Origin of the sequence: Diaphorobacter sp. LR2014-1, from assembly GCF_002916785.1 — a bacterium.
GTDB lineage: Bacteria > Pseudomonadota > Gammaproteobacteria > Burkholderiales > Burkholderiaceae_C > Diaphorobacter > Diaphorobacter nitroreducens.
Genome location: NZ_MTBE01000003.1, coordinates 1 through 112713, shown reverse-complemented (window position 1 = coordinate 112713; position 112713 = coordinate 1). Strand labels below are relative to the sequence as shown.

General features: G+C 65.7%; 105 protein-coding genes, 1 tRNA gene, 1 pseudogene and 1 riboswitch. Of the genes and pseudogenes, 68 read left to right on the top strand and 39 right to left on the bottom strand.

All coding sequences use genetic code 11. The features are described from left to right. The first annotated feature begins 28 nt into the window (after positions 1-28). Together BV908_RS03875 and BV908_RS03870 are read left to right on the top strand one after the other, a co-directional pair. Positions 29-856, top strand: a complete 828-nt coding sequence (locus BV908_RS03875; RefSeq protein ID WP_103737283.1) for an enoyl-CoA hydratase/isomerase family protein — start codon at positions 29-31, stop codon at positions 854-856. A 21-nt stretch (positions 857-877) separates the two neighbouring features. After that, positions 878-2437, top strand: coding sequence for a malonyl-CoA synthase (locus BV908_RS03870; RefSeq protein WP_103737282.1), 1560 nt, complete (start codon positions 878-880; stop codon positions 2435-2437). A gap of 105 nt (positions 2438-2542) precedes the next feature. Here the strand turns inward: BV908_RS03870 and BV908_RS03865 are convergent, their stop codons facing one another. Further along, a complete protein-coding gene (locus BV908_RS03865; protein WP_011804516.1) occupies positions 2543-2986 on the bottom strand; it encodes a universal stress protein in 444 nt (147 codons plus the stop codon). Between the two features lie 108 nt (positions 2987-3094). On the opposite strand from BV908_RS03865, the gene BV908_RS03860 reads away from it, so the two are divergent. The 9 genes from BV908_RS03860 (at position 3095) to BV908_RS03820 (ending at position 11123) form a co-directional block, all read left to right on the top strand. Next, positions 3095-5500: a cation-translocating P-type ATPase gene (locus BV908_RS03860; RefSeq protein WP_210433990.1), complete on the top strand. Its 2406-nt coding sequence runs from the start codon at positions 3095-3097 to the stop codon at positions 5498-5500. A gap of 1 nt (position 5501) precedes the next feature. After that, a complete protein-coding gene (ccoS, locus tag BV908_RS03855) occupies positions 5502-5639 on the top strand; it encodes a cbb3-type cytochrome oxidase assembly protein CcoS (RefSeq protein WP_011804518.1) in 138 nt (45 codons plus the stop codon). A 65-nt stretch (positions 5640-5704) separates the two neighbouring features. Further along, positions 5705-7144, top strand: coding sequence for a cytochrome-c oxidase, cbb3-type subunit I (gene ccoN, locus BV908_RS03850; RefSeq protein ID WP_103737280.1), 1440 nt, complete (start codon positions 5705-5707; stop codon positions 7142-7144). Positions 7145-7163: 19 nt separating this feature from the next. Further along, positions 7164-7796 (top strand): cytochrome-c oxidase, cbb3-type subunit II, encoded by a 633-nt coding sequence (ccoO, locus tag BV908_RS03845; RefSeq protein ID WP_011804520.1) that lies wholly within the window; start codon positions 7164-7166, stop codon positions 7794-7796. A gap of 14 nt (positions 7797-7810) precedes the next feature. Further along, positions 7811-7948: a cbb3-type cytochrome c oxidase subunit 3 gene (locus BV908_RS03840; RefSeq protein ID WP_011804521.1), complete on the top strand. Its 138-nt coding sequence runs from the start codon at positions 7811-7813 to the stop codon at positions 7946-7948. 29 nt (positions 7949-7977) lie between these two features. Next, complete coding sequence (gene ccoP, locus BV908_RS03835; RefSeq protein ID WP_015912718.1) at positions 7978-8892, top strand: cytochrome-c oxidase, cbb3-type subunit III; 915 nt, start codon at positions 7978-7980, stop codon at positions 8890-8892. A gap of 84 nt (positions 8893-8976) precedes the next feature. Beyond that, positions 8977-10419, top strand: a complete 1443-nt coding sequence (ccoG, locus tag BV908_RS03830; protein WP_103737279.1) for a cytochrome c oxidase accessory protein CcoG — start codon at positions 8977-8979, stop codon at positions 10417-10419. Between the two features lie 79 nt (positions 10420-10498). Continuing rightward, positions 10499-10759 carry a FixH family protein gene (locus BV908_RS03825; RefSeq protein ID WP_238526570.1) on the top strand — a complete coding sequence of 87 codons (261 nt, stop codon included), beginning with the start codon at positions 10499-10501 and terminating at the stop codon, positions 10757-10759. Between the two features lie 76 nt (positions 10760-10835). After that, complete coding sequence (locus BV908_RS03820; RefSeq protein ID WP_015912721.1) at positions 10836-11123, top strand: hypothetical protein; 288 nt, start codon at positions 10836-10838, stop codon at positions 11121-11123. A gap of 40 nt (positions 11124-11163) precedes the next feature. Here BV908_RS03820 and fnr read toward each other — a convergent pair whose 3' ends face one another. Continuing rightward, positions 11164-11907 (bottom strand): fumarate/nitrate reduction transcriptional regulator Fnr, encoded by a 744-nt coding sequence (gene fnr / locus BV908_RS03815; protein ID WP_011804526.1) that lies wholly within the window; start codon positions 11905-11907, stop codon positions 11164-11166. A 171-nt stretch (positions 11908-12078) separates the two neighbouring features. Here fnr and hemN point away from each other — a divergent pair, with 171 nt between their 5' ends. Both hemN and BV908_RS03805 read left to right on the top strand, forming a co-directional pair. Beyond that, entirely contained in the window at positions 12079-13461 is a 1383-nt protein-coding gene (hemN, locus tag BV908_RS03810; protein ID WP_103737278.1) for an oxygen-independent coproporphyrinogen III oxidase, read from the top strand. A 3-nt stretch (positions 13462-13464) separates the two neighbouring features. Continuing rightward, positions 13465-14184: a sulfite exporter TauE/SafE family protein gene (locus tag BV908_RS03805; protein ID WP_103737277.1), complete on the top strand. Its 720-nt coding sequence runs from the start codon at positions 13465-13467 to the stop codon at positions 14182-14184. A 640-nt stretch (positions 14185-14824) separates the two neighbouring features. On the opposite strand, the gene BV908_RS03800 is transcribed toward BV908_RS03805, so the two are convergent. Both BV908_RS03800 and BV908_RS03795 read right to left on the bottom strand, forming a co-directional pair. Continuing rightward, the gene (locus tag BV908_RS03800) at positions 14825-15169 is read right to left on the bottom strand and encodes a cell division protein ZapA (RefSeq protein ID WP_047350787.1); all 345 of its coding nucleotides are present in this window, start codon (positions 15167-15169) and stop codon (positions 14825-14827) included. Continuing rightward, positions 15166-15405, bottom strand: coding sequence for a hypothetical protein (locus tag BV908_RS03795; RefSeq protein ID WP_015912724.1), 240 nt, complete (start codon positions 15403-15405; stop codon positions 15166-15168). The genes BV908_RS03800 and BV908_RS03795 overlap by 4 nt, the downstream gene beginning before the upstream one ends. Positions 15406-15439: 34 nt before the next feature. After that, positions 15440-15684: riboswitch (cobalamin riboswitch) on the top strand. Between the two features lie 79 nt (positions 15685-15763). On the opposite strand from BV908_RS03795, the gene BV908_RS03790 reads away from it, so the two are divergent. The 10 genes from BV908_RS03790 to BV908_RS03745 all read left to right on the top strand — a co-directional run bounded on the left by BV908_RS03790 (position 15764) and on the right by BV908_RS03745 (position 24647). Continuing rightward, complete coding sequence (locus BV908_RS03790; protein ID WP_103737276.1) at positions 15764-17644, top strand: TonB-dependent receptor; 1881 nt, start codon at positions 15764-15766, stop codon at positions 17642-17644. A gap of 22 nt (positions 17645-17666) precedes the next feature. Further along, a complete protein-coding gene (locus BV908_RS03785) occupies positions 17667-19025 on the top strand; it encodes a cobyrinate a,c-diamide synthase (protein WP_103737275.1) in 1359 nt (452 codons plus the stop codon). Further along, positions 19022-19624: a bifunctional adenosylcobinamide kinase/adenosylcobinamide-phosphate guanylyltransferase gene (locus BV908_RS03780; protein ID WP_103737274.1), complete on the top strand. Its 603-nt coding sequence runs from the start codon at positions 19022-19024 to the stop codon at positions 19622-19624. Before BV908_RS03785 ends, BV908_RS03780 begins: the two co-directional genes overlap by 4 nt. Next, complete coding sequence (locus BV908_RS03775) at positions 19621-20511, top strand: helical backbone metal receptor (RefSeq protein ID WP_047350790.1); 891 nt, start codon at positions 19621-19623, stop codon at positions 20509-20511. The genes BV908_RS03780 and BV908_RS03775 overlap by 4 nt, the downstream gene beginning before the upstream one ends. 44 nt (positions 20512-20555) lie before the next feature. Continuing rightward, a complete protein-coding gene (locus BV908_RS03770; RefSeq protein WP_187148609.1) occupies positions 20556-21590 on the top strand; it encodes an iron ABC transporter permease in 1035 nt (344 codons plus the stop codon). After that, complete coding sequence (locus BV908_RS03765) at positions 21587-22369, top strand: ABC transporter ATP-binding protein (RefSeq protein ID WP_103737273.1); 783 nt, start codon at positions 21587-21589, stop codon at positions 22367-22369. The genes BV908_RS03770 and BV908_RS03765 overlap by 4 nt, the downstream gene beginning before the upstream one ends. Before the next feature lie 72 nt (positions 22370-22441). Then, positions 22442-22693 carry a hypothetical protein gene (locus tag BV908_RS03760; protein WP_146052197.1) on the top strand — a complete coding sequence of 84 codons (252 nt, stop codon included), beginning with the start codon at positions 22442-22444 and terminating at the stop codon, positions 22691-22693. 37 nt (positions 22694-22730) lie between these two features. Beyond that, entirely contained in the window at positions 22731-23300 is a 570-nt protein-coding gene (gene cobO / locus BV908_RS03755) for a cob(I)yrinic acid a,c-diamide adenosyltransferase (protein WP_011804537.1), read from the top strand. A 14-nt stretch (positions 23301-23314) separates the two neighbouring features. After that, a complete protein-coding gene (locus BV908_RS03750) occupies positions 23315-23845 on the top strand; it encodes a methylated-DNA--[protein]-cysteine S-methyltransferase (RefSeq protein ID WP_103737271.1) in 531 nt (176 codons plus the stop codon). Between the two features lie 400 nt (positions 23846-24245). Further along, positions 24246-24647, top strand: a complete 402-nt coding sequence (locus tag BV908_RS03745; protein WP_103737270.1) for an MAPEG family protein — start codon at positions 24246-24248, stop codon at positions 24645-24647. Between the two features lie 284 nt (positions 24648-24931). On the opposite strand, the gene BV908_RS03740 is transcribed toward BV908_RS03745, so the two are convergent. The 3 genes from BV908_RS03740 to BV908_RS03730 all read right to left on the bottom strand — a co-directional run bounded on the left by BV908_RS03740 (position 24932) and on the right by BV908_RS03730 (position 26271). After that, positions 24932-25019: transfer RNA gene (locus BV908_RS03740), tRNA-Ser, on the bottom strand. 71 nt (positions 25020-25090) lie between these two features. Continuing rightward, a complete protein-coding gene (locus BV908_RS03735) occupies positions 25091-25417 on the bottom strand; it encodes a plasmid stabilization protein (RefSeq protein WP_103737269.1) in 327 nt (108 codons plus the stop codon). A gap of 167 nt (positions 25418-25584) precedes the next feature. Then, on the bottom strand, positions 25585-26271 hold the full coding sequence (locus BV908_RS03730; RefSeq protein WP_011804539.1) for a DUF3334 family protein: 687 nt from the start codon (positions 26269-26271) through the stop codon (positions 25585-25587). A gap of 240 nt (positions 26272-26511) precedes the next feature. Between BV908_RS03730 and BV908_RS03725 the strand changes: the two genes are divergently transcribed. Genes BV908_RS03725 through BV908_RS03715 form a run of 3 tightly spaced genes read left to right on the top strand, consistent with a single transcriptional unit; the run spans position 26512 to position 28337 of the window. Further along, positions 26512-27090, top strand: coding sequence for a cytochrome b (locus tag BV908_RS03725; RefSeq protein WP_103737268.1), 579 nt, complete (start codon positions 26512-26514; stop codon positions 27088-27090). A 47-nt stretch (positions 27091-27137) separates the two neighbouring features. Further along, positions 27138-27716 (top strand): YceI family protein, encoded by a 579-nt coding sequence (locus BV908_RS03720; protein WP_041838970.1) that lies wholly within the window; start codon positions 27138-27140, stop codon positions 27714-27716. A gap of 45 nt (positions 27717-27761) precedes the next feature. Beyond that, positions 27762-28337 carry a YceI family protein gene (locus BV908_RS03715; RefSeq protein ID WP_103737267.1) on the top strand — a complete coding sequence of 192 codons (576 nt, stop codon included), beginning with the start codon at positions 27762-27764 and terminating at the stop codon, positions 28335-28337. Between the two features lie 103 nt (positions 28338-28440). Here the strand turns inward: BV908_RS03715 and BV908_RS03710 are convergent, their stop codons facing one another. After that, the gene (locus BV908_RS03710; RefSeq protein ID WP_103737266.1) at positions 28441-29166 is read right to left on the bottom strand and encodes a haloacid dehalogenase type II; all 726 of its coding nucleotides are present in this window, start codon (positions 29164-29166) and stop codon (positions 28441-28443) included. Positions 29167-29309: 143 nt separating this feature from the next. Between BV908_RS03710 and BV908_RS03705 the strand changes: the two genes are divergently transcribed. Next, a complete protein-coding gene (locus BV908_RS03705; RefSeq protein ID WP_011804542.1) occupies positions 29310-30545 on the top strand; it encodes an MFS transporter in 1236 nt (411 codons plus the stop codon). Positions 30546-30619: 74 nt separating this feature from the next. On the opposite strand, the gene BV908_RS03700 is transcribed toward BV908_RS03705, so the two are convergent. The 9 genes from BV908_RS03700 to BV908_RS03660 all read right to left on the bottom strand — a co-directional run bounded on the left by BV908_RS03700 (position 30620) and on the right by BV908_RS03660 (position 42633). Then, positions 30620-31759 (bottom strand): FUSC family protein, encoded by a 1140-nt coding sequence (locus BV908_RS03700; protein WP_103737265.1) that lies wholly within the window; start codon positions 31757-31759, stop codon positions 30620-30622. Positions 31760-31763: 4 nt separating this feature from the next. Beyond that, positions 31764-32240 (bottom strand): MarR family transcriptional regulator, encoded by a 477-nt coding sequence (locus tag BV908_RS03695; RefSeq protein WP_103737264.1) that lies wholly within the window; start codon positions 32238-32240, stop codon positions 31764-31766. Between the two features lie 96 nt (positions 32241-32336). Beyond that, positions 32337-34646 carry an NADP-dependent malic enzyme gene (locus tag BV908_RS03690; RefSeq protein ID WP_011804545.1) on the bottom strand — a complete coding sequence of 770 codons (2310 nt, stop codon included), beginning with the start codon at positions 34644-34646 and terminating at the stop codon, positions 32337-32339. Between the two features lie 189 nt (positions 34647-34835). Then, complete coding sequence (locus BV908_RS03685; protein WP_015912744.1) at positions 34836-36323, bottom strand: nucleobase:cation symporter-2 family protein; 1488 nt, start codon at positions 36321-36323, stop codon at positions 34836-34838. 572 nt (positions 36324-36895) lie between these two features. Then, positions 36896-38170 carry a M20/M25/M40 family metallo-hydrolase gene (locus BV908_RS03680; RefSeq protein ID WP_103737263.1) on the bottom strand — a complete coding sequence of 425 codons (1275 nt, stop codon included), beginning with the start codon at positions 38168-38170 and terminating at the stop codon, positions 36896-36898. Positions 38171-38192: 22 nt separating this feature from the next. Continuing rightward, entirely contained in the window at positions 38193-39962 is a 1770-nt protein-coding gene (uraD, locus tag BV908_RS03675; protein ID WP_103737262.1) for a 2-oxo-4-hydroxy-4-carboxy-5-ureidoimidazoline decarboxylase, read from the bottom strand. Positions 39963-40032: 70 nt separating this feature from the next. Then, positions 40033-40992: an allantoinase PuuE gene (gene puuE / locus BV908_RS03670; protein WP_103737261.1), complete on the bottom strand. Its 960-nt coding sequence runs from the start codon at positions 40990-40992 to the stop codon at positions 40033-40035. Further along, on the bottom strand, positions 40989-41666 hold the full coding sequence (locus tag BV908_RS03665) for a GntR family transcriptional regulator (protein WP_011804551.1): 678 nt from the start codon (positions 41664-41666) through the stop codon (positions 40989-40991). The genes puuE and BV908_RS03665 overlap by 4 nt, the downstream gene beginning before the upstream one ends. A 52-nt stretch (positions 41667-41718) precedes the next feature. Then, the gene (locus BV908_RS03660) at positions 41719-42633 is read right to left on the bottom strand and encodes a LysR family transcriptional regulator (RefSeq protein WP_103737260.1); all 915 of its coding nucleotides are present in this window, start codon (positions 42631-42633) and stop codon (positions 41719-41721) included. 122 nt (positions 42634-42755) lie between these two features. Between BV908_RS03660 and BV908_RS03655 the strand changes: the two genes are divergently transcribed. From BV908_RS03655 to uraH, 4 genes are all read left to right on the top strand, one after another. Beyond that, positions 42756-43853: a tartrate dehydrogenase gene (locus BV908_RS03655; RefSeq protein WP_088887393.1), complete on the top strand. Its 1098-nt coding sequence runs from the start codon at positions 42756-42758 to the stop codon at positions 43851-43853. A gap of 59 nt (positions 43854-43912) precedes the next feature. Then, complete coding sequence (locus BV908_RS03650; protein ID WP_103737259.1) at positions 43913-44890, top strand: tripartite tricarboxylate transporter substrate binding protein; 978 nt, start codon at positions 43913-43915, stop codon at positions 44888-44890. Between the two features lie 53 nt (positions 44891-44943). Further along, positions 44944-46266, top strand: coding sequence for a glycerate kinase (locus BV908_RS03645; protein ID WP_103737258.1), 1323 nt, complete (start codon positions 44944-44946; stop codon positions 46264-46266). 323 nt (positions 46267-46589) lie between these two features. Next, entirely contained in the window at positions 46590-46940 is a 351-nt protein-coding gene (uraH, locus tag BV908_RS03640) for a hydroxyisourate hydrolase (protein WP_103737257.1), read from the top strand. A gap of 185 nt (positions 46941-47125) precedes the next feature. On the opposite strand, the gene BV908_RS03635 is transcribed toward uraH, so the two are convergent. Then, a complete protein-coding gene (locus tag BV908_RS03635) occupies positions 47126-47599 on the bottom strand; it encodes a hypothetical protein (RefSeq protein ID WP_015912752.1) in 474 nt (157 codons plus the stop codon). 160 nt (positions 47600-47759) lie between these two features. On the opposite strand from BV908_RS03635, the gene xdhC reads away from it, so the two are divergent. Further along, the gene (xdhC, locus tag BV908_RS03630) at positions 47760-48596 is read left to right on the top strand and encodes a xanthine dehydrogenase accessory protein XdhC (protein WP_103737256.1); all 837 of its coding nucleotides are present in this window, start codon (positions 47760-47762) and stop codon (positions 48594-48596) included. 61 nt (positions 48597-48657) lie between these two features. On the opposite strand, the gene BV908_RS03625 is transcribed toward xdhC, so the two are convergent. Continuing rightward, positions 48658-50115: an aldehyde dehydrogenase family protein gene (locus tag BV908_RS03625; protein WP_103737255.1), complete on the bottom strand. Its 1458-nt coding sequence runs from the start codon at positions 50113-50115 to the stop codon at positions 48658-48660. Positions 50116-50232: 117 nt separating this feature from the next. On the opposite strand from BV908_RS03625, the gene BV908_RS03620 reads away from it, so the two are divergent. The 7 genes from BV908_RS03620 (at position 50233) to BV908_RS03590 (ending at position 57207) form a co-directional block, all read left to right on the top strand. Next, the gene (locus BV908_RS03620; RefSeq protein WP_103737254.1) at positions 50233-50925 is read left to right on the top strand and encodes a GntR family transcriptional regulator; all 693 of its coding nucleotides are present in this window, start codon (positions 50233-50235) and stop codon (positions 50923-50925) included. Positions 50926-51113: 188 nt separating this feature from the next. Then, on the top strand, positions 51114-52319 hold the full coding sequence (locus tag BV908_RS03615; protein WP_103737253.1) for a urate hydroxylase PuuD: 1206 nt from the start codon (positions 51114-51116) through the stop codon (positions 52317-52319). Between the two features lie 33 nt (positions 52320-52352). After that, positions 52353-53636, top strand: coding sequence for a guanine deaminase (gene guaD, locus BV908_RS03610; RefSeq protein ID WP_103737252.1), 1284 nt, complete (start codon positions 52353-52355; stop codon positions 53634-53636). 90 nt (positions 53637-53726) lie between these two features. After that, a complete protein-coding gene (gene dcd / locus BV908_RS03605) occupies positions 53727-54293 on the top strand; it encodes a dCTP deaminase (RefSeq protein ID WP_011804563.1) in 567 nt (188 codons plus the stop codon). Positions 54294-54446: 153 nt separating this feature from the next. Further along, positions 54447-54695, top strand: a complete 249-nt coding sequence (locus BV908_RS03600; protein WP_103737251.1) for a hypothetical protein — start codon at positions 54447-54449, stop codon at positions 54693-54695. Between the two features lie 78 nt (positions 54696-54773). After that, positions 54774-55637, top strand: a complete 864-nt coding sequence (locus BV908_RS03595; RefSeq protein WP_011804564.1) for a neutral zinc metallopeptidase — start codon at positions 54774-54776, stop codon at positions 55635-55637. Positions 55638-55752: 115 nt separating this feature from the next. After that, entirely contained in the window at positions 55753-57207 is a 1455-nt protein-coding gene (locus BV908_RS03590; protein ID WP_103737250.1) for a DEAD/DEAH box helicase, read from the top strand. 93 nt (positions 57208-57300) lie between these two features. Here the strand turns inward: BV908_RS03590 and BV908_RS03585 are convergent, their stop codons facing one another. The 8 genes from BV908_RS03585 to BV908_RS03550 form a co-directional block, all read right to left on the bottom strand. Continuing rightward, positions 57301-57915, bottom strand: coding sequence for a nitrous oxide reductase accessory protein NosL (locus BV908_RS03585; protein ID WP_103737249.1), 615 nt, complete (start codon positions 57913-57915; stop codon positions 57301-57303). Between the two features lie 64 nt (positions 57916-57979). After that, the gene (locus tag BV908_RS03580; protein WP_103737248.1) at positions 57980-58528 is read right to left on the bottom strand and encodes a nitrous oxide reductase accessory protein NosL; all 549 of its coding nucleotides are present in this window, start codon (positions 58526-58528) and stop codon (positions 57980-57982) included. Then, positions 58525-59340 carry an ABC transporter permease subunit gene (locus BV908_RS03575; protein WP_011804568.1) on the bottom strand — a complete coding sequence of 272 codons (816 nt, stop codon included), beginning with the start codon at positions 59338-59340 and terminating at the stop codon, positions 58525-58527. Before BV908_RS03575 ends, BV908_RS03580 begins: the two co-directional genes overlap by 4 nt. Before the next feature lie 20 nt (positions 59341-59360). Continuing rightward, positions 59361-60293: an ABC transporter ATP-binding protein gene (locus BV908_RS03570; RefSeq protein ID WP_011804569.1), complete on the bottom strand. Its 933-nt coding sequence runs from the start codon at positions 60291-60293 to the stop codon at positions 59361-59363. Further along, positions 60268-61536: a nitrous oxide reductase family maturation protein NosD gene (locus BV908_RS03565; protein WP_103737247.1), complete on the bottom strand. Its 1269-nt coding sequence runs from the start codon at positions 61534-61536 to the stop codon at positions 60268-60270. The genes BV908_RS03570 and BV908_RS03565 overlap by 26 nt, the downstream gene beginning before the upstream one ends. Continuing rightward, positions 61533-64154 carry a NosR/NirI family protein gene (locus tag BV908_RS03560; RefSeq protein ID WP_103737246.1) on the bottom strand — a complete coding sequence of 874 codons (2622 nt, stop codon included), beginning with the start codon at positions 64152-64154 and terminating at the stop codon, positions 61533-61535. Before BV908_RS03560 ends, BV908_RS03565 begins: the two co-directional genes overlap by 4 nt. 101 nt (positions 64155-64255) lie before the next feature. Then, complete coding sequence (gene nosZ / locus BV908_RS03555; RefSeq protein ID WP_103737360.1) at positions 64256-66193, bottom strand: TAT-dependent nitrous-oxide reductase; 1938 nt, start codon at positions 66191-66193, stop codon at positions 64256-64258. 11 nt (positions 66194-66204) lie between these two features. Beyond that, positions 66205-66570, bottom strand: a complete 366-nt coding sequence (locus BV908_RS03550) for a hypothetical protein (RefSeq protein ID WP_015912763.1) — start codon at positions 66568-66570, stop codon at positions 66205-66207. 215 nt (positions 66571-66785) lie between these two features. Between BV908_RS03550 and BV908_RS03545 the strand changes: the two genes are divergently transcribed. Both BV908_RS03545 and BV908_RS03540 read left to right on the top strand, forming a co-directional pair. After that, entirely contained in the window at positions 66786-67226 is a 441-nt protein-coding gene (locus BV908_RS03545; protein ID WP_210433989.1) for a c-type cytochrome, read from the top strand. An 18-nt stretch (positions 67227-67244) separates the two neighbouring features. Next, a complete protein-coding gene (locus BV908_RS03540; protein ID WP_103737244.1) occupies positions 67245-68333 on the top strand; it encodes an FAD:protein FMN transferase in 1089 nt (362 codons plus the stop codon). Between the two features lie 106 nt (positions 68334-68439). On the opposite strand, the gene BV908_RS03535 is transcribed toward BV908_RS03540, so the two are convergent. Then, positions 68440-69285, bottom strand: coding sequence for a symmetrical bis(5'-nucleosyl)-tetraphosphatase (locus BV908_RS03535; RefSeq protein WP_103737243.1), 846 nt, complete (start codon positions 69283-69285; stop codon positions 68440-68442). Positions 69286-69624: 339 nt separating this feature from the next. On the opposite strand from BV908_RS03535, the gene BV908_RS03530 reads away from it, so the two are divergent. The 3 genes from BV908_RS03530 to BV908_RS03520 all read left to right on the top strand — a co-directional run bounded on the left by BV908_RS03530 (position 69625) and on the right by BV908_RS03520 (position 74608). Continuing rightward, complete coding sequence (locus BV908_RS03530; protein WP_011804577.1) at positions 69625-69921, top strand: H-NS histone family protein; 297 nt, start codon at positions 69625-69627, stop codon at positions 69919-69921. 397 nt (positions 69922-70318) lie between these two features. Next, a complete protein-coding gene (locus BV908_RS03525; RefSeq protein ID WP_103737242.1) occupies positions 70319-73237 on the top strand; it encodes an aconitate hydratase in 2919 nt (972 codons plus the stop codon). Between the two features lie 126 nt (positions 73238-73363). After that, positions 73364-74608 carry an FAD-dependent monooxygenase gene (locus BV908_RS03520; protein ID WP_103737241.1) on the top strand — a complete coding sequence of 415 codons (1245 nt, stop codon included), beginning with the start codon at positions 73364-73366 and terminating at the stop codon, positions 74606-74608. An 87-nt stretch (positions 74609-74695) separates the two neighbouring features. Here BV908_RS03520 and BV908_RS03515 read toward each other — a convergent pair whose 3' ends face one another. From BV908_RS03515 to BV908_RS03500, 4 genes and pseudogenes are all read right to left on the bottom strand, one after another. Next, complete coding sequence (locus BV908_RS03515; RefSeq protein WP_103737240.1) at positions 74696-75958, bottom strand: MFS transporter; 1263 nt, start codon at positions 75956-75958, stop codon at positions 74696-74698. 59 nt (positions 75959-76017) lie between these two features. Beyond that, a pseudogene (locus BV908_RS03510) lies at positions 76018-76753 on the bottom strand (LytTR family DNA-binding domain-containing protein). After that, positions 76713-77819: a histidine kinase gene (locus tag BV908_RS03505; protein WP_103737239.1), complete on the bottom strand. Its 1107-nt coding sequence runs from the start codon at positions 77817-77819 to the stop codon at positions 76713-76715. Before BV908_RS03505 ends, BV908_RS03510 begins: the two are co-directional and overlap by 41 nt. Before the next feature lie 43 nt (positions 77820-77862). Further along, a complete protein-coding gene (locus BV908_RS03500; RefSeq protein WP_103737238.1) occupies positions 77863-78183 on the bottom strand; it encodes a 2TM domain-containing protein in 321 nt (106 codons plus the stop codon). 232 nt (positions 78184-78415) lie between these two features. Here BV908_RS03500 and BV908_RS03495 point away from each other — a divergent pair, with 232 nt between their 5' ends. Beyond that, positions 78416-79240: an undecaprenyl-diphosphate phosphatase gene (locus BV908_RS03495; protein ID WP_103737237.1), complete on the top strand. Its 825-nt coding sequence runs from the start codon at positions 78416-78418 to the stop codon at positions 79238-79240. Positions 79241-79245: 5 nt separating this feature from the next. Here BV908_RS03495 and BV908_RS03490 read toward each other — a convergent pair whose 3' ends face one another. The 7 genes from BV908_RS03490 to BV908_RS03460 form a co-directional block, all read right to left on the bottom strand. Further along, on the bottom strand, positions 79246-81036 hold the full coding sequence (locus BV908_RS03490) for a diguanylate cyclase (RefSeq protein ID WP_103737236.1): 1791 nt from the start codon (positions 81034-81036) through the stop codon (positions 79246-79248). A gap of 108 nt (positions 81037-81144) precedes the next feature. Further along, positions 81145-81960 (bottom strand): alpha/beta hydrolase, encoded by an 816-nt coding sequence (locus BV908_RS03485; protein ID WP_011804587.1) that lies wholly within the window; start codon positions 81958-81960, stop codon positions 81145-81147. An 8-nt stretch (positions 81961-81968) separates the two neighbouring features. Continuing rightward, positions 81969-82796, bottom strand: a complete 828-nt coding sequence (locus tag BV908_RS03480; RefSeq protein WP_047350825.1) for a proteasome-type protease — start codon at positions 82794-82796, stop codon at positions 81969-81971. A gap of 166 nt (positions 82797-82962) precedes the next feature. Next, positions 82963-85617, bottom strand: coding sequence for a DNA mismatch repair protein MutS (gene mutS / locus BV908_RS03475; protein WP_103737235.1), 2655 nt, complete (start codon positions 85615-85617; stop codon positions 82963-82965). 69 nt (positions 85618-85686) lie between these two features. Next, positions 85687-87216, bottom strand: coding sequence for an alkaline phosphatase D family protein (locus BV908_RS03470; protein WP_246867441.1), 1530 nt, complete (start codon positions 87214-87216; stop codon positions 85687-85689). Positions 87217-87305: 89 nt separating this feature from the next. After that, a complete protein-coding gene (locus tag BV908_RS03465; protein ID WP_103737233.1) occupies positions 87306-88829 on the bottom strand; it encodes a GGDEF domain-containing protein in 1524 nt (507 codons plus the stop codon). A 93-nt stretch (positions 88830-88922) separates the two neighbouring features. Then, positions 88923-89897: an NADPH:quinone oxidoreductase family protein gene (locus BV908_RS03460; RefSeq protein ID WP_103737232.1), complete on the bottom strand. Its 975-nt coding sequence runs from the start codon at positions 89895-89897 to the stop codon at positions 88923-88925. Between the two features lie 136 nt (positions 89898-90033). Between BV908_RS03460 and surE the strand changes: the two genes are divergently transcribed. The 23 genes from surE (at position 90034) to BV908_RS03345 (ending at position 112446) form a co-directional block, all read left to right on the top strand. Continuing rightward, a complete protein-coding gene (surE, locus tag BV908_RS03455; RefSeq protein ID WP_047350873.1) occupies positions 90034-90816 on the top strand; it encodes a 5'/3'-nucleotidase SurE in 783 nt (260 codons plus the stop codon). Continuing rightward, positions 90816-91586, top strand: coding sequence for a protein-L-isoaspartate(D-aspartate) O-methyltransferase (locus BV908_RS03450; protein ID WP_103737231.1), 771 nt, complete (start codon positions 90816-90818; stop codon positions 91584-91586). Before surE ends, BV908_RS03450 begins: the two co-directional genes overlap by 1 nt. A gap of 11 nt (positions 91587-91597) precedes the next feature. Next, on the top strand, positions 91598-92509 hold the full coding sequence (locus tag BV908_RS03445; RefSeq protein ID WP_047350866.1) for a peptidoglycan DD-metalloendopeptidase family protein: 912 nt from the start codon (positions 91598-91600) through the stop codon (positions 92507-92509). A gap of 14 nt (positions 92510-92523) precedes the next feature. Continuing rightward, positions 92524-93528: an RluA family pseudouridine synthase gene (locus BV908_RS03440; RefSeq protein WP_103737230.1), complete on the top strand. Its 1005-nt coding sequence runs from the start codon at positions 92524-92526 to the stop codon at positions 93526-93528. A 150-nt stretch (positions 93529-93678) separates the two neighbouring features. Next, on the top strand, positions 93679-94383 hold the full coding sequence (gene scpB / locus BV908_RS03435) for an SMC-Scp complex subunit ScpB (protein WP_103737229.1): 705 nt from the start codon (positions 93679-93681) through the stop codon (positions 94381-94383). Next, a complete protein-coding gene (locus BV908_RS03430; RefSeq protein WP_103737228.1) occupies positions 94380-95720 on the top strand; it encodes a pseudouridine synthase in 1341 nt (446 codons plus the stop codon). The genes scpB and BV908_RS03430 overlap by 4 nt, the downstream gene beginning before the upstream one ends. A gap of 76 nt (positions 95721-95796) precedes the next feature. After that, positions 95797-96222 (top strand): nucleoside-diphosphate kinase, encoded by a 426-nt coding sequence (ndk, locus tag BV908_RS03425; RefSeq protein WP_011804598.1) that lies wholly within the window; start codon positions 95797-95799, stop codon positions 96220-96222. Between the two features lie 84 nt (positions 96223-96306). Then, the gene (rlmN, locus tag BV908_RS03420) at positions 96307-97431 is read left to right on the top strand and encodes a 23S rRNA (adenine(2503)-C(2))-methyltransferase RlmN (RefSeq protein ID WP_103737227.1); all 1125 of its coding nucleotides are present in this window, start codon (positions 96307-96309) and stop codon (positions 97429-97431) included. A 31-nt stretch (positions 97432-97462) separates the two neighbouring features. Next, positions 97463-98290, top strand: a complete 828-nt coding sequence (gene pilW / locus BV908_RS03415) for a type IV pilus biogenesis/stability protein PilW (RefSeq protein ID WP_103737226.1) — start codon at positions 97463-97465, stop codon at positions 98288-98290. After that, a complete protein-coding gene (locus BV908_RS03410) occupies positions 98283-99251 on the top strand; it encodes a helix-turn-helix domain-containing protein (RefSeq protein WP_041835931.1) in 969 nt (322 codons plus the stop codon). The genes pilW and BV908_RS03410 overlap by 8 nt, the downstream gene beginning before the upstream one ends. Next, positions 99252-100529 (top strand): flavodoxin-dependent (E)-4-hydroxy-3-methylbut-2-enyl-diphosphate synthase, encoded by a 1278-nt coding sequence (ispG, locus tag BV908_RS03405; RefSeq protein ID WP_088887363.1) that lies wholly within the window; start codon positions 99252-99254, stop codon positions 100527-100529. 97 nt (positions 100530-100626) lie between these two features. After that, positions 100627-101916, top strand: coding sequence for a histidine--tRNA ligase (gene hisS / locus BV908_RS03400; protein ID WP_103737225.1), 1290 nt, complete (start codon positions 100627-100629; stop codon positions 101914-101916). Between the two features lie 13 nt (positions 101917-101929). Beyond that, complete coding sequence (locus BV908_RS03395) at positions 101930-102607, top strand: tetratricopeptide repeat protein (protein WP_103737224.1); 678 nt, start codon at positions 101930-101932, stop codon at positions 102605-102607. Beyond that, a complete protein-coding gene (bamB, locus tag BV908_RS03390; protein ID WP_103737223.1) occupies positions 102604-103755 on the top strand; it encodes an outer membrane protein assembly factor BamB in 1152 nt (383 codons plus the stop codon). The genes BV908_RS03395 and bamB overlap by 4 nt, the downstream gene beginning before the upstream one ends. 19 nt (positions 103756-103774) lie before the next feature. Continuing rightward, entirely contained in the window at positions 103775-105118 is a 1344-nt protein-coding gene (gene der, locus BV908_RS03385) for a ribosome biogenesis GTPase Der (RefSeq protein WP_015912794.1), read from the top strand. A gap of 77 nt (positions 105119-105195) precedes the next feature. Beyond that, a complete protein-coding gene (gene hfq / locus BV908_RS03380; RefSeq protein ID WP_011804607.1) occupies positions 105196-105447 on the top strand; it encodes an RNA chaperone Hfq in 252 nt (83 codons plus the stop codon). A gap of 63 nt (positions 105448-105510) precedes the next feature. Then, the gene (gene hflX, locus BV908_RS03375; RefSeq protein ID WP_088887359.1) at positions 105511-106689 is read left to right on the top strand and encodes a GTPase HflX; all 1179 of its coding nucleotides are present in this window, start codon (positions 105511-105513) and stop codon (positions 106687-106689) included. Between the two features lie 51 nt (positions 106690-106740). Beyond that, positions 106741-108096 (top strand): FtsH protease activity modulator HflK, encoded by a 1356-nt coding sequence (gene hflK, locus BV908_RS03370; protein ID WP_103737222.1) that lies wholly within the window; start codon positions 106741-106743, stop codon positions 108094-108096. 9 nt (positions 108097-108105) lie between these two features. After that, complete coding sequence (hflC, locus tag BV908_RS03365) at positions 108106-109011, top strand: protease modulator HflC (RefSeq protein WP_103737221.1); 906 nt, start codon at positions 108106-108108, stop codon at positions 109009-109011. A 29-nt stretch (positions 109012-109040) separates the two neighbouring features. Then, complete coding sequence (locus BV908_RS03360; RefSeq protein WP_103737220.1) at positions 109041-109220, top strand: DUF2065 domain-containing protein; 180 nt, start codon at positions 109041-109043, stop codon at positions 109218-109220. 75 nt (positions 109221-109295) lie between these two features. Beyond that, positions 109296-110444 (top strand): ATP phosphoribosyltransferase regulatory subunit, encoded by a 1149-nt coding sequence (locus BV908_RS03355; protein WP_011804612.1) that lies wholly within the window; start codon positions 109296-109298, stop codon positions 110442-110444. Between the two features lie 29 nt (positions 110445-110473). Next, positions 110474-111850, top strand: a complete 1377-nt coding sequence (locus tag BV908_RS03350) for an adenylosuccinate synthase (protein ID WP_047350858.1) — start codon at positions 110474-110476, stop codon at positions 111848-111850. 71 nt (positions 111851-111921) lie between these two features. Next, positions 111922-112446 (top strand): phosphoribosyltransferase, encoded by a 525-nt coding sequence (locus tag BV908_RS03345; RefSeq protein WP_047350857.1) that lies wholly within the window; start codon positions 111922-111924, stop codon positions 112444-112446. Positions 112447-112713 lie beyond the last annotated feature (267 nt).

The window sequence follows — 112713 nt, the reverse complement described above, 5'->3', positions numbered from 1 at the left end:
GCCACCCCCACGAAGAGAGTCCGATCGCATGCCAGGTGAAGTTGTCGCGGCCATGGCCGCAGGAGAGGCCGCCGGCCGCGGCGTGGTGCGCGTGACGCTGCGCCACGAGGGCCGGCTCAACGCCATGTCGCGCGCCATGTGGCGCCAGTTGCGCACGGTGTTCCAGGACATCCAGCGCAGCGATGGCGTGCGCTGCGTGCTCATCGAGGGGGCAGGGGAGGCGTTCTGCGCGGGGGGGGATATTTCCGAGTACCCCGCCTTTCGCTTCGACCCCGCGCAGCTGCGCGACTTCCACGAGAGCGATGTCTGGGGCGGGCTGGCGGCCATGCTGGACTGCGACGTGCCCATCGTCGCGCGTATCGCAGGCGCCTGCATGGGCGCGGGCGTGGAGATCGCCAGCTGCTGCGACATCCGCATTGCCGCTGCCGGCGCGCGCTTCGGCGCGCCCATCGCCAAGCTGGGCTTTCCGATGGCGCCGCGCGAGGCCGCCTTGGTGGCGGGCGCCGTGGGCGACGTGACGGCGCGCCAGATGCTGTTGGAGGCGGCCACCTTCAGCGCCGCCGAGATGGCGCAGCGGGGCTTTCTGAGCCGCGTGGTCGACACCGAGCAGCTGGACGCGCAAGCCCTGGGCACGGCGCTGCGCATCGCAGCCTTGGCGCCCGGTGCGGCCCGGCTCAACAAGCAGACCCTGCGCGCTATACGAAAGAATCTGCCGCTAGCGCCCGACCAGCAGGCGCAAGCAGCTTCTGATTTGATAGCAAATAACGCACTGGCCGACCCCTACGCCTATGCCGACAGCGCCGAACACCGCGAGGGCATCAACGCCTTCCTGGCCAAGCGCGCTCCCGTTTTCTGAATCCTTTGTGTGTGCACCACCATGAGCTCCTCCTCCCAGAACCTGTTTTCCGCGCTGCGCGCCGCCTTTCCTGCTGACCTGGACCAGACCGCCGTCGAGGCCGCCTCGGCCGCGGGCGCGCCGCTGCTCTACACCTGGCGCGACCTGGACCGCGCCAGCGCCCGCATCGCCAACCTGCTGGCATCGCTGAAGCTGCCCGAGGGCAGCCGCATCGCCGTGCAGGTGGAGAAGTCGGTCGAAGCCATGCTGCTGTACCTGGCCACGCTGCGCGCCGGCTACGTGTTCCTGCCGCTGAACACCGCCTACCAGAGCGCAGAGATCGAGTACTTCATCGGCAATGCTGAGCCGGCCGTGGTGGTCTGCACGCCAGGCAACTTCGGCTGGGTGTCGAAGATCGCATTCACTGCGGGCACGCAACATGTGTTCACGCTGGGCGACGACCGCACCGGCAGCCTGCTGGAGCGCGCCGCGCACTTCGGCGACGAGCACCGCGCCGTCCCGCGCAAGGCTGACGACCTGGCTGCCATCCTCTACACCAGCGGCACCACAGGACGCAGCAAGGGCGCGATGCTCACGCATGGCAACCTGCTGTCCAATGCCCAGGTGCTCAAGGACTACTGGGGCTGGAAGCCCGGCGACGTGCTGATCCACGCGCTGCCCATCTTTCACGTGCACGGCCTGTTCGTGGCCATCCATGGTGCGCTGATCAATGGCAGCAAGATGATCTGGATGGCCAAGTTCGACCCCAAGGCGGTGATTGCTGCCATGCCGCGCGCGACGGTGTTCATGGGCGTGCCCACGCTCTACGTGCGCATGCTGGCCGAGCCGGCGCTGACCCAGGCCGCGGCCAGCCACATGCGGCTGTTCATCGCGGGCTCGGCGCCGCTGCTCATCGAGACTTTCAAGGAATGGCAGGACCGCACGGGCCACACCATCCTGGAGCGCTACGGCATGAGTGAGACCATCATGCTCACCAGCAATCCCTACGCGGCCGACGCGCGCCATGGCGGGCAGGCGGAGCGCCGCGGCTCCACCGTGGGCTTTCCGCTGCCCGGCGTGGGCCTGCGCGTGGTGGACGATGCCGGCAAGCCGGTGCCCGTGGGCGAGATCGGCAACATCCAGGTCAAGGGCCCCAACGTGTTCAAGGGCTACTGGCGCATGCCCGAGAAGACCAAGGAAGAGTTCAGCGCCGACGGCTGGTTCAAAACCGGCGACGTCGGCAAGGTGGATGAGCGCGGCTATGTCAGCATCGTGGGCCGCAGCAAGGACCTGATCATCAGCGGTGGCTACAACGTCTACCCGGCCGAGATCGAGGGCTACATCAACGAGATGCCCGGCGTGGCCGAGAGCGCCGTGGTCGGCGTGCCGCACCCGGATTTCGGCGAAGTGGGCGTGGTGGTGGTCATCCCCAAGCCCGGCGCAAAGGTGGATGGCGACACGGTCATCGCATCGCTCAAGAGCCAACTGGCCAACTTCAAGATTCCCAAGCGCTGCTTCGTCACCACCGAACTGCCGCGCAACACCATGGGCAAGGTGCAAAAGAACCTGCTGCGCGACCAGTACAAGGGGCTGTTCGCCTGAGCCGGCGCGGCATTGCAATGCAAAAAGGCGGCCTGGGCCGCCTTTTGCTATTTTTATGATAGCTGCTAGCGCTTGATGGTAGGGCGCTAGAGCCTGATTTGATGCTTAGCGCAGCACCAGCACCGGAATGTGCGAGTGCGTCAGCACGTGCTGCGTCTCGCTGCCCAGCAGCAGGCGCTTTATGCCCTTGCGGCCGTGCGAGGCCATCACGATCAGGTCGCACTTGTGCTTCTTGGCGGCGGCGATCACGGCTTCGGCGATCAGGTCGGACTTGGCGACCACGGTCTTCACGGTCACGCCTTCGTCGGTGCCCTGCACCTTGACCTTGTCCACCAGTTCCTGGGCCGCATCCGCCCACTGCTTCTCGATGCGCTTGATGTCCGCGGCGTCCACGGGCAGGCCACCTTCGAAATAGCTGCGCGGATACCGGGGAACGACCTTCAAGGCGACCACCGACGCACCTGTGAGCCCCGCCAGCGAGAGCCCGCTTTCCACGGCCTTTTGCGACAGGGGGGAACCGTCGGTGGCGATCAGGATGCGTTTGTACATGTGCAGCTCCTCATTTCATTAAGAACGGTAAAAGCATAGGATAGTTCGTGGTCCATGTCTTGATTCAAGTCAATGAGTCCTTCGCGCAATCCGAATAGTCTTGAGGCTATGTCAAATCCTGATGCCGACCCGTGGGCGTCGCCCCTCTCCGCGGCTGCACCGGATGAGGTCGCGCTGCTTGATGACCCCCAGGAATGGTCGGCCTTTGGCAAGCCCTGCGCATCCACCCCCGCAGGTGCGGATGCTCAGGCGGGTCCGTGGGAGTCGCATGTGGTGCTCGACGGAATGCACTGCGCCGCCTGCGCCCTGACCATCGAGGAAGCCCTGCGGCGTGTGCCCGGCGTGGCGGAAGCGGACGTGAGCGCCGCCACCCGTCGCGCACGCGTGGTATGGGACCCGCGACGGGTGCGCCCGTCGCAGTGGATGGGCGCGGTCCAGAAGGCCGGTTACCGCGCGCTGCCTGCCCTGGATGCGCTGGCGCGGGAGCAGCGCCAGCGCGAGAACCGCAAGGCCCTGTGGCGCTGGCTGGTGGCGGGTTTTTGCATGATGCAGGTCATGATGTACGCATGGCCTGCCTACCAAGCCATGCCCGGCGACCTGACCATGGAAATGGAACAACTGCTGCGCTGGGCCTCCTGGGTCATCAGCCTGCCGGTGGTGCTGTTCGCCTGCGGGCCATTCTTCTCCAGCGCGCTGCGCGATATCCGGCAGCGGCGGGTCAGCATGGATCTGCCCGTGGCGCTGGGCATGCTCATCACCTTCGTGGTCAGCATGGCGGGCACGTTTGATCCCACCGGCCCCTTTGGCCGCGAGGTCTACTACGACTCGCTGACCATGTTCGTCTTTTTCCTGCTCACGGGCCGCTGGCTGGAGCTGCGCCTGCGCGATCGCACGGCAGGGGCGCTGGAAGCGGTGATGAACCGGTTGCCCGACAGCGTGGAGCGGCGGGCGGAAGACGGCAGCTTCACGCGCGTGGCCACGCGCCGTCTGCAGGCCGGCGACGTGGTGCGCGTGTTGCCGGGGGAGGCCTTTCCCGCGGATGGCCGCATCCTTTCAGGCGGTACCCAGGCCGACGAGGCGCTGCTCACCGGTGAATCCACGCCTGTGGATCGACCCGAAGGCAGCCGCGTGACGGCGGGCAGCTACAACCTGCGCGCACCGGTCACGGTGGAGGTTTTGGCGCTGGGCAGTGAGACGCGCTTTGGGCAGATCGTGTCATTGATGGAGAGCGCGTCTTTGCAAAAGCCCCGCCTGGCGCAGCTGGCGGACCGGGTGGCCCGGCCTTTCCTGGTGGCGGTGTTGTTGGCCGCGGTGCTGGCGGCAGTGTGGTGGTGGCCGAGCGACCCCAGCCACGCCCTGATGGTGGCGGTGGCGGTGCTCATCGTTACGTGCCCCTGCGCGCTGTCTCTGGCCACGCCGGTGGCCATGCTGACGGCTGCGGGTACCTTGGCGCGGAGGGGCGTGCTGGTGCGCAACCTGCAAGGGCTGGAGGCCCTGGCCGCGGTGGATACGGTGGTCTTCGACAAGACGGGCACGCTGACCCGCGATGGGCTTGCGCTGCATGCCGTACATGTGGCGCCAGGGGCCGGCTGGGGCGAAGGCGAGGCGCTGGCCCTGGCTTCGGCGCTGGCGGCGCATTCACTGCATCCCGCGTCGCGCGCGCTGGCATCGGCCGCGCAGTCTGCCGCGGCGCCCGCGGGCTGGACGGTCCATGCCGTGCAGGAGCTGCCGGGTGCAGGCCTGGTGGCCCGTGCATCGTCACCGTCACACGCCCAGGAAACGATACTGCGCCTGGGCTCTGCGGCCCATGCCCGCGTGCCCGCCGTGGACGGCGATGCGGGGCCGCAGGTCGTGCTGTCGATGGAATGCGAAGGCGCGGCAGTGGAAATCGCGCGGTTCGTGCTGAGCGAACAACTGCGCCCCGAGGTCGCGGCGGTCGTGCGCGGGCTGCGCGCCGAAGGCGTGGCGGTCGAGCTGCTGTCCGGTGACCGGGCCGAGTCCGTGCAGCGGGTGGCTGCCCAGGCCGGCATCGGCCAGGCCCGGGGAGACTGCACCCCGCAGGACAAGCTCGCGCATCTGCAGACGTTGCAGGCGCAAGGACACCATGTGGCGATGGTGGGCGACGGGCTCAACGACGGCCCCGTGCTGGCCGGTGCGCATGTCTCGTTTGCGTTCGGCCGCGCCGTGCCCCTGGCCCAGTCACGGTCCGACTTCGTGGTTATGGGCGAAAATCTCGCCCTTGTTGCGCAGGCGCTCTGGCTGGCGCGGCGCACATTGCGCATCGTCCGCCAGAACCTGTGGTGGGCGGCTGCATACAACGCGCTGTGCGTGCCCCTGGCGATTGCGGGCTACATGCCGGCTTGGCTCGCGGGCCTGGGCATGGCGCTGAGTTCACTGCTCGTCGTGCTCAACGCCGCCCGCCTGGCGCGCCTGCCGGACCCGCTCAGCCACGAGAGTTCCGGCGACTGCGCTGGTGCCCCACGTGCCGTGAGCACGCCCTTGGAGGTCGTCTGATATGGACATCCTGTATTTGTTGATTCCGCTCTCCGTCGTACTGGTGCTGTTTGTACTGGCGGGACTGTGGTGGGCCGTCTACCGTGGCCAATTTGAGAACGTCGATCAGGAGGGGGAGCGCATTCTGAGGGACGGTTGATGTTCGTCAATAGGCCTACTGCGAGCCTGGTTAAAACTTTTTACTGCAAATACTAGAGGTGCCCGATGGATTCTTCACAAACAAGAGTTGCGCACTACGACGACACCGTAGTACGCCAGTTTTCTATCATGGCTGTCGTATGGGGGGTGGTCGGCATGCTGGTAGGCGTGTTCATCGCCGCCCAGCTGACCTGGCCTGAACTCAACTTCGGCATTCCATGGCTGAGCTATGGCCGGCTGCGTCCGCTGCACACCAATGCCGTGATCTTCGCATTCGGCGGCTGCGGCCTGTTCGCCACCAGCTATTACGTGGTGCAGCGCACTTGCCAGGCGGGGCTGTTTCTGCCCAAGTTGGCGGCGTTCACTTTCTGGGGCTGGCAACTGGTCATCGTAGCGGCGGCCATCAGCCTGCCGCTGGGCTATACCTCCGGCAAGGAATATGCCGAGCTGGAATGGCCGATCGACATCCTGATCGCTGCCGTGTGGGTCTCTTATGCGGTGGTGTTCTTCGGAACGATCGGCCAGCGCAAGGTGAAGCACATTTACGTGGCCAACTGGTTCTTCGGTGCGTTCATCATCGCCGTGGCGCTGCTGCACATCGTCAACAGTGCGGCCATTCCGGCGGGCTTCATGAAGAGCTACTCCGCCTACGCAGGCGTGCAGGACGCCATGGTGCAGTGGTGGTACGGCCACAACGCTGTGGGCTTCTACCTCACGACCGGCTTCCTGGGCATGATGTATTACTTCATCCCGAAGCAGGCTGGCCGTCCGGTGTACAGCTACCGCCTCTCCATCGTCCACTTCTGGGCGCTGATCTTCACGTACATGTGGGCGGGTCCGCACCACCTGCACTACACCGCGCTGCCTGACTGGACGCAATCCGTGGGCATGGTGTTCTCGCTGATCTTGCTGGCGCCCAGCTGGGGCGGCATGATCAACGGGATCATGACGCTGTCCGGCGCCTGGCACAAGCTGCGTGACGACCCCATCCTGCGCTTCCTGATCGTGTCGCTGTCGTTCTACGGCATGTCCACGTTCGAAGGACCGATGATGTCCATCAAGACCGTCAACGCGCTTTCGCACTACACCGACTGGACTGTGGGGCACGTGCACGCAGGCGCGCTAGGCTGGGTGGGTCTGATCACCATGGGTTCGCTGTATTACCTGGTGCCTCGCCTGTTTGGCAAGGAGAAGATGCACTCCATCAAAGCAATTGAACTGCACTTCTGGATGGCCACCATCGGCATCGTGCTGTACATCGCCGCCATGTGGATTGCTGGCGTGATGCAAGGTCTGATGTGGCGCGCCGTGAACCCCGACGGCACGCTGACCTATACCTTCGTGGAAAGCGTCAAGGCGACCTATCCGTTCTACGCGATCCGCTTCTTTGGCGGTCTGCTGTACCTCGGCGGTATGTTGGTGATGGCATGGAACGTCTGGGTGACGGCGATCTCCGGACGCTCCGTCAAGGTGGCCATTCCCGCCGTGAAACCCGCTCACGCCTGAAGTTCGGAGGGTCAACTACATGTCCAATACGCATAACAAAGCATCCACCGGCTTCACGCACGAGAAGGTCGAAACCAGCAACTTCCTGATGATCGTGTTGATCTTGCTGGTTGTGGCCGTCGGCGGCCTAGTGGAAATCGTTCCTCTGTTCTTTCAAAAATCGACGACTGAGGCCGTTCAAGGCGTGAAGCCTTACACGGCAGTGCAACTGATCGGACGCGATATCTACCTGCGCGAGGGTTGCTACAACTGCCACTCGCAGATGATCCGTCCGTTCCGCGCGGAAACCCTGCGTTATGGCCACTATTCGGTGGCTGGCGAGTTCGTCTACGACCATCCCTTCCAATGGGGTAGCAAGCGCACTGGGCCCGATCTGCATCGCGTGGGTGGAAAGTACAGCGATGAATGGCATCGCATTCACCTGAACAATCCGCGCGACGTGGTGCCCGAATCCAATATGCCCGCCTATCCCTGGCTGGAAAAGAACCAGATCGATCCTTCCGTCGTCGCTCCTCGCATGAAGGCATTGCGCACGGTCGGCGTCCCGTATACGGATGAGGAGATCGCCAGCGCCGCCGAGCAGGTCAAGGGCAAGACAGAGATGGATGCCGTGGTGGCCTATCTCCAGGTTTTGGGCCGTGCGCTCAAGTAATCGAGGAACTGGTCATGGACATCACCACCATGCGTATCGTGGCCACGCTGGCGTCGCTGGCGTGTTTCGTGGGCATCTGGTTCTGGGCCTTCATGCGCCGCAACCGGGCCCGGTTCGAGGAGGCAGCACAGTTGCCCTTCGCCGAGGACTGAAGAAGTCTCCACAAGAAAAGAGATAACCCATGAGCGATTTCACGAGTAACTTCTGGTCCTTCTACGTGGCCGGAATCACCATCATCGGTATCGTGGCCTGCGGCTTGCTGCTGTGGATCACGTCCCGCAAGAAGGTCGAGGCTACGGCCGACAACACCACCGGTCACGTCTGGGACGAAGACCTGACGGAAATGAACAACCCCATGCCCCGTTGGTGGATGTGGCTGTTCATCATCACGCTGGTATTCGGTGCTGGCTATCTGGCTGCCTATCCCGGATTGGGGACCTTTAAGGGTAAGTTGGGCTGGACGCAGCTGGGCGAGTACCAAGCCGAAGTGGACAAGGCTAACGCAGAGTTGCAGCCCCTGTATGCGCGGTTCGAGGCCATGCAGCCCCAAGAGATGGCGGCCGACACAGCGGCCATGGCAATTGGTGAGCGTCTGTTCATGAACAACTGCGCGCAGTGTCATGGTTCCGATGCCCGCGGCAGCAAGGGCTTCCCCAACCTGGCCGACGGTGACTGGCTGCACGGCGGTGCGCCTGATCAGATCCAGAAGACCATCCACGATGGGCGCATTGGCGTCATGCCTCCCATGGCGGCCGCCGTGGGCTCGCCGGAAGATGTGCGCAACCTCGCCCACTATGTCCTGAGCCTGTCGGGAAGCCCGCATGACTCCCTGAAGGCGTCTCTGGGCAAGTCGAAGTTCACTGCGTGCGCTGCATGCCACGGGATGGACGGCAAGGGCAATGTGGCCCTGGGTGCCCCTAATCTGACGGATGACATCTGGCTGCATGGCTGGGGCGAAGCTGCCATCACCGCTATGATCAACAACGGCAAGACCAACGAGATGCCTGCCCAAACGGGCAAGTTGACCGATGCACAGATCAAGGTGTTGACGGCATACGTCTGGGGTTTGTCCAATAAGGCCGGCGCCCCGCGCTGATGCTCCCTGTGCGGCCGGCTCCCCGTCGAGGGGCGCCGGCCGTTTTGCGTTTTGGAAGTTGCACTTCCTTTTTGAGATTCCACCATGAAGCCAGCCGAAGGTCAGCCCCGTAAGGTGATTCCTATCACGCCAGTGGGGGCCGAAAGTTCGCAGACCGAGGTCATTTCGCTCTATGAGGCGCAAAAGAAAATCTATCCACGCTCGATAAGTGGAGTGTTCGCACGTTGGCGTTGGGCGATGGTGTTTCTGACACAGCTGGTTTTCTATGGCCTGCCATGGCTGGAGTGGGGGCAGCGCCAGATGGTGCTCTTTGACCTCGGAGCACGCCGTTTCTATATTTTTGGTTTGGTGCTTTACCCGCAGGACTTCATTTATCTGACGGGTTTGCTGATTATTTCCGCGCTGTCGCTTTTTCTGTTTACCGCAGTGGCGGGACGCCTGTGGTGCGGCTTCTCCTGTCCCCAGACCGTATACACGGAAATGTTCATGTGGATCGAGCACAAAGTCGAAGGCGACCGCAGTGCCCGTATGCGCCTGGACAATGGTCCGTGGACATTTGAGAAGATCTGGAAAAAATCTGTCAAGCAAGCCATTTGGATTGCGGTCGCATTCTGGACCGGCTTCACCTTCGTGGGCTATTTCGTTCCGATTCGCGAGCTGGGGGGAGAGTTGCTGGCCCTGCAAGGAGGATGGCAGATATTCTGGGTGATCTTCTATGGGTTGGCCACGTACGGCAACGCAGGATTCCTGCGCGAGCAGGTGTGCAAATACATGTGCCCTTATGCGCGTTTCCAAAGCGCAATGTTCGACAGGGACACGCTGGTCGTCTCTTACGATCCTGAGCGCGGCGAGCCTCGCGGGCCCCGTAACAAGACCGTAGATCACAAAGCTGCGGGACTGGGTGACTGCATCGATTGCACGCTGTGTGTCCAGGTCTGCCCAACGGGTATCGATATTCGCAACGGACTGCAATACGAATGCATTGGTTGCGGTCTCTGCGTGGACGCTTGCAATACCGTGATGGATAAGATGAAGTATCCGCGCGGGCTGATTCGCTTCTCGACGCAGAACGGCGTCAAGAACCACTGGACCCAGTCGCAAATGCTCAAACGCGTGCTGCGACCCCGTGTGTTGTTCTATTCAGCGGTGCTGGTGGTGTTGTGCGTCGGCATGCTGGCCAGCTTGGTGGTACGCACCCCGTTGAAGGTGGACATCGTGCGCGACCGCGCTGCGCTCTCGCGCATCGTGGCGGGAGGCAAGCTGGAAAATATCTACCGGCTGCAGATCATGAACGCCACGGAGGGGGCGCAGCGCTACACCATCAGCGCCCACGGCATGGAAGGGCTGGAAGTGGCGTCCGAGACCGCAATTGACATTGGACCGGCGGAATCCCGATGGGTGGTTGTCCGTCTTCAAATTCCGTATGGCTCAGCATCTCCCGGATCGCATACGGTGTATTTCGATATTCAAGCGCAGGGTGATAAAGCCCAAGTGGCAGAGAAATCCGTGTTCCTTGTGCCTCGCTGAAGGCGGTCGTGGAATGCAAATGAACAAGCTGTGCTCATAAATGAGCGAGGAGTTGGTATCGATGTCGAGTAATTCCCCCATGAATCTGGAAGACGCAGGAAAGCCTTGGTGGACGTTTGGCCATGTCTGGCTTGTCATCGCGGGGCCGGTGATAGTCATCATTGCGGGCTTCGTGACCCTCTGGCTGGCCGTGAGCCAACCTGACCCCGTCATCGCGGAAGACTATTACCAACGGGGATTGAACATCAACGAGACCCTGAAGGAGTCTGGGGGCGACATGACGCCTGCCATGAAGGGGCGCAACCATGCAGCTACTCCGCTGGAGGATCAACCGCGCTGACCGGCAGGGCGAGTCCTCTTTGCATGCCGGAGAACAGATGCTAGGCTGTCAACTACACCTGCTAGGAGATGGGCGAATGTGGATGCAACGATTGATGTGGATCGCGTGGCCGGCCTTTTTGATGGCGGGCGTCATGGAAATGGTGGTGTTCGCCTTCGTGGATCCAGAAGCGCTGCAGTGGTTTGATCAACCCCTGCATCTCTCGCGCGAAGGTGTGTATACCATCGCCTTTTTCACGTTCTGGTTCGTACTCATGGCTTCCAGCGCATTGACGACGCTGTTGTCACTCTCGCCCTTTGAGTTGAATCGCTGCCCCGTGCCCAAAGGGGCGCGGCCGGCTGATTGCGCCAAATACGTTTCCTGATCTTTCCGCCCATCAGTTATGAATCAGCAAAAACCCAGGCTTAATGGCAGGCTTGCTGGCTGTTGACAATGCGCTTCAGCGCATCGGTATCGACGATGCGCACATGGCGCTGTTTTACTTCCACAATACCTTCTTCCACGAACTTCGAAAACGTGCGGCTGACGGTTTCCAGTTTCAATCCCAGGTAGCTGCCGATCTCTTCGCGTGTCATGCGCAGCACCAATTCGGATTGTGAGAAACCCCGGGCATGCAAGCGTTGTACGAGATTCAACAGGAATGCGGCAAGGCGTTCCTCGGCACGCATACTCCCCAGCAACAGCATGACCCCATGCTCGCGAACAATCTCGCGGCTCATGATCTTGTGCACATGGTGCTGTAGTGCCGTTACTTCGCGCGACAACTCTTCAATACGATCGAAAGGCATGACGCATACTTCGGCGTCTTCAAGCGCTACCGCATCGCAAGTGTGACGGTCGCTCACGATGCCATCCAGGCCGATGATCTCGCCCGCCATTTGAAAACCTGTCACTTGGTCGCGACCGTCTTCGGTGGCGACACAGGTCTTGAAGAATCCGGTGCGGATAGCAAAAAGGGATGTGAAGGGTTCACCGTTCCGGAAAAGCGTGCCGCCACGCTTGATCTTGCGTCGTACAGCAACAATGTCATCGATGCGCTTGAGTTGCTGGTCGTCCAGACCCACGGGCATGCACAGCTCACGCAGATTGCAGTTTGAGCAGGCAACTTTGATGGTCTGGAGATTCGTATGCATGGGAACCCTGTTCATGGCTTGAGCTTACCTCTGAACGGCTGGGAGACATGGAATGCCGTAGGCCGTTGGACGACTTTGAGCCGAAGTCAAATTGTCGCCACAAGGACCTTATGGGCGCTTGATCAACGTCAAGGACTCATGGGGGACTCTACGGCACAGTGATATGAAAGTGCAAGGAATCCCGTCATGACCGTTGTTACAACAGAGCTCCTGCGTCGCTTTGACGTCCCAGGGCCGCGCTACACCTCTTATCCGACTGCTGATCGTTTTGTCGAGGCTTTTGGCGAGCGGGAATACATCCTTGCGCTGCAGCAGCGTCGCGTGGGTTCGGTAGCCAAGGCGATGCCTTTGTCGCTTTATGTCCACATCCCGTTTTGTGAATCGCTGTGCTATTACTGCGCGTGTAACAAGATCATTACCCGGCATCCAGAGCGGGCAGAGGTCTACTTGCGTTACCTCAGCCGTGAGATCGACCTGCATACGGCGCACTGCGGTGTGGGTCAGCATGTGAGCCAGCTGCATTTCGGCGGAGGCACGCCTACTTTTCTGACGGATGACGGTTTGCGCGAACTGATGGGCATGCTGAGGCGCAGTTTCGTCCTCGTTCCGGGGGGGGAGTACTCCATAGAAGTGGACCCCCGGACCGTGGATGAAGCGCGGCTGGGATTGTTGGCGGAGCTGGGTTTCAATCGCCTGAGCTTTGGCGTGCAGGATTTCGACCCTGAAGTACAAAAGGCCGTGCACCGCATTCAGCCTGCCGAAAAGGTGTTCGCGTTGGTCGATGCGGCTCGCAAGCTCGGGTTTGAATCGGTGAACGTGGATTTGATCTACGGGCTGCCGCGACAGACACCGGAGTCGTTTGATTGCACCTTGGAGCAGGTAGCCGAGCTGCGGCCAGACCGGATCGCGCTGTATGCGTACGCTCACTTGCCAGAACGCTTCAAATCGCAGCGACGCATCATCACGGCCGAGTTGCCCATGGCTTCGGCCAAGGTGTCCATGCTGGCCCGGTCACTTGATGTGTTCCAGGAGGCCGGCTACGTCTACGTGGGCATGGACCATTTTGCGCTGCCAGACGATGCGCTGGCGGTGGCCAAGCGGCAAGGCAGGCTGCACCGCAATTTCCAAGGCTATAGCACGCAGCCCGATTGCGACCTGATTGGTCTGGGCGTTTCTGCCATCGGGCGCGTGGGCGCTACTTATAGCCAAAATGTGAAAACGCTAGACGAGTATTACGACTGCATTAACCAGGGGCATTTGCCTGTGGTGCGCGGGCTGGCGTTGACCAAGGACGACTTAGTGCGCCGCGCAGTCATCATGGCGTTGATGTGCCAAGGTGAATTGCTGTTTGAGCCGTTGGAACAGTCTTGGCTGATTGATTTCCGCAGTTATTTCGATGCGGAATTACAGCAACTGCAAGAAATGGCGGCTCAGGGCTTAGTGAAAATCAGTGATGAGGGCGTTGAAGTCACGCCCATGGGGTGGTATTTCGTGCGCGGCGTGGCCATGGTGTTCGACAAGTATCTGCAGGCTGACCGCAACCGCGCTCGCTTTTCCCGGATTATTTGACCCATGCTGTGGGCGCTGGCCACGACGGCCTTCCTGATGGGGCTGATGGGAGGGGCTCACTGTTTGGCGATGTGTTCTGTTCCCTGCGCGGCGCTTACGGGGCTGGGTGGCACGCCGGACGCCACCCAAACCATTCAATGGGCGTCCCGTCGCGGAATCTTCCAACGGGTAGCGCAGTTTCACGTGGGGCGCCTGATCGGTTACGGCGCCGCAGGGGCGGTGGTTGCGCTGGCCATGGAGCAACTCGCATGGCTGGGGCAAAGCACCTCGGCATTGCGCCCCCTTTGGACGCTGATGCACGTGCTCATCCTCGCGTGGGGTGGGATGATGATGGTGCAAGCGCAGCAGCCGTTGTGGGTTGAGCGGGCGGGGCGTGCTGCCTGGGCGAAGGTCAAGCCCTTGGTCTCTCGGCCTGGCGGGCTCCTGACCGCGGGTGTGGCCTGGGCGCTCCTGCCATGCGGCCTTCTGTATACCGCACTGTTGACTGCCGCTCTCAGCGGAAGCGTGCTCCGCGGAGCCTTGTGCATGGTCCTGTTTGGCGTGGGAAGCGGTGTATGGCTGGTGCTGGGGCCGTGGACATTTGGCCGCATTCGCGCTTGGATCGGCGTGAAGGGTGGGGCGTGGGGGTCTCGGCTGGCAGGTGGTGTGCTTTTTTCCCTGGGTGCATGGGCGCTATGGATGGAGGTTGTCCATGGGCAGCCGGCGCCGTGGTGCGTGCCCTGAAAGCAGCGTTTTGTGGAACCACAGCGGCTCTGCGAAGCATGCCGTGGCAAGCGAATGGTGCACACTGAGACGCTCAGGCGTGACGTATCGCTGTCAGATCTCTACCAGCGGAAGTGACGAGTCTGTTCTCATCGACGTGGAGAAATCCAGCTACCCATCGCTGCCTTACTGGATGCGCCACCGTACGTCTGGGGCGCGCGCTGCGTATCAGTGAGGTTGCCGAAGGAATGGGAACGCCAGAACCACGCCAGGATATTTGGCATCGGTGCGACGACTACCAAGGTCTGCTCTGTGCCTTGCAGATGGGTGGGTTGCGCGCGCTGGCCGCGGAGCGCCGGATTTTCTGAGCAGGTATTGAGGTCACTGGCACTCACCCGGAGCGAGGGCGCAAGCGATTACCGGAGAAAAGGTGTCTGCGAATGCCGCCGGACCGGCATCCTGAACCGGGGGTTCAGGTGGGCGAGGGCAGCCAGGCGTTGGGTTCATCTGACGCGAGATGATCACGCTCACCGGGCGATGTACCAAGCCCGTGCTCAATGAGCATTGGTTCAAGGAAATATAAAGCCCGGCAGCACCGCAGACATGTTCATTGTAGTGGGCTGCCCGTGTGCGGCCAGGGGCTGGGCTTTTACCGTAATGGTTATAGGAGGCGCCCATCCTCGCCCAGCGCCTCGTCCAGGCGCAGGAGCAACTGCTGCACGCGCTCATCGCTGTCGTGCACATGCGGCGCGACCGGGGTGGGGGCCATGCGCGCAGGGGCTGAGGCGGCTGCCAAATCGGCGGCTTCGCGGTCGGCGATCTCGAAAGCCAGATTGAGGGCCGCCAGCACGGCGATGCGCTCGCGCGCGCGTACCTTGCCCGCGTCACGGATGCGCGTCATGGCGGTATCCACGCGCTCGACCGCCTCCAGCAGGCGCGACTCCTGGCCGTCCGGGCAGGCCAGGAGATAGCTTTGCTGGAGGATCTGTACCTCGATCTGCTTCATGGCGCGTCTTTCGTCTCGGCAGTGCCGGGGAGTTCGGGCTCGGCAGGCAGGCGGTCCAGCAATGCGTTCACGCGGGCACGGGCCGCCTGCAGGCGGGATTGGAGGGAATCGCGCTCCTGGGTGAGCGCCGCGACCTGTTGCGCCAACAGGGCATTGGTGCGCTGCAACTCGGCATGGCGCAGCAGCAGCCGCTCAACGCGCTCGGCGATCTGGTCGATGGAAGAGGGGGAGGCCATACGCTGCCGATTGTAGGGATCGGCGTGCGAACCATCGTAAAATTGCGCAGTTGGTGCTAGCGGCGTGGTTCACATGCCGCAGTTCAACGGGAAGCAGGGAGGGGCCCTCCGCCATGGAGTGCGTCCTGTGCCTGCGCTGCCCCCGCAACGGTCAGCGGATGAGCCGTACCTCGGCTCCCTCTTCATTGACAAGCCACTGAGCGCCTTGAACAAGCGTTTGGGAAGGCGATGCAGAGCGTTCCGCCAGCCCGGATACCGGCCAACGAGGTGGCTCCGCGTTTCCTTTTGTGAAACCTGGGCCGTTATGCCCAGGTGCCGACGGGGAGGTCGGCCGTGGCGATCTCTCTGTTTGCCCCACATGACAAACACCCGTCCGTTCAATGTGCGCTTGAGTGCGCTTTCCGTGCACGCGCGCGTCGCCGTGCTGCCGCTGGCGCTGGCCGCCGCTTTCCCCGCCGTGTCCCAGACCCTGCTGGCCCAGGCAGCCACAGAACCCCAACTGCGTGAAACCGTCATCACGGCAACCCGCGTGGCCCGGCCGCTGGCCGACAGCGTGTCCGATGTGTCCGTCATCGACCGTGAAACCATCGAAGCCAGCGGCGCGGTAGGCGTCATTGACGTGATCTCGCGCCTGCCAGGCGTGCAGATCACGCGCAATGGCGGCCAGGGCAGCAGTGGCAGCGTCTACCTGCGCGGCGCGGAGTCGCGCTTTACCGCCGTGTACCTGGACGGCGTGCGCCTGGACTCGCAATCCACCGGCGGCGTGGTGTGGGAGCAAATCCCGTTGTCGCAGATCGACCGCATCGAGGTCGTGCGCGGGCCAGCGGCTGCTGTGTACGGCTCGGATGCCATGGGAGGCGTGATCCAGCTCTTCACCAAAAGGGGTGAGGGTGCGCCGGCGCCCTACGTGGGCGTGGGCCTGGGCAACCAGGGCACGCGGACGGTGCAGGCCGGCGTGAGTGGCGGCACCGAGCAGGTGGACTATGCGCTGGGGCTGTCGCATGAGCGCGCCGATGGCTTCAGTGCCCGCGTAGGCTCCGCCTACAACCCGGACGAAGACGGCTACCGCCGCACCTCTGCCAATGCCCGACTGGGCGTGCAGTTCGACACGACCCATCGCCTGGAGGGCACGCTGCTGGCCAGCAACCTCAACTCGCAGTACGACGGCAGCAAAACGGCCGACGACCGCAATCACCACCAATTGCGCACGGCCAGCCTGGCATGGCTGGCCAAGTGGAGCGACGTGTACAGCACGCGCTTGCAGGTCACGCAGGGGCAGAGTGAATACAGCACCCGGCCCAACTTCTACATGACCGAGACCACGCTGCACAATTACCTGCTGCAAAACGAGTGGCGCCTGGGCGCGCATCTGTTCACAGCCGCGCTGGAGCGCCGCGAGGACGAACTGCACAACCCCGCCACCGAGTTCGTGGGCGACCTCCAGCGTGACCGCTCACAGAACGCGCTCGCGCTGGGCTATGGCCTGAACCAGGGCGCCCATACGCTGCAGGCCAACCTGCGCTATGACGACGACAGCGAGTTCGGCGGCAAAAGCACGGGCAGCCTGTCCTATGGCTACGCCATTACGCCGCAGTGGCGCGTCACGGCAGCGGCCGGCACGTCCTTCCGTGCACCCACGCTCTACCACCGCTTCAGCGAATACGGCGCGCCCGACCTGCAGCCCGAGAAGGGGCGCAACGTGGAGCTGGGCGCGCGGTGGACGCAAGGAGAGAGCAGCGTGGGTGTCGTGGCGTACCGCAACCGCGTCAGCAACCTCATCAATTTCGGCGCCGCGGGCCGCTGTGATTCCAGCTTCGGCTGCTACGAGAACGTGGGCCGCGCCGAGTACAAGGGCGTGACGCTGTCGGCCGCGCACCGCATCGCGGGCGTGTCGGTGCATGGCTCCATCGACTGGCAGAACCCGCGTGACCTGGACAGCGGCAAACTGCTGGCGCGCCGTGCCAAGCGCTACGCCACGCTGGGTGCCGACACCCTGGTGGCAGGCTGGACGCTGGGGGCAGAGCTCTACGCATCCGCGCGCCGGTACGACAACGCGGCCAACACCAACGTACTGGGCGGCTACACCACGCTCAACCTCTACACCAGCAAGCGCGTGGCGCGCGACGTGACGCTGCTGGCCCGCGTCGACAACCTGGCCGACAAGGACTACCAGTTGGCGCGCACCTACGCCACCGGCGGCCGCACATTCTATGTGGGCCTGAAGTGGGCGCCGCAGTAACGCCATCACCGACTGCCACACCATGAGCCGCTGTCCCGCCCTGGTCATCGCCGCGCCCGCCTCTGGGCAGGGCAAGACCACCGTCACCGCCGCTTTGGCGCGCCTGCACACACGCCAAGGCCGGCGCGTGCGGGTGTTCAAGTGTGGGCCGGACTTCCTGGACCCGCACTGGCACCAATTGGCCAGCGGCGCCCCCGTGCACCAGCTCGATCTGTGGATGACCGGCGCGGCAGACTGCGCGCAGCGCCTGCGCGCCGCGGCGGCCGAAGCAGACCTGCTGCTCATCGAAGGGGTGATGGGATTGTTCGACGGCGAACACAGCGTGGGCGACCTGGCGCAGCGCTTTGGCATACCGGTGCTTGCGGTGGTGGATGCCTCTGCCATGGGGGGCACGCTGGGCGCCATCGTGCATGGGCTGCGGCACTACCGTGCGGGCCTGCCATGGGCCGGTGTCTTGGCCAACCGCGCGGCGGGCGACCGCCATGCGCAGATGCTGCGGGACGGCTTGGCCGACGCTGCGGACTGGCTGGGTGCGCTGCCACGGGTCGTGGGTGACGCTGCGGGCGGGAGGGAGCCTGGTGGCCTTCTGCCCGAGCGGCACCTGGGACTGGTGGCAGCGCACGAACTGCCCGATGCCCTGCAGCGGCTGGACGCCGTGGCCGATGCGCTGGCCGGCACGCCCCTGGGCCGCATGTCCGCCGCGGACCTGCAGCGCTGGGCGGTGGACTTCGGCGGCACGCCCGTGGGCGGTGCCGCCATCAGGCCGCTGCTGGCCGGCCGCACCGTGGCCGTGGCGGCGGATGAGGCTTTCTGCTTCATCTACGAAGCCAACATCGACACCCTGCAGCAGTTGGGCGCGCGCGTGGTGCGCTTTTCGCCGCTGCGCGACGCTGCGCTGCCAGCCTGCGACGCGCTGTGGCTGCCCGGCGGCTACCCCGAGCTGCACGCCGATGCGCTGGCCGCCAATACGGCCATGCGCGGCAGCCTGCAGGCGCACGTGGCGGCGGGTCGGCCCGTGTGGGCGGAGTGCGGCGGCATGATGGCGCTGCTGGAGTCCATCATCCTGGCCGACGGGCGCCGCGTGCCCCTGTGGGGGCTGCTACCGGGTCATGCCACCATGCAGCGGCGCCTGGCCGCGCTGGGGCCGCGCGCGCTGCGCATGGGCACGCATGAGTTGCGCGGCCACACCTTTCACTACTCGGTCACCGACAGCCCGGCCGCCGTGTGCGCACGCGCCCAGCGTCCGGACCATGCAGGGGCACCGGACGACGGTGAAGCCGTGTACCGCCACGGCAGCATCCACGCGAGCTACTTTCACGCATGGTTTGCATCCAGCCCGCAGGCGACCGCAACCTTGCTGGGGGCGGAGGCGGGGCCATGAACGCGGCGCCGCAGACCACCATCGCCCGCAGTGAACTCATCCTGGGTGGACAAAAGAGCGGCAAGTCGCGCCGCGCCGAACTGCTGGCGCGCCAGTGGCTGCAGGCCGCGCCGGCACACCGCGCGCTGCTGCTGGCCACCGGCCAGCCGTGGGACGACGAGATGCGTGCGCGCATTGCCCGCCACCAGCGCGAGCGTGCCGAGCGTGTGCCCGGCCTGCAGACCGTGGAAGAGCCGCGCGATCTGGCCCACGCCCTGGCGTGCCACAGCACCCCACAGACCCTGATCGTCGTGGACTGCCTCACCCTGTGGCTCACCAACTGGCTCATGCCGGCCGACCCCCAAGATGTAGAGCAAAAACAGCCTCTAGCGGCCGATTGGCAAGCGCAGGCAGCTCACTTTTTTGAAGCGTTGACGCACGCGCCCGGCCCCGTGGTGCTGGTGGGCAACGAGATCGGCCTGGGCGTGATCCCCCTGGGGCGCGAAGTGCGCGCCTTCGTGGACGCGCTGGGCGCCCTGAACCAGCGCGCGGCGGCAGCCTGCCAGCGCGTCACGCTGATGGCGGCGGGCCTGCCGCTTGCCCTGAAGGACACACCATGATGCCTCTTCGCTGGCGCCGCCAGCTTGCTGCCGCCGGCTGGCTGCTGGGCCTGCTGCTGGCCTTGCCCAGCGTCCACGCGGTAACCATCACCGACGACCGGGGCCGCGCGCTGCGATTCGACCAGCCGCCCCAGCGCATCGTGAGCCTGCTGCCGTCGCTGACCGAGAGCGTGTGCGAGCTGCAGCGCTGTGAGCGCCTGGTGGGGGTGGACCGCTACTCCAACTGGCCCGCGTCCGTGCGGCGCCTGCCCCAGGTGGGCGGCGGGCTGGACCCGAACATCGAGGCCATCGTCGCGCTGCGCCCGGACGTGGTACTGCTGTCGGTCAGCAGCCGCGTCAGCGACCGGCTGGAGGCGCTGGGCGTGAAGGTGCTGGCGCTGGACCACAAGACCCATGCGGACGTGCGCCGCGTGCTGGGGGTGCTGGGTGAACTGCTGGCCGTGCCACCGGAGCACGGCGCGGAGCGCGTGTGGCGCGTGATCGATGCCGCCGTGCAGGCCGCCGCGCAGTCGCTGCCGCAGCGCGCGCGCGGGGCGCGGGTGTTCTTCGAGGTCAGCCGCGGCCCCTATGCGGCGGGGGCCAGTTCGTTCATCGGCGAGACGCTGGTGCGCCTGGGCGCGCGCAACGTGGTCCCGCCCGAGCTGGGGCCCTTTCCGCGCCTCAATCCCGAGTTCGTCCTGCGCGCACAGCCCGACGTGCTGATGGTGGCGAACCGCAGCATGCAGCCCATGACCCAATACCCAGGGTGGAACCACCTGGCCGCGGTCAAGGCGGGCCGCGTGTGCGACTTCGGCCCTGAGCTATCGGACGTGGTGGTGCGCCCCGGCCCGCGCATGGCCGAGGCCGCGCGCATCATGGCCCGCTGCCTGGCGGAGAAGTACGAATGAGCGCGCGCCTTCCGCAGCCCTCTACCATGGTGGCGACCACCGCCATGCCAGCCACCTATGCCACCTCCTTGCACCCCGACGCCAGCGGCCGCCGCGCGCGCTGGCTGGGCCTGTGGCTGCTGGCCGCCAGCGTGGCCCTGCTGCTGCTCGGCGCCAGCGTCGGCAGCACGGGCTTTGGCAGCTTGCTGAACCTGCGCGGCGACCCGCTGGCGCAGCAGATCGTGTGGGACATCCGCCTGCCGCGCACACTGGGCGCATGGCTGGCCGGAGCGCTGCTGGGGCTGGCGGGCGCCATTGCCCAGGGGCTCTTTCGCAACCCGCTGGCCGACCCGTACCTGCTGGGCAGCGCGTCGGGCGCGGCGCTGGGCGGCGCCGTGGCCATGGCCGTTCTGGGTGTGTCGCCCAGCACGGCGAGCTGGCTGGCGCGACTGGGCGTGACGGGCTTGGCCTTCGCGGGTGCTGCGGGCGCCGTGCTGCTGACGCTGGTGTTGGCGCGTGGTGTGCAGCACACGCTGCGCCTGCTGCTGGCAGGCGTGATCGTGGGCGTGGTGCTGGGCGCTGCGCGCGACCTGATCCAGGTGGCGCAGCCCGCCATTCTGGAGCCGATGCAGGTCTTCACCATGGGCAGTTCGGCCTTCGTGGGCTGGCAGGCCTGCGCCATCATGGCTGGCGGCTGGCTGCTGTGCGCCGCCACGGCCTGGGCGTTGTCGCGCCTGCTGGACGGGCTGATGCTGGGCGAAGCCACGGCCGCCAGCCTGGGCCTGCCCATCGTGCCCATGCGCGCGGGGCTGGTGCTGGCGCTGGCCCTGGCCACCGGCACGGCCGTGGCGCACACCGGGCTGATTGCCTTCGTCGGGCTGGCAGCGCCGCACCTCGTGCGCTCGATCGCGCGCGTCACCCACCAGTGGCACGTATGGCTGTCCAGCCTGATGGGCGCGGTGCTGCTGCTGGCCGCCGACATCCTGGCGCGCTGGGTGGTGGCGCCGCAGGAACTGCCCGTGGGCGTGCTCACCGCCGCGCTGGGCGGCAGCTACCTGCTGTGGCTCATGCACCGCCGGGTGTTGGGAAGCTCGCTATGAAGAACATAGCTGTTAGCGCACGCCAGATAAGCGCCAGCATCGCAAATGCCTCTATGTTGCGCAGCATTGACCTGGACCTGCCCGCTGGCCGCTGGACCAGCGTGGTCGGCCCCAATGGTGCGGGCAAGTCCACGCTGCTCAAGGTGCTGGCAGGCCTGCTGCGCCATGCGCGTGTGCAAGGACGGGTGCAGTTGCTGGGCCGCGCGCTGGCCGACATTCCCCCGCGCGAGCGCGCCCGCCAACTGGCCTGGCTGGGCCAGAACGAGTCCGCCGCCGAAGACCTGCCCGCCTACGACGTGGCCATGCTCGGCCGCCTGCCGCACCGTGCCTGGATGGCGCCGGCCAGCGATGCCGACCATGCCGCTGTGCAGCAGGCGCTGCACACTACCCAGGCGTGGGACTGGCGCGACCGTCCGCTGTCGGAACTGTCGGGAGGCGAGCGCCAGCGCGTGCTGCTGGCGCGCGCGCTGGCCGTGCAGGCGCCGGTGCTGCTCATGGACGAACCCCTGGCCAACCTGGACCCGCCGCACCAGACCGATTGGCTGCACACCGTGCGCGACCTGGTGGGGCAGGGCGGTACCGTGGTCAGCGTGCTGCACGAGGTATCCATCGCGCTGCAGGCCGACGACATGCTCATCATGGCCGCCGGCGGCGTGGTGCACCACGGGCCATGCCAGAGCACGACCACGCACGCCGCGCTGGAGCAGGTGTTCGAGCGGCGCATCCAGGTGCGCGAGATCGACGGCCTGTGGATGGCGCTGCCCCGCATGGAGCGGTGAACGCGCTGCGCCCCTTTCCCTTGAACCCCTTGCGGCCGGCGGCCGGCCGCAGAGGGCATGGAGTGTGAACGCATGAATTTGGACGCCGGTTTTACCCAGGTCGCGCAGGTGCTGCTGTGGCCCATGCCCGTGCGGGTGGCACTGGCCTTTCTCCGTGCCCTGTGGATGCGCGGCTCCATGCGCATGCAAGCCTGGCAGCGCTGGCGCCTGCCGCATTACCGTTCGCTGCGCGTGCCACCCGGCCTCTCGATGGAGGAGCTGGCGCTGCAGTTGGTGCGCCACATGCGGCCTTCCAGGCGCGGCGTGCTCCATCGTTTCCCGTGACGGCTTGTTTTCCCCAGACTTCTTCTTGAGGCATTGCATGCAGATTGAAACTCCCCCCACCGAGAAACGCTACGACAAGGCCGAAGGCGAGCGCCGGGGCCTGGTCATCGTCAACACCGGCGACGGTAAGGGCAAGAGCACGGCGGCCTTCGGCCTGGCGCTGCGCGCGCATGGCCGGGGCAAGGCCGTGAAGGTCTTCCAGTTCATGAAGGTGCCCAGCGCCCGCTTCGGCGAGCACCGCATGTTCGAGCAGATCGGCTTGTCCATCGAAGGCCTGGGGGACGGCTTCAGTTGGAAGAGCAAGGACTTGGACCACTCCGCCCAACTGGCGCGCGACGGCTGGGCCAAGGCCCGTGCGGCCATCCTGTCGGGCGAGAACTTCCTCGTTGTGCTCGACGAAATCACCTATCCCCTGATCTATGGCTGGCTGCCACTGCAGGAGGTGCTGGACACCCTGGCGGCGCGGCCCAAGGACGTGCACGTATGCCTGACGGGCCGCCGCTGCCCCGAGGAAATCATCGCCATCGCCGACACGGTGACGGAGATGAAGCTCATCAAGCATGCGTTCCAGGCGGGCATTCCCGCGCAGCGCGGCATCGAGGACTGAGGGGGCGCCGCGCCATGCTGTATGCGCAGACCATGCCTACCCCGCTGGGCGAGATGCTGGCCGTGGCTTCAGACCGGGGGCTGTGTCTGCTGGAGTTCGTGGGGCAGCCGGGTGTGGAGCGTGAGTTGGCCCAGGTGCAGGCCGCTCGCGGTAAGGCCCTACAGGAGAAGGGCAATGCGGTCACCGTGCTGCTGGCCAGTGAGTTGGCGGAATACTTCGGGCGCCGCCGCCGCGTGTTCGGTGTGCCGCTGGACCTGGTGGGCACGCCATTCCAGATCGCCGCGTGGCAGGCGCTGCTGGCCATCCCTTACGGCGAGACGCGCAGCTATGCACAGCAGGCGCGGACCATCGGCCAGCCCACGGCCACGCGCGCCGTCGCTGGGGCCAACGGGCAGAACAAGGTCTCCATCGTCGTGCCCTGCCACCGGGTGATCGGCAGCAACGGCAGCCTGACCGGCTTTGGCGGCGGCCTGCCGCGCAAGCGTGCGCTGCTGGCGTTGGAAGATACTTCCGCGCAGCGCGATTGGTTGAACGAGACGCCGTAACGGCCCCCACGCCCACACCGCCGCCGAACGCGCGGCCTTTTATCGCGCCGTTGGCGCGCACCGCCAGCGCCGTCCAGAACCTTTGTCTGCAGCGCGAGCGCGGCCGCGTGCCGCTGGCACCGGTTGGTCCATGACGGCGAATGGGGGGTGCCCGGCGACATATGGTGTTGATGGGGCAGTGAGCACCGCGGAATGCGCTCGCCGCGTGGCACCACAGGTGTCGATGGTAGAAAGGCGCCGGAACGCTTCCTGGCGAGCGGCGGTACTTCCATGAGGTGCCAGGACGTTCTGGCATTGCGTACAAGACGCTGCACTGGAACGGTACTCCGCAACAGGCCTGTAACCGGGCTGGCGTACGTTGCCGTTGGGCGGGGTTTTTATCTACCTTTGGGGAGTCACCATGCAACCTTCGACTGTGGCTGTTTTCTGCATTGCTGCGCTGGCGCTGCTTTTGTTTCTGAGCGGCCTGTACGTCAGTGCGACCCGCGCTCGGTTTCGGATTCTGTGCGCAGGGGCAGACGATCCAGCCCATGTGCTGACCAAGGCGGTGCGTGCCCACGGCAACACTGCCGAATATGCAGCCATGCTGGCGCTTCTGATCTACCTGCTGGGTCAGCGGAGTTCGGCGGAATGGGCCAGCTGGGTGATGGTGGGCGTTACCGCGTCGCGCTATCTGTTGGTGATGGGCGTGTTGGCTTCTGCCACGCTGGCGCGTCCCAACCCTTTCCGTGCCGTGGGGGCGCTGGGCACCTATGTTGGCGGTACCGTACTCGCATTGGCGTTGCTTTTTGCAGCGGCATAGATGTGGTGCGCAACGGTCTTGGGGCCGTTGTGTTTCGGGAGGGGGCACCACGCACCAGCCATGAAAGAAGTGGTGCCAGGCGCACGCGAACCATGTCACTCGGCACACACGCGCCTGAAGCTGCTGGAGGCGCTACCGGCGAGTCATTGCGCACCATGCTGTGAACGCAATGCCAGAGGCGATTGGCCCGTCACGGATTGGCATGTGAACCTGAAAACCCGCTTCATCCGCCCCCGAATGGACATAAAAAAAGCGCCCTCGCGAGGCGCTGATTTTTCTGGCGGTGGCGGAGACTGTGAGATTCGAACTCACGGACGGTTGCCCGTCGGCAGTTTTCAAGACTGCTGGTTTAAACCACTCACCCAAGTCTCCGCGAAGCCGCCTATTGTAAGCGGGTGGCGGGGCGGCGCGGTGCTTGTGGTGTGCCCTGTAGGGGCTCGTAGTCAGCGCTTTAGCGCAGCCGCCAGCTGGGCTTTGTTCATCTTGGAACGCCCGGGGATGCCGCGTCGGCGGGCGTCCTCGTAGAGTTGCTCGCGCGTGCGGCCTTGCGGGCCCTGGTGCGACCGCTGGCCTCCGCGTACCGGGGCAGGCGTGTCCTGCAGTGTGTGGGGAACGGCCTGCTTGGCCTCGCCGTGCTGGGCACGTTCCTTGTTCACGGTGCGTGCGGCGATTTCTTCGGCGGTGTCCCGCTTTTCGCCGCGCTCCAGCAGGCTGTCCTTGATGTGCTCGTATTGGCGCTCGCGTTTGGCGCTCCAGGTGCGTTGGGGCATGGTGGCACTCCGCTGTGGAAATGGCTTCCAGCCTAGAAGGCGTGTGCGGGCGCGCCGTCGGCACCAGGCCTCCTTTGTCGTAGGACGCAGGCGGACTATGAGTGAAAATGGCTGTTAGCGCTTTACGGATAAGCGCTAACAGCTATATTTTTAATAGCAAAAAGATGCTACATGCCGAGTGACCGGAGCAGCGCCTCGGTGTCGGCATCCGTTGCGCTGGCAGGGGCTGCCGCTGGCGCGGGTGCTGCCGCCTGCGCCATGAGTGCGTCGGGGTCGGGCGCGTCCTGGGGTTCGAAGTCGTAGAGCTTGATGAACTGTGTGCGGTCGATCGCCAGTTCCAGATAGAAGATGTTGTTGCTGCCCGTGTAGAAGGTCACGCGGCGGGCCTCGGGCTGGTCGAGGTTGGCGTCCACGCTCAGCACCACCTGTTGGTTCAGCACCAGCATCTTGGGCTGGTTCTGCGTGATGTGGGTCTGCAGTTCGCGGCGCACCTTGCCAGTGAAGTCACCCACCACCTGGTTCATCAGTTCGCCCATGACGTTGCTGACTTCGTCAGAGGTGAAAGAACTGGCCAGCTCCTGCGCCGACATGCCCATGCTGAGCATGTAGCGCTCGTAAATTTCCATGGCTGCGGCGGCCGAGAAATTGATGATCACCAGCCCCGAGAAGCCGCCGTCGAACAGCACGAAGCAGCCAATGTCGGGCTTCAGGCAGGTCTTGGTGATGCGCTGCACCATGCCTGAGTAGTGCACGGGGCCCTGGGTGGCGACCGACAGCACACGGGTCACGGAGTTGCACAGCGAGACCAGCACGTCTTCGGTGCCGTAGACGACGGAAGTGGAGGGAGGAGTCATGGGGATGCGGTGAAAGTGCGGCGACGGCGAACGCAAAGGTGGCGAAGGCCAATGCGCGAATCATGACATGCCCTGCTGCGCACGCGGGTGCGCGAGGGCCCCTGTCCAACGTGGTTAACCGCTGTCGTTCATAAATTTTGAATCGAAACATCAATACGGTTGAAACTTACCGCACGGAGTGCACTCTAGACTGCGTCACTTCAACAGAGCGCCGTCTCTGCTGCGGGTCCCATCCGGGCAATCGCCGCGCACTGTTCCTCTACCGCCGCACCACGCCCCGCGCGCTACGGCGCCACCGCCATCGCCCTGCACTGGATCATGGGCCTGTCCATCGTGGCCGTGATTTGTGTCGGCTGGTACATGACGGGGCTGCCGTTTTCGCCCCAGCGCCTGAAGCTCTACAACTGGCACAAGTGGGCGGGCGTGGCCATCCTGGCGCTGTCGGTGCTGCGGCTGCTGTGGCGCCTGACCCACCGTCCGCCCGCATTGCCTGCGGCGGTGCAGGCGGCCATGCCGCGCTGGCAGCAGGCCGCGCACCATGGCGTGCATTACCTGATGTATGCGCTGTTCCTCATCGTGCCGCTGGTGGGTTGGGCCTACAGCTCGGCCGCCGGCTTTCCCATCGTTTTTCTCGGCCTGGTGCCGCTGCCTGACTTTGTGCCGGTCAGCCCTGCCCTGGCGGAGGCCATCAAGCCCCTGCATGCCATCAGCGCCTACGCCTTGACCGCCCTGGTCGTGCTGCACGTGGCGGCAGCCGTCAAGCACCAGCTTATCGACCGTGACGGCCTGGTAGGCCGCATGCTGCCGGCGCGTGGCTGAGCCCGTTTCTCTTCCTGTCCTGATCCATGAATGGAGCATTCACCATGATGCAGTCGTCCCTTCCCCGTCTTGCTGGCATGGCACTGGCCGGCGCCGCGCTGCTGGCCGCAGGCAGCGCCTTCGCGCAGCAAAAGCTCGTGCCCGAGCAGAGCGAGATCGTCTTCGTGAGCAAGCAGATGGGCGTGCCCGTCGAGGGTCGCTTCAAGAAGTTTGATGCCCAGGTCGCTTTCGACCCCGCCAAGCCCGCCACCAGCAAGGTGGCGTTCACCGTGGATACCGGCAGTGCCACGCTGGGCGTGAAGGAAACCGATGCCGAGTTGCCCAAGCCCGTGTGGTTCAACGTGCCCAAGTTCCCGCAGGCCACGTTCCAGTCCAGCGCCATCAAGGCCGTGGGCGCAGGCAAATACGAAGTGGCCGGCAAGCTCAGCATCAAGGGCGCGGCGCATGACGTCGTGGTGCCCGTCACCCTGACCCAAAGCGGCGCCATCACCACCGCGGCGGGCAGCTTCGCCATCAAGCGCCTGGCGTTCAAGATCGGCGAGAACGAATGGGCCGACACGTCCATGGTGGCCGACGAGGTGCAGGTCAAGTTCAAGCTGGCCCTGACCGGCGTGCCCAAGCTCTAACGCTTGCCCTTTTTAATCACCAACCTCTACTACGGAGAAACCGACATGCGTTCCACCTTCCTGACCATCACTGCCGCCGCTGCCTTGACCGCGGGTGCCGTGCACGCCCAGCCCGCCACGTACGCCGTGGACCCCACGCACACTTTCGCCACGTTCGAGATCAGCCACTTCGGCGCCAGCGTGAACCGCGGCCGCTTCGACAAGAAGGAAGGCACCGTGCAGTTCGACAAGGCCGGCAAGACCGGCAAGGTGGAGCTGACGCTGCACATCGACTCCGTCAATACCGGTACCGCGTCGTTCGACAAGCACCTGCAGAGCGCGGACATCTTTGACGCCGCCAAATTCCCCACCGCCAAGTTCGTGGGTGACAAGTTCACCTTCGAGGGCGACAAGCTCACGGCCGTGTCGGGCAACCTGACCATCAAGGGCAAGACGCAGCCCGTCACCCTGAAGGCCAACCAGTTCGCCTGCTACGACAGCCCGATGCTCAAGCGTGAAGTGTGCGGCGGCGACTTCGAGACCACGATCGACCGCACGGCCTTCGGCGTGGATTACGGCGTGCAGTACGGCTTCCCCAAGAACGTGCGCATCGTGGCGCAGATCGAAGCCGTCAAGCAGTAAGCCGGCAAAAACACGGGCCCGGCTGTCCAGGTCCGTCCTCCTGCCTCAAGGGCTGGTGCCGTCAGGTGCCAGCCCTTTTTTCATTGCGCACGCAAAACAGCCTTTACGCCCCCAACTGGTCCGCCAAGTCCAGCAAATCGCGCGCGTGCAGGTCGTTGCCTGGGCGTGGCGAGACATCCTTGGCGTGGCCCGCGCCGAACTCCAGCGGCCGCTCGATATAAGCCGTGCGCAGGCCGCAGGCGCGCGCGCCCGTCAGATCGTCGTGGTGGGCGGCCACCAGCATCACCTGCTGCGGCGGCAGCTCGAACACGCGGGCCACGCCCAGGTAGGTGGCGGGATCGGGCTTGTAGGCGCGAAAGACCTCGGCGCTCAGGATGCAGTCCCAGGGCAGGCCGGCGCGCTTGGCCATGTGGGTGAGCAACCCGATGTTGCCGTTGGACAGGGTGGTGATGGTGTAGCGGCGTTTGAGCCGCGTCAGCCCCGCCACGCAGTCGGGCCACGGGGAGAGCCGGTGCCACACGCGGTTCAGGTGCACGCGCTCTTCCTCGCCCAGGTGCGCCAGGCCAAAGCGCGGCAGGATTTCGTCGAGGATCTGGCGGTGCAGGGCGTCGATCAGCGTCCAGCCCTGCGCGCCGCTCATCACCCGCGCCATCGCTGGCTGGTAGCCCGCGCGCCAGGCCCGGGCGAAGGCGTCGGCGTCCACGCGGGGGTGGTGCTGCTGCATTTCGCGCACGATGCTGCCGTGCCAGTCCACCACCGTGCCAAAGGTGTCAAAGGCCAGCACCTGCACGGTGCGGGCGATCTCCTGAAGAGCGGAATCAGCGTTCATGGTCGGCCCTGTGATGGCATTGCGCCGCAGCGTAGCACCTGTATCGCGTACGTGCAGCCGCCCCAAGCCCGTGCGCCGGCGGGGAAGGGCCATGCGTGCTATGGTCGCGCGCCCTGGGGTTAACCCTGGTTTTCGATCTTTCCATGACTGTTTCTGCCACGCCCACTTCCAGCACCGCCACACCCCCCGCCGGTGCCGATGCCGCCAGCCCCGCGGACGAGCGCACGCTGGTGCGCGCCGTGCTGGCCATGGGCGTGGGAGGCTTTGCCATCGGCACCGGCGAGTTCGTCATCATGGGCCTGCTGCCTGAGGTGGCGCTTGACCTGGGCGTGAGCATTCCGCAGGCCGGGCACGTGATCAGCGCCTACGCGCTGGGCGTGGTGGTGGGCGCGCCGGTGCTGGCCGTGGCGGCGGCGCACTGGGGCCGGCGGGCGCTGCTCATGGCGCTGATGGCGGTCTACGCCCTGGGCAACTTTGCGTCGGCGCTGGCGCCAGGTTATGCGTCGCTGGGGCTGCTGCGGCTGGTCAGCGGCCTGCCGCACGGCACCTACTTCGGCGTCGCGGCGCTGGTGGCCGCGGCACTGTCACGGCCGGGCCAGCGCGCCCGGGCCGTGGGCTGGGTGATGCTGGGGCTGACCAGCGCGACGCTTGTGGGTGTGCCCATCGCGGCGGCGCTGGGCAATCTGCTGGGCTGGCGCGCGGCCTTCGTGTTTGTGGGGGCCATCGCGCTGGCGGCGGTGTTCATGGTGCGGCGCTGGGTGCCCGACATGCCCGCGCCGCAGGGCGCCAGCCCCTGGCGCGAACTGGGCGCGCTGGCGCGGGGCCAGGTGTGGTTCACGCTGGGCATCGGCGCCATCGGCTTCGGCGGCATGTTCGCGGTGTTCAGCTACATCAAGCCCACGCTGCTGGAAGTGGCCGGCATGCCGGCGGCGCTGGTGCCGTTCACGCTGTCGCTGTTTGGCCTGGGCATGGTGGCGGGCAACCTGGTGGGCTCGCGCATGGCGGACCGCGCACTGATGCCCACCGTGGGCAAGCTGCTGTGGTGGTCGGTGGCGGTGATGGTGGTGTTCGTCGCGGCGGCGCACCACCCGCTGACGGCGGCGCTGTCCGTCTTCCTGCTGGGTACGGTGGTGGCCATCGGTCCCGCGCTGCAGATCCGTCTGATGGACGTGGCGGGCGATGCGCAGACGCTGGCGGCCGCGCTCAACCATTCGGCCTTCAACGTTGCGAATGCGCTGGGGGCCTGGCTGGGCGGTGTGGCCATCGCAGCGGGCGGCGGCTGGACTTCCACCGGCTGGGTGGGGGCGCTGCTGGGCCTGGGCGGCCTGGCTGTGTTCACAGCGGCGCTGGCCAGCGAGCGGCGGACACGGGCTCGCTGATCTGTTGTTTTGCTATCAAAAAAGAAGCTGCTGGCGCTTGTTGGACGGGCGCTAGGGGCCTTTTTTACCTTAAGTCACTGCGCGCGGCCATGGTGGCGCGCAAGGTACACCCTCTCGTCCAGCGACGACAGCACCAGCGCCAACACAATCCCTACCGCCGCGCCCAGGGTGGTATCGAAGATGCGTGACAGTGCCATTTCCGTGGCTTCGCCATGGTGCGCCATGTTCGTCATCAGCAGAGCCATCGGCGTCACGAAAATCTGGCCCAGTGCGTAGTTGAACCCGATCACCGCCTCGGTCAGCACCTGCAGCACGGCCACGGCCAGCAGCAGCGTCCAGAACGATGGCTCGGACGAGAGGATCGCCCAGGCGATGCCGGCGCCCACCACAGTGCCCAGCGTGCGCTGCCAGCCGCGGTGCACCGTGCCCGGCAGGTGCGCACCTTGCAGCACGGCCACCGCGCCAATCGACGCCCAGGCCGGGTGCGCCCAGCCCGCGGCGTGTGCCAGCAGGGCGGCCAGCGCGGCGCACAGCGCCACGCGTGCCGACTGCGCGGGTGCGTAACCCGGCGTGAGGGGCTTCGGGGCACGTGCCCCCGCCGTTGCCTGGACGGGTGTTGCGGCCGGTGGTGCTACTTCCAGGTCGCGCAGGCGGTCGGTCAGCAGGCACAACAGCCAGGCGGCGGCCACGCCCAGGGCGGTGGCGCCGGTGCGCCCGGCCAGTGCCAGCGCGCTGTCAACCGGACTGATCGCGGCGCTGGCCGCGAAGATGAAAATCACCGCTCCCGGCGCACCCATCTGCATGCGGTGGGCCAGTGATGCCAGCAGCCCTGCCATGGCCGACAGGGCCAGCAGCATGGCTACCGGTCCCAGCCCCGACCAGGCCAGCAGCGACAGCAGCGCCACGGGCATGACCAGCAGCGCCCCGGCCGTGAGGACGACGCCGCGGCGGCGGGCCAGCGGCGCGAAGCGCCCGAACAGTGCCGCCAGAGCGCCCAGGCCGCCGAAGCCCGCCACCTGGGCCCAGGGCGAGACATGCAGCAGCCCGGCAACCAGGATCACCGCCAACGCCACCTGCACACCGGCAATCGTGGCGTTGCGCACCGAGGCAGGGCGCTGCAGCGACAGGCTCTCCCGCAGCCGCGCGGATGCCAACGCCTGGCGCAGAGCGTGGCCGTGGGAGCTGGGAAGAAGAGGGCCGGTTGGCAACGCCATGGCATCAGTCCTCGTGCTGGGCGCTGGCAATGCGCGCTTCGATCTGCTCGAAGGCCTGCAGCAGGGTGCGGGCGGTGGCCTCGTCCAGATCGGCCAGCAACTCATCCTCGATGGCTGCAAGGCGCTTGCGGATGCCGTTGGCCGTGCGCTTGCCAGCGGCAGTGAGGCGCACGAGCTTGATGCGGCGGTCGCTCGCGTGCGCCTGGCGCTCGACCAGTCCCTGGGCTGCCAATGCGTCCAGCAGCCGTACCAGGCTGGAGCCGTCCAGCCCCACGGCGGCTGCCAGCTCGGTCTGCGAGATGCCGTCGCCCAGGCGGTGCAGGTGCACCAGCGGTGTCCAGACAGCGTCGCTCAGGCCTTCGGCGGCCAGTTGTGCGTCCAGCGTCTTGCGCCAACGCCGGCCCAGGCCCACGAGCCGCACGCCCAGCAGGCGCTTGGGGTTGGCGGGGCGGGCGGCATCGGACGATGAGGCAGCAGACATTTTGTTATTCTAAAAAATCATTTGAATTCAAATGATTTGTCAAAAAATAAGGGCCGCGCACCATGGCCTGGCGGGCGGCCCTGCTGTGCGCTGCGCTTACTTGCGGCGCGCGGCGCTGCTGGCGACGGCCAGTGCGGTCATGTTCAACACCCGGCGTACGGTGGCTGCGGGCGTGAGGATGTACGCCGTGGCCGAGGTACCCATGAGGATCGGGCCCACGGTGACACCGCCGCTGGTCGTGGTCTTGAGCACGTTGTAGAGGATGTTGGCCGAGTCGATGTTCGGGCAGATCAGCAGGTTGGCCGAGCCGGTGAGCGTGGAGTCCGGCAGGTAGTTGTTGCGGATCTTGGGCTCCAGCGCGGCGTCGCCATGCAGCTCGCCATCGCATTCGATCTCGGGATGGCGGGCCACGAACAGGTCGCGAGCGGCGCGCATCTTGCGTGCCGAGGCGCGCTTGGACGAGCCGAAGCTGGAGTGCGACAGGAACGCCACCTTGGGCGGAATGCCAAAGCGCTGCACTTCCTGCACCGAGGACCAGGCGATGTCGGCCAGCTGCTCTGCCGTGGGGTCTTCGTTGACGTAGGTGTCAGCGATGAACAGCGTGCCGTTGTTGGTCGTCATCAGCGCGTTCAGCGCCGCGTATTGCTGCACGCCGGGTGCATGGCCCAGGATGCTGTGGATGCGTTCCAGGTGCGTCTCGTAGGTGCCCACCAGGCCGCAGATCATTGCGTCGGCATCGCCCAGCTTCACCATCAGCGCGGCGATGATGGTGTTGGAGCGGCGCACGGCCGCCTTGGCCACCTCGGGCGTGGCGCCGTCACGCTTCATGAGCTGGTGGTAGGCCTCCCAGTACTGGCGGAACCGCGGGTCGTCCGAGGGGTCGCAGATCTCCACGTCCTTGCCCGGCTGCATGCGCAGGCCGGCCTTGGCGATGCGTGCGGCGATCACCGCCGGGCGTCCGATGAGGATCGGGTGGGCGATACGGTCGTCGATCGCAAACTGCGCGGCGCGCAGCGCACGCTCGTCCTCGCCGTCGGCATAGGCCACGCGTTTTTGCGCGTCGGGCAGCGTCTTGGCGGCGTTGATCACCGGGCGCATCAGGATGCCGGTCTGGTACACGAAGCGCGACAGGCTCTCCTTGTACGCCTCCATGTCCTCGATGGGACGGCTGGCCACGCCCGACTCCAGCGCGGCCTGCGCCACGGCGGGGGCGATCTTGAGGATCAGGCGCGAATCGAACGGCGTGGGGATCAGGTAATCGGGGCCGAAGGTCAGCTCCTGGCCGGCATAGGCGGCAGCCACTTCCTCGCTGATGTTTTCCTTGGCCAGCGCGGCGATCTGGCGCACACAGGCCAGCTTCATGGCCTCGGTGATCTTGGTCGCGCCGCAGTCCAGCGCGCCGCGGAAGATGTAGGGGAAGCACAGGACGTTGTTGACCTGGTTGGGGTAGTCCGAGCGGCCGGTGGCGATGATGCAGTCCGGGCGCACGGCCTTGGCCAGTTCGGGGCGGATCTCGGGCTCGGGGTTGGCCAGCGCCAGGATGATGGGCTTGTCCGCCATGGTCTTGACCATCTCGGCCGTGAGCACGCCGGGGGCCGAGCAGCCCAGGAATACGTCGGCGCCGTTGACCGCATCGGCCAGCGTGCGCGCGTCGGTCTTCTGTGCGTAGCGGGCCTTGGATTCATCGAAGCCGCCGGGGCGACCTTCGTAGATCACGCCCTTGGAGTCGCACATGAAGATGTTTTCCACCTTCACGCCCAGGCCCACCATCACGCCCACGCAGGCAATGGCGGCGGCACCCGCGCCCGAGACGGCGACCTTGACCTGGTCGATCTGCTTGCCCACCAGTTCCAGGCCATTGAGCAGCGCGGCGCTGGAGATGATGGCCGTGCCGTGCTGGTCGTCGTGGAACACCGGAATGTTCATGCGCTTGGACAGCTCGCGCTCGATGTAGAAGCACTCGGGCGCCTTGATGTCTTCGAGGTTGATGCCGCCCAAGGTGGGCTCGAGTGCTGCCACGATCTCGATGATCTTGTCGGGGTCGCGTGCGTCCAGTTCGATGTCGAACACGTCCACGCCGGCGAACTTCTTGAACAGGCACCCCTTGCCCTCCATCACCGGCTTGCCGGCCAGCGGGCCAATGTCACCCAGGCCCAGCACGGCCGTGCCGTTGGTGATCACACCGACCAGGTTGCCGCGCGAGGTGTAGTCGAACGCCTTGGTCGGGTCGGCCTGGATGTCCAGGCAGGGATAGGCCACGCCAGGCGAGTAGGCCAGCGACAGGTCGCGCTGGTTGGACAGGGGCTTGGTGGGCGTGACGGCGATCTTGCCGCGCGTCATGTTGCGGTGGTATTCGAGCGCGGCTTCGCGCAGTGCCGCTTCAGCGGCAGACAGGGGCTGGGTCATACGAAATACGAATGGTGCGGTGCACGAAAAAACAGGCCAACACGGGCCGGACAAGCTTACTGCATGCTGACGCAGACGGAGGGCCTGCACGGCAGCCTGCGTGGACGACAACAAACCTTCCGCGCCCCGTGCGCCATACGGCACGCGGGGCGCGATCCTTCGGGTGGAAGGCGCGGGGCAGGGCGACGTTCAGTGGGCGTCGGCCTGCCGGGCGGCGAGCACGGCCGCAGAGGTGTCGCGGCTGGCTCCATTGAAGAAGATGTTCAGGACCACGGCAGTGATCGAGGCCAGCAGAATACCGGATTCGATCAGCGGATGGATGGCATGGGGCATCCACTGGCGGAAGTTGGGTGCGATCAGCGGGATCATGCCCACCCCGATGGACACCGCCACGATCATCGCGTTGTTACGGTTCTTCTGAAAGTCCACGTTCGACAGGATGCGGATGCCCGTGGCCGCCACCATGCCGAACATCACCAGCCCCGCGCCGCCCAGCACCACGGTGGGCAGCGACTCGATCAGCGCCGCCATCTTGGGCAGCACGCCCAGCACGATCAGGATCATGCCGCCGGCCACGCACACCCAGCGGCTCTTGACGCCGGTGACGGCCACCAGCCCCACGTTCTGCGAGAAGCTGGTGTAGGGGAAGGTGTTGAAGAGGCCGCCGATCAGCGTGCCCAGGCCGTCGGTGCGCAGGCCGCGCGTGAGATCGTCGCGCGAGATCTCGCGCCCCGTCATCTCGCCCAGGGCCAGGAACATGCCGGTGGACTCGATCATCACGACGATCATCACCAGCGTCATGGTCAGGATCAGGATGGGGTCGAACACCGGCAGCGCGATCTCGAATGGCAGCACCATGTCGAACCACTGGGCCTGGGCCACCTTGTGAAAGTCCATCAGCCCCATGGACGCAGTGACCACCCCGCCCACGATGATGCCCAGCAGCACCGAGATGTTGGCCCAGAAGCCCTTGCCAAAGCGCGCCACCAGCAAGATGGTGAGCAGGACGACGCCCGAGATGCCCACGCCTGTCAGGTCGGCATAGCGCGGGTTGGGCAGCGTGGGCACCACGGCGAAGCCCTTGGGCACTGGCGGCAGCGAGGAGCCGGGCGCGCCGGCGGCGGCTTGGGCCTCGGCCAGCCACTTGAGGTGCTCCGGGTTGGGAACGGCCGGGGCCGTGGGCCCCACGGGGTTGCCGAAGATCCAGTTGATGCCTACGCGCATCAGGCTGATGCCGATCACCGCGATGATGGTGCCCGTGACCACCGGCGGAAAGAACCGCAGCAGGCCGCTGATGACCGGCGCGATGAGCATCGAGACCACGCCCGCCCCGATCACCGCGCCAAAGATCAGCCCCGCGCCCGCCTGGCCGCCCGTGGCTTGCGCCATGGACACCATGGGCGCCACGGCCGCGAAGGTTACGCCCATCATCACCGGCAGCTTGATGCCAAACCACTGCGTGGCACCCCAGGCCTGGATGAGCGTGACCAGCCCGCAGACGAAGAGGTCGGCAGAGATCAGGTGCGCTACCTGCTCGGGCGGCAGGTTGAGCGCGCGCCCCACGATGAGCGGCACGGCCACCGCGCCTGCGTACATCACCAGCACATGTTGCAGACCCAGCGTGGCTGCGCGGCCCCAGGGCAGTTTTTCGTCAACCGGATGAACGTTTGTGGACATGGGTGTTCCTTGGAATCCTGGCTTGCTGTTCAAAGGGTTTCTGCCTGGCGGGCAGGGTCGCCATTGCGTACGACAATCCATACAAAAACTGTATACAAAGTATGCGGAATTGCCTGTCGTAAGGCGACCCCGATCAAGGTCGAATTGCTAGGGCCTGTTCACACTATTTTTGCCAGTGCGAATGGCGTGAAAACTGCGCCAATCTAGGCGCGTGACGACGCCAAGGCCGGGGCCTTGGCTAGGAGGGCAACGACGAATGGCGTGGTTTTCACTCCGTTCCCTCCGGGTTGCGATCAAAAAGGGCCATTCGCGGCGTTGCCAAGCCTCGCTGGGGTAGCACCCCAGCTTCGTTTGGCGCCTTGCGCCTGGCCCTTTTTGATCGCAACGCATCTGGCAAAAATAGTGTGAACAGGCCCTAGGGGTTTGCCCTTGCTGCTTGCCAAGCGGGGGTGTCGGCAGCCAACGGCGCGGCTACGCCTGGCGGGTGCTCGCCACAGTCGGCGCGATGGGATCGGCGCAGGGCGTAAAAAAGCCCGGCATGGGCCGGGCTGGAGCATTGGTGCGGCTGTGCGTCAGGCCATCAGGTCTGCCAGGCTGCGCGCTATGACCTTGGTGGCGCGGCGCAGGTCTTGCAGCACCACGCGCTCGTCGGCGCGTTTGGCGTGCGATTCAAGCACCGTGCGCGGGCCCGCGCCGTAAATCACGCCGGGGATGCCGCGCTCCACATAGAGGCGCACATCGGTGTACAGCGGCGTGCCCACGGCGGGAGGCTTCTCGCCAAAGACTGCCTCGCCGTGTTGCTGGATGGCCTCCACCAGCGGCTGATTGCCGGGCAGCGGCGTCATGGCGTTGGCCAGCAGCAGTCGTTTGACGTCCACGCGTAGGGCGTCTGCGCTCCCGTAGCCGCGCTCGGTATTGAAGCCTTCCACCGCCTGGGTGATCACGGCGCGAATCCGGGCCTCGACCTCGGCGGGGTTCTCCTCCGGGATCATGCGGCGGTCGAGCTTCAGCACCACCTTGCCGGGCACCACGTTGGTGTTGGTGCCACCCTCGATGCGGCCGATGTTCAGGTACGGGTGCCGGATGCCCGGCACCTTCGACGTCACCTGCCGGTACTGCACATTCTCGGCATACAACGCGTTCATGATTGCCACCGCGCCCTGCAGTGCGTCCACGCCCGTGTGCGGCACGGCGGCATGGGCCATCTTGCCCTGCACGGTGACCTCCATCTGCAGGCAGCCGTTGTGCGCGGTGACCACCTCGTAGCTGAAGCCCGCGGCGATCATCAGGTCGGGCCGGGTCAGTCCCTGCGCCAGCAGCCAGCCGGGGCCGAGCAGGCCGCCGAACTCCTCGTCGTAGGTGAAGTGCAGCTCGATCGCGCCCTGCGTGGGCTTGGCCACCGCTTCCAGCGCGCGCACGGCGAAGGTGAAGGTGGAGAAGTCGCTCTTGCTCACCGCGGTGGCGCGGCCATACATGGCGCCGCCTTCGATCTGGGCGCCGTACGGGTCCCTGGTCCAGCCTTCGCCCGGCGGCACCACGTCGCCGTGGGCGTTGAGGGCGATGGTGCGGCCCGAACCCGCGGGCCCATAGGGCCGGCGCACGATCAGGTTGGTGATGGACTCCATGCCGTAATCCTTGACCTCCTGCGCGGGAACGGCGTGTTTCTCGGCCTCGAAGCCGAAGGCATGGATCAGTTCAGCGGTGCGCTCGGCATGCGGTGCATTGTTGCCGGGCGGCGTGTCGGTGGGCACCTGCACCAGTGCTTGCAGAAAGCGCACCTGCTCGTCGAAGTGCTGGTCGATCCACGCATCCAGTGCGGCGTAGGTGGCTTGGCGGTCTTGGTTCATGGCGGAGCGTTCCATGGATGGGTTATTCGGCGGCCAACTGCTGCAGCACATGGCTGAAGGCATCCACCGCCAACTGGATGTCGTCGGCGGTGCTGGATTCCAGCGGGTTGTGGCTGATGCCGCCGTGCAGGCCGCGCACGAACAGCATGGCCTGCGGCATGATTTCGTGCAGTTTCATGGCGTCATGGCCGGCGCCGCTGGGCATGCGGTAGACGGGGACGCCCAGGGCGTCGACGGCCTTCTCCCAGCGGTGCTGCCAGGCCGGGGCGCTGGGGGCTGCGGCGACCTTCATGGCCAGCTCGGCCTTGTACTGCAGACCGCGGCGTTGGGCGATTTCCTCCAGCTGGGCCAGCACGTCGGCCACCATGGCATCGCGCTGCGCATCGGTGGGCGCGCGCATGTCCATGCTGAAACTGCACTTGCCCGGCACCACGTTGATGGAGCCGCCTGGCACCTGCAGCATGCCGATGGTGGCCACGCTGTCGCCATCGCGCGCGGCGCGCTGCTCCATGTACAGCGCCAGCTCGGCCACGCCCAGGGCGGCGTCGCGGCGGCGGTCCATGGGCGTGGTGCCCGCGTGGCTGGCCATGCCCAGCATCTCGCAGACGTAGCGCACGCCGCCGTTGATGGACGTGACCACGCCCAGCGGGATGTCCAGTTCGTTGAGCACCGGGCCCTGCTCGATGTGCACCTCGATGAAGCCCAGGTAGCGGGCGGCATCGCGCCGCAGCTTGGGGATGTCGCCAATGCACAGGCCGGCGTGCTGCATGGCCTCGCGCATGGTGATGCCGTCGGCGTCCTTCTGGTCCAGCCATTCGTTGCGGAAGTCGCCGATGAGCGCGCCCGAGCCCAGGAAGGTGGCCTTGTAGCGCTGGCCTTCCTCCTCGGCAAACGCCACCACCTCGATGCCGAACGGTAGGCGCTTGGCCTGGCGGTGCAGCTCGCGCACGCTGGCCATGGGCACGAAGATGCCCAGACGCCCGTCGTACTTGCCGCCGTTGCGCACGGTGTCGTAGTGGCTGCCGGTCATCAAATACTTGCCGTCGGGTGTGGCCGGCTTGTAGCGGCCGACCACGTTCCCCACGGCGTCGATCTCGACCTCGTCAAAGCCGCAGTCGCGCATCCAATGGCTGATGCGCTGGGCGCAGGCGCGGTGCGCATCGGTGAGGTAGGTGACGGTGAGCTGGCCTTTCTCGGCATAGCCCGGGTCGCTGTGCTGGGCCAGGCGCTCGTGCCAGTCCCAGACGTCGTTGCCCAGCACCGGCTCGGCGCCGAACTTGTCGTTCAGGCGGATCTCGGCAATGCGGTGGATGTTGCGCAGTGCCTCGGCGCGCTCGAAGTCGGGGTGGTTGGACAGGCGACGTGCGAAGGTGGCGATGATCTCCTGCCTCGACAGTCCCGTGCCGCGCGGCCCGCGCACCGCCAGGATGAAGGGAAAGCCGAAGCGGGCGTTGTAGTCGGCATTCAGTTGCTGGATGCGCGCGAACTCCTCGGGCGTGCAGTGGGTCAGGCCCGCCTGGCTTTGCTCGTTCGTGGACTCGGTCGTCAGCGCCTGCGCCACCATGGCCTTGCCCGCCAGCTCGGGGTGGGCGCGGATCAGCTCCAACTGCCGTTCCACGCCGGCGCCGTTCAGCACCTGCACCATGGCGTACTTGAGCTGGGCCAGCGAGCGGAAGGGGCGCAGCTGCAGCGCCGCCTCGGCGATCCAGGGCGAATGCTCGTACAGGCCGTCGAGCATCTGCAGGGCCTCGGCGGGGGAGGCGGCGTTGAGTTGTTCCAGGGTCCAGGCCATGGCGGTTCCTATAGCTATCAAAAAAAGAGCTGCTCGCGCTTATTGGATAAGCGTTACAGCCCGATTTGGCTTAAATGGCGGGTGCGGGAAAGCGCTGCGCCCAGTGGCGCGCGAGGTCGATGCGGCGGCACACCCAGACGTGGTCGTGGTGCTGGATGTGGTCCAGGAAGCGCTGCAGCGCCCTGATGCGGCCGGGACGGCCGAGCAGGCGGCAGTGCATGCCGATGCTCATCATCTTGGGCGCGTTGTCGCCGGCCGGGTCGCCCTCGGCGTAGAGCGCATCGAACGTGTCCTTCAGGTACTGAAAGAATGGGTCGGCGTGCGAGTAGCCCTGCGGCAGCGCAAAGCGCATGTCGTTGCAATCGAGGGTATAGGGCACGACGAGCTGGTGGTGCGCGCTGCCGTCGCTCTTGGCCATCTTCATCCAGAACGGCAGATCGTCGCCGTAGTAGTCGCTGTCATAGGCAAAGCGCCCGTCGTCGGCCACCAGGCGGTGGGTGCGGGGGCTGTCGCGCCCGGTGTACCAGCCCTGGCCGTGGTCGCCGTCCCGGCCGTAGAGCGTGTCGAAGATCTCCAGGCACTGCGCCATGTGGGCGCGCTCCACCTCCTCGGGCACGTTCTGGTAGTGGATCCACTTGAGGCCGTGGCAGGCCACCTCGTGGCCCAGTTCGACAAAGGCCTGGGCCACCTCGCGGTGGCGCTGCAGCGCGGTGGCCACGCCGAACACCGTGAGCGGCAGGCCGCGCCTTTCGAATTCGCGCAGGATGCGCCACACGCCGGCGCGCGCGCCGTATTCGTAGATGCCCTCCATGCTCATGTGGCGCTCGGGGTAGGCGGCCGGGTTGAACATCTCGGACAGGAACTGCTCGCTGGCGGGGTCGCCGTGGAGCACGCAGTTCTCGCCGCCCTCCTCATAGTTCAGCACGAACTGCACGGCCACGCGGGCGTTGCCCGGCCAGTGCGGATGCGGGGGCGTGCGGCCGTAGCCGATCAGGTCGCGGGGGTAGGGCGCCGTCGTGTCGTAGGTCATGGCGATACGGAGGAAAGGGCCATCGAAAGGTCGTTGGTCGGCAGGTCGCGGTCGAAGGTCAGGCCCGCCTCCACGTTGTCCAGGTGCTGCTGCATCAGCTGCACGGCCTGCGCCGCGTCGCCCGCGGCCAGTGCCGCGACGATGGCGGCGTGTTCCTCGTGCGAATGCTCGGCGGCGGTGGTGGACTGGTACATCAGCGTGATGAGGGCGCAGCGCGAGATCAACTCGCCCAGCAGCTGGGCCAGCACGTCGTTGCCCATGAGCTCGGCCATGCGCACGTGGAAGTCGCCCAGCAGTTCGGTGCGCTGGCCCACGTCGTTGCCCTCCATGGCCTTCTTCTCGGCCGCCACATGGGCCTTCAGCGCGCGGATTTTCGCGGGCGTGCTCTGCGCCAGGAAGGCACGCACCATCTCGGCCTCCAGCATGCGGCGCACGGCGAACACCTGGCGCGCTTCCTGGACCGAGGGCGCGGCCACGAAGGCGCCGCGCGCGGGCTCCAGACGGATCAGGCGGTTCTGCGACAGCTGGAACAGCGCCTGGCGCACCAGCGTGCGCGACACGCCGAAATGGTCGGCGAGCTTCTGCTCGGCCAGCTTGGTGCCGGGCAGCAGGCGGTGCTCGACGATGGCGCGCGTGAGGCTTTCGACGATGAAGCCGGTGGTGGAGGTTTCCATGCGGCCATCATAGTCGTGAAAGACAATTTTTGTATACAGTTTCTGTGGACTGTTAAATGCCTGGTGCGCTGCCGTTGAAGTGCTGTGCCACGAAATCAACGAAGGCCTTGACCCGCGCGGTGGCCGCATGCCGCTGCGGGTACACGGCGTGGATGTCCGCCGGCGGCGTGTCGTAGTCCCGCAGCACCTGCACCAGCCTCCCGCTGCGCAGGTAGCGAGCGATGTCCCATTCCGCGCGCATGACGATCCCCATGCCCGCCAGTGCCCAGTTCACAGCAATCTCGCCGTCGTTGGTGCTCAGGTGGTTGCGCAGCCGCACCGTCTCCTGCTTGCGGTGGCCGTTGAAGCGCCACACGCCGTGGGCGTCGTCGCCCTGGCGGATGTCGATGCAGTCGTGTTGCGGCAGCTCGGCCGGCCGCGTGGGCGTTCCGCGGCGCGCCAGGTAGGCGGGTGCGGCGCACAGCAGCCGCCGATTTGGGGCGAGGCGCCGCGCAATCACGCGCGCATCGGGCGGCTCGCCGAAGCGGATGCACACGTCGAACCCATCGTCCGCCAGCGGCGGTGGCTGCACCGACAACTGCAGCTGCAGTTGGATCTGCGGATGGCGGCGCACGAAGGCAGGCACCAGTGGCGCGATGTGGCTGCGCCCGAAGCCCAGGGTGGCGTTCACACGCAGGAGGCCCTGGGGCTCGGCCTGCATGTCGCTCACCAGTTGCTCCATGGCGTCGATCTCCGCCAGGATGCGGCGCGCGTGCTGCAGGTAGGTATTGCCCTCGGCCGTCAGGTGCAGTCGCCGCGTGGTGCGGCTGACCAGCTGCACGCCCAGGCGCGATTCCATCTGCGCCAGGCGCTTGCTGGCCGCCGCCGTGCTGATGCCCAGCTCTCGCGCGGTGGCCGACAGGCTGGCCCAGCGCGCCAGCAGGCTGAAGAAAGCCATCTCTGACGGGGCGGTGGAGGGGGTGCTCATTGTTGAATGAAAGTAAACAATGGCATCACTTTAACGCGGTGATATGTGGGCATGGCATCGCTAGATTCAGGGCCATGCCACGCATGTTGCGCGGCCTTCTGATTTGAGGAGCGAGCATTTCCATGAGCAAGACCTATCGCATTGCCTGCATCCCCGGCGACGGCATCGGCAAGGAGGTAATCCCCGCCGGCCAGGCCGTGCTGGAGGCATTAGCGGCATCCCAGCCGGGCCTGGGCTTTGCGTTCACCAGCTATGGCTGGGGCGGAGACTGGTATCGCGCGCACGGCGAGATGATGCCGGCCGACGGCCTGCAGGCGCTCAGGGACAAGGACGCCATCCTGTTCGGCTCGGCCGGCGACCCGCATATCCCCGATCACATCACGCTGTGGGGCTTGCGCCTGAAGATCTGCCAGGGGTTCGACCAGTACGCCAACGTGCGCCCCACCCGCATCCTGCCGGGCATCGATGCGCCGCTCAAGCGTTGCGCGCCCCAGGACCTGGACTGGGTCATCGTGCGTGAAAACTCCGAAGGCGAATACGCCGGCGTGGGCGGCCGTGTGCACCAGGGCCATCCGCTGGAGGCCGCGACCGACGTGAGCATGATGACCCGCGCCGGTGTGGAGCGCATCATGCGCTTTGCGTTCAAACTGGCGCAGTCGCGTCCGCGTAAGCTGCTCACGGTGGTCACCAAGAGCAACGCCCAGCGCCACGCCATGGTGATGTGGGACGAAATCGCGGTGCAGATCAGCCGCGAATTTCCCGATGTGCGGTGGGACAAGGAATTGGTGGACGCGGCCACCGCGCGCATGGTGAACCGCCCCGCATCGCTGGACACCATCGTCGCCACCAACCTGCATGCCGACATCCTGAGCGACCTGGCCGCCGCGCTGGCGGGCAGCCTGGGGATAGCGCCCACCGGCAACATCGATCCCGAGCGCCGCTACCCCAGTATGTTTGAGCCCATCCACGGCTCGGCCTTCGACATCATGGGCAAGGGCCTGGCCAACCCGGTGGGCACGTTCTGGAGCTGCGTGATGCTGCTGGAGCACCTGGGCGAACACGCCGCCGCGCAGCGCCTGATGCGTGCCGTGGAGCATGTCACCGCCAACCCTGCGCTGCACACGGGCGACCTGGGCGGCCAGGCCACCACGCAGCAGGTCACCGATGCGGTGTGCGCCCAACTGGCGCAGCCGGTGGGACAGCAGACAGCGCTGGCCTGAGCCGGTGGGCGGCACGCACCGCCCATGCGTTTTCATCACGACAACACAGGAGACAAGAGATGAGGAACCTTCGCAAACGCGCCCTGCTGGGTGCTTTGGCCGCCGCCGCGGCGCTCGCGTTGCCCGGCGCCTGGGCCCAGACCTGGCCCAGCCGCAGCGTGAGCATCATCGTGCCGTTCCCCGCGGGCGGAACTACCGACGTGCTGGCACGGGCGCTGGGGCAGGAGCTCTCCAAAACCCTAGGCCAGCCCGTGGTGGTGGAGAACAAGCCCGGCGCCGGCGCCACGCTGGGCGCTGACTATGTGGCCAAGGCCAAGGCGGACGGCTACACGCTGCTCATGGGTGCTGTGCACCACACCATCGCCACCAGCGTGTACCGCAAGCTGGGCTACGACTTTGAAAAGGACTTCGCTCCCATCACTACCGTGGCCCTGGTGCCCAATGTGCTGGTGGTGAATCCGCAGGTACCTGCCAAGACGGTGCAGGAACTGCTGGCACAGGCCAAGGCGCAGCCCGGCAAGCTCACCTACGGCTCTAACGGCACGGGCACGGGACAACACCTGATCGGCGCGCAATTCGAAGGCATGGGCGGCGTGCAGCTGCTGCACGTGCCCTACAAGGGCAGCGGCCCGCTGACCACCGACCTGCTGGGCGGGCAGATCAGCATGTCGTTCGACACCGTCACGCCGGTGCTGCCGCACATCAAGGCCGGCAAGCTGCGCGCGCTGGCCGTGACCACGGCCAAGCGCTCGGTGGCACTGCCCGACGTGCCCACGCTGGAGGAGGCGGGCCTCCCGGGCTTCGACATGGGGACGTGGTTCGGCATGCTGGCGCCAGCGGGCACGCCCAAGGGCATCGTGGCGCGGCTGAACGCCGACATGGTGAAGATCATCCAGTCGCCCGAGTTCCGTAAGAAGATGGACGACATCGGCGCAGATCCCATCGCCAACACGCCCGAGCAGATGGCGCGTCAGATCAAGGACGATACGGCGCGCTTTGCGCGACTGGTCAAGGAAGCCAAGGTTTCGCTGGATTGACGGTAGGGCTTGTGCCGCGTGCTTTGGATAATGCGCGGCGGAGACAACGACCCATGACCATGACTGCCCCAGACCCCTTGCGCGACCCTCAGGCCTTCCTGCTGCACCTCTACCGCGTGGCGGTGCAGCGCGCCCAGCCCTTGCACAGCATGGCGCAGCATCTGCCGCCGCCACCCAAGGGGCGCACCGTGGTGCTGGGCGCGGGCAAGGCGGGTGCCTCCATGGCGCAGGCGCTGGAGGCGCTGTGGCCGCAGGATGCGCCGCTGTCGGGGCTGGTGGTCACGCGCTACGGCCACATACCGCCGCGGCCCGAGGGGCTGGCGCAGCGCCTGGAAGTCGTCGAGGCCGCGCACCCCGTGCCCGACGCGGCGGGCCTGGCTGCGGCCGAGCGCATCCTGGCGCTGACCCGCGGGCTGACCGAAGACGACCTGGTGCTGTGTCTCATCTCGGGCGGTGGCTCGGCGCTGCTCACGCTGCCGGCCGAAGGCATCACGCTGGAGGAGAAACAACGCATCAACCGCGCACTGCTGGAAAGCGGCGCGGGCATCGGCGAGATGAACTGCGTGCGCAAGCACCTCTCGCGCATCAAGGGCGGTCGCCTGGCGGCAGCCTGCGCGCCGGCGCGCGTCGTCACGCTGACCATCAGCGATGTGCCGGGGGACGACCCTTCCGTGATCGCCAGCGGCCCCACGGTCCCCGACGCCAGCACCTGCGCTGACGCGCTGGACATCCTGGCGCGCTACCGCATCGACATTCCCGCCGCCGTGCGCACAGCGCTGCAGGCCGGTGCGCTGGAAACCCCCAAGCCCGGCGATGTCCGCTTTGCCGGCCATGCGGTGCACATGATCGCGACACCCCAGCAGTCGCTGCAGGCAGCGGCGGATGCGGCGCGCGCGGCGGGGGTGGCGGCGTACATCCTGTCCGACGAGATGGAGGGCGAGTCGCGCGAGGTGGGCAAGGTGCACGCCGCGCTGGCGCGTGCGGTGGCGCGCCACAGCCAGCCGTTTGCGCGGCCGTGCGTGATCCTTTCGGGCGGCGAGACCACCGTCACCGTGCGCCCGCGCGCCCCGGGCGCGCCGAAGGGGCGCGGCGGCCGCGCGGGCGAGTTCTGCATGGGCCTGGCGCAGGCACTGCAGGGGCAGGAAGGGGTGTGGGCGCTGGCGGCCGATACCGACGGCATCGACGGCGTGGAAGACAACGCCGGCGCACGCGTGGCACCCGACACGCTGGCGCGCGCGGCGGCGCAGGGCGCACGCATCGGCGACCATCTGGACCGCAACGACGCCTACGGCTACTTCGAGCGGCTGGGCGATCTGGTCGTCACCGGGCCCACGCACACCAATGTGAACGACTTCCGCGCGCTACTTGTTTTGTAGCTTGCCACGCCTGCTGTTGCTGGATTTCTGATGCAAATGCATCTGAATGCGGCTTCTATCAAGCGCTGGCTGCTCACTTTTTTGATCTGCTGGCGCGGGCGCGCCCTGTCTGAGTGCGCGCGGCCTGCCGGCTGTTCCCCATCAGGCGATCCGCGCGGGAACTGTCCTGGATGGCGCACCACAGGACGTGGCGTTTATCGCGTACAAAAGTTGTATACACTTTGTTTGTAGGGACGGGGAGCGTATCACTTGCCTGCCCATTCGCCAGCGCATTCCTCATCACCATCGGCGGGCCGCGGCTTGCCATTGCAGGAGACTTCACCATGGGCCTCAGCACCCACGTTCTTGACACCATGCACGGTTGCCCCGCGGCGGGCATGATGGTGGCGCTGTATGCCACGCAGGGTGACCAGGCCACGCTGGTCAAGCGCCTGGTACTCAACGCCGATGGGCGCACCGATGCGCCGCTGTTCGACAACGCCAGCCTGCGCACCGGCACCTACCGGCTGACGTTTGATGTGGGGGCGTATTTCAAGGCGAAGGGCGTGATGCTGCCCGAGCCCTCATTCCTGGACCGCGTGAGCCTGGACTTCGGCATCGCCCACGCCGACCAGCATTACCACGTGCCGTTGCTGGTCAGCCCCTGGAGCTATTCCACCTACCGCGGGTCCTGATGCTGCAGGCCCGCGCCGCGTGCCGCGCGGCGCAGGGCAACGCGGAGCCAATTCTTGCGAGTCGCGCATGCCTGCTTTGGGCGGGTTGCGGCGGTGCAGGTGCCCGCAGTCGCTACGGCTATTGCTGCGCTTCGCGCCTTGCAAACCAGGGCGCGCGCCATCGCGGGGGCCTGTGCGGCGGCGTCTTAGAGCTGGCCCTCGGTCAGCGTGTCGAGCTGGAAATTCCCGGACTTGTCCCACAGCCAGGTGTCGGTGTAGGTCACGCGCGCCATGCGCGTCGGCACGGGGAAGGGCGCTGCCGCGCGCACCGTGCGTTCGATCTCGGCCACCACGTCGGGCGCATGGCGGGGCGCACGCATCCAGCGCAGCGAAGTCACGCGGCCCGCACGGTCGATGTCCACCTCCAGCACGCCAATGGCGTGCAGCAGCGGCGGCAGCTTGCCCTTGTAGATGCGCGCTGCATTCAGGCCATAAATGTGGCTCGCGGCATCCTGCCGGTAGGCGCGCGGGGTGGCCGCGGAGGACGCGCGTGCCGAGCCCTGCGCGGCCGGCACCGGACCGGTGACGCGCGCGTCGCTGCCCGGTAGGCGCGAGTCCTGGGCGGAGGGCGCCTCGGGCCCCGACTTGCAGGCCGAGACGATCGCCGCGACCAATGCCATCACCCCGGCGGGCAGCCACCACGTTCGGCGCGCACGGGATGCACGCTGGGCCGAAGAGGACGGGGCAGAAGGCAGCTGTGGCATGGTGTTTGTCGCTATGCTGTACCGCGGCCACGACCAAGGCGGTGGCGCGCATGAATCAAGCTGGAGGAATCAGCGAGTGAAGGCATTGGACTGCCTGCTGGAGCGTATCAAGACCGCACCCGCCTGCCTCGTGACGGTGGAGTCTACCCAAGGCTCGGCGCCGCGGGAAGCCGGGGCATGGCTGGCGGTGTTCGCGGTGGGCGACGACTTCGTGGGCACCATCGGTGGCGGCCATCTGGAACTGCAGGCGCTGCGCGAAGCGCGTGAACGCCTGGCGGAGCACCTGGCTGGCAACCCTTCGCGCATGCCGCTCGTGCGACATGCGCTGGGCCCCAGCCTGGGGCAGTGCTGCGGCGGCGTGGTGCAGTTGCGGTTTGAATGCGTGGGGGCTGCTGACGCGCCGGCCTTGCGCGAGCGCCTGGCGCCGCGGCTGCGGCCGGTGGCGCTGTTCGGCGGCGGCCATGTGGGGCATGCGCTGGTGCGGGTGCTGGCGCCGCTGCCGTTTGCGCTGCACTGGATCGACAGCCGCGATGGGGTGTTCCCGCCGCAGGGGGGCGACGCGTCCGTGGTCTGTGAGCAGTCCGACCCGGTACAGGCGGCCGTGCCGGGCCTGGCGCCGCAGTCCTTCGTGCTCATCATGAGCTTCAGCCATGCGGAGGATCTGGACATCGTGGCGGCGTGCCTCATGCGCCAGCGCGCGCGGGGCGATTTGCCCTTCATCGGCCTGATCGGCAGCCGCACCAAGTGGGCCACCTTCCGCCACCGGCTGGCGGCGCGGGGGTTCTCGGATACCGAGCTGGCGCAGGTGACCTGCCCGATCGGCGTGCCGGGCATCGCCGGCAAGCAGCCCGAGGTGATCGCCGTGGCCGTGGCCGCGCAGTTGCTGCAGCGGCTGGCTGGGGAATGCGTATAAAAATGGCCGCTGGCGCTTGTGGAGCAAGCGCCAGCAGCTATTAATACAGGAGTTGCGTGGGTCACGCCAGCGTATAGGCCGTCTTCACCGTCGTGAAGAACTCCTGCGCATAACGGCCTTGTTCCCGCGGGCCGTAGCTGGAGCCCTTGCGCCCGCCGAAGGGCACGTGGTAGTCCACCCCGGCGGTGGGCAGGTTCACCATCACCATGCCCGCCTGTGCATGGCGTTTGAAGTGCGTGGCGTATTTCAGGCTGGTGGTGGCAATGCCGGCGGACAGGCCGAATTCCGTGTCATTCGCCACGGCCAGGGCTTCGTCGTAGTCGCGCACGCGGATCACGCTGGCCACGGGGCCGAACACCTCTTCGCGGTTGATGCGCATCGCCGGCGCCGTGTCCACGAACAGCGCGGGCGCCATGAAGAAGCCTTCGTTGCCGCTGCCCGTGTGGCAGGCCGCGCGCAGGCCGCCGGCCGCCAGCACGCCGCCCTCGGCCTTGGCGATCTCTACGTACGACAGGTCTTGCTCCAGCTGCGCCTGGCTCACCACAGGGCCCACGTCAGTGCCCGTGGCCAGCGCATCGCCCACTTTGATTTTCGCCATGCGTGCCTGCAGCGCCTCGATGAACTTCGGGTAGATGCCCTGGGTGACGATCAGGCGGCTGGACGCCGTGCAGCGCTGGCCCGTGGAATAGAACGCGCTCTGTGCGGACAGCTCCACCGCCTGCGCGAGGTCGGCATCGTCCAGCACCACCTGCGGATTCTTGCCGCCCATCTCCAGCTGCACCTTCTTGCCGTTCTGCACGCACGCCTGGGCGATGCCGCGGCCCACGCCGACCGATCCGGTGAAGCTGATGGCGGCCACGCCGGGGTGCTGCACCAGCGCCTCGCCGATCACGCGCCCGCGGCCCATCACCAGGTTGAACACGCCGGCGGGGATGCCCGAGCGGTGGATGATCTCGGCCAGCGCCCACGCACTGCCGGGCACCAGGTCGGCGGGCTTCAACACCACGCAGTTGCCGAACGCCAGGGCCGGCGCGATCTTCCAGGCGGGGATGGCCATGGGGAAGTTCCACGGCGTGATCAGACCCACGACGCCGATGGGCTCGCGCGTGACCTCCACGCCGATGCCGGGGCGCACCGAGGGCACGGTCTCGCCCGCCAGGCGCAGGCATTCGCCGGCGAAAAACTTGAAGATCTGCCCGGCGCGGGCGACTTCGCCGATGCCTTCTGCACGGGTCTTGCCTTCCTCACGCGCCAGCAGCGCGCCCAGCTCCTCGCGCCGCGCGAGGATTTCATTGCCGATCTTGTCCAGCGCATCGTGGCGCGCCTGGATGCCCGACGTACCCCATGCGGGGAAGGCAGCGGTGGCGGCCGCTACGGCGGCGTCCACGTGCGAGGCGTCGCCCTGGGCGTATTCGCCCACCACATCGGCCAGGTTGCTGGGATTGGTGTTGGGTGCGGCCTGGGACGTGGAAACCCATTCGCCGTTGATGAGCAGGCCGTGGGGGGAGGAAGCAGACATGGGAATCCTTGGGAAGTGTGTGGACAGAGAAAAGGAGAGGCGGGCACGGCCGTGAAGGCGCGCCATTTGAAATATTGGAACACTAATATATTAGTGCACGAATGCGAGAATCCACGTATGCCCATACTGACCAAGTTCCGCCTTGACCGTTCGCGCCTGGCCGCCCCGCAGGTCTTCGAAAGCCTGCGCGAGGCCATTCTGACGCTGGAGCTGGTGCCCGGTGCGATGCTGGTGCGCAGCGAGCTGGCCGGGCAATTCGGCGTGAGCCAGACGCCCATCCGCGAGGCGCTGCTGCGCCTGGAAGAGGAGGGTCTGGTGGAAGTCTTTCCCCAGCACGCCACGCTGGTCAGTCGCATCGACGTGGCGGCCGCGCGCGAAGCGCACTTCCTGCGCCGCTCCATCGAACTGGAGATCGTGCGCACGCTGGCGCTGCAGCCGCCCCCCGGCCTGGTGGTGCAATTGCAGGCGCAGTGCGCACTGCAGGAATCGCTGGCGGCCGCGCAGCGCTATGACGACTTTCTGGGAGCGGACCATGGCTTTCACCGCCTGATGTATGAGGCGGCCGGCGTCATGGGCCTGTGGGCGCTGGTGCGCCGCTACTCCGGCCATGTGGATCGCTTGCGCCGCCTGCACCTGCCCACCGCAGGCAAGACGGGCGTCATCATGCGCCAGCACCGGGCCATCCTCGACGCCATTGACCGGCAGAACGCTCCCGCGGCCCAGGAGGCGTTGCGCGAGCACCTGTCGGGCACGCTCAGCGCGGTGGACGACGTATGCGCCCAGCATCCGGATTACATCCTGCAGGGTTAGGGACAATCCCTGGGCCATTCCAGCGGCCGTTGCCAGAAAAGTGCATACACTTCCTGTTCACAAAACGGGTCGCAGCGGTGCCCCGGCAGCTTCCTGCCACGGTGCGCGGCCCCTCTTTTTCTGCTCAGAGCGCCCGCAGTGGTGAGCAGCTTGCAGGCGGCCCGCCGGGCCGCCAAGGTTGAAACACGATGGAAAGCTACTTCCTCGACTGGGCCAATCTGCTGCTGCGCTGGCTGCACGTCATCACTGCCATCGCCTGGGTGGGCTCCTCCTTCTACTTCGTCTTTCTGGACAGCAGCCTCACGCCGCCGGTAGACGAGGACCTGAAGCGCCAGGGCGTGAACGGCGAGCTTTGGGCTGTGCACGGCGGGGGCTTCTACCACCCGGTCAAGTTCAACATGGCGCCCCCGAAGCTGCCGGACCATCTGCACTGGTTCTTCTGGGAGAGCTACACCACCTGGCTCAGCGGCTTTGCGCTGCTTACGGTTTCGTATCTGTGGAACGCGGGCATCTACCTGGTGCATCCGGCCGACCCGCTCATGTCGCCCGCCATGGCCATCGCGGCGGCACTGGCCTTTCTGGTGGTGTTCTGGCTGCTGTACGACGGCATCTGCCGCGTGTTCGGCCAGAAGGCCAACGGCGATGCCACCGTGGGGGCGCTGGTGCTGGTCCTGGTGTGCATCGCCGCGTGGCTGGCCTGCCGCATCTTCCCCGGCCAGGCGGCCTTCCTGCTGATGGGCGCGATGCTCGCTACCTCGATGAGCGCCAACGTGTTCTTCTGGATCATTCCCGGCCAGCGCAAGGTGGTGGCGGCACTGAAGGCCGGCCAGCCGGTGGACCCGGTGCATGGCAAGCGCGGCAAGCAGCGCAGCGTGCACAACACGTACTTCACGCTGCCTGTGCTGTTCGCCATGCTCTCCAACCACTACGGCTGGCTCTACAACCATGGGCAGAACTGGCTGGTACTGATCCTCATGATGTTCGCAGGCGCGGCCATTCGCCAGTTCTTCGTGATGCGCCACGGCTACAAGCTGGGCCGCAACGGCCATCCCTGGCCTTATGCGGCCGTCGGCGTGGTGGTGCTGCTGGGCGTGGTGGTATGGCTCAAGCCGGCTGCGCCGGCCGTGTCCGCCGCCGCGCCGGCCGCCGCAGGCTACGAACAACTGCACGCCGTCATACAAAAACACTGCGTGGTGTGCCACAGCGCCAATACCGTCGCGCAGAAGAACGTGAAGTTCGACACCCCGCAGGACGTGAAGAGCCACGCGCAGCAGATCTACCAACAGGTGGTGCAGCTGCGCAAGATGCCGTTTGGCAACCCGGGCGCACTGTCCGACGAAGAGCGCGAAACCTTCAAACGCTGGTACGAGAACGGCGCCAGCATCGCGCCCTGACGCCCCCCGGTATTGCGGGCATCATCCGGGGCCATGCACCTTTACCGATCTGCGCTCCTGCGCTTTGCCGATGACGGCACGGCCCTGTACGAAGAAGACGGCCTGTTGGCCACCGCGCCCGATGACCAGGGCGTGCAGCGCGTGCACGCCGCCGGCGCGTGGCGCGCGCTGGCGCCCCTCTATCTTCCTCAGGCCTCGCAGCCGGTGACCCACTGGCCCGGCCGCATCATTGCACCGGGCTTCGTGGACATGCATGTGCACTACCCGCAGCTGGACGTGATCGGCTCGCCCGCCGAAGGCCTGCTGCCCTGGCTGGAGAACTACACCTTCCCGCACGAGTCGCGATTCGCCGATGCCGGCTACGCCGCGGGGGTGGCGGGCTTTTTCCTGGATGAGCTGCAGCGCAACGGCGTGACCACGGCGCTCACCTTCGCCACCTCGCATCCGGGCTCGGTGGATGCGCTGATGGCGCAGGCACAGGCGCGGCGGCTGCGCCTGATTGCCGGCAAGGTGCTGCAAGACCGCCACTCGCCCGACGGCGTGCGCGACGCGACCGAGCAATCCCTCATCGACACCGAAGCGCTCATCCAGCGCTGGCACGGCAAGGGGCGGCTGGGCTATGCGATCACGCCGCGTTTTGCCCCCACCAGCACGCCGCAGCAGCTGAGCGGCGCGGGTGCTCTGGCCGCGCGCTACCCCGACGTATGGGTGCAGTCCCATGTGGCGGAGAACCAGCAGGAGATCCGCTGGGCGCAGGAGCTGTTCCCCGGCACGCGGAGCTACCTGGATGTGTATGCCCGTGTCGGCCTGCTGCGTGTGCGCGCGGTGTACGCGCATTGCATCCATTTCGACGACGAGGACCGCGCCGCCATGCGCGAGAGCGGCGCGGTGGCTGCCGTGTGCCCCACGAGCAACCTGTTCCTGGGCAGTGGCCAGTTTGACTTTGCGGGCGCGGACCGCATGGGCTTCGGCTACGGCTTGGCCAGCGACGTGGGCGGCGGCACCAGCTTCAGCCCTTTCCACACGATGCTGGCCGCGTACTACGTGGGCCGGGAGGGGCAGACCAAGACGGGACTGAGCCTGGCGCCGCAACGGCTGTGGTGGCTGCATACCGCCGGCGCCGCGCGGGCGTTGGGGTTGGATGGCGTGGCGGGCAACCTGCAGCCGGGTTGCGAAGCCGACTTCGTGGTACTGAATCCTGCGGCGACCCCGCTGCTGGCGCGGCGCACGGCGGGCGCCGCCCACCTGGACGAACTGCTGTTCGCGATGATCGTGCTCGGCGACGACCGTTTGATCGAGCGCACTGTCATTGCATGAAATATTTGCCTCTGACGCTTATGTATCAAGCGTCAGCAGCTATCATTTAAGTAGCTTTCATTCGCCTAGAATACGCGCCAGGAGTACCCCATGAGCATCAAGAGCGACAAATGGATCCGCCGCATGGCCGAGCAGCACGGCATGATCGAGCCGTTCGAGCCCGGCCAGATCCGGCAGCAGGACGGGCGCAAGATCATCAGCTACGGCACCAGCAGCTACGGCTACGACATCCGCTGCGCGCGTGAATTCAAGGTCTTTACCAACATCCACAGCACCGTGGTGGACCCGAAGAACTTCGACGAAAAGAGCTTCGTGGACTTCGAGGGCGACTACTGCATCATCCCGCCCAACAGCTTCGCGCTCGCGCGCACCGTGGAGTACTTCCGCATCCCGCGCGACGTGCTCACCGTCTGCCTGGGCAAGAGCACCTATGCGCGCTGCGGCATCATCGTCAACGTCACGCCGTTCGAGCCCGAGTGGGAAGGCTACGTGACGCTGGAGTTCTCCAACACCACGCCGCTGCCCGCCAAGATCTACGCGGGCGAGGGCTGCGCGCAGGTGCTTTTCTTCCAGGGTGACGAGGAATGTGCCGTGAGCTACAAGGACCGCAACGGCAAATACCAGGGCCAGCACGGGGTGACGCTGCCCAAGGCCTGAAGGACCTGCCAGAAGGACCGCGGCCTGGACCGTGGGGTGCGCGCCGGCGCCTGCGCCGGCGCTTGCCGCCGTCCTACACGCAGGCTGGCCCTGCGCCGGTGGTACGGCTGCGTGGCGCTGCCTAGGATGGCTGCAGTGTTTCAGGAGTACTGCATGTCCCGCCCCATCCATGATCCCGCCTCCCCCGCTGCGCCCCGGCCATGGGATCCGCCCGTGAAATCTGCGCCCACGCCCAGCCTCTGGATGTGGCTGGGTGCCGCCATCGTCATCCTTGCGCAGTTGTGGGTGCTGCAGGCGGTGGTGGAACGCCACACGCACCAAGCCCACGAACGGATGGCGAAGTACGTCAACCACACGCTGCAGCCGCGCCCGTCGCAGGACATGTTGCTGGCAGCGCAGTAGTGCGCGGCGCGAAATCCCGAGGGTGCCGCCGCGGGCGTAACATCGGCGGCTGGTGCGTCGTGCACGCAGGAGATACCCATGAGATGGGAAGGCAATCGCGAATCGGACAACGTGGAAGACCGGCGCAGCGGCGGCGGGGGCGGCTTCATCGGCGGACGCTCGATCGGCATTGGCACCATCGTTGTGGCGCTCATCGGCTGGGGTGTGTTTGGCATCAACCCGCTGACCACCATCGGCGTACTGTCGGGCGGGGGCGCGCCGCAGGTCCAACAGGGGCCGGCCCAGCGTCCGCCGCAGGGCGACCGTGAGGCCGCCTTCGTCTCCACCGTCCTGGCGTCCACGGAGGATGTGTGGGCGCAGGTGTTCCAGCAGGGTGGGGCGCAGTACCGCCAGCCCAAGCTGGTACTCTACCGCGGCGCCACGCCCACGGCCTGTGGCACGGGGCAGAGCGCGATGGGGCCGTTTTACTGCCCTGGGGACCAAAAGGTGTACCTGGACATGGATTTCTTCGACACCATGAGCCGCCAGCTGGGTGCGCCAGGCGAATTTGCCCGCGCCTACGTGATCGCGCACGAGGTCGGCCACCATGTGCAGACCCTGCTGGGCACCACCGGCAAGGTGGACGGCATGCGCGGGCGCGTGAGCCAGCGCGAGCAGAACGCGCTGTCGGTACGGCTGGAGCTGCAGGCCGACTGCTACGCCGGCATTTGGGCCCACCATTCGCAACAGGCCAAGAACTGGCTGGAGCAGGGCGACATCGAGTCCGCGGTGAACGCCGCCGAGCAGATCGGTGACGACGCGCTGCAGCGCCAGCAGACTGGCACCGTGCGGCCCGATGCCTTTACCCACGGCTCCAGCGCGCAGCGCGTGCGGTGGTTCACGCAGGGGTTCAAGACCGGCAGTGTGCAAGGCTGCAACACTTTCAACGCACAGTCGCTTTGAAACCGTGAACGCGCGCTAAGCCGTCGTTTTCGCGCCAAGCAGGAGACGCCCCGGTACAGGCCATTGACGGCCTTGTTGGCCTTCGCCGCTGCTGCAATGCGACAATAGCGGCTTCATGACACAACCCTATTCCACTCTTGCGCTGGCCGAGCCGCTCAAGCGCGCCGTAGCCGAGATGGGCTACGAGAACATGACGCCGATCCAGGCGCAGGCGATCCCTGTCGTGCTGACCGGCAAGGACGTGATGGGTGCGGCGCAAACCGGCACCGGCAAGACAGCGGCCTTTTCGCTGCCGTTGCTGCAGCGCCTGCTCAAGCACGAGAACAGTTCAGCCTCTCCCGCGCGCCACCCTGTGCGCGCGCTCGTGCTGCTGCCCACGCGCGAGCTGGCGGACCAGGTGGCGCAGCAGATCGCGCTGTACGCCAAGTACACCAAGCTGCGCAGCACGGTGGTGTTTGGCGGCATGGACATGAAGCCGCAGACCATCGAGCTGAAAAAGGGCGTCGAGGTGCTTGTGGCCACGCCCGGCCGTCTGCTGGACCATATCGAGGCCAAGAACGCGGTGCTCAATCAGGTCGAGTACGTGGTGCTGGACGAGGCCGACCGCATGCTGGACATTGGCTTCCTGCCCGACCTGCAGCGCATCCTCTCCTACCTGCCCAAGCAGCGCACCACGCTGCTGTTCTCCGCCACCTTCTCGCCCGAGATCAAGCGCCTGGCCGGCAGCTATCTGCGGGACCCGATCACCATCGAGGTCGCGCGCCCCAACGAGACCGCCTCCACCGTGGAGCAGCGCTTCTTCGCGGTGGACGGCGACGACAAGCGCCGCGCCATCCGCCATGTGCTGAACGAGCGCGGCCTCAAGCAGGCCTTCATCTTCGTGAACAGCAAGCTGGGCTGCGCGCGCCTGGCCCGCAGCCTGGAGCGCGACGGCCTCAAGACCGCCGCGCTGCATGGCGACAAGAGCCAGGACGAGCGATTGAAGGCGCTGGAAGCCTTCAAGAGCGGCGAGGTGGACCTGCTGGTCTGCACCGACGTGGCGGCGCGGGGCCTGGACATCAAGGACGTGCCCGCGGTGTTCAACTACGACGTGCCCTTCAATGCAGAGGACTACGTGCACCGCATCGGCCGTACGGGCCGCGCCGGCGCATCGGGTCTGGCCGTCACGCTGGCGGCCAGCAGCGATACCCGCCTGGTGGCGGATATCGAGAAGCTCATCAAGAAGAAGATCGAGCTGGAACCGCTGGAATTGCAGGAAGATCGTCCGCGGGGCCGCTACAACGACGGCCGCCGCGCCTGGGGCGGTGACGATTCGGGCGAGGGCGCTCCAGCCGCTCCCCGCAGCCGCGAGCGCAGCGCGTACCGCTCCGCGCCTGCGGCGTCTCGCGATCCGTTCTTCGACAAGCCCTACGAGGCCAGCACCTCGGCCGGTGCGTCGGCGAGCTGGGAGGTGGCCCCCAAGGCATCTCCCGCGCGTGGCGGCATCTCCGCCAACATCAAGCCCAAGCGCAAATTACCCGCCTTGTTCAAGGCGCCGCAGGCCTCTACGGCCGAGCCATCAACCCACTGAAAACACAGGCCGCCGTTCAGCGGCCTTTTCAATAAAAAATGCCCCTGGCGCTTGCGGAATAAGCGCTAATAGCTATATTTTTAATAGCGAATGCTAGGGATGATTGTGCCCGCCAGGGCCCGCCAACTGCGCGATCAGGGGGGCGTCCACGGCGCCAAAGGCGAGCACTGTGCCGCCGCGCTGTGCGGCAAAGGCCTGTGCGGCCTCCCGTGTCGAGAACGCGGGCAGATTGCCGGCGCGCATCGGCCCCCGCGCCGACGAGCCGTGCACGTAATAGGCAGACAGCGCGTCCGTCCAGCGGGCGCCGCCCGCGGCCGCGGGGCGCGCGGTGTCGGTGACGTAGTGCGCCATGATGTCCCGTGCACTGCGGCCGGGGCTGTAGCGGGCCACGTCCTGCAGGTACATGAACAGCGACAGGGGCGAGTCGAAAAACTGTGCGTCGCCATTGCGAAAGATGACCTGCGCCGCCCAGTCGGGCGAACGGGCGGGGAACATGCCGCATACGGGACAGCGCGCATCCACCGGAATGGGGCGCGCTGCCGTGGGCGGCAGGCCCGACGCGGGGTCGTACGGCGTCGGGGGTGCGACGATGCACACGTCCGGCTCCAGGGCGGGAGCCGGCTGGGGCCGCAGCGCGCTGCGCAGGCCCGGCACGCCCCAGAGCCCGCCCGCCGCGGCTGCAAACGCCAGCGTGCCCGCAACCAGCATGCGCCTGCGGCGTGGCTGGTGCGGCGGAGGACTCAGGGTGGATGCAGACATGGTGCAAGGGCTGTTACATGCGGGTGTCGTGCAGCGCACCGCCGCTCAGGTCCACCATGTCGAGCTTGATGTCCGCAAAGCGCAGCACCTTGCCGCCATGTTCACCGGCGAACTTGGCTGCATCGGCCTCCTGCGCGAAGCTGGCGATGGTGGGGCCCATGGAGCCATGCCGCTTGCTGCCCAGCACGTAGACGGCGGTCTTGGCGTCGATCCAGTGGCCCTTGGGTTCGTTCCAGTCGGCCTTGCCCATGTCCTGCACGTACACGGCGCGCACTGCACGCACTTGTTCGCCGGCGAGCAGGGTGTTGAACAGTTCGATGGTGTCGCAGAAGAAGGAGGGCTTTTCCTGGCCCGCGTAGTGGATCTGCGCCTTGGGGCCGGGGTAGTCTGCAAGCAGCATGCCGTCGAGCTCGCAACTTGTGGAACGGTCGATCTCCACGGGCGCAAGGGATTGCTGTTCGGCTGCCTTGTCGCCGCAGCCAGCCAGCAGGCTGCTGGTGGCCAGCGCCGTGAAGGCGACCATGCCCAGTGCACGGCGACGGGTGATGCAGGAACAGGTCATGGCTTGAATCTCCAGTTGGCGATGGCGAGCGGCAGGGCGATCCACGCCAGCATCACGCCACCCATGATTGCGGGGCTGCCCAGCGACGAGGGAACGACGCTGGCGAGCCCGTAGAGCGTGCGCACGTCTTCGAGCGAGAACACGTTGAGGATGCGGAACACGTCGGCCGGGTTCAGCAGCAGCAGCCAGGCGAACGCATCGCCCGCGAACTGCCCGCCCGTGGCCACCAGCAGGCCCAGCAGCAGCAAATCGAACACCAGCACGAAGAAGAACCAGGTAGCGATGGCCAGGCCCGAGGCGCGCGTGCGGTCGCGTGCCAGCACCGATAGCATCACTGCCAGGCTCAGGAATGCGAGGCCCAGCAATACCGAGCTGATCATGAAGCCGCCGTAGTGGAACAGGGCATTGGCGCTCATGTGGCGCCACAGCAGCACCGCCACCAGCCCGAAGCCCGCCAGGGTGGAGAGCGCCAGCGCAGCCGCCAAGCCCAGGTATTTGCCCAGCAGCAATTCCAGCCGGGTAATGGGCAGGGCCAGCAGCAGATCAAGCGAGCCGCGCTCGCGCTCGCCCACGATGGCATCGAACCCCAGCAACAGCGCAATCAGCGGGATGAGGTAGATGACCAGGCTGACGAGGCTGGCGATGGTGAACTCGATGGAGCGAAAGCCCACCGTGCCCTGCTGCGCGCCGCCGAAGTAGGCGATGACGAGTGAGAACACGGTGAAGACGAGGGCCACCGCAAGCACCCAGCGATTGCGCATGCGATCGCGGAATTCCTTGGCGGCGATGGTGAAGATCTGGGTCAGTTCCATGGGGCGTCGTGGGCAGGGTGTCAGTCGGCGAAGCCGAAGAACACGTCTTCGAGCGAGGGCTCCAGCAGCTTGAGGTCGCGCACGCGCGCACCCAGTGGCGCGAGGGCGGCCAGCACGGCCATCTTCTGCTCGCGCGGGCAGTGCAGGCGCAAGCCTTCGGGCGTGTGCTCGGGGACGATGCCCGTCGCTTGCTCCAGCGCCTGTGCGGCGGCGGGCCGGTCGGCGGGTGCGATGTCCAGTTCGAACGACAGCGGCATGCGGGTTTGCTCGCGCAGCTGCTGCACGCTGCCCAGCGCCTGGATGCGGCCGGCCGAGAGAATGGCGAGCCGGTCCACGCGTTCTTGCAGTTCGGCGAGGATGTGCGAGGTGATGACCATGGTCACGCCCTCGGCCTGCAGGCCCCGCAGCGTGGCGTAGAAGTCGCGGATCGCCTGCGGGTCCAGGCCGTTGGTGGGTTCGTCCAGGAACAACACGCGCGGGCTGCCCAGCAATGCCTGCGCGAAGCCCAGGCGCTGGCGCATGCCCTTGGAATACTCGCGCACCGGGCGCTTGCCGGCGTGTGCCAGGCCCACGCGCTCCAGAATGTCCGCGCACTGCGCCAGCGGGGCGGATTTCAGCCGCGCGAAAAAGCGCAGCGTCTCCAACCCGTCCAGGTTGTCGTAGAGCACCACGTTTTCGGGCAGGTAGCCCAGTTGGCGGCGGGCGGCGCGGAACCCCCGCCCACCCACCTGGGCACCTGCGATCAAAAGCGTGCCCTGTGTGGGCTTCACCAGGCCCAGCATCATCTTGAACAGCGTGCTCTTGCCTGCGCCGTTGTGCCCGATCAGGCCGAAGATCTCGCCCTTGGGGATGTCCAGGTCCACGCCGTCCACGGCGTGCAGCGCGCCGTAGTGCTTGCTGACGCCGCGCAGCGAGATGGCCACGTTGTCACTGGCCGGGGAAATGCTTGCCACGCCATTCACTCCATTGTTGATTGCTGGGCTGCATGCGCGGCTTCGGGTCCACGACCGATGGCACGCGCAGCACAGGGAACTGCCGGCCCACCAGGCGCAGGGCCTGCACGGCCGGGCTGGCCAGCAGCAGCTTGACGCTAGGGTGGCGCCAGGTCAGGCGGTCCACCATGTCGTTGGCCTCGTAGGGCACATCGCCGACACCGTCGCCATCGCGGTCCCAGCCCAGGTAGTTGCTCCAGTGGTTGCCGCTCTTGGCGCCCCAGCGCTCGTCGCGCGCACCCACGTAGCGTACCTGCTCGCGGTTGGAGATGAAGTCGTTGCCTTCGACTTCGTTGTTCTTCGAGCCCGCGGCCAGGTGCACGCCGACGGTGTTGTCCACCACCAGGTTGTTGTTGAGCTTGATGTACTCCACGTCGTAGATGAAGAAGCCCCGGCTGTTGCCGGCCACGACGTTGCCTTCGATCACCGAATCCTGCAGCGTGCGCAGCATGATGCCGTGGTCGGAGTTGCCCCAGGCGCGGTTGTTGCGCACGGTCTGCTCGCGCACTTCCATCAGGGCCAAGCCGCCACGGTTGTAGTAGGTGTCGTTGTCCTCCCACAGGTTGTAGTAGGAGTTCATGTAGTGCGTGCCGTAGCGGCTGTGATGCAGCCGATTGCCCTTGAACAGCGCGTGGTGCGAGACGTCCACGTAGAGCGCGTCGCGCACGAAGCTGATGTTGTTGTTCAGGATCTTTGCGCCTTTGGTGTTGTACAGCTGCACGCCGTTGCCACGCTGCGGCGAGGAGTATTCACGCTTGCCGGTGATGACGTTGTGCTCGATGAGCACGTCATTGGCCTTCTCGATCCACAGGCCGAAAAGGTTGTAGGTGAGGTCGCAGCGGCGTACGACGGCACGGTGGGCGCCAGGGTAGAGGTAGATGCCGGCGTTCTGATCCTTGAGGTCGTCACCCGAGTCGCGCACGATCAGGCCCTCGATCACCACGTCCGGTGCGGTGACGCGGATGGTGTCGCCCTGGTTGCCACCGCTGATGGTGGGGCGGTCCACGCCGCGCAACGTGAGGGGCTTGTCGATCACCAGATTGGCGCGGTACGTGCCCCGCGCAATCTCCAGCACATCGCCTGCCTTGGCTTTGCGCACGGCGGCGGTCAGATCGTCGCCCGCTCGCACATGGAGGGTGGCCGCCTGGCAGGCCCCGGCGGTCATCGCCAAGGCCAGCATTAAGTGGGTGACACCGCCCTTCATGGGGTGAACAGTCCCAGCGCCTGCAGCACCAGGAACAGCGCAGCACCGATCATCAGGTTCTTGAATCCTACGTAGCTCATCATGTCCATTACACCTGCAACGCGGTAATTGTCGCGCCACCATGGGCCGTCCTTGACGTAACGGCGGCCCGACAGGCGAATCAGCACTTCGTACACGCTCCAGCCGAACCACCAGCCGATGATGGCGCCCGACGAGAGGTGGCCCATCGCCGCCATGATCCAGGCGATGGTGGCCGCCACCGCCAGCGACAGCCCGGCGATCTGCAGCGCGCGCTGGCTGCGCCAGCCTTCGGCGCTCCAGGGCCAGAGATGGTCGCGCAGTTCCAGCAGCAGCCAGCTCGTGAAGCCTACGTTGCGCTTGTGCGCGGGCAGCGTGGGTTCGGTGGGCATGCGCGGATCGGGGCCCTGGGCGGCCTTGGCCGATATCTGGTCCTGCACGGTGGCGGGGTAGATGGGGATGAAGTAGCCATTCTTGCCGATAGGCGTCATCTCCAAGCCGTCCTTCTCGCGGCGCTTGCGCTCCTTGGCCAGAGGCGGGCAGCCCTTGGTGTCGGTGTACAGGATCATGCAATCCAGGCAATGCAGGCATTCCCGGTGGTCGATGCGCCCGTCGGCGTCGATGGCCTGGGCTCCGCAACCCACCGCGCAGGCCTTGCAGCTGTTGCAGTCCTGCTTGCGCTTCAACCCGAACCAGCGGAAGGTGCTGGGCATGGCCAGCGAGGCGCCCAGCGGGCAGATGTACTTGCAGTAGGGGCGCTCGATGAAGATCGACACGCCGAGGATGGCGGCGACGAACAGGCCATAGGGCCATGCCCGGTTCATCACGCCGACCAGGAACGTGGTCTTGAAGGGTTCGACCTCGGCCAGCTTCTCGGCCAGACCCATGGAGAACATCGACACCGCCAGCAGGACGAAGAAGACGGCGTATTTGATCCACTTGAGCCGGTCATGCCACTTTTGCGGCAGCTGTGTCTGGAAGCGCTTCAGCCCGAGGGCCTTGGCGATCTTGAAGATCGCCTCCTGCAGCGAGCCGAACGGACACATCCAGCCGCAGAACAGCCCGCGCCCGAACAGGAAGACGGTCACGATGATGAAGATCCAGAACAGGAAGATGAACGGATCGGACAGGAACAGCGACCAGGTCCACTGGAACAGGACGGAGTGGAACCAGGTCAGCACCTGGGTGATGGACGGCTGGGCCATGTAGCCAAAGCCGATCCAGAAGATGCTGATGGCCCAGAAGGTGTACTTGAAGCCATTGACCGGCCACTTGTTCTTGTGCGTGGACAGGCGGGTGAGCCTTTCGCGGAAGGCGTACACCACGGTGACTGCGATCAGCAGCAGGGCGAACAGGCTGATGGGCAGGGCCTGCGATTTCCAGATGCGTACCCAGGGGGCATCGGGTTCTTGCACCTTGGGGCGGCCGCCTTCGAGCAGATCTGCCGGCAACCAGTACTTGGACTCGAAGACGGCAAAGCTGCGATGGCCTGTGGCCCGATCGACCCGGTTACCCAGGAAGGCGAATTTCCACGGATAGGCCGCAGAAAAGGCCTGCGAGCGGATGATGAAGATGGACGACTCGGTGTAGCGGGGTGCGCCGGCGGCCTCCAGGCCGTACAGGTTGAGGGAGTCCAGGTCGCGGAAGGTGAAGGAGTCGGCACCTTGCTTGACCTGCACACGGTCAAAAATGCCGCCGCGTACGAAACCTGATCCCTTGAAGGACTCCTGCCCGCCGGTCTTGATGACGAAAATGGCGCTCTCGCCTTCCTTGAGGCGTGAACGCAGGCTTTCGAAGCTGTTCTTGCCCAGCAGGCTGCGGCCTACGTCGGGCTGGTTCAGGTCACCGAACCACATTTCGATGAAGGGCTCGGGGCCGCGCGGCAGGCCCACCTGTTCGGGCTTGACCAGCAATTGCTGCACCGCGCCCATCTTGACGAGTTGGGCCCAATCGTAGGTTTGTCCGGTGGTGACAAAGCGGGGCTGCTCGCGCACCGTGGGAGCAATGATGCCGGTCTGGCGTGCCACGGCCGAGCCCGAGGCCATGACCACCTGGTTCTGAGCCACCACGGTGACGGTGGCTCCGGAGATGGCGTCGACGCCGATGACGTTCTCATCGGGGCGGGAAGGGCCGACTTCGATGGTGTCGGTGACCGACTTGCCGATGTACTGGTTGTTGAAATTGATGAGTGCCGACTCGGGGATGCCCAGCAGAAGGATGGGCTCGGAGTGCTTGAGCACCTTCATGCCGACGAAGCGGCCCTGCGTGTCCATACCGATGAGCGTGACCACCGGCTTGCCCGAGTAGGCGGGCGTGTCGGTGATGTCGGTCGACAGCATGACGTAGCCCAGAAGCTTCTTCTGGGCCGAGTCGTTGTCATACGCCTCGACATAGGGCGGCTGGCCCTTGCGCGGCGAAAAATGCGTAGCGCCCGGAAATACTTCGGTGCACGGCAGCAGCGCGCACATGTCGGGCGTGGTGGCCAGGTTCGCAGGCAGTTCCGCCTCGTAGGCACCTGCGTGCGCCCGCGGCACCCATAGCGGGGCGGCGAGGACCAGAGCAAGACAGAAAGCGGCTAACCGTGAACCTAGGGAAAACATTGCACTATCCAACTAATAGCAGGCACCGCTTGCTGCGTCTGCGAAAGAAGCCAATTTGATTTGCAACCCTCCCAGGCCAGGCCCAGGAGGGTTGCGCGTCATCAGGCTTCGACGATCATGCGCGTGCGCATTTCCAGGTGCAGCGCATGGCAGAACGTGGAGCAGTAAGCCCAGAACACACCGGGCTTGTCGGCGATGAAGGTCACCGACTTCGTCTCCAACGGGTTGATCACGAACTGGATGTTGTACTTGGGCACCGCGAAGCCGTGCGTCAAATCTTCGATCTTGTCGAGGTTCGTGAGGATCAGCGTGACTTCATCGCCCTTCTTGACGGTGAATTCACGCAGGCTGAAGGCAGGGGCCTGCGACGTGAGCTTCACCGTCACCTTCTTGCCGTTGCGGAAGACGCCGGATTCCTTGGCGTCCTTGACGGCCAGCGGGAACTCGTCCAGGTCGTAGACCTGCTTGGGCTTCACGATGTCACGCTTGAAGATGATGAAGTCGTGGGGCTCGCCGCGCACCGGGTGGTCGGCCAGCAGCACCATCTTGTCGCCCGAGATGTCGATCAACTGCTCGTTCTCGGGGTGGAAGGGGCCCACGGGCAGGAAACGGTCCTTGGAGAACTTGCAACCCACGGCGAGGAACTTGCCGTCAGCGGCCACGGTCTCGGAGTGCGTGGCATTGATGTGCCCAGGCTGGTAGTGCACGTCCAGGCGGTCCACGACGTAGGGGGCGTTCTTGTCACCCTTGTGGAAGGCGATGGCCTTGTCGATGTTCCACTTGACGATCTGGCTGTCCAGGAACAGCGTGGTGTAGGCGTTGCCGCGGCCGTCGAAGGCGGTGTGCAGCGGGCCCAGGCCGATTTCCACCTCGGCGACGATGGCGTCGTCGAGCTTCTCGCTCTTGCCGTCGAACCAGTCCAGCACCTTGGCCAGTTCGATCACGGTGGCCGTGGGCGACAGCTTGCCGGCGCAGATGAAGTACTTCTGGTCGGGGCTGGCGTTCACGCCGTGCGGGTTCTTGGGAACGCTCACATAGGCGGTGAGGGCGGTCTTGGCATCCTTGTTGGCTTCGCGGGTGCCGTCCACCACGGGCACCTTGGACGTGCCGTAGGTCTTGAACTTGCCGGCCTTCACGGCTTCTTCGATGCGGGCAATGTTGAAGAACAGGCAGGCGTCGCGCTCGGCCGACATCATGTCTTCGTAGTGCACGCCGTTTTCGACGTTGTACTGGTTGGTGGCCGCCAGCTTGCCGTCGTACGAAGTCGCGGTCAGGTCGCAGTTGCCGTCGATCAGGACTTGCCAGCGCACTTCCATGGTCTCTGCGTCCACGCAGGTGAACATCGAGCGGTATTTCTCGGGTGCGTTCACGTCCTTGCCATCGTTGGGCAGCGGAATGGCGAACTCGGCGCCACAGAACACGCGCGTGGTGTAGTTGATGTTGGGATCGACCGGATCGCGCTTGTCGGGGAAGATGCCGTGGAAGCCCTGCACGTTGGGCAGCTCGGTGATCTTGTCGCAGATGAAGTAGTCCAGACGGATGCGGGCGATGCGGCTGTTGATCTTATCGTTGACCCAGGCGTAACGGCCGTCGTAGTTGCCGTCCTTGTACGAGCCGTGCAAGTGGTGGGTGTCCGCCACGGTGTAGCGCAGGCTGCCGTCGGGCTTGGTGCCCATCACGGCCTTGGATTCATTGGTGATGCCCCAGCCCACGAGGGCGTCAGGCACGAAGCAGGGAATGCGCAGAAGTTCACGACCGGAGGGCAGGCCCAGCACGCGAACGTCGCCGTTGTGGCCGCCGCTCCAAAGACCGTAGTAGGTATCGAGCTCACCGGGCTTGAGGTGCACGTTGGCGCCGGCGTGGGCGGCAGCGGGGGCGGGTGCCGGCGCGGGAGTGCCGGATGCTGCAGGGGCGGCCGCGGGCTTGTCGTTGCACGCGGCAACGCCCACGGTCAGTCCCGCCAAAGCAGCGGTATTGATGAACCGGCGGCGTCCCATGCCAACGGTTTCAGGGTTCAGGCTCTCTCTCTTGTCGCTCATGATGTCCTCTTTCAGGTAGTGCAAGCGGAAAATGGGGGCGCGCGCGCAGGTGGTGGCGCGGCCGTGGGGGCAACGGCCACCACACGAGGCGGTGGCAGGGGTACGGAATGGGTGATGGGCCAGCCCGGCACGGTCAGTACGGCGGGCTGCGGCGGTTCCATGCTGGGCAGGCACAGCGAGCAGTCCATGCCCAGGGTGTCGAGCACGGCATTGCTACCGGCATGGTGAACCACCAAGGTGGCGCCGCTGGCACTGGAACAGACCAGTTCCATGGTGCGCGGCTGAATGAGGGGGGAGGCCAGTGCCGCCCCAAAACCAAGGACGAACCACGCCACTGCCCACCAGCGTAGGAGGTTCAGGGAGCGGAGTTTATCCATGGCGGAAGTATGGGCTCTAACGGCGCGTGTTGGAAGCCACCTCTGTGGTGACAGTGCCTAAATGTTCACTTTGAATGTTTCTTTCGATGTTGATTTACATCAAATGAATGATTCTGGAAACTACCAAACTGACGACCCATTGAAGGGCAGGCTCGTTGCATGGGGCGCAGGCTAAGATGCCCTTTTGGTTTTGGACGTCAACAAGAAAGGCTTTCATGAAAAAGACATCTCTCACGATGGCGCTGGCCGCCGCAACCCTGCTGCTCGCCGCCTGTGGCAAAAACGACGCTCCGGCGCCCGCGCCTGCTCCTGCACCCGCTGCGCAAGCACCGGCTCCCGCGCCTACCCCTGCTCCCGCGCCAGCCGCTCAAGCACCTGCCGCCGCCCCCGCGACGGCGGAGAACACCGTCGGTAAGAGCGTGTTCGGCAAAACCTGCGCGATGTGCCATGCGGCCGGCGTTGCAGGGGCTCCCAAGCCTGGCGATAAGGCCGATTGGGCGCCGCGTATTGCCCAGGGCAAGGACACGCTCTACAAGCACGCCATCGAAGGCTTCACCGGCAGCAAGGGCATGATGCCCGCGCGCGGCGGCGCGGCTTCGCTGAGCGATGACGAAGTAAAGGCCGCCGTGGATTTCATGGCTGACCAGTCGATGTAAGGACCGGAGGGGCTCGCGATGAACTCAGATCGGTGCATGCCGGCGGTAGGCAACCGGTGGACGCGGCGGCGCTTCGCCCTTGCGCTGCCGTTGCTGGGCGCGCTGGCGTACCTCCACCCGCGCCAGGCTTTGGCTGGCATGGTGGAGGGCGCGCAGCCCCTGGTGCGCGCGAGCCGTACCCTCATGGGCACACGCGTGGACATCGCGGCTGCCGTCGGCAACGGCCGCGATGCCGGCGCTGTGCAGCAGGCGATGCTGCACGCGTTCGCGGAAATGGAGCGCCTGGAGGCGCTCATGAGCCGTTACCGGGAGGGCAGTGACGTGGCGCGGCTCGGCGCGGCCGCCGGCCGGCATGCCGTGCACGTGGCCCCGGAAGTGATGCAGGTGTTGCGCACGGCACGTCGCCTGCACCAAGAAAGTGCTGGCGCCTTCGATCCCACCGTCGGTGCACTGCGGGGCTGGCATTTTGAGCCGGGCCACGAAGCCGCGCCGGCACCTGAGGAGATTGCTCTGGCGCTGCGTTTGGTGAACGCGCGCCACCTCGTGCTGGACGAGCGCGCAGGGACGGCCTACCTTGCGCGGTCGGGCATGGGGTTGGATCTGGGCGGCGTGGCGAAGTTACCCATTCTGCAAGCGGGCTTGCAAGTGCTGGAGCGCGCCGGCGTCACGGATGCTCTGGTCAACGGCGGTGGCGATGTCCTGGTCATGGGCCGGCAGCACGACCGTCCCTGGCGTGTGGGCGTGCGCAATCCCTCCGCTCCGGCGCAGCTGCTGGGCGTACTGGAACTGCAAGGGCGCGGCGTGGTGGCATCGTCCGGCGACTACGAGCGGGGCTTCCTGCGTGCAGGACGCCGCCTGCACCATGTGCTCAACCCCCGCACGGGTTGGCCCACGGAAGGTGTGCCTGGCGTGGCGCTCATGGCCGAGCGGGTCGAAGACGTCAACGGCTGGGGCACGGCGCTGATGGTCCAAGGACCTGCGGCCGCACCTGCATGGCATGCGGGCCACGCACATGTCGAAGCCCTCGTGGCGAGCGCTGATGGCACGCGCTGGAGTTCCCCTGGAATGCTTGCCGCGCTGCGGCCAGTGCCTGCGCGCGCAGGATGAAAACGCTTTCTTCGCGGGCCGGCGGCGCCGCGAAGAAGGCTTTTGGCGATTTGCCGCTCAACTGACGGAACAGCAAGCGCTCCAAGCTATATTGTTGATAGCGTGCCTAGGCACCGGGCATTTGCGCCTGCGGGCATTCCACGTGGCAGCGCTCGCGGTCGGCCAGTGTCGTGCCGAAACGCACTGCGCTCAGGCAGCCGCCCCACACGCAACCGGTGTCCAGCCCGAGGACGTCCGCCCGATCCAGCCAGCCCAACGTGGACCAGTGGCCAAAGGCGATCAATGTGTTCAGCGTGCGACGCCCGGGTGCGTCAAACCACGGCACCAGCCCTGGAGGCGCCTCGGAGGCGCTTTCGGTACTCTCGAAATCCATACGGCCCTCGGGTGAGCAAAAGCGCATGCGCGTGAGCGCATTCACGATCACGCGCAGGCGGTCCGTTCCCAGAAGTTCCGGGCTCCACAGGTCGGGAGAATTCCCGTACATCTGCTGCAGAAAACCGGCGAACTCCCGGCTTTGCAGGACGGCTTCGACTTCGCCGGCATATGCCAACGTCTCCTCTGCCGTCCATTGTGGCAACACGCCGGCATGCACCATCAGCAGGTCGCCGCCGCCATGGTGCACACGCCGCGCCAGCGGCTGGTGCCTCAGCCATTCGAGCATCTCGTCCCGATCCGGCGCCAGCAGGATGTCCTGCAGCGTGTCGCGCCGCGACGGTCGGCGCGTGCCGTAGGCGGCAGCGAGCAGGTGCAAATCATGGTTGCCCAGTAGGGGCCGCACGCTGTCCCCGAGGGTGATGCAGCGGCGCAGCACTGCGGCGGAGTCCGGGCCGCGGTTCACCAGATCACCCAGCACGTACAACGTGTCCCGGCTGGGAGAGAAACCAATGGTGGCGAGCAGGCGTTCAAAGGCGTCGTCGCAACCCTGAATGTCGCCCACACAATATAGAGCCATATTCTTAGAACAGAGTCAGGAGAAGCGGCGATTGTGCTCGCCAACTGGGTGGAATCGGTGGTTATTTGAAGGGCTATGCGACGCTGGCAAAGTGCTGCGCAAACCAGAAACGTTGGTAACTAGTTGAATCAAATCACCATTTTGGTGCAAGCAATGATACGGGTGCATTGGTGTACCTGCGCGAGAAAAGGTTCCTTGAGTGTGTCCATGGGAGGTAGTGATCTGGGCTGGGGTTATTTGTTGCTTTTTTATGCGGCCAATTGCCATGAACTTGTAACGGGATTGGGTTTAGGACTTTATAATCCGCGTGCCCATTAATCCTTAACGCTCCATACCTCCATGACCGTCAGCTACAAAGAACTGTTGAAACAGCGTGAAGCCCTTGAGCAGCAAATCACCGAGGCGCGACGCCGTGAATTGACGGCTGCTATCTCGCAGGTGCGCGAACTGGTGGCGGAATATGGCCTGACGCAGCAGGATGTGTTCCCTGCAGGCCGCACGGGCCGCGTTTCTGCAACCAGTGGAACCAAGGTCGCGCCCAAATACCGCGACCCCGCCACGGGCCAGACCTGGACGGGCCGCGGCAAGGCGCCGAAATGGATTCAAAACGAAGACCGCGAGAAGTTCGCTATTTGAACACCACGTGGCGGCGCGGCTCGGCGCAATTCTCCGGGCCGACCTAACCGCTGTTTTGCGTGTGATTTGAAGAACCCGCTGGGGCGTGGCCTTGGCGGGTTTTGTCGCTTATGAGGGGTGCAGTATTCGTGGTGCGGTGCGCGGCAACGCGGCAATATGGTGGGCGCGTCAAAGGCCCCCGCTGATGTCGGACACTCGGCAAAGTGGCCCACGCACCGATTAACGGATACGGTGCAGGAGCGGTGTACCGGTGCTTTCTGGCCGCGCGGCGACCGCAGGACGCGTATTCATTTAAACCCGATTGCCCCAGCGTGGGGTCAAGGTATTTCGCGATGCGTTGGCTCTGCAGTGCGGCGCTGCCAAAATGGGCTCTGTCGTTACCCACAGGAGTTCTTGTATGGCAGCCTCCCGCAACCCCGGTCACGCTTTTGCTTCCACGCTCGCTACGTTTGCCACGGCAGCGGGAAAGAGCGGCAAGTTCTATTCGCTGCCTGCGCTGGCGCGCCAGTTTCCGGGAGTGAACCGGCTGCCGGTGTCCCTGCGCATCGTGCTGGAATCCGTACTGCGCAATTGCGATGGCCGCCGCATCACTGCAGAGCATGTGGAGCAGTTGGCTCGCTGGGCGCCCAATGCGCCGCGCAAGGACGAGATTCCGTTCGTGGTGTCGCGCGTCGTGCTGCAGGATTTCACGGGCGTGCCGCTGCTGGCCGATTTGGCCGCGATGCGCAGCGTGGCCCAGCGCCTGGGCCACAACCCCCGCAAGATCGAACCGCTGGTGCCTGTGGACCTGGTAGTGGACCACTCCATCATGGTGGACTACTACGGCACGAAGAAGGCCCTCGACCTGAACATGAAGCTGGAATTCCAGCGCAACCGCGAGCGCTATGAGTTCATGAAGTGGGGCATGCAGGCCTTCAGCACTTTTGGTGTGGTGCCTCCGGGCTTTGGCATCGTGCACCAGGTGAACCTGGAATACCTCGCACGCGGCGTGCACAAGGGCAACGACGGCGTGTACTACCCCGACACGCTGGTGGGCACCGACAGCCACACCACCATGATCAACGGCATTGGCGTCGTGGGCTGGGGCGTGGGCGGCATCGAGGCCGAGGCCGCCATGCTGGGCCAGCCGGTGTACTTCCTCACGCCCGACGTGGTGGGCTTCGAACTCTCGGGCCAGCTGCGCGAGGGGGTCACCGCCACCGACCTCGTGCTCACCGTGACCGAGATCCTGCGCCGCGAGAAGGTGGTGGGCAAGTTCGTGGAGTTCTTTGGAGAAGGCACGCGGACCCTGGCGCTGCCCGACCGCGCCACCATCGGCAACATGGCACCGGAATATGGGGCCACCATGGGTTTCTTCCCGGTGGACGAAAAGACCATCGACTACTTCCGCGGCACGGGGCGCACCAAGGCGGAGATCGATGCGTTCGAAGCGTACTTTCGCGCACAGGGCCTGTTCGGTGTGCCGCGCGCGGGGGAGATCGACTACTCGCAGGTGGTGCGTCTGGATCTGGGGGATGTCACCCCCAGCCTGGCCGGCCCCAAGCGCCCGCAGGACCGCATCGAACTGGGCAACGTGTGCCGCCAGTTCGCCGAGCTGTTCAGCAAACCGGTGGCCGAGTCGGGTTTCAACCAGCCCGCTGAGCTGCTGCACACGCGCCACCATATCCACCGGCGCATGGCGCCCGTGACCGAGGGGGCCCCCAGCGAAAAACCCGCACCCGAAGGGGCGCCGCGCTTCCTGGTCGAGATGGAGCAGAACAAGCCGCGCCTGGAGGTGCAGCACGAAGACGCGGCGATCCATTTGCCCGCCAAGGGGGCGGACCCGACCATCGGCAACGGCGACGTGCTGATCGCGGCGATCACCAGCTGCACCAACACCTCCAACCCCAGCGTACTGCTGGCTGCGGGCCTGCTGGCCAAGAAAGCGGTGGAGGCAGGGTTGCGGGTCGCGCCGCACATCAAGACCTCGCTGGCGCCGGGCTCGCGCATCGTGACCGAATACCTCACGCAGACCGGGCTGCTGCCCTATCTGGAAAAGCTGGGCTTTGCCCTGGCGGGATATGGCTGCACGACCTGCATCGGCAATGCGGGCGATTTGGCGCCCGAGCTCAACGAGGTCATCACCAGCAATGACCTGGTGTGTGCCGCGGTGTTGTCGGGCAACCGCAATTTCGAGGCGCGCATCCACCCCAACCTCAAAGCCAACTTCCTGGCCAGCCCGCCGCTGGTGGTGGCCTATGCGATCGCGGGCACGGTGCTCAAGGACCTCATGACCGAACCGGTCGGCAAGGGCAAGGGCGGGCGCGACGTGTACTTGGGCGACATCTGGCCCAGCAGCGACGAGATCCATGCGCTCATGAAGTACGCCATGAACGGCAAGGCCTTCAAGGAGAACTACGCCAAGGTCAAGACCGACCCCGGAGCCCTGTGGAACAAGATCCGCGGGGTGGACGGAGACGTCTATGTGTGGCCCGGCAGCACCTATATCGCGGAGCCGCCATTCTTTACGGATTTTGCTCTCGATTCAGTAGCTGCCAGCGTTGGTAAACAAGGCGCTGCAGGCCAAAAATCCTCAGAATCCGTGATGGGTGCCCGCATCATGGCGCTGTTCGGCGACTCCATCACCACGGACCACATCTCTCCCGCAGGCTCCATCAAGGAAACCTCTCCCGCCGGCCAGTGGCTGCTGCAGCACGGGGTGGCCAAGCCCGACTTCAACAGCTACGGCGCGCGCCGCGGCAACCACGACGTGATGATGCGTGGCACCTTTGCCAACGTGCGCATCAAGAACCTCATGATCCCGCCGCTGGCCGACGGCTCGCGCGAGGAGGGGGGCGTCACCCTCTTTCAGGGCGAGGGACCGATGCAGGGCCAGAAGATGTTCATCTTCGACGCCGCGATGCACTACATCGCCAACAAGACGCCCACGGTGATCTTCGCGGGGGAGGAATACGGCACCGGCTCCAGCCGGGACTGGGCGGCCAAGGGCACCCAGTTGCTGGGCATCAAGGCGGTGGTGGCGCGCAGCTTCGAGCGCATCCACCGCTCCAACCTCGTGGGCATGGGCGTGCTGCCGCTGCAGCTGCGCGACAACGACTCGTGGCAGAGCCTGGGCCTGCAAGGCGACGAGGTGATCGACGTGATTCCAGACCCCGCGCTCACACCGCAAAGCGAGGCGCGCCTGGTCATCCGCCGTGCGGATGGTTCCTGCCAGGAAGTGGCCGTCACCCTGCGCATCGATACACCCATCGAGGTGGACTATTACCGTGCGGGCGGCATCCTGCCGTATGTACTGCGGCAGTTGCTGAGCGCGTGATCCCATCTCTTAGGACGCGGTGCTGCGGCCCCAGGCGGTGCGATCTGGTCTGCGCGCCGTGGGATTGCGCCATGCCTGGTGCACCGCTGATAGCAGGGTGGCTGCCGGTGGGCGGACAATCGGTCCATGCAGAAACAAGTCTTGATCGCAGGCGGTGGCATCGGAGGATTGGCTGCCGCCCTGGGTAGCTCGCGTGCCGGGTGGGAAGTGCGCCTCTTCGAGCGTGCCGCGGAGTTCACCGAGGTGGGCGCCGGCGTGCAGATCGGCCCGAACGTGGTGCGCCGGCTGCAGGCCTGGGGCCTGCAGAGCGCGCTGCAGGCCGTGGCCGCCTTCCCCGAGCGTCTGCAGGTGCGCAGTGCGCTCACCGGCGCTGAGTTGGCGGCGCTGCGCCTGGGCAACACCGCCATCGAGCGCTACGGCGCCGCCTACGCCACCATCCACCGTGCGGACCTGCACGGCCTGCTGCTCGATGCATTGCGCGAGCGCACTGGTGTGCACCTGAACCTGGGCCATTCCATCGTGCACCATGCGCAAGACGGTGGCGTGGTCACCGTGCGCGTAACGCGCCACGGCCCGGGAAGCGACAGCGAGGGCGGTGCGCAAGATCTGCTGATCGAAGGCGATGCGCTCATCGGCGCCGACGGCCTGCGCAGCGGCACGCGCATGCGTTTGCTGGGTGAGACGCCCACGCGAGTCTCCGGCCACCTGGCCTACCGCGCCGTGGTGCGCCAGGACGCGCTGCCCCAGGCGCTGCGCAGCCAGCAGGTGACCGCCTGGCTGGGGCCGCGCCTGCACGTGGTGCAATACCCGCTGCGCCGTGGCGAATTGCTGAACGTGGTGGCCATCCGCCACGGGCAGCCGCCGGCCGACCTCGATTCCTGGGACCATGGCGCCAACGCGGCCGATCTGGAGGCCGCGCTGGCCCGCACCTGCACGCCGCTGCAGGACTTGATTCGCGCCGTGCCCCAGGCGGGCAGTGGCTGGCGCCTGTGGCCGCTGCTGGACCGCCCGCCCGTCGCCGGCCCGCAAGAGATGGCGCAGGGCTTGGTGGCGTTGCTGGGCGACGCGGCGCACCCCATGCGGCCCTACCTGGCGCAAGGCGCCGGCATGGCCATCGAGGACGCGGCCGAGCTGCAGCGCGCCCTGGCCATGCACGACCTGGAAGTACCGCTGCGCCTGCGCCGTTACGCGCTCAACCGCTGGCAGCGCAACGCGCGCGTGCAGGAGCGCTCGCGGCGCAACGGGCGCATCTTCCATGCCACGGGCCTCGTGCGCTGGGGGCGCGACACGGCGTTGCGGCTGCTGGGAGAGCGGCTGCTGGACGTGCCCTGGCTCTACCGGGGCGACGGCTCCAGCGCCAGCTCGCTGTGAACGTGCGCTGGGGCAGTTGGCATGTGACGCTATTTAATTGATAGCTGTTTGCGCTTATCCTGTAAGCGATAACGGCAGATTTGACTGCTATCTTTCACCCTGCGGCGGATGCGGCAGCAGCCGAAACGCCAGCGCCGCCAACGCGAGCAGCCCGGCGATGCAGGCCATCACCGCCACGTAGGGATCGGCCCCCCCGCGCTTGGCAAGGGACGCCACCAGCCCCGTGAGCCACTGCATGGCCGCCACACCCAGGAACATGGCCATGGTGAACACCGCCATGGCCCGCCCGGTGAGCGCCGCCGGGTAGGCCGCGCGCACGTCCGCGTACTGCAGCACGATGAAGCCCGACAGCAGCCCCACGGCCAGCATGCAGGCCACGTCCAGCAGGGCGGAGTGCGGCAGTACCATGGCCGCGAACAGGACCGCCATGGCCAGGGTGCAGGCCACGATCCAGCGGCGGCGCCGGGCGGGGCCGGGGTCGATGCGGCCGAACAGCATCGGCCCGCACAGCGCCACCACCGACAGGGCCAGCGCCACGTTGCCGCTTTGCACCAGCGAGAAACCGTGGCGCTCGATCAGCATGGGCCCCAGCCACAGGCCACGCAGGGAGATGAGCGCCGCATAGGTCACCGCGCCCAGCACCACGATGCCCCAGGTGTGCGGCACGGTGAACAGCGCGGCGAAGCGCAGCACCGCCTCGCGCACGGACTCGCGCGGGGCCTCCTGCTGCGCCGGCGCGGCGACGGGCTCATGCACGCTGCGCCAGATCCACAGCCAAGCCGCCAGCGCCAGCGCCGCCAGCACCACGAAGCCCGTGCGCCAGGACCACTGCTGCACCAGCCAGGCCAGCGGCGTGCCGGTGAACAGCATGCCCAGCGTACCCAGCGCCATCGCCATGCCCGACATCGCCGCGAAGCGCTGCGGCGCGAAATGCCGTGCAATGAACACCGTGCACACCAGGAAGGCCGGCGCGCAGCCCACGCCGATCAGCGCCTGGCCCAGCAGCAGCGCGCCGTAACCGGGCGCCAGCGCCGACAGCAGCGCCCCCGCGATACACAGCGGAAACGCCGCCAGGATCGTGCGGCGCACGCCATACAGGTCGATGCCGATGCCCATGAAGAGCTGCATGGCGCCAAAGGCGAAATGAAAGGTGCCCGCGAACACCCCCAGCGCTTGCGGCGACAGCCCGAAGTCCGCCTGCAGCGGCGCGGCCATGATGGCGGCCACGGTGCGAAAGGCCGAGCTCAATGCGAAGCCCGAGGTCAGCGCCACCAGCATCAGCAGGGCGGCGCGCGGCGCCATGGCGATGGGGGCGGGTGGAAGCGGCGCGGCGGAGGGGGCGTTGGGCATGGGGCCCGAGGCTACACCGGACGCGGCGCGCGTGCAGGCGCGTGCGCACCGGCCCGCGCTTACATGGCCTTGAACAGCGGCGCATACAGTCGGCTCACCGCCAGCCGCTCAGGCCGGCCCCGCAACTGCAGATGCATCCGGCCCGCTTCGTCGCGCACGGCACTGGCGATGGCGGCGGCACGCACCAGCGTGCCCCGGTGCACCTGCCAGAAGTCGGCCGGATCGAGCTGCCCGGCCAGTTCCTTGAGTGGCGTGCGGATCAGGTATTCACGCTCGGCGGTGAGCACACGCACGTACTTGTCGGCCGCCTCGAAGTACACGACCTCCTGCACAGGCACGAGGTGGATCTGCGTGCCGCTGCTGGCCTGGATCATGCGCAGCGGCGCGCCGCCGCCCGCTGGAGCCTGCGTCGATCCGCCCAGCCCTGGAGCCTGCGCCAAAGCGCGCAACTGGGTCAGCGCTTGCTCCAGCGCCGGCAGCGCGCCAGGGGCGCCGCGCTGTGCCAGCAGTTGCTGCAGCCGCTGCACCGTCTGGCACAGCCGCGCGGGCTGCACGGGTTTGAGCAGGTAGTCCACCGCCTGGGCTTCAAAGGCCTGTACGGCGTATTGGTCGTAGGCGGTGACGAAGACCAGCGCGGGAAAGGCTGCGGTATCGGGCCAGGCATCGGCCAGCTCTGCCGCCGCCTCCAGGCCGCTCTGGCCGGGCATGCGGATGTCCAGCAGCAGCACGTCGGGGCGCAGCGGCCAGCAGCGGCTCATCCTCGGCAATCAGGGCTCGGGGGAATGTCGAGTGCATGGTGCTTCAAGGGAAAAGTGATGATGCAGGCCGTGCCCTGGGCGCTAGCAGCTATCAATTCGAGAGTGCCAGCGTCGCCGTACAGGGTGGCGAGGCGCTCGCGCACCTGCTGCAGGCCAAAGCGCGCGGTGGTCGTGCCCGCGGTGCCCGCGGGCGGTGTGTCGCGCAGGCCCGCGCCCGTGTCACGCACGGCCAGCTGCACGCGCGCCGCCGGGGTGCCGCCCTGCAGCAGCGCGGCCTGTACGTGGATGTGGCCACCCTGCACCTGTGGCTCCAGGCCGTGGCGGATGGCGTTCTCCACCAGCGGCTGCAGCAGCAGGGGCGGGACGGGCACGTTGTGCAAAGCCTCGGGCAGTTCCAGGGTGTAGTCCAGGCGCGGGCCCATGCGCACGGCCATGAGGGCCAGGTAGTCCTGCAGCCGCGCGAACTCGTCGGCCAATGGGTGCAGCGCGGCGCGCGATGCGCCCAGGGTGGCGCGCAGGTAGGCGATGAAGTGGTCCAGCATCTCCTGGGCGCGCGGCGGATCCGTGGCCACCAGCACGCGCAGGTTGGCCAGGGTGTTGAACATCATGTGCGGCTCCAGCTGCGTTTCCAGCAGCTTCAGGCGTGCCTCGGCCGCGTCACGCTGCACCTGGGCCACGCGCGCCTGTAGAAAGCGCGCCTTGCCCCGGCTGTGGAAGAAAAACGAGATGGATGCGCTGGCCGCGATGGTGACGACCAGGGTGGACATGGCCTCGTGCCCGCGCAGCCAGGCCAGGTCGCCCAGTGCGCCGCCGTTGTACAGGTGTCCCACCACCGAGCCGGAGACAAAGCCCATGGCCGTGCCCGCAAAGATGAGTACCGCTCCCCATGGCCGCCGCGGCCACGGAATGGCGCTGTGGCGTGTGAGCGCCATGCGCCCCAGGTCCACCGTGAACCAGCTCACCAGGCCGATGGTGAGCGAATACACCAGGTTCGCATCCCAGGGCGTGGATCTCGCCAGCGTGACGCCCAGCGCCACCAGGCAGCAGAACGCCGCCGTGGTCAGCAGCCGGCAGAGGAAGGCGATGGGGTGGTTGACGCTCATGGAACAGGCGGGGTACGGGCCATTGTGCTGCAGGGCCGGCCCGTCATTGCGGTGCCGAGTCGTTGTGGCCGCTGCGCTCGCGTGCCAGCGCCGCCCGCTCGCGTGCGACAAGCGCTTCGCGCCAGTGGGCTCCGGGCAGGGCCAGCCACACGACCGCCCCATGCAGCAGCAGGCCCAGGCCCCAACCGAGAGCGGGGTAGGGTGTCCAAGTCCGCCCCTGCATCAGCGCCAGGCCCGCCAGCGCCAGCTGAACGGTGAGGTAGACGCCCGCGTGCAACAGCCAGCCCAGCTTGGCGCCCGCGCGCCGCCGGGCCAGGCGGTCGAGGGTATCCGGGCGGTTCGGGGAATGAAGAGAGTGATGCATGGCGCGTCTCCAGACGGGGTACTGCACCCCGTTGCCGTACTGTGCAAGGAGAGGGGGCCCACCAAACAGTGCATTGCGACGAACGGCAGCCGCGTGGCGCGGGCGGTTGCCTGGCGGGCGCGAGCGGAGCCGTTCTGGCGTATGGCCCGGCAGGACACAGGGCGTGACACCCGTGTCACGCCGCACGGGGCTGATAATCCGCGCTTTGCTTTTTCGCTGTCAGGACGCTTGCGTGGACACTCTCTTGCTGCTCAAGGCCGCCATCATGGGCGTGGTCGAAGGGCTGACCGAATTCCTCCCCATCTCTTCCACCGGCCACCTGATCCTGGCCGGGTCGCTGCTCGGGTTTGACGATGCCAAGGCCAAGGTCTTCGACATCGCCATCCAGACCGGCGCCATTTTCGCGGTCATTCTGGTCTATTGGCAGCGCATCCGCGCGACGCTGGTGGCGCTGCCCACCGAGCGGCAGGCGCGTCGTTTCGCCTTGAACGTGCTGATCGGCTTCCTCCCGGCCGTGCTGCTGGGCCTGTTGCTGGGCAAGGCCATCAAGGCGCATCTGTTCACGCCGGTGGTGGTGGCCAGCACCTTCATCCTGGGCGGCTTCGTCATCCTCTGGGCCGAGCGGCGCCAGCAGGCCGCCGTGCGCATCCATTCCGTGGACGACATGACGCCGCTGGACGCGCTGAAGGTCGGCCTGGTGCAGTGCCTGGCCATGGTGCCCGGCACCAGCCGCAGCGGTGCCACCATCATCGGCGGCATGCTGCTGGGGCTGTCGCGCAAGGCGGCCACCGACTATTCGTTCTTTCTCGCCATCCCCACGCTGATCGGCGCAGGCGTCTACAGCCTCTACAAGGAGCGCGCGCTGCTGTCGGCGGCCGACATTCCGCTGTTTGCCGTGGGACTGGTGTTTTCGTTCATCAGCGCCTGGCTGTGCGTGCGCTGGCTGCTGCGCTACATCAGCTCGCACAGCTTCGTGCCGTTCGCCTGGTATCGCATCGCGTTTGGCCTGTTGGTGCTGGCCACGGCATGGAGCGGCCTGGTGACCTGGGCCGAATAGCCGCGTCAGGACGACGCCAGCGCCAGGTCCCCCTTGTTGCGGCGCACGCAGAACTTGCCCTGCTGCTTGCCGCTGTACATGGCGGCGTCCGCCAGGCGGATGAGGGTGCCGGCGTCGCAGGCGTCGTCGGGCGCGAGTGCGTAGCCGATCGTCAACCCCACGCGGATCTCGACGCCCTGCACGTAAAACGGCGTCAGGAAGGATTCCAGCAGTGCGATCCCGAGATCGTGCGCCTGCATCACGCTGGGCAGCTGCTGCGCCATGACGACGAATTCGTCCCCGCCCAGCCGTGCGATCAGGTCGGCGTGGCGCAAATGGGCGCGCAGCCGCTGCGCCACGGCCACCAGCAGCCGGTCGCCCACGGCGTGCCCATGCTGATCGTTGACGGGTTTGAAGCCGTCCAGGTCCAGCATAAACACGGCCAGCAGCCGGTCGGCTTGTGCTTGGGGCAGCGCGGCGCCCAGGGCTGCGTCCAGGCCGCGCCGGTTGGGCAGGCCGGTGAGGGGGTCGGTGCGGGCCAGCGACATGAGCGCGTCGCGCTCCCGGCTGGCGTCCTGCACTGCGTCACGCAGGCGTGCGTGGCGCAGGCCCAGCATGCGCATGAACAGCAGCATGTTGACCACGGCTGCAATCTGGAAGAGGTGCATGGGCCAGAATCGGGCGGGGAGCTCCCCATGCACCAGCAGAGCGAGCGCGACGGCGGTGCCGATATAGACCAGCCATGCGAGCAGCAGCGTGTGCCCCACGGGGTCGTTCTCGTGCATGCGCCGCGCGGCCACGGGCAGGCTGACCAACGCCGGCAGCGGCCCCAGAAGTGCCAGCGTGGCGAGGGTCGCGGGCGTGTTCAAAACGTTTGACAGGAACGCGGCGCAGAGCAGGACGGACAGCGCGGCTCCTCCCTGCATGGTGCGCAGAAATCGACCGGGCCGGTTGTCGCGCGCCAGCGAGTGTCCCATGAACAAGAAGGCGCCGATCACCGCGATGCAGACGAACAGCGGGCCGGCGTGCTGCTGCATCCAGGGGTGGTGCCCCCAGATGAACAGGGTGCCGATGCCAAAGAAGTGGATGGAAAACCCCGCGCTGCCCAGCACCAGCAGCGCGTAGTAGGCGAACACCTTTTCCCGTAGCGCAACGGCCTGCAGCAGACCGTAGATGAACAGGCACAGCGCCAGGCCCACGAACAGGCCCTGCAGCATCTGCTCGCGCAGCATGGGCGCAGCCATGTCTCGCCAGGTGCCGATGCGCAGCGGGACAATCATTCCGCCCATTGTGCGCACGCGCACCAGCAGCTCGTAAGTGCGTTCGTGCTCCAGCGCCAGAACCACCGCGGGGGTGCGCCAATCCAGCGCGTGGGGGCTGGGCTGCTGCAGGTTGCCCAGGGCGTGATGCTGCAGCACCTCGCCGTCCGCCACCAGATAGACGTCGAGTTCGTTCAGCAGCGGGAAGTCCACATTGATGACCCAGGGCCCTGCGCGCGCCTGGGGGACCAGTGTCGCCTTCAGCCACACGGCATCCGGGCGCACGCCCAGTGAACCGCCGCGCGTCACAGGTGCCACGAACGCCGTGGGCGTGGCCAGTATCTCCTGCACCGTGCGTGCCAGCGTGGGGTCAGAGCGCGTGCACAGGTGGGCCCACAGATCCACGGGGCCCCTGCCTGGCTCCAGCACTGTGGCTCTGCAGGCCTGCGCCGGGCCGGGGCGCAGCGCGCCGAGCAGGCACAGCATTCCGCCCAGCACCGCGCGCAGCCGCGCGCCGCCAGGCAAGATTCCGCACCAGAGCAACAGCAGGAGCCGCATCGCACCCTCCGCAGGAGGTTCAAATGTATCACCGCGTATCGACTGCGGTGTGAGCGGATAGAGGGCGAGTCGCCGCGGGCTGCCGCGGGCTGTTGCGGACTGCCCGTGTCAGGAATCCGCGATGTGGGCCAGGTTCAGCAGCGCGGCTTCGATCGCCGCGGCCGTGGCGCGGGGCTGCTCCATGGGAAAGAGGTGACTGCCGTCCAGCATCGTCACGCGGCCCTGGGTGATGCGCTGGGTCATCGCCATGCCGACCTGGCGCATCTCGGCGGAATCGCGCCCGCCGATGAAGGCGGCCGGGCAGCGCAGCGGATGCGCGTGCAGCAGCCGGGCCAGGTTGTGGGGCAGGGTGTTGTAGATCTGGGTTTCCACCGCGCGGTCAAAGGCCAGCACGCGCTTGCCGTCCTGGTCCTGCAGGCCGTGTGTCACGTAGTCTCGCAGCACGCGCGGGTCCCAGTGGGCGAAGGCCTTCTTGCGGCGAAAGTGCTCCAGCGCCTCCTCGTTGCTGGACCAGCTGTTGCGCCGCGCGCGGCTCACGCGCCCGGGCGAGACGGCGCCCACCACCTGCGTCTGCTTGGCGACCCCCAGGGCACTGGCGCGCCAGCCGCCGATGAGGGGCGAGTCGATCAGCACCACGCCCCGTGCCAGCTCGGGGTGGCGCGCGGCGGCCATCACGCTCAGGAAGCCCCCGAGCGAATGGCCCACCAGGAAGGCCTGTTCGCCGCTGCGCTGCTGCTGCTCGGCGGCAAAATCCGCCAGGTGCTGCACCAGGTGGGGCCAGTTGTTGCTGACGGGGTATTTCTCGTCGTGGCCATAGCGTTCGATGGCGCTGACGCGAAAGCCGCGCTCGCGCAGGTCATCGAACAGCACGCGGTAGGTGCCGGCGGGAAAGCTGTTGGCGTGGGAGAAGACGATGCAGGCCATGGAACGGTTCACACGAGCTTGTCGCGCGGTGTGGTGATCTTCTTGATGGGCCGGCTGCGCAGGGGCTCCACGCGGATGGGCACTTCGGTGACGCCGCCGTTCCATGCCGGGTCCTCGATGCTGTCGAACACCTGGCGCAGCTTCTCGCCCCAGCTGTCGTGCAGCATGCGGAAGTAGGGGTTGTGCTCGTCGATGCACACGATCTTGTCGGTGGCGAGGCGCCCCTCCTCGTATACCACGAGGTCCAGCGGCAGGCCGACCGAGAGGTTGGACTTGAGCGTGCTGTCCATGGACACCAGCGCGCACTTGGCCGCCTCGCTCAGCGGCGTGTGGGGCGTGATCACGCGGTCCAGCACGGGCTTGCCGTACTTGGACTCGCCCACCTGGAAGTACGGCGTCTCGGCCGTGGCCTCGATGAAGTTGCCTGCCGAATACACCTGGAACAGGCGCATGCCCTCGCCCTTGATTTGGCCGCCCAGCAGCAGCGAGACGTTGAAGTCCACCCCCGCGCGCTGCAGTGCGGCGCCGTCGCGCTCGTACACGCGGCGCACCGCCGAGCCCAGCACGCGCGCCACGTCGAACATGCTGGTGGCGTTCCACAGCGTGATGGGCGTGCTGTCGCCGGGCTCCTGGATCTGCTCGACCTGCAGGATTTCGCGCACCGACTGCGAGATGCTCAGGTTGCCGGCCGACAGCAGCACCATGAAGCGGTCACCAGCCTGCTCGTAGACCATCATCTTGCGAAAGGAACTGATCTGGTCCAGCCCGGCGTTGGTGCGCGAGTCGGACAGGAACACCAGGCCGGCGTTGAGCTTGATGGCGACGCAGTACGTCATGGGATGGGCAGTGAAGGCGAAGAGGGCGAGTGTAGGGCGCTTTGCCGGGCGGCCGTGTCGCGGCTGCGGCGCTGCGGCGGGCGCAGGGCGGGCATGCTCATGAGGTTGTATTTGCTACCATAAACATAGCAGCTAGCGCTTTACTGGTAAGCGCTAGAGCCTTATTTTATTCAAAACCGGGCGTGCTCAGCCGCTTGAGCTGGTAGAGCGCGTCCAGCGCCTCGCGGGGCGACAGCTGGTCCGGGTGGATCTGCGCCAGGGCGGATTCCACGGGGCTCACGGTCGCCACCTCGGGCGCGGGCGACGGAGCGAACAGGTCCACCTGCAGCTCATCCTCGCCCGCGCGTTCTTCCAGCGCGGCGAGCGTGTGGCGCGCGTGGTGCAGCACGGCGGCGGGCACCCCCGCCAGCTTCGCCACCTGGATGCCGTAGCTGCGGCTGGCGGGGCCGGGCTGGATCTCGTGCAGGAAGACGATGTCGTGGCCGGACTCGGTGGCGCCCACGTGCACGTTCACCGCGTGCGGGTGGCGCGCCGCCAGTTCGGTCAGCTCGAAGTAATGCGTGGCGAACAGCGTGAACGCGCGGGTCTTGTCATGCAGATGGGTGGCGATGCCGCTGGCCAGCGCCAACCCGTCGAAGGTGCTGGTGCCGCGGCCGATCTCGTCCATCAGCACCAGGCTGTGCGGCGTGGCGGCGTGCAGGATCTGCGCCGCCTCGGTCATCTCCAGCATGAAGGTGGACTGGGCATTGGCCAGATCGTCGGCCGCGCCGATGCGGGTGTGGATCGCGTCGATGGGGCCCAGCCGGCAGGCCGCGGCCGGCACGTGGCTGCCCATGCTCGCCAGCAGCACGATCAGGGCGACCTGCCGCATGTAGGTGGACTTACCGCCCATGTTGGGGCCGGTGATGATCTGCATGCGCGCGTTGGCGTGCAGGCGCGTGTGGTTGGGGATGAAGGCGCCGCTCGATGTTTCGGCCAGCCGGGCCTCCACCACGGGGTGGCGGCCCGCCTCGATGTCGATGCAGGGCTCGTTGACGAATTGCGGTGCGCACCAGTTGAGCGTGAGCGAGCGCTCGGCCAGCGTGCACAGCACGTCCAGCGTGGCCAGCGCCTGCGCCAGCCGCGTGAGCTGGGGCACATGCGGCTGCAGCTGGTCCAGCACCTGCTCGTACAGCCACTTCTCGCGTGCGAGGCCGCGTTCCTGGGCCGACAAGGCCTTGTCCTCGAAGGTCTTTAGCTCGGGGGTGATGAAGCGTTCCGCGTTCTTCAGTGTCTGGCGGCGGCGGTAGTCTTCGGGCACCTTGTCCGCGTGGCTGCTGGTGACCTCGATGTAGAAGCCATGCACCTTGTTGAACTGCACGCGCAGGTTGGGGATGCCGGTGCGTGCCTTCTCGCGCGTCTCCAGATCGAGCAGGAAGTCGTCGCAGTTGTTCTGGATGCCGCGCAGCTCGTCCAGCTCGGCATCAAAGCCCGGCGCGATCACGCCGCCGTCGCGCACCAGGGCGGCGGGCTCCTCCAGGATGGCGGCACGCAGCAGTGCCGTGCAGTCGACGGGGGGCTGCAGGTGGCTGAAGATTTGGGCCAAAAACGGCTCTGGCGCTTGACTGTTAAGCGCGAGCAGCTCTGCTTTTTGTAGCGTTTTGCACAGCGCCACCAGCTCGCGCGGGCGCACCTGGCGCAGCGCGATGCGCGCGGTGATGCGCTCCACGTCGCTCACGCCGCGCAGTTCGCTGCGCAGGAGCTGCCACGGGCCCTGGCCGCTGCCGGCGCCGCGCAGCGCGGCCGTGGCCGCCAGGCGCTGGCGCGCGTCGCTGCGGTCGCGGCGCGGCTCCAGCAGCCAGGTCTTGAGCAGGCGGCTGCCCATGCCGGTCATGCAGGTGTCCAGCAGCGAGAACAGCGTGGGCGCGTCCTCGCCGCGCAGGGTCTTCACCAGTTCCAGGTTGCGCCGCGTGGCCAGGGGCAGGTGGATCAGTTCGTCGCTTTGCTGTACGCGCACGCCGTGCACATGGGTGAGTGCGCGGCCTTGCGTGTGCTCGGCGTACTGCAGCAGCGCGGCGGCGGCGGCGTGGGCGTGGGGCAGGCCCTCGGCATTCCAGGCCTGCAGGCTGGCCGCGCCGAGGTGTTCCAGCAGCTTGCGCTCGCCCAGGGCACCATCGAACTGCCAGTCGGGCCGCAGGCTCATGGGGCAGGTGAACACGCCGCCCTGGCGCAACTGGGTCAGTTGTTCTTCAAAGCGCTGGGTGATGCCCGCGCTGTAGATCACCTCGCTGGGGGCAATGCGTGCGAGCCAGGTGCCCACGTCGGCCTGTGCACATTCGGCCAGCTGCACCACACCCTGGGTGACGGAGAGCCACGCCAGGCCGCAGCGCGCACGCGCGCCCTGGTGCACGGCCAGCAGCATGGACTCGCTCTTGTCGGACAACAGTTCGCTATCGGTGAGCGTGCCGGGGGTGACCACGCGCACCACCTTGCGCTCCACGGGGCCCTTGGCGGCGCCCACTTCGCCCACCTGCTCGGCAATGGCGACCGACTCGCCCATCTTGATGAGGCGGCCCAGGTAGTTCTCCAGCGCATGAAAGGGCACGCCCGCCATGGTCACCGGCTGGCCGGCCGACTGGCCGCGTTGGGTGAGTGTGATGTCCAGCAGGCGCGCGGCCTTCTCGGCATCGGCGTAGAAAAGCTCGTAGAAGTCGCCCATGCGGTACAGCAGCAGCGTGTCGGGGTGCTGGGCCTTCAGGGCCAGGTACTGCGCCATCATGGGGGTGTGGTTCGAGAAGTCGGCCTCGTCGGGGCGCGGGGTGGGCGCGGGTTTCCCGGTCATCTGCGTGCGTGTTCCTTGGGTGCGGACGAAAGTGGCAAGGCGCGCGACGCGCCAGGATTGGTGCGGGCCCTAGGCCGGCTGCGGGCCGGGGCGGCCGTCTTCCACCACGAATCGGGCCAGAGTGTACGCGGCGCTGCCGGCATCCAGCGGGTCGCGCAGGGCGCGCAGCGTGGTGGTCCAGCGCGTGGGCGTGATGTCGCACAGGCCGTAGCCGCGCTCCTCACAGCGGGCCAGCAGTACATGGGGGTTGTGGCGCGCGATGGCATCCACCTTCTCCTGCGTGGTGCCGGCGCGCGAGGAGATCGACGTGCCGCAGAACTCGCTGGCCAGGATGCGCGGCGCACCGTGGGCATGCGGCCCGTGTGGCGCCATCACGTTGCAAACATAGTTCTGGTGGATGTCGCCGCCCAGCAGCACCGTGTTGCGGGGCGGGTGCTGCGCCAGCGCCTGCAGCAGGCGGTTGCGCGCGGCGGGGTAGCCGTCCCAGCTGTCGGTGGACTGCAGGCCCGAGGGATAGCGGCGTGGCGAGAACAGGGTCTGCTGCGCCACTACGCTCCAGCGCGTAGCTTGGTTGCGCGCATCGGCTGCCAAGCCCGCGTGCAGCCACTGCTCCTGTTCCCAGCCGAGGAAGCTGCGGTGGCTGTCCAGGATTTCGGGGCAGGCGTCGGGCCGCACCGCGCCGGTCGCACCCTTGCCCGGCGTGCGGCAGGCCTGCAGGTCGCGGTACTGGCGTGTGTCCAGCATGTGCAGCCGCGCCAGGCGCCCCCAGAGCAGGCGGCGGTGGATCTGCAATTGATGGAAGCCGGAGCCGGCCAGCGTGGATGCGCGCATCGGCATGTGTTCATAGAAGGCCTGCCACGCGGCGCTGCGCAGCGGCAGCCATTCGGCGCGCTCGCCTCGGCCCTGGCCAGCGGCGTAATCGTTCTGTACCTCGTGGTCGTCCCAGGTCACCGCCCACGGGGCGCAGGCGTGCGCGGCCTGCAAGGCGGGGTCGCTCTTGTGCAGGGCGTAGCGGTCGCGGTAGTCCTGCAGGTTGCGAGGCAGGCGCAGCGGGTGCACGCGGGCCAAGCCCGTGGCGTCCTGTGGGCTGGGATATTCGTAGATGTAGTCGCCCAGGAACAGCACCAAGTCGGGCTGGTCCGCGCAGGCATGCCGCCAGGCGGCGTAGTGGCCGTGCTCCCACCGCTGGCAGGAGGCGAACACCAGTCGCAGGCGCCCGGGCAGCGCATCCGGCGCGGGTGCGGTGCGGGTGCGGCCGACGGGGCTGGTGGCGTCACCCAGCATGAAGCGGTAGTGGTACCAGCGGTCGGGGCGCAGGCCGGCCACCTCCACATGCACGCTGTGGCCCAGTTCAGGCAGCGCCATCGCCGTGCCGCGCTGCACGATGTGGCGAAACTGCGCGTCGTCGGCCAGTTCCCAGCGCACGGTCAGTGGGCCGGCCCAGGGTGCGTGGGCGCCGGCCAGGTCCGCGGGCGGAAGCACGCGGGTCCAGAGGACCACGCCGTCGTGCGCTGGGTCGCCGCTGGCCACACCCAGACCAAAGGGGTCGTGCCGCACGGCGGCCTGGGCCCAGGCCCAGCGGGGCAGTTGCGTGGCCATGCCGGCCCAGGCGGCCTGACGCAGCAGTGTGCGGCGGGAGATGTCAAGCGAAGGCGGGTGCACGGGACATCGCACAAGGGGTCCAGGCGTCAGGCAGCAACCACGCGGTTTTTGCCGGTGCGCTTGGCCAGGTACATGCCCTGGTCGGCGCGGCGGATCGCGTCGGCGCTGCCTTCTTCGCCCTCCACCTGGGCCACACCGGCGCTGAAGGTGATGAGCACCCGCTCCTGGTCTTTGAGGAAGTAGCGCGTGGTCAGCTCGCGTTGCAGGCGCTCCATGGCCTTCACGCCTTCCGCCAGTTCGGTGTCGGGCAGGATGATGACGAATTCCTCGCCGCCATAGCGCGCCAGCTGGTCCTGCGGTCGCATCACCTCGCGGGTGACCTGCGCCAGATGCACCAGTGCCGCGTCGCCGGCGGTGTGGCCCAGGCGGTCATTGATGGACTTGAAGTTGTCCACGTCCAGCAGCGCCACGCACAGCGGCGCGTCCTGGCGGCGCGCACGCGCGACCTCGCGCTCCATGGCCTCGGCAAAGCCCTTGCGGTTGAGCGAGCCCGTCAACGGGTCGTGGCGCGCCTGGGCGCTCGCGCGGTCCAGCTCCTGGCGCAGGTGGTCGATTTCGGCGTGCTTGGCCTCGGTGCGCTCGCGCAGTTCCTGCAGTTCGCCGCGCGTCACCCGGCTGCTCAGCGCCATGGCGCGCGTGGCGGCCATGACTTCCTCCAGCAGCGGCATGATGTCCTGCAGTTGCGTGGCCTGGCTGATGCGTTCGGCGCAATCCTCCATCTTGGCGTTGTAGGCGCTGCTGGATTCATCCATCTGCGCCAGGCGCTCGATGAACGTGGCCAGCAGTTCGCGCATCTGCATCTGCGCGTGAACGGTGCGTTCCTTGGCCTCAGTCTGCTTGAAGATGACGTCCTTGAGGCGTCGCTGCACGTCGTCCAGCCGGCGCAGCGTGAGCGGCGGGGTGGAAGCTGCAAGCAGCGCCTCGGCCTGGCCGTGCAGCCACTCGTCGTCCATGCTCAGGGCGGCAATGTTCTCGAACACCAGGCGCAGCAGGCTGAGCAAGCTCCGCCGGATGGCGGCTTGGTCTTCCGCCGCGAAAGACAGGCGGTAGCTGAAGTTGCCGAGCATCAGCTCGGCGGTGGAGACGGGTGGGTCGGGCTCGCGCAGGAAGGTGCTCAATTGCGCAGCCAGCTCATGCACGCGGGCATCGTCCTCGCCCAGCGCCGGCAGGGTGTTGTCCACCAGCCGCGCCAGATTCTGCGCCAGTGCCAGCGGCAGGTGGTCAATCCGGGTGCTCGCGGGCTCGGGCGCGGCCACGGGCGAGAGTCCCAGGTTGGCGTATCCCACCAACACGTTTTGCAAAACGCCCCAGTCCTGCTGGGTGATGGCGGTTTCCAACAGGCCCAGCAACCGCTTCTGCGCCGGGGTCTGGCCGGGGATCACCCGCGAGATCTGCCGCAGCTGGGCGCTGGGAAACGCCGGCGCGCTGGTGGTGCCGGCCACTTCGTCATAGAGGGCCTGGTAGTGGTCGGGCGTGGGAGGAAGCCGGCGCGTAGCGAGTAGCTTGAGCGTCTCGCGGGCAATTTCAGAAGGGGATTTTGCGGAGGCCATCTGCAGGGACGCAGGAAGATGCAAACAACCAAAAGTGTGACAGAGTGCAGCACGCTTCGATAGCAGGCCGGGTCAAGCCATGTGTAAAGCGTGTCAGTTGACCAGAACCAGTTTGCCGATCACCGCACGTGCGCCCATGTGGGCAAACGCGGCGGGTAGCTGTGACATGGGCATGGTTCGGTCGATGGCTGGCCTGATCTTGCCCTGCGCATACCACTGGAGCAGGGTGCCCATCATCGAAGCATTGGCCTGGGGCTCGCGCTTGGCGAATTCGCCCCAGAACACGCCGACGACAGAAGCACCCTTGAGCAGTGGCAGATTCAACGGCAATGAAGGGATGGGGCCCGATGCGAAGCCGACCACCAGATAGCGGCCTCGCCAGGCGATGGAGCGAAATGCGGGCTCTGCCAGTGCGCCGCCCACCGGGTCGTAGATGACGTCCGGTCCCCGCCCGTCGGTCAGTGACTTGGCGGCGTCGCGCAGGTCCTCCACGCTGTAATTGATCACGGCATCGGCCCCCAGCTTCAGGCACACGTCGCATTTTTCGTCCGTGGAGGCGGCGGCGATCACGCGCGCTCCCTTGGCCTTGGCGATCTGAATCGCGGCGGTGCCCACGCCGCCAGCCGCGCCCAGCACCAGCACGGTTTCGCCTGCCTGGAGCTGGCCCCGGTCCAGCAGGGCGTGGTAGGAGGTTGCATAAGTCATGATGAATGCCGCCGCATCCACATGGCCAAAGCCGTCCGGCAGGGGTATACAGCGTGCGGCCGGGGCGATGGTGTGCGTGGCGAAACCACCCGTGCCGCTGAGACAGGCCACGTTTTGACCCACCTGCAGATGGCTGACGCCGTCGCCCACGGCCTGCACGACGCCCGCGAACTCCGAGCCGGGCACGAAAGGCAGGGGTGGCTTGATCTGGTACTTGTTCTGCACCATCAGCAGGTCGGGAAAATTCAGGCTTGCCGCGCGGATCTCGACGAGGACCTCGCCCGCCTTGGGAGCCGGGTCGGGCAGTTCTGTCCAGGCCAGGGCCTCGACGCCAGTGGGGTTGGTGCAGAGCCAGGCGTGCATGAATGTCTCCTTGGTCGGTACGAATCTGTTGGGCGGGCATCATAGGGGCCGCCTCGGAGGCTGGGTTGTCCCTTGCGTGACCAGCGACAGCGTGTGTGCGCGCTCCTACAATGCCAGCCGTTCCGCCTTCCAGACCATGAAAATCCTCATCTCCAACGACGACGGCTACCAGGCGCCTGGCATCGTGGCGCTGCATGACGCCCTTAAGACCATTGCTGATGTGGAAGTGGTGGCTCCCGAACACAACAATAGCGCTAAGTCGAACGCCCTGACGCTGCATTCGCCGTTGTATGTGCAAACCGCGCACAACGGCTTTCGCTATGTCAATGGCACGCCTGCCGATTGCGTGCACATTGCGCTGACGGGCCTGCTGGGTTACCGGCCCGATCTGGTGGTCTCCGGCATCAACAACGGCGCCAACATGGGCGACGACACAATTTATTCCGGCACGGTGGGTGCTGCGATGGAAGGCTATCTTTTCGGGATCCCGTCCATCGCCTTTTCGCAGGTGGACAAGGGGTGGGGCGAGATCGAGTCGGCTGCGCGCAAGGCGCGCGAGATCGTTCAGCAGATGGATCGCCAAAACCTGGTCGGCGAAGCCCCCTGGCTGTTGAATGTCAACATTCCCAATATGCCGTATGACGCATTGCGGCCCTTGCGCATGTGCCGCCTGGGCCGGCGCCATGCGGCAGAGCGTGTCATTGAGCAGCAGAGCCCGCGTGGGGAACTGATGTACTGGATCGGTGGCGCTGGCGCCGCCAAGGACGCGGCGGAGGGCACCGATTTTCATGCCACGGCCCACGGCCATGTATCCGTCACGCCATTGAAGGTGGACCTGACCGATTACGACGGACTGGGGTATTGGGCGCAGACTCTGGCCCGTCTCGTACCCGCGCAGGCGTCCGGCGAGGTGGCTTGATGCAGCGGCGGCCAGGTTTTCCTGCGCGGATCGACTGGCGCCAACCCGGCAAACCCACCGCGGCGCCACCGGTAGGCGCGCGCCGCGAGGTGCAGCCGCCCACGCCGCACGGCGTGGGGCTGGACTCCGCTGCCGTGCGCGCACGCATGGTGCAGCGACTCGCAGCCTCGGGCATCTCGGCGGGGGCGGTTCTTCAGGCCATGGGAATGATTGAGCGGCATCGTTTTGTCGACACCGCCTTGGCCAACCAAGCCTATGAGGACACCAGTCTGCCCATCGGACTGGGTCAGACCATTTCCAAACCCAGCGTGGTAGCACGCATGATCGAATTGTTGCTGGGGGCCGAGTGCGCGCGCGGAAAGGGAATGGGCCGGGTGCTGGAGATCGGCACGGGCTGCGGCTATCAGGCAGCGGTGCTGTCGCGCGTCTCGCGCGAGGTGTATACCGTTGAACGCTTGCGCGCGTTGCATGAAAAGGCGCGAGACCACTTGCGCCCGCTACGCCTGGCAAATGTGCACCTGATCCTGGGCGACGGAATGCTGGGTTACCCCAGCGGCGCGCCCTATGCGGGCATCATTGCCGCGGCGGGGGGCGATAGCCTTCCCGCCGCGTGGTGCGAGCAACTTGCCGTGGGTGGCCGGCTGGTCGCCCCACTGGCGGGCGCCGACGGCCAACAGATGCTGCTGGTCGTTGATAAAACTGCGCAAGGCTTCAAGCAGGGCATTCTGGAAGCCGTGCATTTCGTCCCCCTAAAATCGGGGATCGCCTGAAGGATTTGCTTATGTTGGTATCGCGTAGTCTTGTGGTTTGGGGAGTTGCCGTGCTGGCTGGCGGTTTGCTGGCGGGGTGCAGCACCCCGATCAACAGGGCTCCCGTGGAAGATCGCGGCACCTTTGCCGCGAGCAGCGGCACGACGGCGCCCGCCGGGGCCGTGCCTGAGGTCAAGCCCTTGCCTGGTGCTGAGAACGCGGGCAAGCCTGGCTACTACACCGTGAAGCCAGGCGACACGCTGATTCGCATTGGCCTGGAAAACGGGCAAAGTTGGAAAGATATCGCGCGCTGGAACAACCTGGAAAACGCCAACCTGATCGAGGTGGGCCAGGTGCTGCGTGTGGTGCCCCCTGCTGCGGCTGCGGCGACTGCGGTGGCATCTGACACCGGTGTGGTCACCCGCCCCGTCACGTCTTCGCCCTTGGCTGCAGCATCGGCTGCGAGCGCACCCAAGCCGTCGGCGTCGGCGGCGTCTACACCGGCCGCGGTGGCGCCGGCAGCGGCACCCAGCGCGCCGGCGGTGGCTCCCGCGCCGGCCGCTACCGCTGCAACGGATGACGTCAACTTCATCTGGCCCTCGTCGGGCAGCCTGTTGGCGGGATTCGACGAGGTGCGTAACAAGGGCTACGACATTGGCGGTAAGGCAGGCGATCCGGTGCTCGCCGCTGCCGATGGGCGTGTGGTGTACGCCGGGGCTGGGCTTCGCGGCTATGGCAACCTGGTGATCTTGAAACACAACAACACCTATCTCACGGCCTATGCGCACAACCAGACGCTGCTGGTGAAGGAAGACCAGAACGTGCGCCGGGGGCAAAAGATTGCCGAGATGGGAAGCACGGACGCGGATCGTGTGAAACTGCATTTCGAAATCCGGCGCCAGGGCAAGCCTGTGGACCCCGCCCGCTACCTCCCCTCCCGTTGAGCGCGCCGGCTTCCATGGGAGAGGCGTCCTGGCTGGAGGATGCTGATCCGGCAGAGACAGGTGGGAGTCAGGCGGACGAGTTTGAGGCGGAACTGCGGGAGGTCGTCGTGGGCGCCGAGCAGCATGCTCAGCGGCTGGACAAGGCACTCGCGGAACTGGTCCCAGAGTTTTCCCGCAGTTATCTACAGCAGTTGCTGCTCCAGGGCTGCATACGCCTGAATGGGCGGGAGGTACAGAAGCCGGCGTCCAGGGTCAAGGCCGGGGACCGCATCGCGGTCGAGATGCGCCCTACGCAGCAGAGCCAGGCTTTTCGGCCCGAGCAATGGCCATTGGATGTGGTGTATGAGGATGAGCACATCCTCGTGATCCACAAGCCTGCGGGGCTGGTGGTGCATCCCGCGCCCGGCAATTGGAGCGGCACGTTGCTGAACGCCTTGCTTGGCCGGGATGCGCAGGCGATGCAGGTGCCGCGTGCGGGCATCGTCCATCGACTGGACAAGGACACCAGTGGCCTCATGGTCGTTGCGCGCAGCCGGTCGGCCATGGATGCACTCGTCCGCATGATCGCTGCGCGCGAGGTCAGTCGCCAGTATGTGGCGCTGGGGTGGGGTGGCTGGACGGGGGCCGCACATCGATCGGTGCATGCCCCGATCGGTCGTGACCCGCGCAATCGCCTGCGGATGGCGGTGGTCGATCTGGCACAGCATCCAGGCAAGGAAGCCCGCACCGATTTCGACCTGATAGATGCCAACGAGGAGGTGTGCCTCGTGCGTTGCACGCTGCACACGGGGCGAACGCACCAGATCCGCGTGCATATGGCATCCATACGTCATCCCTTGGTGGCAGATGTACTGTACGGCGGCGCGATGGCCGGGCCCATGCATCGACAGGCGCTGCATGCATTCCGGCTGGCGTTTGTACACCCGGTCACTGGCGCTCCCCTGGAGTTCCACGCGCCGCTGCCGGAAGACATGACGCAGGCGCTGGATTTTTGGGGGCTGCGCTACAATCGCCCTTGACGGCTGTTCTGCCGTGAACCGCCGGTCAGCACGAGCTACCGGCCCCGTGAAGGCGCATTGCCACGCTCTGCTTTCTGCGCCGCAATATCTCCAACCCAAGGCGCAGCCTCCCGTTTGATGCGAGGCTGCCTTTCCAGGGACTGTTGGACCATGAATTCGGTGGACGCCAAACGGGTTCTTGAAACCGCGTTGATCTGTGCCCCGCAGCCTGTATCGATCCGTGACTTGCGGACATTGTTCGATGACGCGCTGGGTTCCGATACAGTAAAGATGCTGCTGCTGGAACTGCAGCAGGACTGGGCCTTGCGAGGGGTGGAGTTGGTACAAGTGGCCACAGGTTGGCGTTTCCAGAGTCGGCCCGAGATGCGCGAATTTCTGGACCGGCTGCATCCTGAAAAGCCGCCCCGCTACACGCGAGCGACGCTGGAGACGCTGGCCATCATTGCGTACCGGCAGCCCGTGACCCGCGGGGACATCGAAGACATCCGTGGGGTGACGGTCAACAGCCTCATCATCAAACAACTGGAGGACCGCGGCTGGGTGGAGGTCATTGGCCACCGCGAGACAGTGGGCCGGCCTGCGTTGTTTGCTACCACACGGCAGTTCCTGGACGATTTAGGACTGCAATCACTGGATCAACTGCCTACGCTCGAAGACCCCGGCGTGCAGGTCAGCATGTTTGAAGCGCTGGGCGCCATTCAGGGGGCACCGCAGAGCGAAGACACTGCAGGGGTACCTGAGGACGGCGTGCAGGTGCCGGCCGTAGACGAAGTAGATATCGAAGATGCCCCTGATCTGATAGTGGGCGCGACACACAGTGGTGCCGAAGAGGGGCCACGGGACATTGACATATGAATGATGAATCTCACAAGGATCCGGACTCCATGGCGGGTCACTCGACTTCGCCCGCATCGGAGGCTGCTGCGCCGCGCAGGCCCCGCAAGCGCAAGTCTGCGGAAGGCGCGCTTCAGGAGAATGTGACAGTGCCGCAACTGAGTGCTGACGGTGCCCAATCGGACGTGAAGATGCAGGAAGTGCATGAGCAAGGCGCTGCTGTTGAGGTGCCACGACAGCCCGGCGGCCATAGTGCCAAGCGCGCGCCGAAGGGTGATGGCTATCAGTTTGCCGACGTGGTGTCGGGTCAGTTCGACGAGGATGAAGCCAACGCCGAGCTCGCCCCCGCCAAGCGGGTGCTGCTTCCCCAGCCAGAAACCCCCAAACTGCACAAGGTGCTTGCCCAGGCGGGCATGGGGTCTCGGCTGGAAATGGAGCAGCTCATCCTGGAAGGTCGTATTTCCGTCAACAACGAGCCGGCCCATATCGGACAGCGCGTGCAGTTTGGGGACCAGATAAAGGTCAACGGCAAACCCATCCGCTTCCGTATTGCACCACCGCCGGTACGCGTGATTGCATACCACAAGCCGGTGGGCGAAGTGGTTACGCATGACGATCCGCAAAACCGCCCCACGGTGTTTCGCAAACTCCCCCGGCTGCAGCAGGGCAAATGGCAATCCGTCGGGCGTCTGGACCTGAATACCGAAGGTTTGATGCTATTTACCAGTTCGGGGGAGCTTGCGAACAAGTTGATGCACCCCCGCTTCGGGCTGGAGCGTGAATATGCGGTCCGCGTGCTGGGTGCGTTGAGCACCGAGGAAAAGCAGCGCTTGCTCGAAGGCGTGCCGCTGGAGGATGGCATGGCTTCCTTTGGCTCCGTGGAAGACGGCGGCGGCGAGGGCGCCAACTGTTGGTACCGTGTCACCATCTCCGAAGGCCGTAACCGCGAGGTCCGCCGTATGTTCGAGGCGGTAGGACATGCGGTGAGCCGGCTGATTCGGATTCGCTACGGGGCCATGATGCTGCCGCGCGGGCTCAAGCGCGGGGCGTGGCTGGAGCTTGATGAGCGCGACATTCGTGCCCTGATGCAGGCGGCAGGGGCAACGCTGGATGGTGGTGGTGCGCGCCCCACTAGTGGCCAGGGCAGGGGCGCCCGCAAAGGCGATCGTCGATCCGCGGGGCCCGGCAAGGCATCTGGCAGTGGGCGTGACAAGACAGGGGGGCGTGCGGGGCGATCGCCCTCACCGAATGCCCAGCCGGACCCGATGAAGACGTCGCTCGGCTATATCGGGGCCGACAGTTTCTCGCGCCATCGCCAACAGCAACGCAACAATGGGCCGCGCCGCGGCGGCCGTTAGGGGATTGGCGTAAAGCTAAAATTGACGGTTTGCCTTCAGGGCAAAAATACCGCAACACCTCACTAGGAAAATCAACATGGCTATCGAACGCACCCTTTCCATCATCAAGCCGGACGCAGTTGCCAAGAACGTGATCGGCCAGATCTATGCGCGCTTTGAAGCCGCGGGCCTGAAGATTGCCGCTGCGCGCATGATCCACCTGTCGCGCGCCGAAGCCGAGCAGTTCTACGCAGTGCACAAGGAGCGCCCCTTCTTCAAGGATCTGGTGGACTTCATGATTTCCGGCCCCGTGATGGTGCAGGCCCTGGAGGGTGAGAACGCCGTCCTGAAGAACCGCGAACTCATGGGCGCGACCGACCCCAAGAAGGCGGCGCCCGGCACGATCCGCGCCGACTTCGCGGACAGCATCGACGCCAATGCAGTGCACGGCTCCGACGCTGCCGAAACCGCCCAGGTGGAAGTGGCCTTCTTCTTCCCCGGCCTGAACATCTACTCGCGCTAATGCAGTGGCTCCGCGTGCCGGGCGGTCCTGGTTTGGCCGCCCCCGCGCGGATGCGCTATGTGGGCGTGGACATCCGTGAACGTTATGACCACGAACCTTCTGGATTTTGACCTGGACGGCCTGGCTGCTTTTTGCGAGCGGCTGGGAGAAAAACGTTTTCGGGCCACGCAACTGTTTCGCTGGATCCACCAGCGCGGTGCCAGCGATTTTGACCAGATGAGCGACCTGGCGAAATCGTTGCGCGAGAAGCTCAGGGGCTGCGCCCATGTGGCAGGGCTGCAAGCCATCAGCGAACATGTCTCTGCCGACGGCACGGTGAAGTGGCTGTTCGACGTGGGCGACGGCAACGCCGTGGAGACAGTCTTTATCCCTGAGGACGATCGCGGCACCTTGTGCATCTCCTCGCAGGCTGGATGCGCCGTAGGCTGCCGTTTTTGCTCCACCGGTCACCAGGGGTTCAGCCGCAATCTCACTACTGGCGAAATCCTGGCCCAGCTCTGGTACGCCGAGCACGCACTAAGGCAGCGCCGCGGTGACGGCGAACGCGTGATTTCCAACGTGGTGATGATGGGAATGGGCGAGCCGCTGCAGAACTATGCTGGACTGGTGCCTGCGCTGCGAGTCATGCTCGATGACCATGGTTACGGCTTGTCGCGGCGTCGCGTAACCGTGTCTACCTCAGGCGTCGTGCCCATGATGGACCGCCTGGCGCAGGATTGTCCTGTGGCGCTCGCTGTTTCGCTGCATGCTCCCAATGACGTGTTGCGCGACAACCTCGTTCCCCTGAACCGCAAGTACCCGCTGCATGAACTCCTGGCGGCGTGTCGGCGTTACTTGGACCACGCGCCGCGAGATTTCATCACTTTTGAATACTGCATGCTGGAAGGCGTGAACGATCAGCCAGAGCATGCGCGACAGTTGATTGACCTGGTGGGCCGCAAGGCGGCCGACGGCGGGGTGTCGTGCAAGTTCAATCTCATCCCCTTCAACCCGTTCCCGGCTTCCGGTCTGCGCCGATCTCCCCCGGCGGCTGTGACGGCTTTCGCACAATTGTTGAGTGACGCGGGTATCGTCACGACCGTTCGCAAGACGCGCGGTGACGATATTGATGCGGCATGCGGACAACTGGCTGGCGATGTGAAGGACCGAACACGGGTCAATGAACGCATGGCCAAGCTCAGGACCATCGAGATCAAGCCGGTCATCTGACGGCGTGGCGCAACAATTACGGGAGGCTTTCATGGCGAAGTGGCGGATCAATCATGGCGGGTGGCAGGCGATGGTGGCGATCGGCATTGCCGTTGTCGTCTCGGGCCTTGCCGGTTGTGCCCACCAAGGGGCCTCCGATGCCAATGGTGCCGTGGCGGAATCCGCATCCGGTGGCGGTGAAGCCGACGTGCGCCGCCGTGCACGTATCCGGCTGGAGCTGGCTGCGAACTACCTGCAAATGGGGCAGACCACCGTGGCCATGGAGGAGGTGCGGCAGGCGATCACGACCGATCCCTCGTATGCCGACGCCTACCACCTCCGCGGCTTGATATACATGAACATGGGCGACCTGGCGCTCGCGGAAGACAGCCTCAAGCGCGCCCAAAGCATGAAGCCTTCCGATCCAGACATCATGCACAACTATGGCTGGCTGCAGTGCCAGCGCCAGCAGTACGACGTCGCCAATCAGATGTTCGAGCGGGCGCTTGCCGTGCCGAGTTACAAGGCACGCAGCAAGACGCTGATGTCCCAGGGCCTGTGCTACCAGCGGGCGGGGCGTCTTGCAGAGGCCGAACAAGCGCTGAAGCAGGCCTATGAGATTGATGCGGGCAACCCGGCGGTGGGGTACCACTTGGCGGCCGTGCTGTTTGCGCGGGGCGAGGCCAAGCGGGCGCAGTTTTATGTCCGTCGCGTGAACAATGGCGAGTATGCCAATGCCGAGTCTTTGTGGTTGGGCGTGAAGATCGAACGCGTGCTCAAGGAGTTCGTGGCCATGCGCCAGTTGGGTGATCAATTGCGCAAGCGCTTCCCCAACGCAAAAGAAACCCTGGCATTCGAACGAGGGGCCTTCGATGAGTGAGCCCATGGGCGCCGCTGGGGGGATTGATCACCGGATGCAGGATCACGGAACTGAACCGGCGGGCGGCGTTACCGCGGGGCAGTTGCTGAGGCAACTGCGCGAATCCGCAGGGGTCCATGTTGATGTGCTGGCCGGAACGCTGAAGGTGCCCGCGAACAAACTGCATGCGCTGGAAGCGGACCAATACGACGCATTTCCCGACGCCGTCTTCATGCGGGCGTTGGCGTCGGGCGTCTGCCGGACCTTGAAGGCCGATGCTGCGCCGGTGCTCGCATTGCTGCCCCAGAGCGGCCCCGTGCAGCTTGTGGTGGACAAGGGACTCAACGCGTCTTTCAAAGACCCTGGTCACCGGTTCATCAAGGGGGGAACGCTGGAGCGACCCAAATCGCGCATGATGGGCGTGACGGTTGCCGCGCTGTTGGCCGCCGCGGTGGCCATCGCCTTTCTCCCGAAGGGCAACGACAGTTTGCCGGTCGCCAGCAGTCCGGAGGCGGTAACACCGCCACAGCGCGCGCTCGAAGCCACGCAACTGGACCCGGTGACTGCTGCGGTGCCCTCAGAGTCCGTTGCATCAGGGGGACAGGCCACTGTGCGGGCAGAGCCATCTTCTGCTGCGGTGGCCTCAGCGGCCCTCGCCGCATCGGCCCCCGCTGCGGCGGTGGAGCCGGCCCCATCCCACGGCGTGACCAACGAGGCCGGAGTTGACGCCAAGGGCACCGAGGCTTCGGGCGTGCTGGTCATTCGCGCCCGGGGAGAATCCTGGATCCAGGTGCGCAACGCCGCGGGCGGCGTCGTGCTGCAGAAGATCCTGGCTGCGGGCGAGAGTGTTTCCGCGGCGGGCAGCCCTCCCTGGTCGGTCGTCATTGGCAAGGCGGATGCCACGGAGGTGGTTGTGCGCGGCCAGCCCATGGATCTGAATGCGATTGCGCGCGAGAACGTTGCGCGTTTCGAGGTGAAGTAAATGAATATCTCCGGCACAGCCGCACCGATCGCTATGGCACAGCCCCAGGCACGCCGCTCGCGGCAGGCACGCATCGTCTGGGGCAGCCGGGTGGTCACGGTGGGTGGCGGCGCACCGGTGCGGGTGCAGTCCATGACCAACACCGACACGGTGGATGCGATCGGCACGGCCATCCAGATCAAGGAACTGGCGCAAGCGGGCTCCGAGTTCGTTCGCATCACGGTGAACACGCCGGAGGCCGCAGCGGCCGTGCCCTACATCCGTGAGCAGCTGGACCGCATGGGCGAGACGGTGCCGCTGGTGGGCGACTTTCACTACAACGGCCACCGGCTGCTGACGGAATTTCCCGACTGCGCACAGGCATTGTCCAAGTACCGCATCAACCCGGGCAACGTGGGCAAGGGCGACAAGAAGGACAAGCAGTTCGGCCAGATGATCGAGGCAGCGGTGCGCTGGGACAAGGCCGTGCGCATCGGCGTGAACTGGGGCAGCCTGGACCAGGAGTTGCTGGCCGAGCTGATGGATGCGAACAGCCGCCGCACCCAGCCGTGGGATGCGCGCCAGGTCATGTACGAGGCGCTGATCACCTCCGCCATCGAATCGGCGAAACGCGCGGAGGAAATGGGCCTGAGCGGCGACCAGATCATCCTTTCGTGCAAGGTCAGCGGAGTGCAAGACCTGATCTCGGTGTACCGCGAACTCGCGCGCCGCTGCGACTATGCGCTGCACCTGGGTCTGACCGAGGCGGGCATGGGTACCAAGGGTATCGTGGCGTCGACCACCGCGCTTTCGATCCTGCTGCAGGAAGGCATTGGCGACACTATCCGTGTGTCGCTGACTCCGCAGCCCGGCGAGGCGCGCACCCAGGAGGTGGTGGTGGCCTCCGAGATCCTGCAATCGCTGGGGCTGCGCGCGTTCGTGCCCAGCGTGACCGCTTGCCCGGGGTGCGGCCGCACCACCAGCACCACATTCCAGGAGCTGGCCAAGCAGATCGACGATTACCTGCGTGCGCAGATGCCCGTATGGCGGCTGCGCTATCCCGGCGTGGAAAAACTCAAGGTGGCCGTGATGGGCTGCATCGTCAACGGCCCGGGCGAGAGCAAACATGCCGACATCGGCATCAGCCTTCCCGGCACGGGCGAGGCGCCCGCCGCCCCGGTGTTCATCGACGGCGAAAAGGCCATGACCCTGCGGGGCGAGGGCATCGCGCGAGAGTTCCAGGATATCGTTGAAGGCTACATTGCCCGGCGTTTCGGCAACGGCGCAGGCGCACAGTGAAGTGTGCGCAAGTTTGCTATAAATATTATAGCTTATAGCGCTTGATGGATAAGCGCTAGAGGCTGATTTGATTCAAAATCACAAACAATAGAACAAGATGCAGAAGCTGGTTGCCATCAAGGGCATGAACGACATTCTTCCGCCCGATTCGGCGCGCTGGGAATGGCTGGAGGACAAGGTGCGCACCCTCATGGCGCGCTACGCTTATCGCAACATCCGCACGCCCATCGTGGAGCCTACGCCGCTGTTCGTGCGCGGCCTGGGCGAAGTCACCGACATCGTCGAGAAGGAGATGTACTCCTTCGAGGACCGGCTCAACGGTGAACAGCTGACGCTGCGCCCCGAGGCAACGGCGGGGGTGGTGCGTGCGGTGGTAGAGCATTCCATGCTCTACGACGGCGGCAAGCGCCTGTACTACATGGGGCCGATGTTCCGGCATGAACGGCCACAGCGCGGCCGCTACCGCCAGTTCCACCAGATCGGTGCCGAGGCGCTGGGCTTTCCCGGCGCGGAAGCCGATGCCGAGATCATTCTGCTGGCGCATGCGCTGTGGGCGGAACTGGGGCTGGAGAACGTGCGGCTGGAATTGAACAGCCTGGGGCAGCCCGACGAGCGCCGCGCCCACCGCGCGGCGCTGATCGCATACCTGGAGCAGCACATGGATGTGCTCGACGAGGATGCGCGCCGCCGCCTGCACAGCAATCCGCTGCGCATTCTCGACACCAAGAACCCCGCGATGCAGGCGCTGGTGGAAGGCGCCCCGCGGCTCATCGACTTTCTAGGCGAGGCGTCGCTGCAGCATTTCGAGACCGTCAAGGCGATCCTGGATGCCAACGGCGTGGCCTGGAGCCTCAATCCCCGCCTGGTCCGCGGGATGGACTATTACAACCTCACGGTATTCGAGTTCGTGACGGACCAACTGGGCTCGCAGGGCACGATCTGCGGTGGGGGCCGTTACGACTACCTGATCGAGCAGATCGGCGGCAAGCCCGCTCCGGCCGTGGGCTGGGCGCTGGGGGTGGAGCGCGTGCTGGAGTTGCTCAAGGAGCAGGAGGCGCAAGTGGCCCGACCAGCTGCCGATGCCTATGCCGTAGTGCCCGACGCGTCAGCCCTGCCGGTGGTCATGGCTACCTTGCAGCGGCTGCGTGCGCAGGGGGTGTCGGTGCAGATGCACAGCTCCACCGCCGCAGGCGAGGGCATGGGCAGCATGAAATCCCAGTTCAAGAAGGCGGACGCCAGCGGCGCACGCTATGCACTGGTCTTCGGCGCCGACGAACTGGCCCGCGGGGCCGTGACCGTCAAGCCGCTGCGGGATGGCGGCGAGCAGGCGGAGCGCCCGCTGGCGGCGCTGGCCGAATGGGCGGCCACCCTACAATCCTCGCGCTGAACGGAACCACAACATGGCCAACAACTTCGACCTTCAAGAACAAGAACAGCTTGAGCAGATCAAGCACTTCTGGAACACGTGGGGCACGCCCATCACCTGGGTGTTGATTGTCATCATGGGGGGGCTTGCTGCCTGGAACGGCTACCGGCTGTGGCAGGGCCGCCAGGCCCAGCAGGCGACGGCACTGGCCGAGGCCGTGGAAATGGCCGTGCAGGCGGGTGACCTTGCGCGCGTGGAGCAAGCCGTGGGCGACTTGAAGTCGAGTTACGGCGGCACCGCGCAGGCGGGGCAGGCAGGCCTTCTGGCTGCCAAAGCGCTGGCCGACGCTGGCAAGTGGGATGCCGCCAAAAGTACGTTGGCTTGGGTGGCCGAGAAAGCGTCTGATGAGGGTTACCAGGCCTTGGCCCGGTTGCGCCTGGCCAGCGTCCTGATCGAGCAAAAGGCCTACGACGAGGCCTTGGCGCAGCTGTCGGGGAAATTCCCCACAGAGTTTGCTGCTACGGTCGCGGATCGCAAGGGTGATGTGTTCGCGTTGCAGGGCAAGAAGCAGGAAGCCATCGCCGAGTACCGCCGTGCCTACCAGGCTTTTGACGAGCGTGTGGAATACCGCCGCCTGGTGGAAGCCAAGCTCAACGCTTTGGGCGCACAGGTGGAGACGGTAGCCTCCGCTACGTCGGGGGGCGTGCAATGAGCCAGGCACGTAGTCATGCCATGAGGGCGCTGACCGGCGCCTCTTTGCTGGTGAGCCTGCTGGTGATGGGAGGTTGCTCGTTGTGGGGCGGCACGCCGAAGCCGAAGGCGGCGGAGCTCGGTCCCAACGTCCCTGTGCTGGGAGTGCGTCAGGCGTGGGTGTCCCAGATTGGGACGCAAGAAGGCCTTGAGCTCGACATGCACGTGGAGGGCAGCGTGGTGACGGTGGCCTCTGCCAATGGCGATGTGGCGGCCATCGATGCTCGCACGGGGGGCGACGTATGGCGCACGCGCCTCAACCAGCCGCTTGCCTCGGGCGTGGGAAGTGATGGGCGCTGGACGGCGGTGGTGTCGAAGGGCAATCAAGTTATCGCACTGGACGGCGGTCGGGAGATCTGGCGCAAGCCGTTGCCCGCCCAGGCTTATACGGCGCCGTTGGTCGCGGGCAAGCGCATCTTCGTGCTGGCGGCGGATCGCTCCATTTCCGCCTTCGACGCGGCGACTGGCTACCGGCTCTGGAGCCAGCAGCGGCCGGGTGAGCCCCTGGTCCTGCGCCAGGGCGGTGTGCTGATGGCCGTGGGTGACACCCTGGTTGCGGGGCTGTCCGGCCGTCTGGTCGGCTTCAATCCCGACAACGGCGTGGTGCGCTGGGAGGCGCCCTTGGCCAGCCCGCGCGGCACCAATGACGTCGAGCGGCTGGTGGAGATCGTTGGCCGTACGAGCCGTGTGGGCGATAGCCTGTGCGCGCGGGCTTTCCAGGCCTCGGTGGGCTGTATCGATGCATCCCGGGGGGCGGTCTCGTGGACGCAGCCCGCCAGCGGCGGCGTGGGCATCCACGGGGATGACACCATGCTGTTCGGCACGGAAAGCAACGGAACGGTGATCGCATGGCGGCGCACCGATGGGTCCCGCGCCTGGACATCGGACAGGCTGCAGTTCCGCAAGCTCACAGCGCCCTTGGTGCTGGGGCGTTCAGTGGTAGTGGGTGACGATACAGGGCTGGTGCACCTGCTGTCCCGTGAGGACGCCGCACCGCTCAACCGCCTGACGACCGATGGCTCGGCCATTGCGGCAGCCCCGGCGGTGGCGGGCGACACCTTGGTGGTGGTGACGCGCAAGGGTGGCGTCTACGGCTTCCGTCCGGACTGATAGGGATATAGGACACAGGATGAAGCCTGTCATCGCTTTGGTGGGGCGGCCCAATGTGGGCAAGTCCACCTTGTTCAACCGTTTGACCAAGTCGCGCGATGCGATCGTGGCCGACTTTGCCGGCCTCACGCGTGATCGCCACTATGGCAATGGGAGACAGGGCAAGCACGAGTACATCGTCATCGACACCGGGGGGTTCGAGCCCGATGCCTCCAGCGGCATCTACCGCGAGATGGCCAGGCAGACCCAGCAGGCCGTGGCGGAGGCCGATGTCGTGGTTTTTGTCGTGGACGTACGCGGCGGACTGTCCGCCCAGGACCACGACATTGCCAACTACCTTCGCCGCCTGGGCAAACCCTGCGTGTTGGCCGGCAACAAGGCCGAAGGCATGCAGGACAGCATGCATCTGGCCGAGTTCTATGAGTTGGGTCTGGGGGAGGTGCACCCCGTATCGGCGGCGCACGGCCAGGGTGTGCGCAGCCTGGTGGATCTCGCGCTGAAGCCGCTCGCGTTGCCCGAGATTGAGGAGGAGGATGCGGCGGCCGAGAAGAATGTCATCCGTCTTGCAGTGGCAGGGCGCCCCAACGTGGGCAAGTCCACACTGATCAATACCTGGCTGGGTGAAGAGCGTTTGGTGGCTTTCGACATGCCCGGCACCACGCGCGATGCCATATCGGTGCCTTTCGAGCGCAACGGCCAGAAGTTCGAATTGATCGACACAGCGGGCCTGCGACGCAAAGGCAAGGTGTTTGAAGCGATCGAGAAATTCTCGGTCGTGAAGACCCTGCAGGCCATCGAGTCAGCCAATGTCGTGCTGCTGCTGTTGGACGCCACGCAAGGAGTGACGGACCAGGACGCACATATTGCCGGCTACATCCTGGAGAGTGGTCGCGCCGTGGTGATCGCAGTGAACAAATGGGATGCGGTGGACGACTATGGTCGGCAGCAGCTGGAGCGTTCCATCGAAACGCGTCTGTCGTTTCTGAAGTTCGCGCCGTTGCACTTCATCTCCGCGAAGAAACGGCAGGGCATTGGGCCGCTGTGGTCATCCATCATCCAGGCGTACAAGTCTGCCAACCGCAAGATGCCTACGCCGGTGTTGACGCGCCTGCTGCAGGAGGCGGTGCAGTTCCAAAGCCCTAAGCGCTCGGGTATGTTCCGGCCCAAGATGCGCTATGCGCACCAGGGCGGCATGAATCCGCCGGTGATCGTGATCCATGGGAATTCGCTGGAGCATGTCACGGACGCCTACAAGCGCTTTCTTGAGGCGCGTTTTCGCAAAGAATTTGACCTCGTCGGTACGCCGCTGCGTATCGAAATGAAAACCTCCAGCAATCCTTATACAGACAAGCAGAACTCCTGAGCCCCTGGACGGCGTATGGCCGTCTGGCTGTGGTAAGGTGCTGGTTTACAACAACATTTTTGAACACGGAGAATATCGTGAGCAATAAAGGTCAGCTTCTTCAAGACCCCTTCCTGAACGCCTTGCGTCGGGAGCATGTGCCGGTTTCGATTTATTTGGTGAACGGCATCAAACTGCAGGGTCAAATCGAATCCTTCGATCAATACGTCGTGCTGCTGCGCAATACCGTGACGCAGATGGTGTACAAGCACGCTATTTCCACGATCGTGCCTGGTCGTGCCGTCAACTTCTCGACTGCGGAACCCGCCGCCGACGGGGACAACCAGTAAGCCCCTGCGGCAGTTCAAGGCTGCGCCACGGCGCAAGCATTGCGCATCCCAGGGCACGCAGCCTTGAGTTCCCATTCTTCTCCTGACACGAAATCCACGCCTGTTCTATTGGTAGGCGTGGATTTTGGTTTGCCCCATTTCGATGCCGAACTCGAAGAGCTTGGCTTATTGGCCCAGACTGCAGGCTTGAATCCTGTCGCGCGGCTGACGTGCAAGCGAAAGACGCCTGATGCGGCGCTGTTCGTGGGTAGCGGCAAAGCGGATGAGATCCGCACTCTGGCGCAGATGCATGGCGCGAAGGAGGTGCTGTTCGACCAGGCGCTGAGTCCGGCGCAGCAGCGGAATCTGGAGCGAAGCCTGGAGTTGCCCGTCAATGATCGCACGCTGCTCATTCTGGAGATCTTTGCCCAGCGCGCCCGCAGCCACGAGGGCAAGCTGCAGGTGGAGTTGGCGCGTTTGCAGTACTTGAGCACTCGACTTGTGCGGCGCTGGTCGCACTTGGAGCGTCAACGCGGGGGGATTGGCACACGGGGCGGACCGGGCGAAACACAAATTGAGCTCGACCGTCGCATGATCAGCGAAGCCATTAAGCGCACGCGGGAGCGCCTGGTCAAGGTCAAGCGCCAACGGGCGACCCAGCGGCGGCAGCGGCAGCGGCGCGATACATTCAATATCTCGCTGGTGGGCTATACGAACGCGGGCAAATCCACGCTGTTCAATGCACTGGTGAAGGCGCGAGCCTACGCAGCAGACCAGTTGTTCGCCACGCTGGACACCACCACGCGTCATCTTTATTTGGGCGAAGCCGCGGGTTCGGTGTCCCTGTCCGATACCGTGGGCTTCATTCGTGATCTGCCGCACGGGCTGGTGGATGCGTTTCAGGCCACGTTGCAGGAGGCAGTGGACGCGGATCTGCTCCTGCATGTGGTCGATGCCGCCAACCCCGCCTTTCCCGAGCAGATTGCACAGGTGCAACTGGTTCTTGGTGAGATTGGCGCCGCCGATATTCCACAACTCTTGGTATTCAACAAATTGGATGCCCTCACGCCCGAAGTGCGTCCTAACGTGCGGCAAGATACCTATGAACTGGATGGGCGGCCTGTACCGCGGATTTTTGTCAGTGCCGGCCTTGGCGAAGGGGTGGCTGACTTGCGGCAGCTATTGGCAGACATGGTTCAGAAGTCACTTTCGTCAGGCATGCCCCCTGTGACGGCGGCTGAATTGAAGGGCGAGTGGGACTGATTGGGCACAATGCTGGTGTTCTATTGCTATTGAGAGTACGAGAATTCGCGCATGAACCTTCTTAACCGGGCCTCTCGCTGGGCCGTGCTGCCTGAGCGTATTCGGGGGATGTTCAATCTCAACGATCCTCGTTGGGGCCGTGGGGACGATAAGGGCGAGGGTGGACAGCGCCCTGATTCGGAGCGCCCTTCTCCGGATAACTCACAGCGTCCACGTGGACGTGACCAGAATCCTTCGGGACAGCCACCGGACCTGGATGAATTGTGGCGTGATCTGAACCGCAAGCTGGGTGGGTTGTTTGGCGGCGGCGGGTCGCGTGGTCCAGCTTCTGGTGGCGGCAATGGTGGTTTCCAGCCAGACATGAAGAACGCGGGGGTTGGCGTGGGATTGATCGCCGCCATAGCGGTGCTGATCTGGCTGGGCACTGGCTTTTTCATCGTGCAAGAAGGCCAGCAAGCGGTGATCACCCAGTTCGGCAAGTACAAGAGCACGGTCAACGCCGGCTTCAATTGGCGCCTGCCTTACCCCATTCAGCGCCATGAACTGGTATTCGTGACCCAGATCCGGTCCGCTGATGTGGGGCGGGATAGCGTCATCAAGAGCACGGGGCTGCGTGAGTCCGCCATGTTGACCGAAGACGAGAACATCGTCGAAATCAAGTTCGCAGTGCAATATCGTTTGAATGACGCGCGTGCGTGGCTGTTCGAGAGCCGCAATCCTGCCGAAGCCGTGGTTCAGGCGGCAGAGACGGCGGTGCGCGAAGTCGTGGGCAAAATGCGCATGGATACCGCCTTGGCGGAAGAGCGGGACCAGATTGCTCCGCGTGTGCGCAATCTGATGCAGACCATTCTGGACCGATACAAGGTCGGCGTGGAAGTCGTTGGCATCAACCTGCAGCAGGGGGGGGTGCGCCCTCCTGAGCAAGTACAGGCGGCTTTTGATGACGTGCTCAAGGCGGGCCAGGAGCGGGAGCGCGCTAAGAATGAAGCCCAGGCTTATGCCAATGATGTGGTTCCGCGTGCCACGGGTACGGCGTCCCGCTTGATTGAGGAGGCGGCAGCCTACAAGGCGCGCATCGTGGCGCAGGCGCAGGGTGACACACAGCGCTTCAGCGCCGTCCTTGCTGAATACCAAAAGGCGCCGCAGGTGACGCGAGACCGCATGTATTTGGAGAGCATGCAGCAGATTTACGGCAATGTGACCAAGGTACTGGTGGAGTCGCGGCAAGGATCCAACTTGCTGTACCTGCCGTTGGACAAGATCATGCAGAGCGTTTCACAGCAGACATCGGCGGTTGCCGCGACCGATACGCCGCCAGCGACAGTCCCTCCTGCCGCGACCTCTCAATTTCCCGGCGATTCTCGGTTGCGTGATGCCAACCGTTCGCGCGAACGTGAGTCCCGATAGGAGAGCCGTGTGAACAGAATCGGATTTATCGCATCGACAGTTCTGTTGTTGCTGGCATTGCTCAGCTCGATGGTGTTCGTCGTCGACCAACGCCAGTTTGGCGTGGTGTACGCGTTGGGGCAGATCAAGGAAGTCATCACGGAACCAGGCTTGAATTTCAAGCTACCCCCACCTTTCCAAAACGTTCGCTACATCGACAAGCGTCTGCTCACGCTGGACAGTTCAGACACCGAGTCGATGCTGACAGCCGAGAAGCAGCGCGTGGTGATCGATTGGTATGTGCGCTGGCGCATTACCGACCCATCCGAGTACATCCGCAATGTGGGACTGGACGAGAATGCAGGTGCACTGCAGCTCAATCGGGTGGTCCGCAATGCATTTCAGGAAGAGGTCAACCGTCGCACCGTCAAGGAGCTGCTGTCGCTCAAGCGCGATGCGCTGATGTCCGACGTGAAACGGGAAGTGCTGGAAGCTGTCCGCGGCTCCAAGCCTTGGGGTGTCGATGTCGTGGACGTGCGCATCACGCGGGTCGACTACGTAGAAGCGATCACGGAGTCCGTCTATCGACGCATGGAAGCGGAACGCAAGCGCGTTGCGAATGAACTGCGCTCCACGGGCGCGGCGGAGGGGGAAAAGATTCGCGCAGACGCAGACCGGCAGCGCGAGATCACCATTGCCAATGCCTACCGCGACGCCCAGAAGATCAAGGGCGAGGGTGATGCGGAAGCTGCGCGTCTGTATGCGGAGGCATTCGGCCGTGATCCTCAATTTGCACAGTTCTACCGGAGTCTCGAAGCTTACAAGGCGAGCTTCAACCGCAAGGGCGATGTCATGGTGCTGGATCCGGCGAACTCTGAATTTTTCAAGGTATTCAGGGGCGGGACGGGCAATGCATCTGCAGGCGGCCGCCGCTGATGAGCGACTGATGGCGGTGGTCGGCCTCCATGAACGGGTTCTGGATCGCGTTGGGTTGGGTGCTGGTCATCGAAGGGCTGCTGCCCTTCTTGTCACCTGGTGGTTGGCGCCGCATGTTCACGCAGCTTTTGCAATTGCGTGACGGCCAGATTCGCTTTTGCGCGCTGTTGGGGCTGATCGCTGGCGGCGCCATTCTGCTGCTCGCGTAGCCTGGCCGCTTTCGGTCCCGGGGTGGGGCTTATCCATGCCGGTAGAATCAACGTTTTAACAGCCTGCCCCATCCCATGTCTGCCTGGGTCCTGCCGGATCATATTGCCGATGTCTTGCCTTCCGAGGCGCGGCACATTGAAGAACTTCGCCGCGGACTGCTCGATACGGCACGCAGTTACGGTTATGAGTTGGTGATGCCTCCTTTGCTGGAGCATCTGGAATCACTGTTGACGGGCACTGGCGAGGCGCTGGACCTCCAAACGTTCAAATTGGTGGACCAACTCTCGGGTCGATCTCTCGGCTTGAGGGCCGATACGACCCAACAGGTCGCACGCATTGATGCGCACCTGCTCAACCGGCAGGGGGTGGCGCGTCTATGCTATTGCGGCCCAGTACTGCACACGCGTCCCGATCGTCCGCATGCCACCCGGGAGCCCTTGCAGTTTGGAGCCGAGATCTACGGTCATCCAGGTATCGAGGCGGATATCGAAGCAGTGTTGCTGTCGTTGGAGTGCTTGCGTAGTGCCCACGTACAGGAGGTGAGCGTAGATCTGGCCGACGTCCGCATCGTGCGCAGTCTGCTTGCAGGGCTTCCTGTCGGTATGCATCAGCTCGCCCAAGTCCACGGTGCGCTTGCTGCCAAAGATGCCAGCGAACTGGCGTCGTTGACACGCGATTTCCCGTCTGCATCGCGGGAAGGGTTGTTGGCACTGTTGCAGCTGTATGGCGATGCAGCAGTGCTGAATGAGGCCGAAAACTTGTTGAAGCCCTTTCCTGGTGCGCGCGAGGCGCTATCAGATTTGAGGGCGATTGCGGCACGAATGGACGGTGTGCGGGTCACATTTGATCTGGCAGATCTGCGGGGTTATGCCTATTACAGCGGCGCGCGTTTTGCGATTTATGCGCAGGGCGCCAGTGATGCGCTGGTGCGAGGCGGCCGCTATGACGAGGTCGGCGCGGTCTTCGGCCGTAACAGGCCAGCCGCAGGCTTTAGCCTGGACGTGAAGCAGCTGGTGGGCGTGGTGTCGGCTCCGTCATTGCGTGCGGCCATCCGGGCGCCCTGGGGCGATGGTGGTGCGCTCAGTGCTGCCATTGCTACGTTGCGTCGTCAGGGCGAAACCGTGGTGTGTGTGCTGCCGGGGCACGGCAGCGAAGTGGACGAATTCCACTGCGATCGGGAGCTTGTCCTGGTGGATGGCAACTGGGTCGTAAAGGCGATTTGAGTTTCTTCAGCATTTGAATCGGGTTTGACATGAAAGCAAGCAAGGGTCGTAACGTTGTCGTGGTCGGCACCCAATGGGGCGATGAAGGCAAAGGCAAACTGGTTGATTGGCTGACTGAGAGCGCCCAGGGGGTGGTGCGTTTTCAGGGCGGGCACAACGCTGGTCACACGTTGGTCATCAACGGCGTCAAGACGGCGCTGCACTTGATTCCCAGCGGGATCATGCGCCCGGGTGTCAAGTGCTACATCGGCAACGGCGTCGTTCTCTCGGCAGGCAAATTGTTTGAGGAGATCGAGGGGCTCGAAAAAGCGGGCGTCGAAGTGCGCTCGCGTCTGCGCGTCAGTGAAGCTTGTCCATTGATCCTGCCGTTCCATGCGGCGCTGGATGTGGCGCGTGAAGCGGCGCGTGAACACGGTGGCGCCGAGAAGATTGGTACCACGGGCCGTGGTATCGGACCGGCCTACGAGGACAAGATCGCTCGCCGTGCCCTGCGCGTACAAGACCTCAAGTATCCAGAACGCTTTGCCGCCAAGCTGCGCGAATTGCTGGCGTTGCACAACCATGTCCTCAGCACCTTCCTGGGCTCGGCCAATTTTCAGTTTGGCGATGCACTCAAGCCCTACATCACGGGCGGGCAAGTGCAGTTTGAGCCGGTCTTTGAGGAGGCCATGCGGCATGCAGAGATGCTCAAGCCCATGATGGCAGATGTCTCGCGTGAACTGAACGAAGCGCATGCCGTGGGCGCAAATCTGCTGTTTGAGGGGGCGCAGGGCACATTGCTCGATGTGGATCATGGTACCTATCCCTATGTCACGTCCAGTAACTGTGTGGCGGGTAATGCGGCAGCGGGGTCGGGCGTTGGCCCGGGGCATCTGCACTACATCTTGGGGATCACCAAGGCATATTGCACGCGTGTGGGGGGAGGGCCTTTCCCGACCGAGCTTGAATGGGAAACGCCTGGAACACCGGGTTATCACATGAGTACAGTGGGCGCCGAAAAAGGGGTGACGACTGGGCGCAGCCGTCGCTGCGGTTGGTTTGATGCCGCACTCCTCAAGCGTAGCGCGCAGGTCAATGGTCTTTCAGGGCTCTGCATCACCAAGCTGGATGTTCTGGACGGGTTGAGGGAACTGTCGCTGTGCGTGGGATACGAGTTGGACGGTGAAAGGATCGACCTTCTGCCAATGGGTGCCGAAGAAATCGCACGTTGCGTACCTATTTACGAGAATATTGCCGGTTGGACGGAATCCACCGTGGGAGTGACTCGCTATGAGGACCTGCCGTCCAATGCGCGCCGCTATCTGGAGCGTATTGAGCAAGTGACGGGGGTGCCTATCGCAATGATCTCGACCAGTCCAGACCGTGATCACACGATCTTGATGCGCCATCCCTACGCGGCGGACTGAGGGCATAGTGGGGCAGTTGGAGTGTGTCGCCCGCTGTTAAGGCGATTGTTGCTATTAATTCAGGAGTTAGTATGCTGACGGAAGACGGCAAGCATTTGTACGTGAGCTACGACGAGTATCACAATCTCATAGAGAAGCTTGCGCTAAAGGTGCATCAATCCGCATGGCAGTTCGACACGATCCTTTGTCTTGCTCGTGGCGGCTTGCGACCAGGGGACATTCTGAGCCGTATTTTTGACAAGCCCTTGGCCATCATGTCCACTAGTTCTTATAGAGCAGAAGCTGGGACAGTCAAGGGGCACTTGGACATCGCTCGCTTCATCACGACTCCCAGGGGGGAGATCGCTGGCCGCGTGCTACTTGTGGATGATCTGGCGGACTCGGGCCACACCTTGAATGCCGTGGTGGAAATGCTCAAGACCAACTACGCACCCATCACGGAGCTGCGTAGCGCGGTGATTTGGACGAAAGGGCTGTCGACTTTTGCGCCTGACTATTCGGTGGAGTTCCTTCCCACCAACCCCTGGATACATCAGCCCTTTGAGGGCTATGACAGTCTGACGCCCGAAAAACTGCTTGAAAAGTGGCAATGGTGAGTTGTTGGACAAAAGTAGGGAATTTGTTGATATACTGCGAGGCTTGCTGCACTACAGAGGTGTTCTTCGGAAGTGATGTGGGTGTAGCGAAGGGGAGTTGAAAAATTCTCTGCTTTGAGTTGATCTAGGGTTTAAAACCGGTGTATAATTCAAGGCTTCGCTGATTGGGGCGGCTTGTTGCGAAAGCGGCGGGTTGTTGAAGTTAGCGAAAAGGTCGAAAGACCACAAAGTTTGACAGGTCTTTTTAAAACGTGTTAGAATTCAAGG

Excerpts from the sequence above, each read along its gene's own strand:
- BV908_RS03875 (WP_103737283.1), top strand. The coding sequence starts at position 29 with ATGCCAGGTGAAGTTGTCGCGGCCATGGCCGCAGGAGAGGCCGCCGGC.
- BV908_RS03870 (WP_103737282.1), top strand. The coding sequence starts at position 878 with ATGAGCTCCTCCTCCCAGAACCTGTTTTCCGCGCTGCGCGCCGCCTTT.
- BV908_RS03865 (WP_011804516.1), bottom strand. The coding sequence starts at position 2,986 with ATGTACAAACGCATCCTGATCGCCACCGACGGTTCCCCCCTGTCGCAA.
- BV908_RS03860 (WP_210433990.1), top strand. The coding sequence starts at position 3,095 with ATGTCAAATCCTGATGCCGACCCGTGGGCGTCGCCCCTCTCCGCGGCT.
- ccoS (WP_011804518.1), top strand. The coding sequence starts at position 5,502 with ATGGACATCCTGTATTTGTTGATTCCGCTCTCCGTCGTACTGGTGCTG.
- ccoN (WP_103737280.1), top strand. The coding sequence starts at position 5,705 with ATGGATTCTTCACAAACAAGAGTTGCGCACTACGACGACACCGTAGTA.
- ccoO (WP_011804520.1), top strand. The coding sequence starts at position 7,164 with ATGTCCAATACGCATAACAAAGCATCCACCGGCTTCACGCACGAGAAG.
- BV908_RS03840 (WP_011804521.1), top strand. The coding sequence starts at position 7,811 with ATGGACATCACCACCATGCGTATCGTGGCCACGCTGGCGTCGCTGGCG.
- ccoP (WP_015912718.1), top strand. The coding sequence starts at position 7,978 with ATGAGCGATTTCACGAGTAACTTCTGGTCCTTCTACGTGGCCGGAATC.
- ccoG (WP_103737279.1), top strand. The coding sequence starts at position 8,977 with ATGAAGCCAGCCGAAGGTCAGCCCCGTAAGGTGATTCCTATCACGCCA.
- BV908_RS03825 (WP_238526570.1), top strand. The coding sequence starts at position 10,499 with ATGAATCTGGAAGACGCAGGAAAGCCTTGGTGGACGTTTGGCCATGTC.
- BV908_RS03820 (WP_015912721.1), top strand. The coding sequence starts at position 10,836 with ATGTGGATGCAACGATTGATGTGGATCGCGTGGCCGGCCTTTTTGATG.
- fnr (WP_011804526.1), bottom strand. The coding sequence starts at position 11,907 with ATGAACAGGGTTCCCATGCATACGAATCTCCAGACCATCAAAGTTGCC.
- hemN (WP_103737278.1), top strand. The coding sequence starts at position 12,079 with ATGACCGTTGTTACAACAGAGCTCCTGCGTCGCTTTGACGTCCCAGGG.
- BV908_RS03805 (WP_103737277.1), top strand. The coding sequence starts at position 13,465 with ATGCTGTGGGCGCTGGCCACGACGGCCTTCCTGATGGGGCTGATGGGA.
- BV908_RS03800 (WP_047350787.1), bottom strand. The coding sequence starts at position 15,169 with ATGAAGCAGATCGAGGTACAGATCCTCCAGCAAAGCTATCTCCTGGCC.
- BV908_RS03795 (WP_015912724.1), bottom strand. The coding sequence starts at position 15,405 with ATGGCCTCCCCCTCTTCCATCGACCAGATCGCCGAGCGCGTTGAGCGG.
- BV908_RS03790 (WP_103737276.1), top strand. The coding sequence starts at position 15,764 with ATGACAAACACCCGTCCGTTCAATGTGCGCTTGAGTGCGCTTTCCGTG.
- BV908_RS03785 (WP_103737275.1), top strand. The coding sequence starts at position 17,667 with ATGAGCCGCTGTCCCGCCCTGGTCATCGCCGCGCCCGCCTCTGGGCAG.
- BV908_RS03780 (WP_103737274.1), top strand. The coding sequence starts at position 19,022 with ATGAACGCGGCGCCGCAGACCACCATCGCCCGCAGTGAACTCATCCTG.
- BV908_RS03775 (WP_047350790.1), top strand. The coding sequence starts at position 19,621 with ATGATGCCTCTTCGCTGGCGCCGCCAGCTTGCTGCCGCCGGCTGGCTG.
- BV908_RS03770 (WP_187148609.1), top strand. The coding sequence starts at position 20,556 with ATGCCAGCCACCTATGCCACCTCCTTGCACCCCGACGCCAGCGGCCGC.
- BV908_RS03765 (WP_103737273.1), top strand. The coding sequence starts at position 21,587 with ATGAAGAACATAGCTGTTAGCGCACGCCAGATAAGCGCCAGCATCGCA.
- BV908_RS03760 (WP_146052197.1), top strand. The coding sequence starts at position 22,442 with ATGAATTTGGACGCCGGTTTTACCCAGGTCGCGCAGGTGCTGCTGTGG.
- cobO (WP_011804537.1), top strand. The coding sequence starts at position 22,731 with ATGCAGATTGAAACTCCCCCCACCGAGAAACGCTACGACAAGGCCGAA.
- BV908_RS03750 (WP_103737271.1), top strand. The coding sequence starts at position 23,315 with ATGCTGTATGCGCAGACCATGCCTACCCCGCTGGGCGAGATGCTGGCC.
- BV908_RS03745 (WP_103737270.1), top strand. The coding sequence starts at position 24,246 with ATGCAACCTTCGACTGTGGCTGTTTTCTGCATTGCTGCGCTGGCGCTG.
- BV908_RS03735 (WP_103737269.1), bottom strand. The coding sequence starts at position 25,417 with ATGCCCCAACGCACCTGGAGCGCCAAACGCGAGCGCCAATACGAGCAC.
- BV908_RS03730 (WP_011804539.1), bottom strand. The coding sequence starts at position 26,271 with ATGACTCCTCCCTCCACTTCCGTCGTCTACGGCACCGAAGACGTGCTG.
- BV908_RS03720 (WP_041838970.1), top strand. The coding sequence starts at position 27,138 with ATGCAGTCGTCCCTTCCCCGTCTTGCTGGCATGGCACTGGCCGGCGCC.
- BV908_RS03715 (WP_103737267.1), top strand. The coding sequence starts at position 27,762 with ATGCGTTCCACCTTCCTGACCATCACTGCCGCCGCTGCCTTGACCGCG.
- BV908_RS03710 (WP_103737266.1), bottom strand. The coding sequence starts at position 29,166 with ATGAACGCTGATTCCGCTCTTCAGGAGATCGCCCGCACCGTGCAGGTG.
- BV908_RS03705 (WP_011804542.1), top strand. The coding sequence starts at position 29,310 with ATGACTGTTTCTGCCACGCCCACTTCCAGCACCGCCACACCCCCCGCC.
- BV908_RS03700 (WP_103737265.1), bottom strand. The coding sequence starts at position 31,759 with ATGGCGTTGCCAACCGGCCCTCTTCTTCCCAGCTCCCACGGCCACGCT.
- BV908_RS03695 (WP_103737264.1), bottom strand. The coding sequence starts at position 32,240 with ATGTCTGCTGCCTCATCGTCCGATGCCGCCCGCCCCGCCAACCCCAAG.
- BV908_RS03690 (WP_011804545.1), bottom strand. The coding sequence starts at position 34,646 with ATGACCCAGCCCCTGTCTGCCGCTGAAGCGGCACTGCGCGAAGCCGCG.
- BV908_RS03685 (WP_015912744.1), bottom strand. The coding sequence starts at position 36,323 with ATGTCCACAAACGTTCATCCGGTTGACGAAAAACTGCCCTGGGGCCGC.
- BV908_RS03680 (WP_103737263.1), bottom strand. The coding sequence starts at position 38,170 with ATGAACCAAGACCGCCAAGCCACCTACGCCGCACTGGATGCGTGGATC.
- uraD (WP_103737262.1), bottom strand. The coding sequence starts at position 39,962 with ATGGCCTGGACCCTGGAACAACTCAACGCCGCCTCCCCCGCCGAGGCC.
- puuE (WP_103737261.1), bottom strand. The coding sequence starts at position 40,992 with ATGACCTACGACACGACGGCGCCCTACCCCCGCGACCTGATCGGCTAC.
- BV908_RS03665 (WP_011804551.1), bottom strand. The coding sequence starts at position 41,666 with ATGGAAACCTCCACCACCGGCTTCATCGTCGAAAGCCTCACGCGCGCC.
- BV908_RS03660 (WP_103737260.1), bottom strand. The coding sequence starts at position 42,633 with ATGAGCACCCCCTCCACCGCCCCGTCAGAGATGGCTTTCTTCAGCCTG.
- BV908_RS03655 (WP_088887393.1), top strand. The coding sequence starts at position 42,756 with ATGAGCAAGACCTATCGCATTGCCTGCATCCCCGGCGACGGCATCGGC.
- BV908_RS03650 (WP_103737259.1), top strand. The coding sequence starts at position 43,913 with ATGAGGAACCTTCGCAAACGCGCCCTGCTGGGTGCTTTGGCCGCCGCC.
- BV908_RS03645 (WP_103737258.1), top strand. The coding sequence starts at position 44,944 with ATGACCATGACTGCCCCAGACCCCTTGCGCGACCCTCAGGCCTTCCTG.
- uraH (WP_103737257.1), top strand. The coding sequence starts at position 46,590 with ATGGGCCTCAGCACCCACGTTCTTGACACCATGCACGGTTGCCCCGCG.
- BV908_RS03635 (WP_015912752.1), bottom strand. The coding sequence starts at position 47,599 with ATGGCATTGGTCGCGGCGATCGTCTCGGCCTGCAAGTCGGGGCCCGAG.
- BV908_RS03625 (WP_103737255.1), bottom strand. The coding sequence starts at position 50,115 with ATGTCTGCTTCCTCCCCCCACGGCCTGCTCATCAACGGCGAATGGGTT.
- BV908_RS03620 (WP_103737254.1), top strand. The coding sequence starts at position 50,233 with ATGCCCATACTGACCAAGTTCCGCCTTGACCGTTCGCGCCTGGCCGCC.
- BV908_RS03615 (WP_103737253.1), top strand. The coding sequence starts at position 51,114 with ATGGAAAGCTACTTCCTCGACTGGGCCAATCTGCTGCTGCGCTGGCTG.
- guaD (WP_103737252.1), top strand. The coding sequence starts at position 52,353 with ATGCACCTTTACCGATCTGCGCTCCTGCGCTTTGCCGATGACGGCACG.
- dcd (WP_011804563.1), top strand. The coding sequence starts at position 53,727 with ATGAGCATCAAGAGCGACAAATGGATCCGCCGCATGGCCGAGCAGCAC.
- BV908_RS03600 (WP_103737251.1), top strand. The coding sequence starts at position 54,447 with ATGTCCCGCCCCATCCATGATCCCGCCTCCCCCGCTGCGCCCCGGCCA.
- BV908_RS03595 (WP_011804564.1), top strand. The coding sequence starts at position 54,774 with ATGAGATGGGAAGGCAATCGCGAATCGGACAACGTGGAAGACCGGCGC.
- BV908_RS03590 (WP_103737250.1), top strand. The coding sequence starts at position 55,753 with ATGACACAACCCTATTCCACTCTTGCGCTGGCCGAGCCGCTCAAGCGC.
- BV908_RS03585 (WP_103737249.1), bottom strand. The coding sequence starts at position 57,915 with ATGCTGGTTGCGGGCACGCTGGCGTTTGCAGCCGCGGCGGGCGGGCTC.
- BV908_RS03580 (WP_103737248.1), bottom strand. The coding sequence starts at position 58,528 with ATGACCTGTTCCTGCATCACCCGTCGCCGTGCACTGGGCATGGTCGCC.
- BV908_RS03575 (WP_011804568.1), bottom strand. The coding sequence starts at position 59,340 with ATGGAACTGACCCAGATCTTCACCATCGCCGCCAAGGAATTCCGCGAT.
- BV908_RS03565 (WP_103737247.1), bottom strand. The coding sequence starts at position 61,536 with ATGAAGGGCGGTGTCACCCACTTAATGCTGGCCTTGGCGATGACCGCC.
- BV908_RS03560 (WP_103737246.1), bottom strand. The coding sequence starts at position 64,154 with ATGTTTTCCCTAGGTTCACGGTTAGCCGCTTTCTGTCTTGCTCTGGTC.
- nosZ (WP_103737360.1), bottom strand. The coding sequence starts at position 66,193 with ATGAGCGACAAGAGAGAGAGCCTGAACCCTGAAACCGTTGGCATGGGA.
- BV908_RS03550 (WP_015912763.1), bottom strand. The coding sequence starts at position 66,570 with ATGGATAAACTCCGCTCCCTGAACCTCCTACGCTGGTGGGCAGTGGCG.
- BV908_RS03545 (WP_210433989.1), top strand. The coding sequence starts at position 66,786 with ATGAAAAAGACATCTCTCACGATGGCGCTGGCCGCCGCAACCCTGCTG.
- BV908_RS03540 (WP_103737244.1), top strand. The coding sequence starts at position 67,245 with ATGAACTCAGATCGGTGCATGCCGGCGGTAGGCAACCGGTGGACGCGG.
- BV908_RS03535 (WP_103737243.1), bottom strand. The coding sequence starts at position 69,285 with ATGGCTCTATATTGTGTGGGCGACATTCAGGGTTGCGACGACGCCTTT.
- BV908_RS03530 (WP_011804577.1), top strand. The coding sequence starts at position 69,625 with ATGACCGTCAGCTACAAAGAACTGTTGAAACAGCGTGAAGCCCTTGAG.
- BV908_RS03525 (WP_103737242.1), top strand. The coding sequence starts at position 70,319 with ATGGCAGCCTCCCGCAACCCCGGTCACGCTTTTGCTTCCACGCTCGCT.
- BV908_RS03520 (WP_103737241.1), top strand. The coding sequence starts at position 73,364 with ATGCAGAAACAAGTCTTGATCGCAGGCGGTGGCATCGGAGGATTGGCT.
- BV908_RS03515 (WP_103737240.1), bottom strand. The coding sequence starts at position 75,958 with ATGCCCAACGCCCCCTCCGCCGCGCCGCTTCCACCCGCCCCCATCGCC.
- BV908_RS03505 (WP_103737239.1), bottom strand. The coding sequence starts at position 77,819 with ATGAGCGTCAACCACCCCATCGCCTTCCTCTGCCGGCTGCTGACCACG.
- BV908_RS03500 (WP_103737238.1), bottom strand. The coding sequence starts at position 78,183 with ATGCATCACTCTCTTCATTCCCCGAACCGCCCGGATACCCTCGACCGC.
- BV908_RS03490 (WP_103737236.1), bottom strand. The coding sequence starts at position 81,036 with ATGCGGCTCCTGCTGTTGCTCTGGTGCGGAATCTTGCCTGGCGGCGCG.
- BV908_RS03485 (WP_011804587.1), bottom strand. The coding sequence starts at position 81,960 with ATGGCCTGCATCGTCTTCTCCCACGCCAACAGCTTTCCCGCCGGCACC.
- BV908_RS03480 (WP_047350825.1), bottom strand. The coding sequence starts at position 82,796 with ATGACGTACTGCGTCGCCATCAAGCTCAACGCCGGCCTGGTGTTCCTG.
- mutS (WP_103737235.1), bottom strand. The coding sequence starts at position 85,617 with ATGACCGGGAAACCCGCGCCCACCCCGCGCCCCGACGAGGCCGACTTC.
- BV908_RS03470 (WP_246867441.1), bottom strand. The coding sequence starts at position 87,216 with ATGGCCACGCAACTGCCCCGCTGGGCCTGGGCCCAGGCCGCCGTGCGG.
- BV908_RS03465 (WP_103737233.1), bottom strand. The coding sequence starts at position 88,829 with ATGGCCTCCGCAAAATCCCCTTCTGAAATTGCCCGCGAGACGCTCAAG.
- BV908_RS03460 (WP_103737232.1), bottom strand. The coding sequence starts at position 89,897 with ATGCACGCCTGGCTCTGCACCAACCCCACTGGCGTCGAGGCCCTGGCC.
- surE (WP_047350873.1), top strand. The coding sequence starts at position 90,034 with ATGAAAATCCTCATCTCCAACGACGACGGCTACCAGGCGCCTGGCATC.
- BV908_RS03450 (WP_103737231.1), top strand. The coding sequence starts at position 90,816 with ATGCAGCGGCGGCCAGGTTTTCCTGCGCGGATCGACTGGCGCCAACCC.
- BV908_RS03445 (WP_047350866.1), top strand. The coding sequence starts at position 91,598 with ATGTTGGTATCGCGTAGTCTTGTGGTTTGGGGAGTTGCCGTGCTGGCT.
- BV908_RS03440 (WP_103737230.1), top strand. The coding sequence starts at position 92,524 with ATGGGAGAGGCGTCCTGGCTGGAGGATGCTGATCCGGCAGAGACAGGT.
- scpB (WP_103737229.1), top strand. The coding sequence starts at position 93,679 with ATGAATTCGGTGGACGCCAAACGGGTTCTTGAAACCGCGTTGATCTGT.
- BV908_RS03430 (WP_103737228.1), top strand. The coding sequence starts at position 94,380 with ATGAATGATGAATCTCACAAGGATCCGGACTCCATGGCGGGTCACTCG.
- ndk (WP_011804598.1), top strand. The coding sequence starts at position 95,797 with ATGGCTATCGAACGCACCCTTTCCATCATCAAGCCGGACGCAGTTGCC.
- rlmN (WP_103737227.1), top strand. The coding sequence starts at position 96,307 with ATGACCACGAACCTTCTGGATTTTGACCTGGACGGCCTGGCTGCTTTT.
- pilW (WP_103737226.1), top strand. The coding sequence starts at position 97,463 with ATGGCGAAGTGGCGGATCAATCATGGCGGGTGGCAGGCGATGGTGGCG.
- BV908_RS03410 (WP_041835931.1), top strand. The coding sequence starts at position 98,283 with ATGAGTGAGCCCATGGGCGCCGCTGGGGGGATTGATCACCGGATGCAG.
- ispG (WP_088887363.1), top strand. The coding sequence starts at position 99,252 with ATGAATATCTCCGGCACAGCCGCACCGATCGCTATGGCACAGCCCCAG.
- hisS (WP_103737225.1), top strand. The coding sequence starts at position 100,627 with ATGCAGAAGCTGGTTGCCATCAAGGGCATGAACGACATTCTTCCGCCC.
- BV908_RS03395 (WP_103737224.1), top strand. The coding sequence starts at position 101,930 with ATGGCCAACAACTTCGACCTTCAAGAACAAGAACAGCTTGAGCAGATC.
- bamB (WP_103737223.1), top strand. The coding sequence starts at position 102,604 with ATGAGCCAGGCACGTAGTCATGCCATGAGGGCGCTGACCGGCGCCTCT.
- der (WP_015912794.1), top strand. The coding sequence starts at position 103,775 with ATGAAGCCTGTCATCGCTTTGGTGGGGCGGCCCAATGTGGGCAAGTCC.
- hflK (WP_103737222.1), top strand. The coding sequence starts at position 106,741 with ATGAACCTTCTTAACCGGGCCTCTCGCTGGGCCGTGCTGCCTGAGCGT.
- BV908_RS03360 (WP_103737220.1), top strand. The coding sequence starts at position 109,041 with ATGAACGGGTTCTGGATCGCGTTGGGTTGGGTGCTGGTCATCGAAGGG.
- BV908_RS03355 (WP_011804612.1), top strand. The coding sequence starts at position 109,296 with ATGTCTGCCTGGGTCCTGCCGGATCATATTGCCGATGTCTTGCCTTCC.
- BV908_RS03350 (WP_047350858.1), top strand. The coding sequence starts at position 110,474 with ATGAAAGCAAGCAAGGGTCGTAACGTTGTCGTGGTCGGCACCCAATGG.
- BV908_RS03345 (WP_047350857.1), top strand. The coding sequence starts at position 111,922 with ATGCTGACGGAAGACGGCAAGCATTTGTACGTGAGCTACGACGAGTAT.